The 107,170-nt window shown below is 70.2% G+C and carries 78 protein-coding genes, 1 other RNA gene and 2 pseudogenes; 48 read left to right on the forward strand and 33 right to left on the reverse strand.

The features are described from left to right. Nucleotides 1-146 precede the first annotated feature (146 nt). Genes ACIRRY_RS47500 through ACIRRY_RS47520 form a run of 5 tightly spaced genes read right to left on the reverse strand, consistent with a single transcriptional unit; the run spans nt 147 to nt 5,796 of the window. Nucleotides 147-1,457 (reverse strand): DUF58 domain-containing protein, encoded by a 1,311-nt coding sequence (locus ACIRRY_RS47500; protein ID WP_403985928.1) that lies wholly within the window; start codon nt 1,455-1,457, stop codon nt 147-149. After that, complete coding sequence (locus ACIRRY_RS47505; RefSeq protein ID WP_329250912.1) at nt 1,457-2,446, reverse strand: MoxR family ATPase; 990 nt, start codon at nt 2,444-2,446, stop codon at nt 1,457-1,459. The genes ACIRRY_RS47500 and ACIRRY_RS47505 overlap by 1 nt, the downstream gene beginning before the upstream one ends. Continuing rightward, nucleotides 2,446-3,639, reverse strand: coding sequence for a DUF4350 domain-containing protein (locus ACIRRY_RS47510; RefSeq protein WP_403985932.1), 1,194 nt, complete (start codon nt 3,637-3,639; stop codon nt 2,446-2,448). Before ACIRRY_RS47510 ends, ACIRRY_RS47505 begins: the two co-directional genes overlap by 1 nt. Continuing rightward, nucleotides 3,636-4,421 (reverse strand): DUF4129 domain-containing protein, encoded by a 786-nt coding sequence (locus tag ACIRRY_RS47515; RefSeq protein ID WP_403985935.1) that lies wholly within the window; start codon nt 4,419-4,421, stop codon nt 3,636-3,638. Before ACIRRY_RS47515 ends, ACIRRY_RS47510 begins: the two co-directional genes overlap by 4 nt. A gap of 4 nt (nt 4,422-4,425) precedes the next feature. Beyond that, complete coding sequence (locus ACIRRY_RS47520; protein WP_403985938.1) at nt 4,426-5,796, reverse strand: hypothetical protein; 1,371 nt, start codon at nt 5,794-5,796, stop codon at nt 4,426-4,428. Between the two features lie 140 nt (nt 5,797-5,936). On the opposite strand from ACIRRY_RS47520, the gene mtnA reads away from it, so the two are divergent. The 7 genes from mtnA to ACIRRY_RS47555 all read left to right on the forward strand — a co-directional run bounded on the left by mtnA (nt 5,937) and on the right by ACIRRY_RS47555 (nt 14,953). After that, nucleotides 5,937-7,076 (forward strand): S-methyl-5-thioribose-1-phosphate isomerase, encoded by a 1,140-nt coding sequence (gene mtnA / locus ACIRRY_RS47525; protein WP_403985941.1) that lies wholly within the window; start codon nt 5,937-5,939, stop codon nt 7,074-7,076. A gap of 8 nt (nt 7,077-7,084) precedes the next feature. Further along, nucleotides 7,085-7,774: a two-component system response regulator MtrA gene (gene mtrA / locus ACIRRY_RS47530; RefSeq protein WP_187284748.1), complete on the forward strand. Its 690-nt coding sequence runs from the start codon at nt 7,085-7,087 to the stop codon at nt 7,772-7,774. 1 nt (nt 7,775) lies between these two features. After that, nucleotides 7,776-9,857 carry an MtrAB system histidine kinase MtrB gene (gene mtrB / locus ACIRRY_RS47535; RefSeq protein ID WP_403985944.1) on the forward strand — a complete coding sequence of 694 codons (2,082 nt, stop codon included), beginning with the start codon at nt 7,776-7,778 and terminating at the stop codon, nt 9,855-9,857. Beyond that, entirely contained in the window at nt 9,847-11,685 is a 1,839-nt protein-coding gene (locus ACIRRY_RS47540) for an LpqB family beta-propeller domain-containing protein (protein ID WP_403985947.1), read from the forward strand. Before mtrB ends, ACIRRY_RS47540 begins: the two co-directional genes overlap by 11 nt. Before the next feature lie 209 nt (nt 11,686-11,894). Next, nucleotides 11,895-12,995, forward strand: coding sequence for a ComF family protein (locus ACIRRY_RS47545; protein ID WP_403985950.1), 1,101 nt, complete (start codon nt 11,895-11,897; stop codon nt 12,993-12,995). A gap of 313 nt (nt 12,996-13,308) precedes the next feature. Beyond that, a complete protein-coding gene (hpf, locus tag ACIRRY_RS47550; RefSeq protein WP_403985953.1) occupies nt 13,309-14,001 on the forward strand; it encodes a ribosome hibernation-promoting factor, HPF/YfiA family in 693 nt (230 codons plus the stop codon). A gap of 205 nt (nt 14,002-14,206) precedes the next feature. After that, the gene (locus ACIRRY_RS47555; RefSeq protein ID WP_200691145.1) at nt 14,207-14,953 is read left to right on the forward strand and encodes a response regulator transcription factor; all 747 of its coding nucleotides are present in this window, start codon (nt 14,207-14,209) and stop codon (nt 14,951-14,953) included. 33 nt (nt 14,954-14,986) lie between these two features. Here ACIRRY_RS47555 and ACIRRY_RS47560 read toward each other — a convergent pair whose 3' ends face one another. Together ACIRRY_RS47560 and ACIRRY_RS47565 are read right to left on the reverse strand one after the other, a co-directional pair. After that, complete coding sequence (locus ACIRRY_RS47560) at nt 14,987-16,189, reverse strand: winged helix-turn-helix domain-containing protein (protein WP_403985957.1); 1,203 nt, start codon at nt 16,187-16,189, stop codon at nt 14,987-14,989. Nucleotides 16,190-16,247: 58 nt separating this feature from the next. After that, on the reverse strand, nt 16,248-16,817 hold the full coding sequence (locus ACIRRY_RS47565; protein WP_403985960.1) for a GNAT family N-acetyltransferase: 570 nt from the start codon (nt 16,815-16,817) through the stop codon (nt 16,248-16,250). A 267-nt stretch (nt 16,818-17,084) separates the two neighbouring features. On the opposite strand from ACIRRY_RS47565, the gene secA reads away from it, so the two are divergent. Beyond that, nucleotides 17,085-19,898 (forward strand): preprotein translocase subunit SecA, encoded by a 2,814-nt coding sequence (gene secA / locus ACIRRY_RS47570; RefSeq protein ID WP_403985963.1) that lies wholly within the window; start codon nt 17,085-17,087, stop codon nt 19,896-19,898. A gap of 1,005 nt (nt 19,899-20,903) precedes the next feature. Here the strand turns inward: secA and ACIRRY_RS47575 are convergent. Next, nucleotides 20,904-21,617, reverse strand: coding sequence for an Rv3235 family protein (locus ACIRRY_RS47575; RefSeq protein WP_403985966.1), 714 nt, complete (start codon nt 21,615-21,617; stop codon nt 20,904-20,906). Between the two features lie 320 nt (nt 21,618-21,937). Here ACIRRY_RS47575 and ACIRRY_RS47580 point away from each other — a divergent pair, with 320 nt between their 5' ends. After that, the gene (locus ACIRRY_RS47580; RefSeq protein WP_403985969.1) at nt 21,938-22,453 is read left to right on the forward strand and encodes a DUF6912 family protein; all 516 of its coding nucleotides are present in this window, start codon (nt 21,938-21,940) and stop codon (nt 22,451-22,453) included. A gap of 76 nt (nt 22,454-22,529) precedes the next feature. Further along, a complete protein-coding gene (locus tag ACIRRY_RS47585) occupies nt 22,530-23,195 on the forward strand; it encodes an HAD family hydrolase (protein WP_403985972.1) in 666 nt (221 codons plus the stop codon). 186 nt (nt 23,196-23,381) lie between these two features. On the opposite strand, the gene ACIRRY_RS47590 is transcribed toward ACIRRY_RS47585, so the two are convergent. After that, on the reverse strand, nt 23,382-23,948 hold the full coding sequence (locus tag ACIRRY_RS47590; protein WP_200688651.1) for a DJ-1/PfpI family protein: 567 nt from the start codon (nt 23,946-23,948) through the stop codon (nt 23,382-23,384). 784 nt (nt 23,949-24,732) lie between these two features. Between ACIRRY_RS47590 and ACIRRY_RS47595 the strand changes: the two genes are divergently transcribed. Together ACIRRY_RS47595 and ACIRRY_RS47600 are read left to right on the forward strand one after the other, a co-directional pair. Then, entirely contained in the window at nt 24,733-29,664 is a 4,932-nt protein-coding gene (locus ACIRRY_RS47595; RefSeq protein ID WP_403985975.1) for an NAD-glutamate dehydrogenase, read from the forward strand. 111 nt (nt 29,665-29,775) lie between these two features. Continuing rightward, nucleotides 29,776-30,231, forward strand: a complete 456-nt coding sequence (locus tag ACIRRY_RS47600; RefSeq protein ID WP_403985978.1) for a GtrA family protein — start codon at nt 29,776-29,778, stop codon at nt 30,229-30,231. A gap of 20 nt (nt 30,232-30,251) precedes the next feature. Here ACIRRY_RS47600 and ACIRRY_RS47605 read toward each other — a convergent pair whose 3' ends face one another. Both ACIRRY_RS47605 and ACIRRY_RS47610 read right to left on the reverse strand, forming a co-directional pair. Next, complete coding sequence (locus ACIRRY_RS47605) at nt 30,252-31,112, reverse strand: ABC transporter ATP-binding protein (RefSeq protein WP_403985981.1); 861 nt, start codon at nt 31,110-31,112, stop codon at nt 30,252-30,254. Next, nucleotides 31,105-32,022, reverse strand: coding sequence for an ABC transporter permease (locus tag ACIRRY_RS47610; RefSeq protein WP_403985983.1), 918 nt, complete (start codon nt 32,020-32,022; stop codon nt 31,105-31,107). The genes ACIRRY_RS47605 and ACIRRY_RS47610 overlap by 8 nt, the downstream gene beginning before the upstream one ends. A gap of 588 nt (nt 32,023-32,610) precedes the next feature. Between ACIRRY_RS47610 and ACIRRY_RS47615 the strand changes: the two genes are divergently transcribed. Continuing rightward, nucleotides 32,611-33,237 carry a TetR/AcrR family transcriptional regulator gene (locus ACIRRY_RS47615; RefSeq protein ID WP_393043201.1) on the forward strand — a complete coding sequence of 209 codons (627 nt, stop codon included), beginning with the start codon at nt 32,611-32,613 and terminating at the stop codon, nt 33,235-33,237. A 316-nt stretch (nt 33,238-33,553) separates the two neighbouring features. On the opposite strand, the gene galE is transcribed toward ACIRRY_RS47615, so the two are convergent. Together galE and ACIRRY_RS47625 are read right to left on the reverse strand one after the other, a co-directional pair. Further along, nucleotides 33,554-34,534, reverse strand: a complete 981-nt coding sequence (gene galE / locus ACIRRY_RS47620; protein ID WP_403985987.1) for a UDP-glucose 4-epimerase GalE — start codon at nt 34,532-34,534, stop codon at nt 33,554-33,556. A gap of 58 nt (nt 34,535-34,592) precedes the next feature. Beyond that, nucleotides 34,593-35,864 (reverse strand): glycosyltransferase 87 family protein, encoded by a 1,272-nt coding sequence (locus ACIRRY_RS47625; RefSeq protein ID WP_403986119.1) that lies wholly within the window; start codon nt 35,862-35,864, stop codon nt 34,593-34,595. 175 nt (nt 35,865-36,039) lie between these two features. Between ACIRRY_RS47625 and ACIRRY_RS47630 the strand changes: the two genes are divergently transcribed. Further along, nucleotides 36,040-38,223, forward strand: coding sequence for a glycosyltransferase family 39 protein (locus tag ACIRRY_RS47630; protein WP_403986122.1), 2,184 nt, complete (start codon nt 36,040-36,042; stop codon nt 38,221-38,223). On the opposite strand, the gene ACIRRY_RS47635 is transcribed toward ACIRRY_RS47630, so the two are convergent. After that, entirely contained in the window at nt 38,183-38,656 is a 474-nt protein-coding gene (locus ACIRRY_RS47635; RefSeq protein WP_403985990.1) for a MarR family winged helix-turn-helix transcriptional regulator, read from the reverse strand. The genes ACIRRY_RS47630 and ACIRRY_RS47635 overlap by 41 nt on opposite strands. Before the next feature lie 132 nt (nt 38,657-38,788). On the opposite strand from ACIRRY_RS47635, the gene ACIRRY_RS47640 reads away from it, so the two are divergent. Further along, the gene (locus ACIRRY_RS47640; protein WP_019056748.1) at nt 38,789-39,202 is read left to right on the forward strand and encodes an organic hydroperoxide resistance protein; all 414 of its coding nucleotides are present in this window, start codon (nt 38,789-38,791) and stop codon (nt 39,200-39,202) included. Between the two features lie 82 nt (nt 39,203-39,284). Here ACIRRY_RS47640 and ACIRRY_RS47645 read toward each other — a convergent pair whose 3' ends face one another. The 8 genes from ACIRRY_RS47645 to ACIRRY_RS47680 all read right to left on the reverse strand — a co-directional run bounded on the left by ACIRRY_RS47645 (nt 39,285) and on the right by ACIRRY_RS47680 (nt 54,942). Further along, nucleotides 39,285-40,574, reverse strand: coding sequence for a hypothetical protein (locus ACIRRY_RS47645; RefSeq protein ID WP_403985993.1), 1,290 nt, complete (start codon nt 40,572-40,574; stop codon nt 39,285-39,287). Then, entirely contained in the window at nt 40,571-42,796 is a 2,226-nt protein-coding gene (locus ACIRRY_RS47650; protein ID WP_403985996.1) for a CDP-glycerol glycerophosphotransferase family protein, read from the reverse strand. The genes ACIRRY_RS47645 and ACIRRY_RS47650 overlap by 4 nt, the downstream gene beginning before the upstream one ends. A gap of 7 nt (nt 42,797-42,803) precedes the next feature. Continuing rightward, on the reverse strand, nt 42,804-44,999 hold the full coding sequence (locus ACIRRY_RS47655) for a CDP-glycerol glycerophosphotransferase family protein (protein ID WP_403985999.1): 2,196 nt from the start codon (nt 44,997-44,999) through the stop codon (nt 42,804-42,806). 146 nt (nt 45,000-45,145) lie between these two features. Continuing rightward, a complete protein-coding gene (locus ACIRRY_RS47660) occupies nt 45,146-47,407 on the reverse strand; it encodes a CDP-glycerol glycerophosphotransferase family protein (protein WP_403986002.1) in 2,262 nt (753 codons plus the stop codon). A 165-nt stretch (nt 47,408-47,572) separates the two neighbouring features. After that, a complete protein-coding gene (locus tag ACIRRY_RS47665; RefSeq protein ID WP_403986005.1) occupies nt 47,573-48,481 on the reverse strand; it encodes a carbohydrate ABC transporter permease in 909 nt (302 codons plus the stop codon). After that, entirely contained in the window at nt 48,478-49,818 is a 1,341-nt protein-coding gene (locus ACIRRY_RS47670) for a carbohydrate ABC transporter permease (protein WP_403986008.1), read from the reverse strand. The genes ACIRRY_RS47665 and ACIRRY_RS47670 overlap by 4 nt, the downstream gene beginning before the upstream one ends. Nucleotides 49,819-49,825: 7 nt before the next feature. Beyond that, nucleotides 49,826-51,211, reverse strand: a complete 1,386-nt coding sequence (locus tag ACIRRY_RS47675) for an ABC transporter substrate-binding protein (protein WP_403986011.1) — start codon at nt 51,209-51,211, stop codon at nt 49,826-49,828. A 155-nt stretch (nt 51,212-51,366) separates the two neighbouring features. After that, nucleotides 51,367-54,942: an FHA domain-containing protein gene (locus ACIRRY_RS47680; RefSeq protein ID WP_403986125.1), complete on the reverse strand. Its 3,576-nt coding sequence runs from the start codon at nt 54,940-54,942 to the stop codon at nt 51,367-51,369. 333 nt (nt 54,943-55,275) lie between these two features. On the opposite strand from ACIRRY_RS47680, the gene ACIRRY_RS47685 reads away from it, so the two are divergent. The 4 genes from ACIRRY_RS47685 to ACIRRY_RS47700 all read left to right on the forward strand — a co-directional run bounded on the left by ACIRRY_RS47685 (nt 55,276) and on the right by ACIRRY_RS47700 (nt 60,776). Further along, nucleotides 55,276-56,982 (forward strand): serine/threonine-protein kinase, encoded by a 1,707-nt coding sequence (locus ACIRRY_RS47685; RefSeq protein ID WP_403986014.1) that lies wholly within the window; start codon nt 55,276-55,278, stop codon nt 56,980-56,982. A 132-nt stretch (nt 56,983-57,114) separates the two neighbouring features. Then, nucleotides 57,115-58,356 (forward strand): serine/threonine-protein kinase, encoded by a 1,242-nt coding sequence (locus tag ACIRRY_RS47690; RefSeq protein ID WP_403986017.1) that lies wholly within the window; start codon nt 57,115-57,117, stop codon nt 58,354-58,356. Nucleotides 58,357-58,735: 379 nt separating this feature from the next. Beyond that, nucleotides 58,736-59,842, forward strand: a complete 1,107-nt coding sequence (gene prfB / locus ACIRRY_RS47695; protein ID WP_403986020.1) for a peptide chain release factor 2 — start codon at nt 58,736-58,738, stop codon at nt 59,840-59,842. Between the two features lie 322 nt (nt 59,843-60,164). Further along, nucleotides 60,165-60,776, forward strand: coding sequence for a hypothetical protein (locus tag ACIRRY_RS47700; RefSeq protein ID WP_403986023.1), 612 nt, complete (start codon nt 60,165-60,167; stop codon nt 60,774-60,776). 96 nt (nt 60,777-60,872) lie between these two features. Here the strand turns inward: ACIRRY_RS47700 and ACIRRY_RS47705 are convergent, their stop codons facing one another. Next, a complete protein-coding gene (locus ACIRRY_RS47705) occupies nt 60,873-61,064 on the reverse strand; it encodes a hypothetical protein (protein WP_019056429.1) in 192 nt (63 codons plus the stop codon). Between the two features lie 251 nt (nt 61,065-61,315). Between ACIRRY_RS47705 and ftsE the strand changes: the two genes are divergently transcribed. From ftsE to ssrA, 6 genes and pseudogenes are all read left to right on the forward strand, one after another. Next, nucleotides 61,316-62,005, forward strand: coding sequence for a cell division ATP-binding protein FtsE (gene ftsE / locus ACIRRY_RS47710; protein ID WP_403986026.1), 690 nt, complete (start codon nt 61,316-61,318; stop codon nt 62,003-62,005). A 55-nt stretch (nt 62,006-62,060) separates the two neighbouring features. Beyond that, a complete protein-coding gene (ftsX, locus tag ACIRRY_RS47715) occupies nt 62,061-62,978 on the forward strand; it encodes a permease-like cell division protein FtsX (protein WP_403986029.1) in 918 nt (305 codons plus the stop codon). A 67-nt stretch (nt 62,979-63,045) separates the two neighbouring features. Continuing rightward, nucleotides 63,046-64,230, forward strand: coding sequence for a S41 family peptidase (locus ACIRRY_RS47720; protein WP_403986032.1), 1,185 nt, complete (start codon nt 63,046-63,048; stop codon nt 64,228-64,230). Between the two features lie 104 nt (nt 64,231-64,334). Further along, nucleotides 64,335-64,427 (forward strand): annotated as a pseudogene (locus tag ACIRRY_RS47725) (IS5/IS1182 family transposase); the annotation flags it as partial. A 131-nt stretch (nt 64,428-64,558) separates the two neighbouring features. Beyond that, complete coding sequence (smpB, locus tag ACIRRY_RS47730; RefSeq protein WP_403986035.1) at nt 64,559-65,101, forward strand: SsrA-binding protein SmpB; 543 nt, start codon at nt 64,559-64,561, stop codon at nt 65,099-65,101. A 107-nt stretch (nt 65,102-65,208) separates the two neighbouring features. Beyond that, nucleotides 65,209-65,596, forward strand: a transfer-messenger RNA (tmRNA) gene (gene ssrA / locus ACIRRY_RS47735). 63 nt (nt 65,597-65,659) lie between these two features. Here ssrA and ACIRRY_RS47740 read toward each other — a convergent pair. The 7 genes from ACIRRY_RS47740 to ACIRRY_RS47770 form a co-directional block, all read right to left on the reverse strand. Continuing rightward, a complete protein-coding gene (locus ACIRRY_RS47740; RefSeq protein WP_403986038.1) occupies nt 65,660-68,533 on the reverse strand; it encodes a glycoside hydrolase family 3 C-terminal domain-containing protein in 2,874 nt (957 codons plus the stop codon). Between the two features lie 112 nt (nt 68,534-68,645). Beyond that, the gene (locus ACIRRY_RS47745; RefSeq protein ID WP_403986041.1) at nt 68,646-69,656 is read right to left on the reverse strand and encodes a LacI family DNA-binding transcriptional regulator; all 1,011 of its coding nucleotides are present in this window, start codon (nt 69,654-69,656) and stop codon (nt 68,646-68,648) included. After that, nucleotides 69,656-71,914 (reverse strand): alpha-xylosidase, encoded by a 2,259-nt coding sequence (yicI, locus tag ACIRRY_RS47750; RefSeq protein ID WP_403986044.1) that lies wholly within the window; start codon nt 71,912-71,914, stop codon nt 69,656-69,658. Before yicI ends, ACIRRY_RS47745 begins: the two co-directional genes overlap by 1 nt. A gap of 15 nt (nt 71,915-71,929) precedes the next feature. Continuing rightward, on the reverse strand, nt 71,930-72,754 hold the full coding sequence (locus ACIRRY_RS47755; protein ID WP_403986047.1) for a carbohydrate ABC transporter permease: 825 nt from the start codon (nt 72,752-72,754) through the stop codon (nt 71,930-71,932). Continuing rightward, nucleotides 72,751-73,719, reverse strand: coding sequence for a carbohydrate ABC transporter permease (locus ACIRRY_RS47760; protein WP_403986050.1), 969 nt, complete (start codon nt 73,717-73,719; stop codon nt 72,751-72,753). Before ACIRRY_RS47760 ends, ACIRRY_RS47755 begins: the two co-directional genes overlap by 4 nt. Further along, nucleotides 73,716-74,984, reverse strand: a complete 1,269-nt coding sequence (locus ACIRRY_RS47765; RefSeq protein WP_403986128.1) for an ABC transporter substrate-binding protein — start codon at nt 74,982-74,984, stop codon at nt 73,716-73,718. The genes ACIRRY_RS47760 and ACIRRY_RS47765 overlap by 4 nt, the downstream gene beginning before the upstream one ends. A gap of 215 nt (nt 74,985-75,199) precedes the next feature. Continuing rightward, nucleotides 75,200-76,408 (reverse strand): MFS transporter, encoded by a 1,209-nt coding sequence (locus ACIRRY_RS47770; protein ID WP_403986053.1) that lies wholly within the window; start codon nt 76,406-76,408, stop codon nt 75,200-75,202. Nucleotides 76,409-76,491: 83 nt separating this feature from the next. Between ACIRRY_RS47770 and ACIRRY_RS47775 the strand changes: the two genes are divergently transcribed. Together ACIRRY_RS47775 and ACIRRY_RS47780 are read left to right on the forward strand one after the other, a co-directional pair. Continuing rightward, a complete protein-coding gene (locus tag ACIRRY_RS47775) occupies nt 76,492-77,487 on the forward strand; it encodes a LysR family transcriptional regulator (RefSeq protein ID WP_403986056.1) in 996 nt (331 codons plus the stop codon). Nucleotides 77,488-77,784: 297 nt separating this feature from the next. Further along, complete coding sequence (locus ACIRRY_RS47780; RefSeq protein ID WP_403986059.1) at nt 77,785-78,810, forward strand: hypothetical protein; 1,026 nt, start codon at nt 77,785-77,787, stop codon at nt 78,808-78,810. 332 nt (nt 78,811-79,142) lie between these two features. On the opposite strand, the gene ACIRRY_RS47785 is transcribed toward ACIRRY_RS47780, so the two are convergent. Next, nucleotides 79,143-79,274 carry a hypothetical protein gene (locus tag ACIRRY_RS47785; protein WP_403986062.1) on the reverse strand — a complete coding sequence of 44 codons (132 nt, stop codon included), beginning with the start codon at nt 79,272-79,274 and terminating at the stop codon, nt 79,143-79,145. A gap of 168 nt (nt 79,275-79,442) precedes the next feature. Between ACIRRY_RS47785 and ACIRRY_RS47790 the strand changes: the two genes are divergently transcribed. The 5 genes from ACIRRY_RS47790 to ACIRRY_RS47810 all read left to right on the forward strand — a co-directional run bounded on the left by ACIRRY_RS47790 (nt 79,443) and on the right by ACIRRY_RS47810 (nt 85,935). Next, nucleotides 79,443-81,575 carry a glycosyltransferase gene (locus tag ACIRRY_RS47790; RefSeq protein WP_403986065.1) on the forward strand — a complete coding sequence of 711 codons (2,133 nt, stop codon included), beginning with the start codon at nt 79,443-79,445 and terminating at the stop codon, nt 81,573-81,575. Beyond that, a complete protein-coding gene (locus tag ACIRRY_RS47795) occupies nt 81,572-82,852 on the forward strand; it encodes an acyltransferase (RefSeq protein ID WP_403986068.1) in 1,281 nt (426 codons plus the stop codon). The genes ACIRRY_RS47790 and ACIRRY_RS47795 overlap by 4 nt, the downstream gene beginning before the upstream one ends. Nucleotides 82,853-83,046: 194 nt before the next feature. After that, nucleotides 83,047-83,187 (forward strand): hypothetical protein, encoded by a 141-nt coding sequence (locus tag ACIRRY_RS47800; protein ID WP_403986071.1) that lies wholly within the window; start codon nt 83,047-83,049, stop codon nt 83,185-83,187. Between the two features lie 107 nt (nt 83,188-83,294). After that, nucleotides 83,295-84,650 (forward strand): nitrate/nitrite transporter, encoded by a 1,356-nt coding sequence (locus ACIRRY_RS47805; protein ID WP_403986074.1) that lies wholly within the window; start codon nt 83,295-83,297, stop codon nt 84,648-84,650. A 124-nt stretch (nt 84,651-84,774) separates the two neighbouring features. Further along, nucleotides 84,775-85,935 carry a uroporphyrinogen-III synthase gene (locus tag ACIRRY_RS47810; protein WP_403986077.1) on the forward strand — a complete coding sequence of 387 codons (1,161 nt, stop codon included), beginning with the start codon at nt 84,775-84,777 and terminating at the stop codon, nt 85,933-85,935. 188 nt (nt 85,936-86,123) lie between these two features. Here ACIRRY_RS47810 and ACIRRY_RS47815 read toward each other — a convergent pair whose 3' ends face one another. Continuing rightward, entirely contained in the window at nt 86,124-86,663 is a 540-nt protein-coding gene (locus ACIRRY_RS47815) for a DUF1772 domain-containing protein (RefSeq protein ID WP_403986080.1), read from the reverse strand. Nucleotides 86,664-86,831: 168 nt separating this feature from the next. On the opposite strand from ACIRRY_RS47815, the gene ACIRRY_RS47820 reads away from it, so the two are divergent. From ACIRRY_RS47820 to ACIRRY_RS47845, 6 genes are all read left to right on the forward strand, one after another. Then, a complete protein-coding gene (locus ACIRRY_RS47820; protein ID WP_403986083.1) occupies nt 86,832-87,425 on the forward strand; it encodes a CGNR zinc finger domain-containing protein in 594 nt (197 codons plus the stop codon). Between the two features lie 329 nt (nt 87,426-87,754). Continuing rightward, nucleotides 87,755-88,276 (forward strand): sigma-70 family RNA polymerase sigma factor, encoded by a 522-nt coding sequence (locus ACIRRY_RS47825; RefSeq protein ID WP_019056398.1) that lies wholly within the window; start codon nt 87,755-87,757, stop codon nt 88,274-88,276. A gap of 38 nt (nt 88,277-88,314) precedes the next feature. Then, the gene (locus ACIRRY_RS47830; RefSeq protein WP_403986086.1) at nt 88,315-89,070 is read left to right on the forward strand and encodes an anti-sigma factor family protein; all 756 of its coding nucleotides are present in this window, start codon (nt 88,315-88,317) and stop codon (nt 89,068-89,070) included. A 163-nt stretch (nt 89,071-89,233) separates the two neighbouring features. Then, complete coding sequence (locus tag ACIRRY_RS47835) at nt 89,234-91,570, forward strand: HelD family protein (RefSeq protein ID WP_403986089.1); 2,337 nt, start codon at nt 89,234-89,236, stop codon at nt 91,568-91,570. A gap of 330 nt (nt 91,571-91,900) precedes the next feature. Continuing rightward, on the forward strand, nt 91,901-93,328 hold the full coding sequence (locus ACIRRY_RS47840) for an NAD-dependent malic enzyme (protein ID WP_403986092.1): 1,428 nt from the start codon (nt 91,901-91,903) through the stop codon (nt 93,326-93,328). Nucleotides 93,329-93,744: 416 nt separating this feature from the next. Beyond that, a complete protein-coding gene (locus ACIRRY_RS47845) occupies nt 93,745-94,026 on the forward strand; it encodes an HU family DNA-binding protein (RefSeq protein ID WP_019056394.1) in 282 nt (93 codons plus the stop codon). Nucleotides 94,027-94,191: 165 nt separating this feature from the next. Here the strand turns inward: ACIRRY_RS47845 and murA are convergent, their stop codons facing one another. Continuing rightward, nucleotides 94,192-95,538: a UDP-N-acetylglucosamine 1-carboxyvinyltransferase gene (gene murA, locus ACIRRY_RS47850; RefSeq protein WP_043679363.1), complete on the reverse strand. Its 1,347-nt coding sequence runs from the start codon at nt 95,536-95,538 to the stop codon at nt 94,192-94,194. A 252-nt stretch (nt 95,539-95,790) separates the two neighbouring features. Here murA and ACIRRY_RS47855 point away from each other — a divergent pair, with 252 nt between their 5' ends. The 10 genes and pseudogenes from ACIRRY_RS47855 to ACIRRY_RS47900 form a co-directional block, all read left to right on the forward strand. Continuing rightward, nucleotides 95,791-96,366: a YqgE/AlgH family protein gene (locus ACIRRY_RS47855; RefSeq protein WP_403986095.1), complete on the forward strand. Its 576-nt coding sequence runs from the start codon at nt 95,791-95,793 to the stop codon at nt 96,364-96,366. A 49-nt stretch (nt 96,367-96,415) separates the two neighbouring features. Further along, nucleotides 96,416-96,703, forward strand: a complete 288-nt coding sequence (locus ACIRRY_RS47860; protein WP_026178118.1) for a DUF3039 domain-containing protein — start codon at nt 96,416-96,418, stop codon at nt 96,701-96,703. A 254-nt stretch (nt 96,704-96,957) separates the two neighbouring features. Beyond that, the gene (locus ACIRRY_RS47865; protein ID WP_403986099.1) at nt 96,958-98,253 is read left to right on the forward strand and encodes an extracellular solute-binding protein; all 1,296 of its coding nucleotides are present in this window, start codon (nt 96,958-96,960) and stop codon (nt 98,251-98,253) included. 60 nt (nt 98,254-98,313) lie between these two features. Then, nucleotides 98,314-99,240 carry a carbohydrate ABC transporter permease gene (locus ACIRRY_RS47870; protein ID WP_403986102.1) on the forward strand — a complete coding sequence of 309 codons (927 nt, stop codon included), beginning with the start codon at nt 98,314-98,316 and terminating at the stop codon, nt 99,238-99,240. Then, a complete protein-coding gene (locus tag ACIRRY_RS47875; RefSeq protein WP_403986105.1) occupies nt 99,237-100,082 on the forward strand; it encodes a carbohydrate ABC transporter permease in 846 nt (281 codons plus the stop codon). The genes ACIRRY_RS47870 and ACIRRY_RS47875 overlap by 4 nt, the downstream gene beginning before the upstream one ends. Before the next feature lies 1 nt (nt 100,083). Beyond that, nucleotides 100,084-101,724: a beta-N-acetylhexosaminidase gene (locus ACIRRY_RS47880; protein ID WP_403986108.1), complete on the forward strand. Its 1,641-nt coding sequence runs from the start codon at nt 100,084-100,086 to the stop codon at nt 101,722-101,724. Nucleotides 101,725-101,968: 244 nt separating this feature from the next. Then, nucleotides 101,969-102,862: an FAD binding domain-containing protein gene (locus ACIRRY_RS47885; protein ID WP_403986111.1), complete on the forward strand. Its 894-nt coding sequence runs from the start codon at nt 101,969-101,971 to the stop codon at nt 102,860-102,862. Further along, the gene (locus tag ACIRRY_RS47890) at nt 102,859-104,607 is read left to right on the forward strand and encodes a 2Fe-2S iron-sulfur cluster-binding protein (protein ID WP_403986114.1); all 1,749 of its coding nucleotides are present in this window, start codon (nt 102,859-102,861) and stop codon (nt 104,605-104,607) included. Before ACIRRY_RS47885 ends, ACIRRY_RS47890 begins: the two co-directional genes overlap by 4 nt. Next, nucleotides 104,604-106,937, forward strand: a complete 2,334-nt coding sequence (locus tag ACIRRY_RS47895; protein WP_403986117.1) for a xanthine dehydrogenase family protein molybdopterin-binding subunit — start codon at nt 104,604-104,606, stop codon at nt 106,935-106,937. The genes ACIRRY_RS47890 and ACIRRY_RS47895 overlap by 4 nt, the downstream gene beginning before the upstream one ends. Before the next feature lie 39 nt (nt 106,938-106,976). Beyond that, nucleotides 106,977-107,060 (forward strand): annotated as a pseudogene (locus tag ACIRRY_RS47900) (phosphotransferase); the annotation flags it as partial. Between the last annotated feature and the right edge of the window lie 110 nt (nt 107,061-107,170).

Consider the following 107,170-nt stretch of genomic DNA (forward strand, 5'->3'; position numbering starts at 1 on the left):
TGGTACTGCAGGGGGGACCCTGTGGGAGAGTAGGACGCCGCCGAACAAATATTGCGAAAACCCCCGTACCGTTAAATCGGTACGGGGGTTTTCTGTGTTTAAGGGGTTCTGTAGCGGGCTCTGCTTTTCCAAGCATGCCCCTCGTATTACAGGCGTCCCGCACTCTTGAGAGCCAGATATGCGTCCGCGAGTTTCGGTGCGAGATCGTCCGGTGTCGCGTCGACGATGGTGACGCCGGCCCTGCGAAGTTTTTCAGCGGTGCGATCGCGCTCGGTTTGGGCGCGTGCCGCTGCCGCTGCCTCGTAGACCGCGTCCGTGCTTCCACGGGCCATGGCCATGCGGGCGATGTGGGGATCTGCCACGGATGCCACCAGGACCGTATGGCGCTGGGTGAGTTGCGCCAGTACGGGGAGCAGGCCCTCTTCGACCGGGGCCGTGTCGAGGCTTGTCAGGAGGACGATGAGGGAGCGGCGGGGGGCGGTGCGGATCGCGGTGGCTGCCAGGCCTCGGGCGTCTGTTTCGACGAGTTCCGGTTCGAGTGTCGCCATCGCGTTGACCAGGGATGGGAGTACGTCGCGTGCCGTGCGGCCCTGGACCAGGGCGCGGACTCGGCGGTCGTAGGCGAGGAGGTCCACGCGGTCGCCGGCGCGGGACGCGAGGGCTGCCAGGAGCAGGGCGGCGTCCATGGAGGCGTCGAGGCGGGGGGCGTCGCCGACGCGGCCGGCTGAGGTGCGGCCGGTGTCGAGGACCAGGAGGATGTGGCGGTCGCGTTCGGGGCGCCAGGTGCGTACCGCGACCGTCGTTTGGCGGGCGGTGGCGCGCCAGTCGATGGAGCGGGTGTCGTCGCCGGGAACGTATTCGCGCAGGCTGTCGAATTCTGTGCCTTCGCCTCGGGTCAGCACGCTGGTGCGGCCGTCGAGTTCGCGCAGGCGGGCGAGCTTCGACGGGAGGTGCTTGCGGCTGGTGAACGGGGGCAGGACGCGTACCGCCCAGGGGACCGAGTGGGTGCCCTGGCGGGTGAGGAGGCCCAGAGGGCCGTAGGAACGGATGGTCACTCGGTCTGCGTGGCGGTCGCCGCGGCGGGTGGGGCGTAGGCGGGTGGTGAGGCGGCGGCGTTCGCCGGGCGGGATCGTCAGGCGGTGGCGGGATGCGGCGAATTCTGTGCCGGGGAGCCAGCTGCTGGGGGGCCAGGCGTCGCGGATGCGGGCCCGTAGCGGGCGGCGGGACGGGTTGGTGATGGTGAGGATGACGTCGGCTGATTCGCCCAGGCGTACGGAAGTGTCGCCCGAGCGGGTGAGGCTCAGGCGGCGTACCGGGGCGGCCAGGGCGAAGTCGCAGGCGCAGGCCAGTGCGAGGGGGGCGTTGACGGCCAGGATGCCTGTCCAGCCGGGTTCCCAGATGCCTACGGGGAGGGAGCCCAGGGCTGCGAGGAGGGCGGCGCGGCCGGTGAGGGCCATCAGCGGGGGACCGGGACGTGGGCGAGGATCGCGTTGATGACGGAGTCCGCTGTCACGCCCTCCATCTCGGCCTCGGGGCGCAGGTGGACGCGGTGGCGGAGGGTGGGGAGTGCCAGGGCCTTCACGTCGTCGGGGATGACGTAGTCGCGGCCGGTGAGCCAGGCCCACGCGCGCGAGGTGGCCAGAAGGGCGGTGGCGCCGCGCGGGGACACGCCGAGGGTGAGGGACGGTGATTCGCGGGTGGCGCGGCAGATGTCGACTACGTAGGCGGTGATCTCGGGGGAGATCGTCGTCTTGGCGACGGCCGCGCGGGCTGCTTCGAGGTCGGCCGGGCCTGCCACGGGGCGTAGACCGGCGGCGTGCAGGTCGCGTGGGTTGAAGCCTTCGGCGTGGCGGGTGAGGACGTCGATCTCGTCCTGGCGGGAGGGGAGAGGGATCGTCAGTTTGAGGAGGAAGCGGTCGAGTTGGGCCTCGGGGAGGGGGTACGTGCCCTCGTACTCGACGGGGTTCTGGGTCGCGGCGACCAGGAACGGGTCGGGGAGCGGGCGCGGGGTGCCGTCGACCGTGACCTGGCGTTCCTCCATGGCCTCCAGGAGGGACGACTGGGTCTTCGGAGGAGTGCGGTTGATCTCGTCCGCGAGGAGCAGGTTGGTGAAGACCGGGCCGGGCTGGAAGCGGAACTCGGCGGAGCGGGTGTCGTAGACCAGGGAGCCGGTGACGTCGCTCGGCATCAGGTCCGGGGTGAACTGGATGCGCTTGGTGTCGAGTTCGAGTGCGGATGCGAGGGCGCGGACGAGCAACGTTTTGGCGACTCCAGGGACTCCTTCTAGTAGAACGTGTCCGCGGCAGAGGAGGGCGACGACGAGGCCGGTCACGGCGGGGTCCTGGCCGACCACGGCTTTGGCGATCTCGGCGCGCAGGGATTCGAGGGAGGCTCGGGCGGTGTCCGGATTCCCCGTGATCCCGGCGTTGTCAGTGGTCGGGTCCATCATGAACGGCGTACCTCTCTTTCGAGGGCGTCGAGTTGGTCGGCAAGTGCGATGAGGGCCGCGTCGTCGCTGGGCGGCGGGCCGAAGAGGAGGGCGTGCAGGGTCTGTCCGTCGCCGTGGAGGTGGGCGGAGAGCGCGGGGAGCAGGGCTTCGGGCGCGTGTGCCTGGGAGACGGGGACGCCTACGAGGGGGGCGAGGCGGGTGCGGGTGGTGGAGCGCAGGGCGGTGGCCGCGCGGTCGCGGGCGTTGGCCTTGCGGTAGAGGCGGGCGCGGCCTTCGACGGTTTCGGAGGCGCGGATCGCCACGGGGAGTTTTTCGGGCACCAGGGGGCCGAGTCGGCGTGCCCGCCACAGGGCGGCCACGGCTGCTGCGATGAACAGTTGCAGGGTGCCCCAGAGCCAGCCCGAGGGGAGCAGGTCGAAGAAGCTCTGGCTGCCGGAATCGGTGGCCGAGGTGTCCGACAGTGAGGGGAGGTACCAGACCAGATGCGGGCGGGAGCCGAGGAGTTGGAGGGCGAGCGAGGCGTTGCCCTGCTTGTCGAGACGTTTGTTGAAGAAGATGTCGGGCGCGCCGATGACCACGGTGTCGCCGCCCGCGGACGCGTCCGGGAGTCGCAGCAGGGTCGGTCGGCCGTCGCTGGGGTAGCACTCGTCGGCGTCGGTGGCGGTGGTCGTGTACCTGTAGTCGCCGGTTTGCGCGTCGCCCGCGCGCTGGGCGGCGGGCATCGAGCAGTCGGGGGAGAGCGACGAGTCGTAGCTGATTCCGGAGTCCGCGGTGACCCCGGGGGCGAGTCGGCCCAGGGAGGCCGCGCCGGGGGCGACGAGGACCGTACGGTTGCCGGAGTTCGTGAACGCCGTGTGCAGGCCGGACTGTTGACGCTTGGTCAGCAGGTCGGGGACGGCGACCAGGAGGGTGGTGTCCGGGCCGGCCGCGGCGCGGGCTTGGGCCAGGGTGGTGACCACGCGTGTGGACACGCCCCGGTCGCCGAGGAGTTCGGCGACGGCGCGACTGCCGTAGGGGGCGGCGGAGCGCGGGTCGAGAGCGCCGTGCCGGGCGTCGGAGCGGATCGCGGCGATCGCCACGGCGGCCGCCAGGAGGAGCACGAGCACGAGGACGATGCTCCGCGCGCGGGTCCACACCTGGCGGACGGTCGGCGAGGCCGAGGTGGTGGGAAGCGTCGCCTCCGCGGTCATTCGGCGGCCCCCTGGCTGGTGTGGTGGGCCGTGCTGTGGGCGCTGCTGGTGAGGACGGGCCTGGTGCGCTCCAGGTCCCGGTCCAGGTCGGCGATGCGCCGGTACGACTGCTCGCTCGCGCCGCGTCCGCCGTACGTCACGTCGTCGAAGTGTGCGGCCGCGGCGCGCAGTTCGGTCGTGTGCGAGGGCAGTGCGCGGCCGGCTTCGGCGACGGCTTCGTCGGCTGTGCGGCCGGGGCGGACGTCGAGCAGGGCCCGTTCCTCCAGGGAGCGGACGATGGCACGCATGCGTTCCTGCACGGCGGGGTTCCAGTGTCCCTGGGCGGTGTGTGCCTCGGCGGCCGCGCGGTGTTCGGCGGCGCTGCGGGGGCCGTCCTCGAACAGGGCGGCGGCGGAGACGGGTTGGCGCTGCGGGGTGCCGAGGCGCCACCACAGGGCGGCTCCCACCGCGAGGACGGCCACGATGACGACGACCAGGCCGAGTGGGCCGCCGGGTGCCGCCTCCGATGCCCTGCCGAACAGTTTGTCGACCCAGTCCGAGATGGTGTCCAGGGCCCGCTGCACCAGGCTGGGGTCGTTCTCGTGGTACATCTGCTTGGACAGTTCACGCCGGGCCGCCTCCCGCGCGGGGTCGCGCGGGATCGTCACCGGCGGCTCGTCGCCCGAGAGGGCCGATGACCGTACGACCGCGCCGTGGGCGCGCAGCAGTGCTCCAGCGGCCGATTCGACGGCGCGCGGCAGTGTTCCGGGTACCGCTGTGAGAACTCCCCCCGCCAGGCTCACCGCATCAACTCCCAGGTGTGGGGCCGGGGGCTGCGGTGCCCTGGTCCTGGATGCCGGCGGCGCGGGCCAGGTCGAGGTCGAGGGCCTCGCGGCGGATGCGCTGGTCGATGTACAGGAGCACGGTGACACCCGCCGTGATCGGGAACGCGATCATGCGGCCGATCACCGAGCCGATGCCGCTGATGATGAGGAACGTCCAGCCGAGGTCGCCGCTGCCGTCGACGAGGCCGCTGAGGCCGTCGCCGCTGAACAGACTGGCGATGAAGGCGAACGGGATGACGAGGATGGACGACAGGATGCTCGCGATGATCTGGGCGAGCAACTGGATGCCGAAGATCCGCCACCAGGAGCCGCGCACCAGCTTCGCGGAGCGGGTCATCGACTTCAGGATGCCCTGCTTCTCCAGCATCAGCGCGGGCGAGGCCAGGGAGAAGCGGATCGCCAGCCAGAGGGTGACGACGGAGCCGGCGAGGCCGCCGAGGACGGCGAGTGCGATGCCCGCGTCCTGCGACCCGGTGACGGCCAGGACGATGCCGGGCACGGTGGGGACGCCGATGAGGGCGACGGCCATGAGGATCAGCAGGCAGATCAGGCCGAACAGCTTGAGCACCTGCGGCCGGGCGTCGCGCCAGGCCTCTCCGGCGGTGACCGGCTTGCCGAGTACGGCACGGCTGGTGACGGCGGTGAGCAGGGCGGTGGCGACGACGGTGCCGATGAGGACGACCAGGTAGACGACGCCGGTGCTGAGGAAGGCCTCGCTCAGGCCGCGGGTCACTTCGGAGGCACTGGCGTTCGGGTCGTCGAGGGCGTTGGTGCTGGTGAGGTCGCTGAAAGCGAAGCCCTGGACGAGGACGACGATGGTCTGCATGACGACCGCGATGGTGAGCGAGACGCCCAGGACCGTGCGCCAGTAGGTGCGCATCGTGGAGACGGCGCCGTCGAGGATCTCGCCCACGCCGAGCGGACGGAGTGGGATGACACCGGGCTTGGCCGCGGGCGGGGGCCCGCCCCAGCCGCTGCCCCAGCCGGCGTTCCAGCCTCCGGGAGCGCCGTTGCCTCCGGGCCCGCCGTAGCCGCCGCCGTATCCCCCGGGGCCGGCCGGGCCGCCGGGGTGGCCGCCTCCCCAGCCCGGGCCCGGCGGTGGGGGCGGCGGTGCCTGGCCCTGGCCGGGGGCGCCGGTGGGCGCGGACCACTGGCCGGGTGGGGGCTGCTCCTTGGACCACTGCGGGCCGGAGCCCGACGGGTCCGTGCCGGGCTGGTCCGCGGGCTGCGCGGGACCGGGGACATCCGCCGGTCCGGTAGGACCGGACGCGCCGGGCGCGGGCCCGTCGGGCGGGGCGGATCCGGGCGAGGCCCAGCCCGGAGTGTCGTTCATCGTCGCTCCTTCACGGTGCCCGTCCGCGGGCGCGGCGGCAGGTTGGCAGCCATCGTGTCATGGGGTGGTCGAGCGGTGACCGGCCGCGGTATGGGCTGCACACCTTCAATTGTCCGCCGGATCCGGGGCAGACTGACCGCATGGCTGATCAGCACGCGCAATCCGGCGAGGACGGCCGGCCGACCGAGATACCCGCGATCCGTTGGGACGAGCCCCCCGAGGGCCCTGTGCTGGTCCTTCTCGACCAGACGAGACTGCCGGCCGAGGAGGTCGAGCTGGTGTGCACGGACGCGTCCGCGCTGGTGGACGCGATCCGCTCGCTGGCGGTGCGCGGGGCGCCGCTGCTCGGCATCGCGGGGGCGTACGGCGTCGCGCTCGCCGCCGCGCGGGGCTTCGACGTGGACGAGGCCGCGATCGCGCTGTCGGGCGCCCGGCCCACCGCGGTGAACCTCTCCGTGGGCGTGCGCAGGGCCCTGGCCGCGCACCGGGACGCGGTGGCCAAGGGAGGTGATTCCGCGCAGGCGGCCGGGGCCGCGTTGGCGGCGGCGCGGCGGTTGCACCGGGAGGACGCCGAGGCCAGCGCGCGGATGGCCGCGCACGGACTGGCCCTGCTGGACGAGCTGTTGCCCGGCGGCGGGCACCGGATTCTGACCCACTGCAACACCGGGGCACTGGTGTCGGGCGGTGAGGGCACGGCCTTCGCGGTGGCGCTCGCGGCGCACCGGGACGGGCGGCTGAGGCGGCTGTGGGTGGACGAAACGCGTCCGTTGCTGCAAGGTGCTCGCCTGACGGCGTATGAGGCGGCACGCAACGGAATGGCGTACACCTTGCTCACGGACAACGCGGCGGGCTCTTTGTTCGCGGCCGGGGAGGTGGACGCGGTACTGATCGGGGCGGACCGGATCGCCGCCGACGGTTCGGTGGCGAACAAGGTGGGGAGCTATCCGCTCGCCGTGCTCGCCCGGTACCACCATGTGCCGTTCATCGTGGTGGCGCCGGTGACGACGGTGGATCCGGATACGCCGGACGGGGCGTCCATCGAGGTGGAGCAGCGCCCCGGATTCGAAGTGACGGAGATCACGTCACCCCAAGTGACGGTGTCGGGAGCGGGAGGCGGGATTCCGGTGGCACCCCTGGGGACGCAGGCGTACAACCCGGCGTTCGATGTGACGCCTCCCGAGCTGGTGACGGCGATCGTCACCGAAGAAGGCGCTGTTTCGCCCGTGACGGCGGAGGCGCTGGCAGAGCTGTGTGACAGGTCACGACAGGTAACGATTTAGTTAATGGGATGATGTCGTTTATGAAGGGACGAGTCCTTGTCGTCGATGACGACACCGCACTGGCCGAGATGCTCGGCATTGTGTTGCGTGGTGAAGGTTTTGAGCCGTCTTTCGTAGCCGACGGCGACAAGGCGCTGGCCGCTTTCCGTGAGAGCAAGCCCGACCTGGTGCTCCTGGACCTGATGCTGCCCGGACGGGACGGTATCGAGGTGTGCCGCCTGATCAGGGCGGAGTCCGGGGTGCCGATCGTGATGCTCACGGCGAAGAGCGACACCGTCGATGTCGTGGTGGGCCTGGAGTCGGGCGCTGACGACTACATCGTGAAGCCGTTCAAGCCGAAGGAGCTGGTCGCCCGGATCCGGGCGCGGCTGCGGAGGTCGGAGGAGCCGGCGCCCGAGCAGCTCGCCATAGGCGATCTGGTCATCGATGTGGCCGGTCACTCCGTGAAGCGGGACGGGCAGTCGATCGCGCTGACGCCGCTGGAGTTCGACCTGCTGGTCGCGCTGGCCCGTAAACCGTGGCAGGTGTTCACGCGTGAGGTGCTCCTGGAGCAGGTCTGGGGCTACCGGCACGCGGCCGACACCCGGCTGGTCAACGTGCATGTCCAGCGGCTGCGCTCCAAGGTCGAGAAGGACCCGGAGCGGCCGGAGATCGTGGTGACCGTCCGCGGGGTCGGTTACAAGGCGGGACCGAGCTGACATGTCCAGGGACAGTGCCGCTTCGGCGCCCGGAGAGTCCGGGGCCCGCGCGGGGCGGCCTGTCGGCCGGACGGCGGCGGGCTCCCGGTGGGCACGCCTGGTGGAGGGCGGGCTGCTGCAGGGCGGAGTCCAGGGCAGCCCGGTCCTCCGGCTGTTCATGCGCTGGGTGCGCCGGCCGTTGCTGCCGGTCATGCGGCTGTGGCGGCGCAACATCCAGCTCAAGGTCGTCGTCACGACCCTGCTGATGTCGCTGGGCGTCGTCCTGCTGCTGGGCTTCGTCGTCATCGGCCAGGTGCGCAACGGTCTGCTGGACGCCAAGGTGAAGGCCTCGCAGAGCCAGGCCACGGGCGGCTTCGCCGTGGCCAAGCAGCGGGCCGACGAGGCGGCCACCGGGACCGCCGACGACGGTTCCGCGACCGGCGGCAGCTCCCCGCAGAACGTCATCTCATGGATGAGCGACCTTGTGTCGTCGCTGTCCAGCGGCGGTCAGGGAGCCTTCGACGTGGTGACGCTGCCCGCGGGCGCGGACAGCGGCGCCGGTCGCAGCCCGCGCGGTTCCGGGTACGTCGACCCGTCCGCCAGCGTCCCCGAAGCCCTGCGGGCCCGCGTCAACGACAACACGTCGGCGGCCCAGAGCTACACCCGGATCATCTACAGCAACGGCAAGGAGTCCCAGCCCGCGCTGGTCGTCGGCAAGCAGGTCAACGACCTGAACAACAACCCCTACCAGCTGTACTACCTCTTCCCGCTCACGCAGGAGGAGAAGTCGCTCAGCCTGGTCAAGGGGACGCTCGCGACGGCCGGGCTCTTCGTCGTCGTACTCCTCGGGGCCATCGCCTGGCTCGTCGTGCGGCAGGTCGTCACGCCGGTGCGGATGGCCGCCGGGATCGCCGAGCGGCTGTCCGCCGGGCGGCTCCAGGAGCGGATGAAGGTCACCGGCGAGGACGACATCGCGCGGCTCGGCGAGGCCTTCAACAAGATGGCGCAGAACCTCCAGCTGAAGATCCAGCAGTTGGAGGACCTCTCGCGGATGCAGCGGCGGTTCGTGTCCGACGTGTCGCACGAACTGCGGACGCCGCTGACGACCGTACGCATGGCGGCCGATGTCATCCATGACGCGCGCGTGGACTTCGATCCGATGACCGCGCGGTCGGCCGAACTGCTGGCCGACCAACTGGACCGGTTCGAGACGCTGCTCGCGGACCTGCTGGAGATCAGCCGCTTCGACGCGGGCGCGGCGGCCCTGGAGGCCGAGCCGATCGACCTCAGAGAGGTCGTACGGCGGGTGCTCAGCGGCGCCGAGCCGCTCGCCGAGCGTAAGGGCACGCAGATACGGGTCGTCGGCGACCAGCAGCCCGTGGTCGCCGAGGCCGATGCCCGGCGGGTGGAGCGGGTGCTGCGCAATCTCGTCGTCAACGCCGTGGAGCACGGCGACGGCAAGGACGTCATAGTCAAGCTCGCCACCGCGGGCGGGGCGGTCGCCATCGCGGTGCGCGACTACGGAGTGGGGCTCAAGCCCGGTGAGGCGACCCGGGTGTTCAGCCGCTTCTGGCGGGCGGACCCGGCACGCGCGCGTACCACCGGCGGTACGGGTCTGGGGCTGTCCATCGCCCTGGAGGACGCGCGGCTGCACGGCGGCTGGCTGCAGGCCTGGGGCGAGCCGGGCGGCGGTTCGCAGTTCCGGCTGACGCTGCCGCGGACCGCGGACGAACCGCTACGGGGCTCGCCGATACCCCTGGAGCCCAAGGATTCACGCCGTAATCGTGGACTTAATGACGCCGGTCTGCCGAGCGGGGGCGGGGACAAGCGCGCGACGGTCCCGGTGCAGCCGATGGGCGACCAGGCGCCGCCGACGGCCTCGCGGAACCCGATCGCCCCGAGGCCGGCCACCACTGCCACGGCGGACCCGACGGCGCTGCCCGGCAACGGCGCGCGCGTGGTGCCCCGGCCGACCGGCGGCGCCCGGCGGCAGGAGGACCGCTCGCCCGCGGATCCGGCTCGGAGCGAGGCCGCGGGCGGCACGGACCCGGCCGCCGTACCGGAGGACTCGAACAAGCAAGGGGAGGCATCGCGTGGGCGCTGACCGCGAGGGGGGCGCCCGGCGGAAGCCGGCACGCGCGGTGGCGTACGCCGCGTGCGGCGTCGTGGTGCTGGCGGGATGCGCCTCGATGCCCGACAGCGGGGATCTCCGGGGTGTCGAGTCGACGCCCCGGCAGGACACCCAGGTGCGGGTTTTCGCGATGCCGCCCCGGGAGGACGCGTCGCAGGGGGAGATCGTGCAGGGCTTCCTGGAGGCGCTGACCAGCGACGATCCGAACTACAAGACAGCGCGCCTGTACTTGACCGCCAAGGCCGCGCGGGACTGGCAGCCGGGGCTGTCCACCACGGTGCTCGCCGACGGTCCGAGCACCGCCGCCGTCCGTCCCCCGGCCGGCCGGGAGGACACCGGCACCTTCACGTACACAATGGCAGGCAACCGGGTGGCCACGGTGGACTCGCAGCAGGCCTACGCGCCGGCGGACGGGAAGTACAGCAGGGCCGTACATCTGACGAAGGACGCGAAGAGCGGCCAGTGGCGCATCGACGGGCTTCCGCAAGGCGTCGTCATGGGGGAGTCGGACTTCCAGCGCAACTACATGTCGGTCAACAAGTACTACTTCGCGTCGAACACGTCGGCCGCGACGAACTCGCAGACGATCGCCGTCGCCGACCCCGTGTTCGTACGGCGGCGGGTGGACCCCATGACGCAGATGGTGCGGTCGCTCCTCAACGGGCCCACCAGTTGGCTCGGGCCCGTGGTCAGGTCGAGCTTCCCCACCGGTACGACGCTGCGCAAGGGCGTCACCTCGCTGACGCCCGACGACCAGAACAGGCTGACGGTTCCGTTGAACCAGAAGGCCTCGCGGGTGGGGCTGGCCCGGTGCGACGAGATGGCCACGCAGATCCTCTACACGCTCCAGACCATCACGCCCACGGTGGACGAGGTCGAGCTGCAGGCCGCCAACGGCGCGCAGTTGTGCGTCTACAACGTCAACAGCGCGGAGTCCCTCGCGGCACACGGTGCCGTGAACCGCCCCGAGTACCTGTACTTCCTCGACGCCAAGCACCGCGTGGTGCGGATGCCCGGCGTCAGCCGCGGCACGCACGCCGATCCGGTGCCGGGCGCGCTGGGCGACGGCGACAAGCAACTGCGGTCGGTCGCGGTCTCGCGTGACGAGGAGTCCGGCGCCGGGGTCGGTCTCGACGGGAAGTCGCTCTACGTCGGGTCGCTGGTGTCCGGTGCCTCGCTGGGGGACCCCGTGCTCACCAGCCAGGGCAAGACGGAGGCCGACCGGCTGACGGCGCCCAGCTGGGACGCGCAGGGTGACCTCTGGGTGGCCGACCGGGACCCGAAGAAGCCCCGGCTGCTCATGCTGCAGAAGGGCGCGGGGCAGCCGATAGCGGTGGAGACGCTGGGGTTGGACGGCCGTATCGAGTCGGTGCGGGTGGCTGCCGACGGGGTCCGGATCGCGCTCGTCGTGGAGAAGAACGGCAAGCGGTCCCTGCTCATCGGGCGGATCCAGCGGAGCGGGACGACGGGGGAGCCGCCGGTGGTCTCGGTCCTCGAACTCCGTTCCGTCACACCGGACTTGGAGGAGATCACGGCCATGTCGTGGGCCGGGGACAGCCGGCTCGTGGTGGTGGGGCGCGAGCACGAAGGCGTGCTGCAGATGCGGTACGTCCAGGTCGACGGCTCCACGCCCGAGGGCCCGGCGCCCGCGGCCCTGACCGGGGTGAAGGAGATCGCCGCGTCCGAGGACGACAAGCTGCCGCTGGTGGCCTACTCGGAGGACGGGATCGTACGGTTGCCCAGCGGGGCGCAGTGGCAGAAGGTGGTCAAGACGGGGTCGGCGCCGGTTTATCCGGGGTGAGGCGCTGGTGACGCGCTGAGGCGATGGGTATGCGTGCGGAAAGCGGCCGTCTTCGGTCGGGCTGAGGCTCGGCGGAGGCGGCCGTTCGCGTGTTTCGGGGTGGCCATGTACCCGTGTGGGTGACGGCTGTTGACGGTTGCGCCGAGTTGTCCACAGGCTGTTGTCCACAGGGGTGGCCGGTCGGCGGGGGCGTTGGCACAGTGGTGGGCATGCGGGGGTGGTGGCGGGACCTCACGGATCTGGTGCTGCCGGCCGAGTGCGGAGGCTGCGGGAGGCCACGCACGGTGCTCTGCCCGGAGTGCCGTGCGGCCCTGGACGGGGCCGTGCCGAGCCGGGTACGACCGATGCCCGAGCCGGCCGGGCTGCCGGCGACGTACGCGGCGGCTCCTTACGCGGACGAGGTGCGCGCGATGCTCCTCGCCCACAAGGAGCGCGGCGCACTGGCCCTCGCGGGGCCGCTGGGCGCGGCTCTGGCGGACGCGGTGCGGGTGGGGCTTCGGGAGCGGTGGGAGTCGGTGGACGGGGCCGTGAGGGTGGACGGTGCTGCGAGGGAGGCGGGCAGGGGCTTGGTGTCGGGGTTCGAGGAGCTGGGGGAGGCGGATGAAGCGGGCGGCGGGCGCGGTAGGGGGCGTGGGAGTGACGCGGGCGTCGGGCGCGGTAAGGGGCACAGAAACGATCAGGGCGGCCGGGGTGGAGGTGTCGCAGGGGGAGCGGGACGTGGTGGGGGAGGTGCCGGGAGCGCCGTCTCGTCCCGGAGGGGCGCCGGAGGGCCGGTGCTGGTGGTTCCCGTGCCCTCCGCGCGGTGGGCCGTGCGGGCCCGAGGGCATGATCCGGCGCGGCGGATCGCGTTGGCGGCGGCGGGGGAGTTGCGGCGGACCGGGACACCGGCCCGGGTGGTCGCCGTGCTGCGGCAGCGGCGGTGGGTGGCCGATCAGTCGGGGCTCAACTCCCGGGAGCGGCTGGGCAATCTCGTCGGTGCGCTGGAGGTGGTCGAGGGCGGTGCACGGTTGCTCGCGGCCGGTCCGGTGGTGCTCGTCGACGACCTGATGACGACGGGGGCCTCCTTGAGGGAGGCGGCGCGTGCCGTGCGTGAGGCGATCGTGTGCGGCGGAGAAGTTGGCGCGACCGCCGCTGTGTACGCGCGTGTGTCCAGGGAAGGCAGAGAGGAACACAACGAGAGACCGTTGGAGAACGGGAGGAACATGGCACTCAGTGCACCGGGAATCGTGGAGATGAGCGGCCCCGATGGCCTGATCTGCGCAGCGGTGATCGCTGCGTCGCCGGATTCCTTCGAAATAAACCGGAACTGACCGCGAACTTGCGTCGTTGCAGGTAATCAGAGGGCCAATTCACCTGAACGGAGGTACGCCGCGGTAGAGGGTGACGACATCCGTCCGGGCGAGATATGTTCGGTTGTGAGAGAAAGGCGCAGGCCGCACCTCTCCTATCCGAATGCCGTGCTGCGGGTTTTCTGCAATCACCCGCGGCCATGGGGTGGAGATCTTGCCCATGGGGGAGGAGGAGGTGGAAGTCACCGAGTCCGAGGTTCCGGGGTGACCGGAGCCTGGTGCGAAAGGGAGACGCTCCGCAGCGAAGCGGAGCGATCCGGGAACGGAGTTCTGCGTGGACATCGTCGTCAAGGGCCGCAAGACCGAGGTGCCCGAGCGGTTCCGCAAGCACGTGGCCGAGAAGCTGAAGCTGGAGAAGATCCAGAAGCTCGACGGCAAGGTGATCAGCCTCGACGTGGAGGTGTCCAAGGAGCCGAACCCCCGACAGGCCGACCGTTGTGACCGAGTGGAGATCACGCTCCGCTCCCGCGGTCCGGTGATCCGGGCGGAGGCCTCGGCCAACGATCCGTACGCGGCACTCGACCTCGCGGCGGAGAAGCTGGATGCCCGGCTGCGCAAGCAGCACGACAAGCGCAACACGCGCCGCGGCGCCCGTCGGCTCACCGCCGCCGAGGTCCCCGACCACGTCCCGGGCGCGGCGACGCTCAACGGCAACGGCCACGCCGTCCCGGACGAGCAGTCGGACGGTGTGCCCACCAAGAAGATCGGCTCGCTGGAGGTCAAGGGCGAAGGTCCCCTGATCGTCCGCGAGAAGACCCACGTCGCCTCTCCGATGTCCCTCGACCAGGCGCTCTACGAGATGGAACTGGTCGGACACGACTTCTACCTGTTCGTCGACTCCGAGACCAAGGAACCGAGCGTCGTCTACCGACGGCACGCCTACGACTACGGCGTCATCCACCTCAGCACGGACCCGATGGTCACGCAGGCGCAACCGCCCGCGGCCGGCGGAACACTGGGCGGCTGACCCACCCGGCAGACAGCTGAGCCGGTGCCCCTGGAGCGCGTGTGCGCCCCCAGGGGCACCGGTGTGCGACCACTTCGCGCCCCGCTCCGTGACCGCACTGTCGTCCGGGCATGGAATCATGGCCGTACAGGCCCAACCGGTGGGCCGCTGCCTTGGGTTGGCGATGGCACAGGACCACAGGCCACAGCCTTCAGGGGGAGGAACGATGGCGGACAGCTTCGGACCGATGCATGTCGGGGATACCGACGGCGGCGTCGTCGGCATGGGCCCGGAAGCGGGCTCGACACGCAAGGAGCCGATCAGAGTCCTTGTCGTGGACGACCACGCGCTCTTCCGCCGAGGCCTGGAGATCGTGCTGGCGGCCGAGGAGGACATCCAGGTCGTCGGCGAGGCCGGCGACGGCGCGGAGGCCGTGGACAAGGCGGCGGACCTGCTGCCGGACATCGTCCTGATGGACGTACGGATGCCGAAGCGGGGCGGGATCGAGGCGTGCACCTCCATCAAGGAGGTGGCACCCAGCGCGAAGATCATCATGCTGACGATCAGCGACGAAGAGGCCGATCTCTACGACGCGATCAAGGCGGGCGCGACGGGATATCTCCTCAAGGAGATCTCGACCGACGAAGTGGCCACCGCCATTCGCGCCGTGGCCGACGGGCAGTCGCAGATCAGCCCCTCCATGGCGTCGAAACTACTCACCGAGTTCAAGTCGATGATCCAGCGCACCGACGAGCGCCGACTGGTGCCCGCGCCCCGGCTCACCGACCGTGAGCTGGAGGTTCTCAAACTCGTCGCCACCGGCATGAACAACCGCGATATCGCCAAGCAGTTGTTCATTTCCGAGAACACCGTGAAGAACCATGTGCGCAACATCCTGGAGAAGCTGCAGCTGCACTCCAGGATGGAGGCGGTGGTCTACGCGATGCGCGAGAAGATCCTCGAGATCCGCTGACCCCGATCCACTGACCCAGGGATCCGCCGACCCTCACGCCAGGAGACGGGCGAGTTCTCCGGCGAGGGGGGCGCGCAGTTCGGGGGCGTCGACCCGCTCCACGCGTACGTCCGTGCAGTCCACCCAGCTCGCGGCCTCGACCAGGGCCTGGGCCACGGACGGGACGGCCTTCACGCCGTCCAGGGTGACCTGCTTGGCCACCAGGGTGCGGCCCTCGCGCGCGGGGTCGACGCGACCGACCAGCCGGCCGCCGGCCAGCACCGGCATCGCGAAATAGCCGTAGACCCGCTTGGGCTTGGGGACGTAGGCCTCCAGGCGGTGGGTGAAGCCGAAGATGCGCTCCGTGCGGGCCCGCTCCCAGATCAGGGAGTCGAACGGGGACAGGAGTGTGGTGCGGTGGCGGCCGCGCGGGGGTGTTTCCAGGGCCGCCGGGTCGGCCCAGGCGGGCTTGCCCCAGCCCTCGACCGTGACCGGGACCAGGCCGGAGTCGGCGATCACCGCGTCGACCTGCTCGCCCTTGAGACGGTGGTAGTCGGCGATGTCCGCGCGCGTGCCGACGCCCAGGGACTGGCCCGCCAGCCGGACCAGGCGGCGAAGGCACTCCGTGTCATCCAGCTCGTCGTGCAGCAGCGACCGCGGGATCGCGCGCTCGGCGAGGTCGTACACCCGCTTCCAGCCGCGGCGCTCCACGCACACCACCTCGCCGTACATGAGCGCGCGCTCCACGGCGACCTTGGCACCGGACCAGTCCCACCACTCGCTGGTGCGCTTGGCGCCGCCCAACTCCGTGGAGGTGAGGGGGCCTTCGGCGCTGAGCTGCTTGATGACCTGGTCGTAGGTGCCGTCGGGGAGGTCGTGGTTCCAGTGCGGGCGGTCGCGGTAGGCGCGGCGGCGGAAGGCGAAGTGGGGCCACTCCTCGACGGGGAGGATGCAGGCGGCGTGGGACCAGTACTCGAAGGCGTGGGGTCGTGCCGGAGGCGCGCCAATGGATGCGGGCGTCCAGTACGCGTCCTCGACCGTCTTGCGGGGGACGGCGCCGAGGCGGGCGTACGGGATGAGTTCGTGGGAGCGGGCGAGGACCGAGATGGTGTCGAGTTGGACCGCGCCGAGATGGCGGAGCACGCCGCGCACGCTCGCGCGGCGGTCGGGGGCGCCGAGGAAACCCTGTGCGCGCAGGGCGATGCGGCGGGCGTCGGCTGCCGACAGGTCGGTCGTGGGGCGCGGGGCACTCGTCATGTCTCCGCACGATAGAGGGTGGCACTGACAATGCGGGCTGAGCTGCGGATTTCTCACGCTACGGCTGGGCGGGCAGATACGGCGCGGTCGACGGCAGGCCCAGGTCCGACGGGAGCAGGGAGCCCACCCAGCAGTCCCGTCGTACGCCCTTGTTGTTGATCGCGGAGCGGAGCGTGCCCTCGATGGTGAAACCGGCGTGCTCGGCCACCGCGCGGGAGCCCTTGTTGCCGACCTCCGCGCGCCATTCCACGCGGTCGATCGACAGCCGGGTGAAGGCCCAGCGGGAGACGGCGAGGGTGGCCTCGGTGATGTAGCCGTTGCCGCGGTGCCGCTTCGTGGCCCAGAAGCCGACCTCGCCGACGCCCAGGGAACGCATCGTGATGGCGAGCATGCCCACCAACTCCCCTTCGGGGAGAAAGACACCGAAGGTGAACATCGAACAGTTCGCCCAGCCCTCGGGGACCAGTTGCTCGGTGAAACTCCGCGCGTGCTCCGGGAGATAGGGCGAGGGGATCGTCGTCCAGCGCTGGATCTCGGGGTCCTGGGCGGCGGAATACACGACATCGGTGTCCTGCGGGCCGACGCCGCGCAGGAGAAGACGGTCGGTCGTGAGCGTGACGGGTTCCATCGACCGATTCTGCTCGGGGGCGCACAAGGACGCCATCCTTTCGCGCTGTGTGAGCGAGTGATCACATTTCGCGCAATTCCTCGGAACGACGCGGCACCATCGGCGACCCCCGGCCGTTGTCCCCTTGAAGCAGTTTTGAAGTAGTGGACGGTCGGCGTCCCCGGCAGGCTCCCGGCGTGGCGGGGTCCTCGCATACGATGGCCGTTGCTCAGCCATGTCATTGGAAACCGACTGTCCCAGGCCCGACCGGCAAGGAGACCAAGCCCCGTGTCCGTCCTCTCGAAGATCATGCGTGCAGGCGAAGGCAAGATCCTGCGCAAGCTGCACCGCATCGCGGACCAGGTCAAGTCCATCGAAGAGGACTTCGTGGACCTCTCCGACGCCGAGCTGAAGGCCCTCACCGAGGAGTACAAGCAGCGCTACGCCGATGGTGAGACCCTGGACGACCTGCTGCCCGAGGCGTTCGCCACCGTGCGCGAGGCCGCCAAGCGTGTCCTCGGCCAGCGCCACTACGACGTGCAGATGATGGGCGGCGCCGCCCTGCACCTCGGCTATGTCGCCGAGATGAAGACCGGCGAGGGCAAGACCCTGGTCGGCACTCTGCCCGCGTATCTGAACGCCCTCTCCGGAGACGGCGTCCACATCATCACGGTCAACGACTACCTGGCCGAGCGCGACTCCGAGATGATGGGCCGGATCCACAAGTTCCTGGGCCTCGAGGTCGGCTGCATCCTCGCCAACATGACCCCGGCCCAGCGCCGCGAGCAGTACGCGTGCGACATCACGTACGGCACGAACAACGAGTTCGGCTTCGACTACCTGCGCGACAACATGGCGTGGTCGCAGGACGAACTGGTGCAGCGCGGCCACAACTTCGCGATCGTCGACGAGGTCGACTCGATCCTCATCGACGAGGCCCGTACACCGCTGATCATCTCCGGCCCGGCCGACCAGGCCACCAAGTGGTACGGCGACTTCGCCAAGCTGGTCACCCGCCTGAAGAAGGGCGAGGCAGGCAACTCGCTCAAGGGCCTGGAGGAGACGGCCGACTACGACGTCGACGAGAAGAAGCGCACGGTCGCCATCCACGAGGCCGGTGTCGGCAAGGTCGAGGACTGGCTGGGCATCGACAACCTCTACGAGTCGGTGAACACCCCGCTGGTGGGCTACCTGAACAACGCCATCAAGGCCAAGGAGCTCTTCAAGAAGGACAAGGACTACGTCGTCATCGACGGCGAGGTCATGATCGTCGACGAGCACACCGGGCGTATCCTCGCCGGCCGCCGCTACAACGAGGGCATGCACCAGGCGATCGAGGCGAAGGAAGGGGTGGACATCAAGGACGAGAACCAGACCCTCGCCACGATCACCCTGCAGAACTTCTTCCGCCTCTACAGCAACCTCTCGGGCATGACCGGTACGGCGATGACCGAGGCCGCCGAGTTCCACCAGATCTACAAGCTCGGCGTCGTCCCGATCCCGACCAACCGGCCGATGGTCCGCAAGGACCAGTCCGACCTGATCTACCGCACCGAGGTCGCGAAGTTCGAGGCGGTCGTCGACGACATCGCCGAGAAGCACGAGAAGGGCCAGCCGATCCTCGTCGGTACGACGTCGGTCGAGAAGTCCGAGTACCTCTCGCAGCAGCTCGCCAAGCGCGGTATCCAGCACGAGGTGCTGAACGCGAAGCAGCACGACCGCGAGGCGCCGATCATCGCCCAGGCCGGCCGCAAGGGTGCCGTCACGGTCGCCACCAACATGGCCGGCCGCGGTACGGACATCAAGCTCGGCGGCAACCCTGACGACCTCGCCGAGGCGGAGCTGCGCCAGCAGGGCCTCGACCCCGAGGAGCACATCGAGGAGTGGGCCCACGCCCTGCCCGCCGCGCTGGAGCGGGCCGAGCAGGCGGTCAAGGACGAGTTCGAGGAGGTCAAGGACCTCGGAGGCCTCTACGTCCTCGGTACCGAGCGGCACGAGTCGCGTCGTATCGACAACCAGTTGCGCGGTCGCTCCGGCCGTCAGGGCGACCCGGGCGAGTCCCGCTTCTACCTCTCCCTGGGCGACGACCTGATGCGGCTGTTCAAGGCCCAGATGGTCGAGCGCGTGATGTCGATGGCGAACGTCCCGGACGACGTGCCGATCGAGAACAAGATGGTCACGCGCGCGATCGCGTCCGCCCAGTCGCAGGTCGAGCAGCAGAACTTCGAGACCCGCAAGAACGTCCTCAAGTACGACGAGGTCCTCAACCGTCAACGCGAGGTCATCTACGGCGAGCGGCGCCGTGTCCTGGAGGGCGAGGACCTGCAGGAGCAGGTCGTGCACTTCATGGACGACACGATCGACGCGTACATCACCGCGGAGACCGCCGAGGGCTTCCCGGAGGACTGGGACCTCGACCGGCTGTGGGGCGCGTTCAAGCAGCTCTACCCGGTGAAGGTCACCGTGGACGAGCTGGAGGAGGCGGCCGGGGACCGGGCCGGTCTGACCGCCGAGTTCATCTCCGAGTCCATCAAGGACGACATCCACGAGCAGTACAAGGATCGCGAGGAGCAGCTCGGCTCCGAGATCATGCGTGAGCTGGAGCGACGGGTCGTGCTGTCGGTCCTGGACCGCAAGTGGCGCGAGCACCTCTACGAGATGGACTACCTCCAGGAGGGCATCGGCCTGCGCGCGATGGCCCAGAAGGACCCGCTGGTCGAGTACCAGCGCGAGGGCTTCGACATGTTCACCGCCATGATGGACGGCATCAAGGAGGAGTCCGCCGGCTATCTGTTCAACCTGGAGGTCCAGGTCGAGCAGCAGGTCGAGGAAGTCCCCCTGGAGGACGACAAGCCGTCGCTCGACAAGGAGGACACGGTGCCCGCGCAGGCGAGCGCCCGTCCCGAGATCCGCGCCAAGGGGCTCGACGCCCCGCAGCGGCCGGACCGGCTGCACTTCTCCGCGCCGACCGTGGACGGCGAGGGCGGCATCGTCGAGGGTGACTTCACCAGCGACGACGAGCCGGTTCGCTCCGAGGCGGACGGCCTCACGCGCGCGGAGCGTCGCAAGCAGGGACGCCGGAGCAGCCGCCGCAAGAAGTGACGGTCGCTCCGCGGGGTTGATCGGTGTCTCGGGGTCGGCTTTGTGAGAGGTTGCTCCGTGTTGTGGGGTCGGCTCCACGTGGGGTTGTTTCGCGTCGTGGGGTCGGCTTCGTGAGGTTGCTCCGCGTTGTGGGGTCAGCCCCGGGTGGGGTTGCTCCGAGTGGGCGGGTGGTGTGCTGTGACTGGCGGCCCTGAGTGACGGGTTGAGCTTGTCGGGGCTGTTTCCCGCGCGGAGTCCCCGTGCAGAGATCTTGAAGGGCCGGGCATCGTAAAGGTGCCTGGCCCTTCGGCGTGTGTGTGGTGTGGGGGTGTGCGGGGTGCGGGTGTGGCGTGGGGGCGGGTTGTAGGGAGGCGGTGGGTGTGGTGGGTGCGTCAGGCGCGGTGGGTGGTCCCCCTGCTGGGGCCGTCGCCAGCGCCGGCTTCAGCCTTGGCTCCGGCTCCGGCTCCGGCTTCTGTCTCGGCCTCGGCTGCGGCTCCAGCGCTGGCTTCTGCTCCGGCTCAGGCGCTGGAGCCTGCCCCGGCGCTGGCCGTGGCCTCGGCTTTTGCCTCGGTCTAGGCTCCGGCTCCGGCCCGGCTCCGGTCCTGGCCTCGGCTCCAGCCCTGCGGCTTCGGCCCTGACTCTCGCTCCGGCTTGGGCCTTGGCTCTCGTTCCGGCTGGGCCCTTGGCTCCGGCTTCACCTTCGGGTCGGCTTGGGCCCTGCCTCCGGCTCCGGCGACGGCCTTGGCTCCACCTTCGGCCCCAACTTCGGCTTCTACCTTGGCTCCGGCCCTGGCGCTGGTCTCGGCTCCACTCCGGCCCCGGTCCCACTCGGCCCCGGCCCCGGTCCCACTCGGTCCCGGTCCCGGTCCCGGTCCCGGCCCTGGTCCCGGCCCCGGCCCTGGTCCAGGTCCCGGCCTCGGCCTCTACCTCTGCGTCGGCTCCAGCCCCGGCTCCGCCCCCCGGCCACCGGCAGCCCCCGTAACCCCCAGTCCGCCGGTGGCCCTCGTCAGCCTCCGTCAACCCTCCTCAGTCGTCGTCCGAGTGCGGCGTGCGAGGGCCGCCCAGTTCTACCGCCGTGCAGCGCCAGCGGAGGTCCGCGCCCCGTTCCAGGCGGAAGGCCATGGCCCGTACCTGGTCACCCGCGCCGATGCGGGCGAAGGCCTCCACGGCGCCCGGGCGGGCGACGTAGTAGCCGATGTCGCGGACCACCGGGCGGGTGCCACGGGTGGCCCGCAGGGGGCCGTGTTCGGCGAGCCGGGCCAGGTCGTCGTAGGCGCGGCCCGCGGTGTGCCGGAGCATCGAGTGGACGGGCCGCTGGCCGCTCAGCACGGCGAGGAGGCGGTCGGCGAAGAGATCCGTGGGGCGTGGCTGCGGAACCCCGCTGCGGGCGGTCTGGGCGGCCTGGGCGGGCACGGTGTGGGGTTCGGCCTGCGGTGAGGTGCTTGGTGAGGTGTGCGGCGAGGTGCGCGGCGAGGTGGGGGAAGTCGCTCGGCCTGCCATAGGCGTTGATGCCGCAGGGGTCGTGCGGTGGCTCGGCGTCGGTGTGAGAGCCGTGGGGAGAGCGGCCGCGCCCGTGCGCCTCGCCGGGGCCGCGATCGCCGGCGTCTCGGCCGCAGGTGCCGTACGGGACGTTCCCCCGCCCTGTCCGCGCGGCGAGCCCGTGCCGGGGCGGCGGGGGTCGCGGCGGGTCGGCGGGCGGGTCGGGGTGTGCTGGGCGGTCCTGGTCATGACCTTGTGCATGGGGTCCCCGTTGGGTCGGCCCGGGATGTACCGGGAAGTAACTTGCTGGTTGGGGATCTTGTACGGGGCCATGGGCACGGGTGGCAAGGACGTGGTGGGGCGGGTCGGAGGGGCTGGAATGTTCACTTATCCGAGTGTTTTGTGGACCCTGGAGCCCGTCACCGCAAGGGTGCCCAGGGTGAATTTCCGGCGTGGGGTGGACGCGTTCAGGGGTGCGGGTGGGGACTCGATAGGGGACCCGCGCACGTATCCTGAAGGCCCTCCCGGAGGCACCGCACCGTCCTCCCCGAGGCACTCTCCGACTACGAAAGCGGTCAGCCATGCGCGTCTACGTCCCCTTGACCCTCTCCGGTCTCGCCGAGGCGTACAAGACGGGTGAGCTGGGGACGGGACCCTTCGTCGCGTACGCCGTGACGCCCGCGCTGCGCGAGTGGTACCTCTCCGACGACATCGAGGAGTTGGAGTACGCGGCGCTGAACCGCGCCGCGCTGGCCTCGCTGCGGCTGCTGGCGGCCGACCCCGAAGCGCCCCGGCGCCGGGTCGTGGTCGCCGTCGACGTACCCGACGGCAGCGCGCACGCCGACCCCGACCGCGGACTGGACCCGGCGGCGCTCGGCGAGCTGCGGGTCGGCGGAACGGTGTCGCTGGCCAAGGCGGCGGCCGTGCACGTCGATCTCGGTGACGCGGAGGGAGATGTGAGCGCCGCCGCCGACGCGCTCGCGGCGGCCGAGCGCGGCGACGACGACGCGCAGTTCGTCGTGGACGGGGCCGAGGACCACGAGCTGCTCTGGTACGCGACGCAGGAGATCCCGAACCTCGTCGGGCTCGCCGATTGAGCCTGTGCGGTGCCGGAATATGCCCACTGACCTGCGATCCTCTTGATTGTCAGTGGCGGCGGGTACCGTTTTTGGCATGGGGATGCAAGGAAGCGCGCACATCGTCTGGGACTGGAACGGCACGCTGTTCCACGACAATGACGCGGTCGTCGGAGCGACGAACGCGGCGTTCGCCGAGCTGGGGCTCAAGGCGATCACGATCGAGGAGTACCGGGCGCTCTACTGCGTGCCGGTGCCGAAGTTCTACGAGCGGCTGCTGGGGCGGCTGCCCACCGACGCCGAGTGGGAGGCCATGGATGGCGTCTTCCATCGGTACTACACCGAGCACCGGATCACCTGCGGGCTGACCGAAGGCGCGGCGGACCTGCTCGCGGGGTGGCGGACAGCGGGTCGCAGTCAGTCGATCCTCAGCATGTACGGCCATGACGAACTCGTCCCGCTGGTGAGGGAGTTCGGGATAGAGCCGCACTTCATACGGGTCGACGGGCGCACCGGTCCCTCCGGCGGCAGCAAGGCCGAGCACATGGTGCGGCACCTGGGGGCGCTGACCGGAGTGGACCCCGCGCGCACCGTGGTGATCGGGGACGCGACCGACGACGCGGTGGCAGCCCTGCATGTGGGCGCGCGGGCCGTGCTCTACACCGGCGGTTCGCACAGCCGGGCCAGCCTCGAGGTCGTGGGTGTACCCGTGGTGGACTCGCTGGCGGAAGCCGTCGCGGAGGCGGAGCGGCTGGCGGCGTGAACGGGAACGTGAGCGTGACCTGCCGGCCGGTGTGACAGGGCGGGGCGCGACATCTCAAGGGACACCGTGCTCTCGGGGACACCGCGCCCTCGGGGACACCGCATCCCGGGGTCGCCATGCCCCAGGGACACCGCACCCCAAGGGACACCATGCCCAAGAGACACCGCGCCGGAGCTCACGCCCCCGTCACGTCACCGGCGCCTTCGCCCGCAGCACCGTGAGGAACTCCCGCATCCAGCCGGGGTGATCAGGCCAGGCGCGGGCGGAGACCAACGTGCCGTCGACCACCGTCTCGGCGTCCTGGAAGGTCGCGCCGGCGGACTGCATGTCGAGTTCGAGCGCCGGGTAGGCCGTGACGCGCCGGCCGCGCAGGCCGTCGATCGCGGCGGTGAGCAGGGGGCCGTGGCAAATCTGGGCCACGGGCTTGTCCGTGTCGAAGAAGGACTTGAGGATCTTGCGGAGTTCGGGATCGTTGCGGAGGTACTCGGGGGCCCGCCCGCCGGGGATGACGAGGGCCGCGTACTGGCCGGGATCGACCTCGGAGAAGGCGAGATCGGCGGGCCAGGTGTAGCCGGGCTTCTCGGTGTAGGTGTCGAAGCCGGGTTCGAAGTCATGGACGACGAACCGGAGCTGCTTGCGCTCGGGAGCCGCGATGTGGACCTCGTAGCCCTCCTCGCGCAGCCGCTGGTAGGGGTAGAGGACTTCCAGCGACTCCGCTGCGTCGCCGGTGACGATGAGGATCTTCGCTGTCATGTCGGTGCGCTCCTCTGTTGCCGTGGCATACGTCCGAGCCCGCGTCGGGCGCCGTGGGGCTCATGAGCTCAAGGCCTCAAGCACGTACGCAAGGGCCTCAAGCGCTCAAGTCGTCATGAGCAAGGCGTCTTGAGCGAGGCGTCAAGGGCAACGTGCCTCGTGCCGCGGTGCTTGCCAAGGGGCCTCGCGGCCCGGACACCGACACCACCGTCACCGACGCGGTCACCGGCACCGCCACCCACCGACACCACCGTCACCGACACGGTCACCTCCACCACCGCCACCCATCGACACCGTCCCGACTGCCCGTGAATACGACGATTTCACGCTCTGCGCCCCTGTGCATAACGTCAAAGTTCCACCCTCGGTTTGTACACATCCGGCTCGTGACGAGCCCCCGGTGAGGAGAGATAGCCTTGTGGCGTGATCAGCGCGATATTTCGCGGGGGCATCGTCGCCCCTGCTCCGCGCCCGGCGAGCACGGACGACATCCGTGACCGGGCGGCGGTCGCTGGTCCCAGGGTCTGCCCGGCAGGCCCTCGCGGGCGGGACGGAGCTCCAAGGGCTCCCAGGACGCCGTGCACACCCCGGGTACCGACGCGACAGAGAGCAGCGTCACACCTTGCGGGCGTGCCGAAAATGGCTGATAACCCACCGCTCATCTCACCTTGCGGCATAGCGTCTGAGCAGACCGGACACCCCGGGCCGTGGCGTCGAGCCGCAGGGGAAGACACCGAACTTCCTTCTACGTCACGCAACGGCGCGCGACAGGAGCCAGAGGACAATGCAGACCAAGCTGGACGAAGCAAAGGCCGAGTTGCTCGAGAGGGCTGCTCGGGTAGCTGAGAACAGCCCGGTCGGTGGGCACCTACCGACCGGGACGACGGACGGGAGCACTCCCGACCGGGACACCGTGCTCGCGTTCCTCCAGCGCTACTACCTGCACACCGCCCCGGAGGACCTCGCAGGCCGCGAACCGGTCGACGTCTTCGGCGCCGCCTTCTCCCACTACCGGCTGGCCGAGACCCGACCCCAGGGCACGGCGAACGTACGGGTGCACACCCCGACGGTCGAGGAGAACAACTGGACGTGCAGCCACACCGTCGTCGAGGTCGTCACCGACGACATGCCCTTCCTCGTCGACTCGGTGACCAACGAACTGACCCGCCAGAGCCGCGGCATCCACGTCGTCATCCACCCGCAGATCGTCGTCCGCCGCGACCTCACAGGCAAGCTCATCGAGGTGCTCACCACCCCGCCCGCCGGCGAGCTGCCGCACGACGCGCACACCGAGTCCTGGATCCACGTCCAGATCGACCGCGAGACCGACCGCGCCGACCTGAAGCAGATCACCGCCGATCTGCTGCGCGTCCTGTCCGACGTCCGTGAGGCCGTGGAGGACTGGGAGAAGATGCGGGACTCGGCCCTGCGGATGGCCGACGAGCTGCCCACCGAGCCGACCGCCTCCGACCTGCCCTCCAGCGAGGTCGAGGAGGCCCGCCAGCTGCTGCGCTGGCTGGCCGCCGACCACTTCACCTTCCTCGGCTACCGCGAGTACCAACTGCGCGAGGACGACTCCCTCGCCGCCGTCCCCGGCACCGGCCTCGGCATCCTCCGCGCCGACCCGCAGCACGCCGGCGAGGACAGCCACCCGGTGAGCCCGTCCTTCGAGCGGCTCCCGGCCGACGCCCGGGCCAAGGCCCGCGAGCACAAGCTCCTCGTCCTGACGAAGGCCAACAGCCGTTCCACGGTGCACCGTCCGTCGTATCTCGACTACGTGGGCGTGAAGAAGTTCGACGAGAACGGCGAGGTCGTCGGCGAGCGCCGCTTCCTGGGCCTGTTCTCCTCGGCCGCCTACACGGAGTCCGTCCGCCGGGTCCCGGTGATCCGGCGCACGGTCGACGAGGTGCTCGAAGGCGCCGGCTTCTCGCCCAACAGCCATGACGGGCGCGACCTGCTGCAGATCCTGGAGACGTACCCGCGCGACGAGCTGTTCCAGACCCCGGTCGACGAACTCCGCTCGATCGTCACGTCCGTGCTCTACCTCCAGGAACGCCGACGGCTGCGCCTGTACCTGCGCCAGGACGAGTACGGCCGCTACTACTCGGCCCTCGTCTACCTCCCGCGCGACCGCTACACCACGGGCGTACGCCTGCGGATCATCGACATCCTTAAAGAAGAACTCGACGGCATCAGCGTCGACTTCACGGCCTGGAACACCGAGTCGATCCTCTCCCGGCTGCACTTCGTGGTCCGCGTCCCGGTGGGCACCGAACTGCCGGAGCTGTCCGACGCCGACAAGGACCGCATCGAGACCCGCCTGGTCGAGGCCGCCCGCTCCTGGGCCGACGCCTTCGGCGACGCGCTGAACGCCGAGTGCGGCGAGGAGCGCGCGGCCGAACTCGTGCGCCGCTACGGCAACGCCTTCCCCGAGGGCTACAAGGCGGACCACTCCCCGCGCGCCGCCGTGGCCGACCTGGTCCACCTCGAACGGCTCACGGAGGAGGAGGCCTTCGAGCTCAGCCTCTACGAGCCGGTGGGCGCCGCCCCCGACGAGCGCCGCTTCAAGATCTACCGCAAGGGCGCCCCGGTCTCCCTCTCCGCCGTCCTGCCGGTCCTCAGCCGCCTCGGCGTCGAGGTCGTCGACGAGCGGCCGTACGAACTGCGCTGCTCGGACCGTACGACGGCGTGGATCTACGACTTCGGGCTGCGGATGCCCAAGTCGCAGAACGGCAACGGGGATTCCCTCGGCGAGAACGGCCGCGAGCGGTTCCAGGAGGCGTTCGCCGCGACCTGGACCGGGCAGGCGGAGAACGACGGCTTCAACGCGCTGGTGCTGAGCGCCGGGATCGACTGGCGGCAGGCGATGGTGCTGCGGGCGTACGCCAAGTACCTGCGGCAGGCCGGTTCGACCTTCAGCCAGGACTACATGGAGGACACCCTCCGCAACAACGTCCACACCACCCGGCTGCTCGTCTCCCTGTTCGAGGCGCGGATGTCGCCGGACCGGCAGCGCGCCGGGCGCGAGATCGTGGACGCCCTCCTCGAAGAGGTCGACGCGGCCCTCGACCAGGTGGCGAGCCTCGACGAGGACCGCATCCTGCGCTCCTTCCTGACCGTCATCAAGGCGACCCTGCGCACCAACTTCTTCCAGGAGGCACGTGGCGGGCACGCGCACGCGTACGTCTCGATGAAGTTCGACCCGCAGGCCATCCCCGACCTGCCCGCGCCGCGGCCGGCGTACGAGATCTGGGTGTACTCGCCGCGCGTCGAGGGCGTGCACCTGCGCTTCGGCAAGGTCGCGCGCGGCGGGCTGCGCTGGTCGGACCGGCGCGAGGACTTCCGTACGGAGATCCTCGGCCTGGTCAAGGCGCAGATGGTGAAGAACACCGTCATCGTGCCGGTCGGCGCGAAGGGCGGCTTCGTCGCCAAGCAGTTGCCGGACCCGAGCGTGGACCGGGACGCCTGGCTGGCCGAGGGCATCGCCAGCTACAAGATGTTCATCTCGGCCCTGCTCGACATCACCGACAACCTGGTGGCCGGCGAGGTCGTCCCTCCGGCGGACGTCGTCCGGCACGACGAGGACGACACCTACCTGGTGGTCGCCGCCGACAAGGGCACCGCGACGTTCTCGGACATCGCCAACGGAGTGGCCGAGAGCTACAACTTCTGGCTGGGTGACGCGTTCGCCTCCGGAGGCAGCGCGGGCTACGACCACAAGAAGATGGGCATCACCGCGCGCGGTGCCTGGGAGTCCGTCAAGCGGCACTTCCGGGAGCTGGGCGTCGACACGCAGAGCGAGGACTTCACGGTCGTCGGCGTCGGCGACATGTCCGGTGACGTGTTCGGCAACGGCATGCTGCTCAGCGAGCACATCCGCCTGGTCGCCGCCTTCGACCACCGGCACATCTTCCTCGACCCGACCCCGGACGCGGCCGTCTCGTACGCCGAGCGGCGCCGCATGTTCGAGCTGCCGCGCTCCAGTTGGGCGGACTACGACACCGCGCTGCTGTCGTCCGGCGGCGGGATCTTCCCCCGCACGGCCAAGGCGATCCCGGTCAACGCCCACGTGCGCGAGGCCCTCGGCATCGAGGACAAGGTCGCCAAGATGACACCGGCCGACCTGATGAAGGCGATCCTCAAGTCACGGGTCGACCTGCTGTGGAACGGCGGCATCGGGACGTACGTCAAGGCGAGCACCGAGTCGCACGCGGACGTCGGCGACAAGGCCAACGACGCCATCCGTGTCGACGGCGCCGACCTGCGCGTCAAGGTCGTCGGCGAGGGCGGCAACCTGGGTCTGACCCAGCTCGGCCGGATCGAGTTCGCCCAGCAGGGCGGCAAGATCAACACGGACGCGATCGACAACAGCGCGGGAGTGGACACCTCCGACCACGAGGTGAACATCAAGATCCTGCTCAACGGCCTGGTCACCGACGGCGACATGACCGTCAAGCAGCGCAACAAGATCCTCGCCGAGATGACCGACGAGGTCGGCACCCTCGTCCTGCGCAACAACTACGCGCAGAACACCGCGATCGCCAACGCGCTCGCCCAGTCCAAGGACATGCTCCACGCCCAGCAGCGCTTCCTGCGCACGCTGGTCCGCGAGGGCCACCTCGACCGGGCGCTGGAGTTCCTGCCCACCGACCGCCAGATCCGCGAACGCCTCGCCCAGGGACAGGGGTTGACCAGTCCCGAGACGGCCGTCCTGCTGGCGTACACGAAGATCACGGTCGCCGACGAACTGCTGCACACCACGCTCCCCGACGACCCCTACCTGCGCACGCTGCTGCACGCCTACTTCCCGACCGCGCTGCGCGAGAAGTTCGCCGAGCAGATCGACACCCACGCGCTGCACCGCGAGATCGTCACCACGGTCCTCGTCAACGACACGGTCAACACCGGCGGTACGAGCTTCCTGCACCGCCTCCGCGAGGAGACCGGGGCCTCCCTGGAGGAGATCGTCCGGGCGCAGACCGCGGCCCGCGCGATCTTCGACGCGGCCGAGGTGTGGGACGGCGTGGAGGCCCTCGACAACTCCGTCGAGGCACCCGTCCAGACCCGCATCCGCCTGCACTCGCGCCGTCTGTGCGAGCGCGGCACCCGCTGGCTGCTCAACAACCGGCCGCAGCCGCTCCAACTCGCCGAGACCGTCGAGTTCTTCGGCGAGCGCGTCGAGCAAGTCTGGTCCCAGCTCCCCAAGTTGCTGCGCGGCGCGGACCTGGAGTGGTACCAGCAGATCTACGACGAGCTGACCGGCGCAGGCGTCCCCGCCGAACTCGCCACCCGCGTGGCCGGGTTCTCGTCCGCCTTCCCGGCGCTCGACATCGTCTCGGTGGCCGACCGCACGGGCAAGGACCCGATGGACGTCGCCGAGGTCTACTACGACCTCGCCGACCGCCTCCACATCACCCAACTCATGGACCGCATCATCGAGTTGCCCCGCGCGGACCGCTGGCAGTCGATGGCCCGCGCCTCCATCCGCGAGGACCTCTACGCGGCGCACGCGGCCCTGACGGCCGACATCCTCTCGGCGGGCAACGGCAGTTCGACCCCCGAGCAGCGCTTCGTGACCTGGCAGGAGAAGAACACGGCGCTCCTGGGCCGGGCCCGCACGACCCTGGACGAGATCCAGGGCTCGGAGACGTTCGACCTCGCCAACCTGTCGGTGGCGATGCGGACGATGAGGACGCTGCTGCGCACGCACTCGTAGTTCCTACGACGACTGGGCGCCCCGGGCCGCAATGGCTCGGGGCGCCCTTTCATGGAGTGCCTTAGGGGTAATCAGGGGGAGTGCTTACTCTGTCCCGCTAAGCCTTGGTGCGTGACTCTCAACCTCACCGAGGAACACGCGACCGCCGCCCCCGTCAGGCCGGTGCGCAAGGTCGTCCTGGAAGTCGTGAAATTCGGGATCGTCGGCGGCAGCGGCGTCCTCGTCAACTTCGCGGTCTTCAACGCCCTGCTGCACGGCCTGCGTTGGCCCGCGATGCTCGCGACGGTCCTGGCCAGCTGCGTGGCGATGGGCGCCAACTACCTCGGCTTCCGCTACTACACCTACCGCGACCGCGACGCCCCCGGCGCCCGCCGCATCGCCCTGTTCTTCGTCTTCAGCGGCATCGGCGTGGCCATGGAGAGCGGCCTCTTCTACGTCGGCTACCACGGGCTGGGCCTCCACGGTCCGCTTGAGGCGAATGCCGTGAAGGCCCTGTCGATCGTGCTCGCGTCCGCGTTCCGCTTCCTGGTCTACCGCACGTGGGTGTTCCAGGACGAGGACCTCTAGAAGGACCTCTGGAAGGACCTCTAGGCGACCTTGTCGGCGGCCGGCTCCTTGGGCTTGTCGGCGCCGCCCGTGAAGGCCTCGTACGCCTCCAGGACCTCCTCCGTCGGCCCGTCCATCCGCAGCTCGCCGCGCTCCAGCCACAGCACGCGGTCGCAGGTGTCGCGGATCGACTTGTTGTTGTGGCTGACGAGGAAGACCGTGCCCGCGTGCTTGCGCAACTCGCGGATCCGCTCCTCCGAACGCCGCTGGAACGACCGGTCGCCCGTCGCCAGCGCCTCGTCGATCAGCAGGACGTCGTGGTCCTTGGCGGCGGCGATGGAGAAGCGCAGCCGGGCACCCATGCCGGAGGAGTACGTCCGCATCGGGAGGGTGATGAAGTCGCCCTTCTCGTTGATGCCGGAGAAGTCGACGATGCTCTGGTAGCGCTCCTTGACCTGCTCGCGGGACATGCCCATGGCCAGGCCGCCGAGGTACACGTTGCGCTCGCCGGTCAGGTCGCCCATCAGGGCCGCGTTGACGCCGAGGAGGGAGGGCTGGCCGTGCGTGTAGATACGGCCGTTCTCGACCGGGAGCAGGCCGGCGACCGCCTTGAGCAGGGTCGACTTGCCGGAACCGTTGGTGCCGATGAGCCCGATCGCCTCGCCCTTGTAGGCGACGAAGGACACCTTCTTGACCGCGTGCACCTTGCGCACACCCGCCGCCTTCTCCGCTTTCTCGCGGCGCAGCATGCGGTTGAGGGCGGCGGTCGCGGAGCCGCGTCCGGCGCCGGTTCCGTTGACCCGGTAGATGATGTCGACGCCGTCGCAGACGACGGTGGGGATGGTGCTGTCCGCGGCCACGGGGGTCCGCTCGGTGTGGTACTCGATGGTCTGCTCAGCCACGGCCGTACGTCTCCTCAGCCTTCCAGAAGTAGATGAAGCCGCCGACTCCGGCGATCAGCGCCCAGGCCAGCGCGGCCGGCCACACATGCGGGGGGAGCTGGCTGGAGTGGAAGCTGTCGATCAGCGAGTAGCGCATGAGGTCGATGTAGACGGCCGCCGGGTTGGTCTCCAGGGCGAGCGTCACGATGTGCGGCAGGTGGTCCTTGCTGGTGAGCTTGTCGATGCTCCACATGACGCCGGAGACGTACATCCAGGTGCGCAGCACGAACGGCATCAGCTGCGCGATGTCCGGCGTCTTCGCGCCCATCCGGGCCATGATCATCGAGACGCCCGCGTTGAACGTGAACTGCAGGACCAGCACCGGGATCGCCATCAGCCAGGAGAAGCTGATCGGCACACCGAAGCAGAGCAGGATCACGACCAGGGCGGCCATCGAGAACAGCAACTGCTGGAGCTGTTGCAGCGCGAACGAGATCGGCAGCGCGGCCCGCGGGAAGTGCAGGGCCCGTACGAGGCCGAGGTTGCCGGAGATCGCCCGGGTGCCCGCCATGATCGAGCTCTGCGTGAACGTCCAGATGAACACGCCCGTCACCAGGAACGGGATGTAGTCCGGGACGCCGCGCTTGGTGCCCAGCAGGATGCCGAAGATGAAGTAGTACACCGCCGCGTTCAACAGCGGCGTCATCACCTGCCAGATCTGGCCCAGCTTCGCCTGGCTGTACTGCGCGGTCAGCTTGGCGGTGGCGAAGGCGGTGATGAAGTGGCGGCGCTCCCACAGCTGGCTCACGTACTCGCGCAGGGAGGGGCGGGCGCCACTGACCGTGAGGCCGTGGCGTGCGGCGAGCGCCGCGAGGTCTTCTTCGTCGGCCGGGGCCGGCGAATGGGGCGGTGTGTGGAGGACCTGGCTCACATCCGCTGCTTTCGCTCGGGGGGAGGGGGTGCGTGCGTCCGGCTGCCGTGTCCCGCCGTCCGGCGTTTTCTTACGCTTTTCTTTACGTTCTCTTACGTCGGGACGGGACCGTATCGTCGCAACGTGAGCGTAGGCGGATTCAGCGTCGGAACGCAACCGTTTCGTCGTGACGGATGTGATGGGGCCGTTAGGTTTTGGGGCGGGACGGGGGTGTTGCGTCGATACGCTCTGGGAGGGGTGGCGTGGAGTGTCGTGCGGGGTGTCGCAGGGGCGGGCCGGTCGGTCCGATCGGCCCGATCGGCCCGGTCGCGTCGGCGGGACGCTACGGGCGCGTCGCGGGGACGGTCTGGTTCCGTCGCGGCGACGAGCCGGTTGCGTCCCGCCGACGAGCCGGTTGCGTCTCGACGTGCCGCTGCGCCGCCGCCTGCTGCCGACGGGCTCGCGCACGGCTCGATTCCCGTGCCGTGTGTCTGCCCGTGCCACCCGTCCGCCCGTGCCGCCCGTCCGCGTTACGACGAACCCGTTTCGTCGCAACGCAACCCGCGTCGGAACGCAACCGTTTCGTCGCAACGCCCCTATGCTTGAGCTATGACGACGAACGCCGACGAGCCCCAGACACGTCAGCGCCGCCGCACCCCCGCCGGGGCGGCCGTACTCCGCGAGGATGTGACCGAAGCCATTCGCGCGGCGGTCTTCGAGGAGTTGGCGGCGGTCGGATATGCCCGGATGTCGATCGAGGGGATCGCGCGTCGGGCGGGAGTGGGCAAGACGGCGGTGTACCGCCGCTGGCGTTCGAAGCTGCACCTGGTGCTCGACGTGGTGTCGGCGATCGCGGTGATGGGGCTGCCGACGCCGGACACGGGTTCGCTGGAGGGTGACCTGCGGATGCTGTACGAGGTGACGTCACGGGCGTTGCGTCACCCCGTCGCCTCGCAGATCATCCCGGACCTCCAGGCCGAGGCGGCCCGCAACCCCGAGATCGCCGAGGCCATGCAGAAGGCGCTGCGGGAGGGTCAGGAGGGCGTGGCCAGCAAGATCCTGGCGGCGGCGGAACGGCGTGGCGAGATCCGCCCCGGCATGGACGACGACCTGGCCCTCGACCTGATCTCCGGCCCCCTGTACTGGCGAGCCGTGGTGATCCGCAGCCCGAAGCTGCCGAAGGGGTACCTGGGGGCGCTGGCCCGGGCGACGACCGAGGGACTCAAGGCGCTGTAGGGCTCCGCCGCACCCCTGTGACGACGATGGCTACCGGCGTCCCCGACCGGCCGCCGGCGAGTCCCCATCCCCGGCGGTCCAACTGCCGTGCCGGCTCTCCGAGTTCAGCCGCTCGCAGCACCCGTACCCCCCGGGACCCCGGCAGGGCTAAGTGCAGGGTCTCGGCTCAGCGTTTGGGGAGGGGCCGGCCGTCAGACGCGCGCGGCTCCCGGACGCCACCGCACTCACGCTTCCCAGGCAGACGCGAGCATGTTCTGCCTCTGCGTGTCGCCGAGGACGGTGCCCACCGCGCGCTCCGCCCCGCGGGAACCGTCCATCAGGCCCGCGCCGCCCCCGGATGCAACCGCACCCACCCCTCCCACGCCGACGCGATCATGTCCTGGACGTCGTGCTTGGCCTTCCAGCCCAGTTCGGTGGTGATGCGGTCGGCGGAGGCGACGACGCGGGCCGGGTCGCCGGGGCGGCGGGGGTGGACGGTCGGTGGACGGTCGTAACCGGTGATCGCGTTGATGCGGTCGATCATCTCGCGGACCGAAACGCCCTCCCCGCGGCCGATGTTGAGGGTGAGAGCGCGGCCGGGAGAAGCCTGGAGGGCGCGGGCGGCGGCGACGTGGGCCTCGGCCAGGTCCATGACGTGGATGTAGTCGCGGACGCAGGTGCCGTCCGGGGTGGCGTAGTCGTCGCCGAAGATGCGCGGGGGCTCGTTCGCGGTGAGCTTCTCGAAGACCATGGGGACGAGGTTGGAGACGCCCGTGTCCGCGAGTTCGGGACTCGCCGCGCCGGCCACGTTGAAGTAGCGCAGGGAGGCCGTGGACAGGCCGGTCGCCCGGCCCGTCGCGCGGACCAGCCACTCACCGGCGAGCTTGGTCTCGCCGTACGGCGACATGGGCACGCACGGCGTTTCCTCCGTCACCAGTTCCACGTCGGGCATGCCGTAGACGGCCGCCGAGGACGAGAAGACGAAGGACGGGACGCCGGCCGTGGTCACCGCCTCCAGGAGGACGCGCAGGCCCTCGACGTTCTCCCTGTAGTAGTGCAACGGCAGGTCGAGCGACTCGCCGACCTGCTTCTTCGCCGCCAGGTGGACGACTCCGGTGACGTCCTGGTCGGCGAGGGTGCGGGCCACCCGTTCCGCGTCCAGGGTCGAACCCACCACCAGGGGCACGCCGTCGGGCACGCGCGCGGCGATGCCGGTGGACAGGTCGTCGTAGACGACCGCCTGTTCGCCCGCCTCGGTCATCGCCCTCACGACATGCGCCCCGATGTAGCCGGCGCCGCCGGTGATCAGCCAGGTCATGTGCGGCCGTCCCCTCCGTCACTGGATCCCGTGAGATCCGTGGTCGGGCCTCAGTCAATCAGGCGCCGGAGTGCGCGGCGGTCAACCGCTGGGACTCCCCGTACGGGCCGGGGGGCAGCACGCGCGTGTGCGTCGTCTCGGGGAGCGCCCTGGACGAGCGCCAGAGGCGGACGAAAGAGAGGACGGCCGCGGCGGCCAGCAGACCGTTGCGGACGACCATCAGGGCGCAGCCCGTCCAGGTGGAGTGGATGACGTCGACGTACAGGACGGGGAACTCGACGGAGCTGACCGCCGTCGCCGCCACGATCAGCGCGGCCACCGCGCGCTGGGTGGTGTGCCGCGAGGTCAGACAGACGGCGGCCAGGCCGAGCAGCCAGATCATGTACTGGGGGCTGATGACCCGGCTGGTCACGGTGAACAGCAGGACGGCGCTCAGCGCGGCGTCGTACGGGGTCGCCGCGGTCCAGCGGCGGGCCCGGACCCGCCACAGCAGCAACAGCCCGAAGGCGACCGCCGTGAGCGCGAGGGAGACGTCGGCGACGGCGGAGACGTACGGCCCCGTGAACTCCATCGCGCCGTACCGGTAGTGCACCTGGCCCGCCCAGCCGGCGTGGGTCGCCAGGCCGAGCACGGTGCCGCCGAACGACTCGATCTGCACGCCCCGGCCGCCCTGTTGACGCAAGAAGGCAAAAGGATTGTTGAACAAGACCACGAGAGACATGAGCGACAAGGCCCCCGTCCCCACCGCCCACGACCACACCGACCGCGTCGTCCGCCCCCTCGGCATCCCCAGCAGCACCAGCGCCGGCCACACCTTCACCAGCGCGCCCAGCGCCGCGAACGCGCCGCACACACGCGTGGAGCGCGACAACGTCAACAGGGAGATGACGGCGAACGCCGTGACCTGCACGTCGTAGCGGACGAGGGGCATGTGCAGGAGGAGGGGAAGGGTGAGGATCCAGTACGCGGCGCCGCGCAGGCTGTGGCCGGGGCGGGTGCCCGCGCGGGCCAGTACCGCGGTGATCAGCGCGTCGGTCGCGAGGGTGAGGGCGACGAACGCCTGGAAGTACGTCAGGTCCGGCAGCAGCGCGGGGGCCAGCAGGACCGGGCCGGCGCCCGGCGGGTACTGCCACAGCGGGTCGTGCGCGGGGAACGCGCCGTGCGACAGGACGCCGTACCAGTGGTGGTACAGGCGCCACACCTCGCGCGCGACCCCGCCCCGGCCGAGCAGGGGGAGGTCGTTGTACGCGAGGAGGAGCAGCATTCCCGCGCGGGTGGTGAGCCAGGCGAGGGCGAGGGCGAGGAGGCGGTGTCCGCGGGCGGCGTTCATCACACGGCGGATCGTAAGCCGGGTGAATGCCGTAGGAATGCTCATACACCGTCAATCGTCGGTAAGAGCTTGCCAACAGTACAAAATCATCCAGGTGGACAGCCAAGGCGAGGGTGAGTACGGGCACGGGCTCGGGCGACGGACGCGTGCGGAGGTCGTGGCCGTGCTCGTGCCGATGGCCGTCATGCTCGCGCTGGGGCTGTGGGGGCTCGACCGCGGCGGGATGTGGGGCGACGAGGGCGTCACGTTCCTGGTCGGGCGGCGCACGGTGCCGCAGATCTGGCATCTGCTGCACGGTGTCGACGCGGTGCACGGCCTGTACTACCTCCTCATGCACGCCGTCCTCGCCGTCCACCCCGGCGAGGTCGCCCTCCGGCTGCCGTCCGTGTGCGGCGCGGTGGCGACGGCGGGCCTGGTCGCGATCCTCGGCGCACGCCTGGCCCGCCCCCGGGTCGGCCTCTGGGCCGGTCTCCTCTACGCGATCACCCCGCTGACCGGCCACTACGCCCAGGAGGGCCGCTCGTACACCCTCGTCGCGGCGGGCGTGGCCGGGGCGACGCTGCTGCTGGTACGGGCGCTGGAGGGGCGGTCCTGGTGGGGCTACGGCGCCGTCCTCGCCGTGACCTTTCTGCTGCACGAGTTCGCGGTCCTGGTGCTCTGCGCGCACGCGATCACGCTGGCGGCGGCGCGAGTGCCCAAGAGCGTGTGGCTCGGCTGGGGCCGTGCGGCGGGCATGGCGGTGGGCGTCCTGCTGCCGCTGGCGTGGGTGTCCCAACGGCAGTCGGCACAGGTGGCGTGGCTACGGATGCCGGACTGGGACACGACGGAACGCCTGGCCCGCGGTTTCCTCGCCGTCACCCCGACCGGCGTCGTCTTCTGGACCTCGGTCCTGCTGATCCTGATCGGACTCGGCGCCGGACGCCTCACGTCGGTCGCGCTGCCGTTGCTGCTGGTGCCGCCGGTGATCCTGCTGACGGTGTCGCAGTTCCGGCCGCTGTTCCACGAGCGGTATGTGCTGTACGCGCTGGCGGGCGCGCCCCTGCTGCTGGCGGCGGGGGCGGACCGGGTGGTGGGGGTGATGGGACGACTGTGGCTGGAGGAACGCGGCACCCCGAATGGTCGTCGCGCGGAGCCCTGCCGTGTGGCGACCGAGGCGGGGAGTCACCGGCAGTTGGTCGGCGCGCTGAGCGGGGGTGGTCTGGGCCCGGGAGCGGACCGTACGACGGGAGCGGGAGTTGGCACAGGAACCGGAACCGCAGCGGGAGTTGGAGTCGGTGCGGGTGCGGCAGCCGGAGCCGGAGCCGGAGCCGGTATCGGAGCCGGTATCGGAGCCGGTATCGGAGTCGGTGTCGGAGTCGGACTGGGTGCTGGAGCCGGTGTCGGAGCCGGAGTAGGTGCTGGAGTCGGTGTCGGAGCGGCAGTTGGTGCCGGAGTGGGGACGGAAGCCGGTGCCGGAACGGGCGCTGGAGCTCGCCTCGCAAGTCGCCCACCCCTGAACGGAGTTGACCACCCGAACCCCCTAAGGCCCATCGCCCCCCGCCGCTCCCTGACCAGCCGCCGCTCACCCCGCCGCATCCGGCTTGTCACCCGCACGCTCCTCGCCGCCCCCGCCCGCTTTCTCACCCGGGTCCGCACGCTCCTCGCCGCCCCCGCCCGCCTTCCCGCCGACGTCCGCACGCTCCTCGCCACCCTCACCATCCGCGCCACCCGAGCGAATCTCTTCACCCGAGCCCCTCTCTTCACCCGAGCGAATCTCTTCACCCGAGCCCGCCTCCTCACCCGAGCAAATCTCATCGCCCTCGCCGGCGTCCTGGCCGTAGCCGTCCCCTTCCTCCACAACCTCCCCGCCTACCGGAACGACCACCTCGCGGCCCGCCGCCCCGAGAACCTCGCCGTGGTCGCCGCCCTCGCCGGACGTGAACTCCGGTCAGGAGACCCCGTGTTGTTCCTGCCGTCGTTCTGGCGGGTGACGGCGTCGGCGTACCCGGGACCGTTCGTCGGAGCCCGGGACCTGGCGCTTCGGGAGTCGGGGGCGAGGTCCGGGACGCTCAGCGGGCGTGAGGTGGGGCCGGGGGAGTTGCGGGCCCGGCTCGCCGGTGTGGACCGGGTCTGGATCGTCGCGCAGTCGAATCTGCTGCCCTCGCGCTGGGCACCCGGCGACCCGACCGAACGGGTCAAACTCGACGTCGTGGACGGGGAGTTCGCGCGCCGCCGCGAGTACGTGGGCGGCCGGGTGAAGCTCGCCCTCTACATCCGCCGCATGCCACCACAGGCCATGTGGTCGACGAAACCGATGAAGCAGCCGGCGAACCCGGTGTCTACGCCTGCTCCAGCGTCGCCGCGTCCAACGCCCCCGTGAGCTGGTCGAGTTGTTCCCGCAGCGCCCGGATCGCGTCGATGTCGAAGCCGGTCGCGCCGAGAATGCGGCGCGGCACCTCGACCGCGCGCTCGCGCAGCGCGACGCCCTCGTCGGTGAGCCGTACCTCCACCGAGCGCTCGTCGCGCGCGCTGCGCTCACGCCGTACCAGACCGGCCGTCTCCAGCCGCTTGAGCAGCGGGGACAGCGTGCCGGAGTCGAGCCGCAGGTGTTCGCCGAGCTTCTTGACGGGCAGCTCGCCCTGCTCCCACAGCACCAGCATCACCAGGTACTGCGGATACGTGAGCCCGAGATCCTTGAGGAGCACCCGGTACACACCGCCGAAGGCGCGTGACGCGGCGTTCAGGGAGAAGCAGATCTGCTGGTCGAGCCGGAGCCAGTCGGCGGTGGGAGTGTCGGCGGGAGTGGTGGTCATGTGTCCAGGATAGCGCTAGCGGGCCATTCAGTTGTGGGCAATTGAATTGTGTGCTCTACTTATCTCCGTGAGGCGGTCCGGACACCCGGACCAACCCCACCTCACCAAGACTTCCGAGAGGGATGGTTTCCAATGGACGCGATCTACACCGCCGTAGCCACCGCCACCCACGGCCGTGACGGCCGCGCGGTCAGCAACGACGGCAAGATCGACCTTCAGCTCGGCATTCCGGTAGAGATGGGCGGCAACGGCCAGGGCACCAACCCCGAGCAGCTCTTCGCCGCCGGCTACGCCGCCTGTTTCGGGAGCGCCCTCGGCCTCGTCGGCCGGCAGGCGAAGGTCGACGTCACCGACGCGGCCGTGACCGCCGAGGTCGGCATCGGCAAGCAGGGCGAGGGCTTCGGCCTCAAGGTGACCCTGCGCGTCGAGCTCCCCGACACCGTGGACGAGGCCACCGGCCGCAAGCTGGTCGAGACCGCCCACCAGGTCTGCCCCTACTCGAACGCGACCCGCGGCAACATCGAGGTCGACCTCGTCATCGAGTAGTCACTACGTCATCGAGTGGTCACTACGACGCTCTCGCGACCCCGGCGCCGAGATGATCACCCCGGCGCCGGGGTCGCCCGCGTCACGTCACCGATCGCGCGTGCTCCCCGAGCCCCTGCCCGGGAACCGGGGCCGGCACCGACGCCGCCACAGCCGCGACCGCCTTCCCCCGCACCACGCTCTCCAGCAACAACGGCACCCCCACCACCGGCAACAGCCACACCAGCACGATCAACCGCCCACCCCAGACACTGATGTCCGGATGCGCGGCCTGCGTGAGAATCCCCGTGAACGCGGCCCCGACCAGGAACACCCCGAACGCCGGCCGCCGCGACGCACCCCACGCCCCGGCGCCGAGCGCCGCCGCGAGCACCGGTTGCCACAGTTGCTGCCGCGTCCACTCCAGCCAGAAGTTCCCTTCCAGGTGCAGGAATTCGGGCCACAGCCGGGCGCGGTCGGGCCGCGCGTAGTGATCGGTCAGCAGATCCTGGAGGCTGTCGGTCTGCGACGGATAGTGCAGCAGCCCCGCCACCACCAGAGTCCCTACGGCCGCCACCGCGCCGAGCGCCGCGACCGCCGCCACCGCCCGCCGCTGTCGCTGCCGTACGGCGACCAGCGCCCCCGCACCGCCCAGGCACAGCCCGAGGAACAGGGCCTGCGAGTGCTTGACGGTGAAGAGGAGGAGCAGGGAGCCGCCGACCAGGGCGAGCCCGACGCGCGTCCGGCGCCCTTGCAGCACCAGCGCGCAGCCCCACAGCACCGCCAGCGTCAGGGCCGTCATCAGCCCCTCTGCCATCGGACGCATCGCGGTCGTCCCGATCGGCAGGACGTAGTAGAGGGCCTGCCCGGTCAGCGCGAGCGGCACCGACACCGACAGCGTGCGCAGGATCAGGAAGACGAGGATCCCGCCCGCGACGGTGAGGACGACACTCGCCGACCACAACCCCCACACCGGACCGAGCAGCGTCACGAACGGCACCAGGAACACCGGGTATCCGGGCCGCACTTCGAAGATCCGCATGAACCGCTCGGGCATGAACGGCGTGATGAACCCGCCCCTGTACCCGGCCCGCACCTGCGCGTCCACCGCCCGCCACTGCGCGGCCCGGCACTTCTTCGCGACCCGCGCGGCGGGGTCCTTGCCGTGGAAGTTCAGCACGTTGACGCTCTGGTCGCGCCGCGCGGTCGCCCCGTTGCTCGCGCAGGCGTAGTCGATGGCGACGGCCGCCGCCTCGTGCTCGCTCGCGCCCCGCAGACTCATCGCGTACGACAGGTAGTTCTTGGTGTCGGGGGTGGCCCGCCCGGTGACATTGGCGAGTTGGAGCACCGCGAACACGGCGGCCAGCACCAGCACCCAGGTGCGCGGCCTCATGAGGACGCCAACTGGTCGTGCCCGACAGCCGGGTTGGGGACCCGCGCGCCGGATCCGTCTCGCGGCAGCGGGCCCTCCTCGCCCAGCAATAGCGTCCGTACGACCCTCTCGGCGGCGTTCCCGTCGTCGAACTCGCAGTACCGCGACCGGAATTCGGTCCGCAACCGCGTCGAGTCCTCGTCCCGCCAGGCACCCGAGGCGAACAGCCACGCCAACTCCCGGTAGGAACCGGACACATGACCCGGTGGCGCGGCGGTGACGTCGAAGTAGGTTCCCCTGCTCGCCGCGTACGCCTCCCGGTCGTCGGCGTGCAGCACGATCGGCCGGTCGAGGTTGGCGTAGTCGAACATCAGGGCCGAGTAGTCGGTGACCAGCGCGTCGGACGCCAACATGACGTCCTCCACGGAGGGTTCGTCGGTCGCGTCGACCAGAACACCCCGCCGGTGCAGGTCCGCGAGCCCCATCCCGCGCGCGGGCCCGGTCGCGAGGGACGGATGCAGACGTACGACGAGGGTGTGCTCCGGGCCGAGGTCCTCGGCGAACCGGGCCAGGTCCAGCCGGTCGATGTGCCCGCCCCTGACGTACTCGCGCCGGGTCGGCGCGTACAGCACGACCGTGTGCCCGTCGGGGATGCCGAGTCGCGCGCGAACGGCCTTACCCGCCTCGGCAGTTGCGCCGACCAGCACGTCGTTGCGCGGGCTGCCCGTCCGCGCCGAGGCGAAGTGGCACGGGTACGCCCGCTCCCACACCAGCTCCGAGTGCCGGTTGGCGACCAGGCTGTGGTCCCAGCGGTCGGCGCGGCGCAGCATCTGCGGCACGTCGACGCCGTACCGGGCGCCGGGCTTGTCCAGCAGGTCGGCCGCCATGTACTTGAGCGGGGTGCCCTGGTGGGTGTGGATGTGGACGCTGCCGGGGCGCTTGGTGAGGGTGCCGGGCCAGTTGACGTTGTTGACGAAGTACTTGGCGCGCGCGGTGACTTGGCGATACCGCAGGGTGTTGAGGAGCACGTGCTCGACGCCGGGCGGCAGCAACGCGGCCTGCTCCGCGTCCTGGACGACCCAGACACCCCGGAGCTGCGGGGCGATCTCCTTCGCCTGGTAGTACACGGCGGCCGGGTCGCCGAGGACCCCGCGGTGCGAAAAGGCCGAGTACACAACGAGGTTGGGGTCGAGCGAGCGGCGGCCGTGCAGCGCGCCCCAGCCGCCCTTGACCCGCCCGGCCGCCGACTTGCGTGCCTGCACCGCCCGTCGTTCGAGCTGCCGTGCGGCCCGCCCTGCCTGCCGCCTGACCCGGTATTTCGCGTAACTCCCCTCCAGGACACGGACTTCGGCGTCCACCGTCCCGCCGCCCGCCGGCTTGTGCTTGGCGAACAGCTCGGCCGTACGGCGGAAGAACTCGGCCTTGTCGGACGGGGGCAGCCGGTCCGGCTTGCTGAGGATGTCGAGACAGTGCTCGCCCATCTTGCGGTGCAGGTAGGGGCGCCAACTCGCCAGCTCCGGGCGGGAGTCGACGAACGCGAAGACCCGCTCGTACTGGTCGTGGATGTCGAAGTGCTTGCGGCTGGTGGTGGACAGGATGTTGCCCTGCCGCCGTTGCCGGTAGTTGAGGCAGATCCGGTCCAGGGTGGCGATCCGCTCGGCGCTGAGCAGCACCGGGAACGTCCACGGCGTGTCCTCGTAGTAGCCCGGCGGGAACTCGAAGGCGTGCTTGTGCACGAACTCGCGGCGGTACACCTTGTTCCACACGACCATCAACAGGTCGAGGATCTCCGGGTGTTCGGCGACCGTGAAGGTGCCGTCGACTTCCGTCAGGACGTGCGCGAGGACGTTGCGCCGGGTGCCGCCCCACCAGTAGGTGCGCGCGTAGTCGAAGACCAGGACGTCCGGGTCGCCGCTCGCGTCGAGCCGGTCGGCCATCGCGCGCAGGGCACCCGGGGTGAGGGTGTCGTCGCTGTCGAGGAAGAAGAGGAAGTCGCCGGTGGCCAGGGGCAGTCCGGCGTTGCGGGCACGGCCGAGGCCGACGTTCTCCGGCAGGTGCAGCACCTGGACGCGCGGGTCGCGGGCCGCGTACTCGTCGAGGATCGCGCCGCAGCCGTCCGGCGAGCAGTCGTTCACGGCGATCACCTCGATGTCCCGGTAGGACTGCTCCAGAACCGAGTCGAGGCACTCGCGCAGAAAGCCCTGCACCTTGAAGACGGGGACGATGACGCTGAAGCGGGGCACTTCGGGTTCAGCTCCTTACGAGGGTGGCGGCGGGGGCCGGGACGCGCTCCGCGAGCGGGATCACGGGCGGGATCGCCTCCGGCGGCTCGCCGAGGAACACCCGGCGTACGACCCGCTCGGCGGCCAGCCCGTCGTCGAACTCGCAGAAGCGGGACCGGAATTCGGCCCGCAGCGCGCTGGACTCGGCCCCCGCGTACGAGCCGTCGCGGAACACCTGCGCCAGTTCCTCGGGCGTCCGCGCGACCGGTCCCGGCGGTGCCTCCATGAGGTCGAAGTAGACGCCCCGGGTCTCCCGGTAGACGTCCCAGTCGTCGGCGTACACGACGATCGGCCGGTCGAGGTTGGCGTAGTCGAACATGATCGACGAGTAGTCCGTGACCAGCGCGTCGGCGGCCAGGCACACGTCCTCGGAGGAGCGGTGCCCGGTCACGTCGATGATCCGGCCGCTGCTCTTCGCCCGGCCCTGGTCGTAGAAGTAGTGGGCGCGCAGCAGCACGACGACGTCCTCACCGGCCGCCGCGCAGAACGCCTCCAGGTCGAGGCCGGTGTCGAAGCCGGTCCGGTAGTCGCGGTGGGTGGGCGCGTACAGGACGGCCGTCCTGCCCTCCGGGACACCCAACTCCCGCCGTACACGCGTCACTTCGTCGGCCGTCGCCGTGTAGTAGACGTCGTTGCGCGGATAGCCGTACTCCAGCGCCTCGTACGAGCCGGGGAAGGCGCGCTCCCACATCTGGGTGGAGTGGCGGTTGGAGGAGATGTTGTAGTCCCAACGGTCCACCCGGCCCAGCAACTTGGCGAAGCTGCCGGTCGCGGCGGCCACCACCGGGTACGCCGACTGGTCGACGCCCATCTTCTTCAGCGGGGTCCCGTGCTGCGTCTGGACGTGCACGCTGCCGGGGCGTTTGACGACGTCCTCGGCGAAGTTGGCGTTGTTCACCAGGTACTTGGCCCGCGCCAGTACCTCCCAGTACGTCCGGCTGCCGATGACGGCGTGCTCGACGCCCTTCGGTACGGCGTCCACCGCGTCCGGGTCCACCAGGAACACCGAGCGGATGTGCGGGGCGAGTTCGGCGGCTTTGGCGTGGATCGCGGCCGGGCTGCACGCGTAGCCCCGGCCCCAATACGCGCAGTAGACGGCCAAGTCGGGGTCGAGCGGGCGGCGCAGGTCACGGGCGTAGCGCAGCCGGGTGCGGAGCATCCGGGGGCGGGGGACCCGCTCGGCCGCTCCCGACGCCGACTGATTGGCGCCGCGCAGCGCCCGGAACGCCGAGTACGCCCCCGACGCCAGCAGTCGGTGCTGCACCCCCAGACTCCCGCCCGGCGTACGGAAGTCGGCGGGCCGGTGCGTGCGGTACAGCCGCCCCGCCCGGCGGAAGAAGGCGCGGCGCCCGGAGGACAGGCGTTCGGGACGGGACGCCGTCTTCAGCACCACCGCGAAGAGCTGCTCGAACAGGGCGCCGGACAGCGCGCTCTCGGCGGCCCGTGTCAGCACCAGGTCGACCTGGTCGAGGAGTTGGTGGTGGTGCGCGCCCGGCAGGTTGAGCCGGCTGCCCTGCCGCCGCAGCAGATGCCGTACGACGACCGAGCGCAGCACCGCCACCCGCTCGGCGGCGACGGTGACCAGGCCGCCCCAGCCGAGATCCGTGAACGGGCCCTCGGGGAAGGTGAGTCGGTGGTCGGTGAGGAAGGCGCGGCGGTAGGCCGCGCTCCAGGCCGGGAGCTGGACGCCCGTCAACTGCGGTGCCCGGTCGGGGGAGAAGGCGCCGGCCGGGGTCTTCGCCAGCGGCGGGGCCGCCGGGTTGGTGGGCTCGCCCTCCCACCACGGGGTCCGCTCGTGCTCGAAGTACAGGACGTCGACGTCTCCGGAGGCCCCCGTCTCCGTCAGCCGGGCGTCCAGCGCGGCCAGTGCCCCCGGGGCGAGGGTGTCGTCGCCGTCCAGGAACAGGACGTAGGCGCCGGTCGCCGCCCGCAGCCCGGTGTTGCGTGCCCCGCTCAGGCCCGCCGAGGGCGGTGAGTGGACCGGCGCCACCCGGGAGTCCCGCCCGGCGTGACCGGTGGCGACGTCGGCGGCCGGGGAGCCGGGGGCGTCGCAGACCGGGATCAGCTCGAAGTCGCCGTAGGACTGCGCGAGGACCGAGTCCAGGGCCAGGGCCAGCCGGCCGGCGACCCCGTGGGACGGGACGATGATGCTGAAGCGGGGCATTCTGTTCTTTCTCCAGTGGTCCGGAGGGGTCCGGGTCAGTGCGCGTGGTGGCCGGGGCGCCCGGTCGGACGCCAGGTGGTCGGCCGGGTCGGGGTCGGGCGCGAGGGGCTTGAGGGCATGTCGACTCCCTTGTGGGGAAGCGGTGTTCAGAGACGGTCGGTGACGGGCAGGGACGTCGTGGGCTGCGGCACGGTGGCGAGTGGGGAGCGGGTGCGGCTCGCGGCGGCCGACGGGACCGGGTGGCGGTCGGCGAGCGGGACGACCGGCGGGAGCTCCGTCTCGCCCAACACCACGTGGCGTACGACCCGTTCGGCGGCGCGGCCGTCGTCGTAGGGGCAGAAGCGCTCGCGGAACGCGGCCCGCAGTTGCGCCGAGCGGGAGCCGCGCCAGTGGTCGGTCGCGAAGATGTCGATCAGTTCGTCCTCGCTGCGCGCGACCGCGCCCGGCGGGAAGGCCCGCAGGTCGAAGTAGGTGCCGCGGGCCGCCTCGTAGGCCTCCCAGTCGTCGGCGTGGATGACGATCGGGCGGTCGAGGTTGGCGTAGTCGAACATCAGGGACGAGTAGTCGGTGACCAGCGCGTCCGAGGCGAGGCAGAGCGATTCGACGCTGGGGTGGTCGGTGACGTCGATGATCCGGCCGGACGCGGCGGCCGCGAGCGGGCCCTCGTGCCAGTAGTGGGCGCGGGCCAGCACGACGAAGCGCGGGCCGAGGCGGCGCAGCACGCGGTCGAGGTCGAGGTGGGCGCGCTGGACGCGGCGGTAGTCGCGGTGGGTCGGCGCGTAGAGGAGCGCGACGGCGTCCCGCGGGATGCCGAGCGACTCGCGCAGCCGGTCCACGTCGGCCGAAGTCGCCTGCTGGAACACGTCGTTGCGGGGATAGCCGTAGGCGAGCGTGGTGTAGCTGCCGGGGTAGACCCGCTCCCAGGTCAGGGTGGTGTGGCGGTTGGGGGACAGGACGTGGTCCCACTTGTCGACGCCCTTGAGGAGTTCGCCGAAGTCCATGTCCCGTGCGGCGGCCGGGCGTTCCTGAAGGTCGAGGCCCATGTGCTTGAGCGGGGTGCCGTGCTGGGTCTGGATCAGCACCTGGCCGGGGCGCTTGACCAGCCGCCGGTCGAAGTTGACGTTGTTCACCAGGTACTTGGAGCGGGCCAGCGCCGTCCAGTAGGAGACCGTGTTCGGGCGCAGCCTGCGGGTGGCGGCCGGGATCGTGTGGTGGTGCTCGGGACGGGCGACCCACGCCGTGCGGATGTGCGGGGCGTGCGTGCGGAACGCGGTCTCCAGCGCACCCGGGTTGCAGCTGTGGCCGCGTCCCCAGTAGGCGGCGAACACCGCGCGATCCCTTAGCGGGAGCCGGAGTTGGACCCGGTAGTGGAGCTGGAGGACGGCCGCCCGCAGATTGCGCAGCAGCTTGGCGGTGAGCTTGACCGCCCGGCGCCGCCAGCTCATCGCCCGCTGCACGGCCCGGAACGTGCGGTGCACGCCGAAGTGCACGAACGTGTGGCGCAGCCGGGTGCGCAGGGGCACCGGGGTGCCGGGGATGCGGTAATGGCGGTAGTGGGCGCGGGCGTTGCGCAGGAACTCGGCGCGGGTGCCGCGCGGCAGCCGGTCCGGCTTGGTGAAGACCGTCGCGAGGTGGTCGACCATGCGGCGGAACAACACCGGTCGCCACTGCGCGAGTTCGGGGCGCGTGTCGACGAACGCGAAGACCCGGTCGTACTGGTCGAAGACGTCGAAGTGCCGGCGGCTGGTGGTGCCGAGGATGTTGCCCTGGCGGCGCTGGCGGTAGTGGACGCAGACCCGGTCGAGGGTCGCGATCGTCTCCGCCGCCATCAGCACCGGGTAGGTCCACGGGGTGTCCTCGTAGTAGCCGGGCGGGAAGGCGAAGCCCTCGCGCTCGACGAACTCCCGTCGGTACGCCTTGTTCCAGGCGACCATGATGACCCGCAGGAGCCCGGGGCGGTCCTCCAGGCGGAAGGGCGCCGGGCCCTGTTCGGTCAACTGGGCGGCGACCTTGTTGCGTTGGGCCTCGCCCGACCAGAAGGTGCGCGCGTAGTCGAAGACGAGGACGTCCGGTTCGCCGGTCTCCTTGAGGCGGTCGGCGATCGAGCGCAGCGCGTCGGGGGTGAGCGTGTCGTCGCTGTCGAGGAAGACGAGATAGTCGCCGGTGGCCTGTTCGAGACCGGCGTTGCGGGCGCGGCCGAGGCCCTGGTTCTCGGGGAGGTGGACGGCGCGTACGCGGGCGTCGCGGTCCGCGAACTCGTCGATGATCGCGCCGCAGGCGTCCGGCGAGCAGTCGTCGACCGCGATCAACTCCAGATCGGGATACGACTGCGAGAGCACCGATTCCAGGCATTCGTGCAGGTACGCCTGGACCTTGTACGCGGGGACAATGACACTGAACCTGGGCAAGGGACATCCATGGGTCGGTCGGCGCGGGCGTTCTGCCCGGGAACGGCCGATGGAGTGACTTGGTTACGGCGCGTACGGCATACGGGGGATCCCCGGTGAACGGGAAAAGGCGGGCCGGTGACGGCCCACCTCCCGAATTACGCCCCGTTTGTTGCTATTTGTGGGCTATTTGACCGCCCCCGCCATGACACCGGACACGAACTGCCGCTGGAACGCGAAGAACACGGCCAGCGGGATCACCATGGAGATGAACGCACCGGGTGCCAGCACGTCGATGTTGTTGCCGAACTGGCGTACCTGGGTCTGGAGTGCGACCGTGATCGGCTGGGTGCTGGACTTGGTGAAGACCAGCGCGACCAGCATGTCGTTCCACACCCACAGGAACTGGAAGATGCCCAGGCTCGCGATCGCGGGCCCGCCGAGCGGCATCACGACCCGTGCGAACAGCCGGAGTTCACCGGCTCCGTCGAGGCGGGCCGCTTCCAGCAGCTCACGCGGGATCTCCGCGAAGAAGTTCCGCAGCAGGAACACCGCGAACGGCAGCCCGTAGCCGACATGGAACAGGATCACCCCGAAGATGGTCCCGAACAGGCCGATCTTTCCGAAGAGTTCGGCGATCGGGATCAGCGCGACCTGCACCGGCACGACCAACAGGCTGACCACGCCCAGGAACCACCAGTCGCGGCCCGGGAACTCCATCCACGCGAACGCGTAGCCCGCGAGCGAGCCGATCACCACGACGAGGATCGTCGCCGGGACGGTGATCAGGACGGTGTTCCACAGCGAGTTGGTGATGTCGCTGTTCTCCAGCAGCGTCTTGTAGCTGTGGAAGGTGAGTTGGGAGGGCTGGCTGAAGACCTTCCACCAGCCGCTCGCGCTCATGTCCTCCGGGCTGCGCAGCGAGGACAGCAGCAGCCCGATCGTCGGCACCAGCCAGAACAGCCCGACAAGGATCAGGAACACCCTGACCAGGCCCCCGCTCGCCGCCGCCGCGAGCCGCCCACCGAGCGACTCCCGCGCCTTGACGACCTCAACGGGCCCCGCATTCACCGGAGTTCCGACATCCGCAGTCATCGCCGCACCTCCCGCCGCAGTCGGCGCACATTGAAGAGCATCACCGGAATCACCAGCAGCAGCAGGAACACCGAGATCGCGCTGGCCACACCGGGCTGGTCCTCCGAGAAGCCCTTCCGGTACAGCTCCAGGGCCAGTACGTTCGCGTCGTCCTGGGAGGAGCCCGGGGCGATGATGAAGACCAGGTCGAAGATCTTCAGCACGTTGATCATCAGCGTGACGGCGACGACCGCGAGCACCGGCGCCAGCAGCGGCACCGTGACCCGCCGGAACACCTGCCACTCGTTGGCGCCGTCGACCCGTGCCGCCTCCAGCAACTCCCGTGGCACACCGGCGAGTCCGGCCGCGATCAGCACCATCGCGAACCCGGCCCACATCCACACGTACGACCCGATGATGGCCGGCGTCACCAACGACGGGCCCAGCCACTCCACTCCGTTGTACGGCGCCTTGAAGTTGCTTGCCGGGAGCCGGAGTTGGGCCCCGTCGGCCTTGGCGGGCAAGGTGAACGTGCCGTCGCCCGCGGCCTTCGTCGAGGCGACCACCTTGCCGTCCTTGACCGCCTCGATCCGCATCCCGCCGTAGCCGAGCTCGGACGGGTCGACCGCGCCGAGCCTGCCGACGCCCTTGCCGCGGGTGAAGTCCTGCCAGGTCGTGCCGGTGATCCTCCCCGGCTCCGGCTCGGCCGCCACGGCCTTCTTCGCGCTGTCGGGCATCTGGTCGGGGGCGACCCCGACCAGCGGGAGGACGACCGTCTGGCCGGTGTGCACCGTCGTACTCGTGATGAAGGCGCCGTGGTCCGCCTTCAGCGGCGACTCGCGGCCCGGGTGGGCGTTGGGGAACGCCGACGACGAGACGAACGTGTCGTGGACGCCGACCCAGACCGCGTTGGCGACGCCCTTGTGCGGGTCCTGGTCGTAGACGAGCCGGAAGATGATGCCGGCGGCGAGCATCGAGATCGCCATCGGCATGAAGACGACCAGCTTGAACGCCGTTCCCCAGCGCACCCGTTCGGTCAGCACCGCGAAGATCAGGCCGAGGGCGGTGGCGACCGTCGGCGCGAAGATCACCCAGATGACGTTGTTCTTCAGGGCGGTGCGGATGCCGTCGTCGGTGAACAGGGCCTTGTAGTTGTCGAATCCGGCGAAGCCGTCGCCGGCCCGGTTGCCGAAGCTGCGGATCAGCGAGTACCCGATCGGGTAGACCACGAGCGCGCCGAGCAGCACCAGGGCGGGTAGCAGGAACAGCACCGCCACGGTCCTGCGGGTACCGGTCACGCTCTTGCGGTTGCGGGGAGGGACGGGGGCCCCGGGGGCCTCCGCCGCTGCCGATGCCATCGCCGGCTCAGCTCCCGCTCGCGTACGCCGCCGCCGCGTCCTTCTCCAACTGCTTCTGTGTGCCCGCGATATCGGTCGGGTTCTTCAGGAAGTCCTGGAGATCCTTCCACTCGCCCTTGCCGGGCGTACCGCCGAAGGACTGCGGGGCCTGGTCGGACATGTCGAAGCGGAAGTCGTCACCGGCCGCGATCAGCGACTTGGCGATCGTCCGCTGCACCGCGTTCGGGTACGCCGAGTCCGGCACGTTCTTGTTGGGGGAGAGATAGCCGCCGAGCTTCGCCTGGATCGTCGCCGCGTCCGGGGAGGCGAGGAAGGTCGCCAGTGCCTGGGCCGCCTTGGAGTCCTTCAGGATGACGGCCGCGTCGCCGCCGGAGACCACGGGCGCGGTGGAGCCCACCGACGGGAACGGGAACACCTTCGCGTCGGTGCCCACCTTCGCCTTCGTCTCACCGATGTTGACCTGCACGAAGTCGCCCTCGTAGACCATCGCGGACTTCGGCTGGTCGCCGCCGTTGAAGGTCTGGGTGACGGACGCGGGGAACTCGGTCTGGAGCGCGCCGCTCTGACCGCCCGCGATATAGGCCTTCTTGCCCCAGATCTGGGCGAGCGTGGTGAGGGCCTCCTTCACGGAGGGGTCCGTCCACTTGATCTTGTGCTGGGCGAGTTCGTCGTACTTCTCCGGGCCCGCCTGCGACAGATAGATGTTCTCGAACCAGTCGGTGAGCGGCCAGCCGTCCGCGCCCGCGATCGAGAACGGCGTGACTCCGGAGTCGTAGACCGTCTGCGCGGTGGTCAGCAACTCCGCCCAGGTCTTGGGCTCCTTGGCGCCCGCGTTCTCGAAGACCTTGGCGTTGTACCAGATCAGCGACTTGTTGGCGGCCTTGTAGTAGACGCCGTACTGCTTGCCGTCGACCTTGCCGATGTCCTGCCAGCCCTGCGAGTAGTTCTTCTGCAACTCCGCGATCGCCTCGGCTCCGAGGGGCTTGGCCCACTTCTTGTCGACGGCCTGTTTGATCGCGCCGGGCTGCGGGAGCATCGCGACGTCCGGCGGCTGGCCGCCCGCGATCTTCGAGCCGAGGAAGTTGATGATCGGGTCCTGGGCGGGCACGAAGGTGACCTTGGCGCCCGTGCGCTTCTCGAACTCCGCGAGGACCGTCTTGAAGTTCTTCTGCTCGGCCCCCGTCCACACGGCGGCCACTTCGAGGCTCGCGCCGTTCAGCTTGGGGAGGGTGACCGTGCCGGCGGTCTCCGAGGGACTGCTGGTCTTGCTGTCGTCGCTCTTGTCGCCGCCGCCTCCACAGGCGGTGAGCGAGAGCGCCAGTGCCCCCGCGGCGACGACTGCCGCTGTACGTACGGTGGTGCGTGTCCGGTTTGTGCTGCTCGTGCTGCGCATCACTGCCCCGTTCTTCGTTCTTCGTCGAACGCTCGAACGCTTCCGTGCGCACTGGTCTACGCCCGGTACTTGAACGCGGCAAGATGACGTCCACTGTCAAGTACGCGATCGTGATGGGGTCGTGACGTGGGGTTGTGTGGGCGAGCTGTGAACGATCAGAGGAGCGAGGGCACCTCCGCCGCCGACACCGAACGCGTCGCCCGCTCCAGCGCGCTGGCCAGGAGCGCCAGGTCCGTGGGCCCGTTGCCCAGTTCGCGGACCGGGCGGCGGGCCGGGGGATCGCCCATGCGCTGCCACTCCAGCGGGACGACCGTGGGCCGGAGCGTCGCCGTACGCGGGATACGGCCCGTGACCCGGCCCCCCTGGAAGGGAGTGCTCCGACCGTCCGCGAGGAGCAACCGCCCCCGCCCCGGCGCGGGTTCGTCCGGCCCCTGAGCCGTCGGGTCGAGGGTGACACGGAGGGTGATGTGCCGGGCCGGTTCCACTTCGGACGTACGCGCCTCTACGCCGGCCGCCGCGACCAGGTGCACGCCGAGCCGCTCGCCCTCGCGGGCCACCGCCTCCAGCGCGCGTATCACCGAACCCGCGGCGGGCCGGCCGGGCGAGCCGAGCGGCGGTTTCACCAGCGCGTCCAGGTCGTCCACCACCACGACCAGCCGGGGCAACGGCGGTGCCGCCTCGGTCTGTTGACGGGCCGCCGCCGACGGGCGCAGCCGGATCGTCGCACTACTGGGCGCGCTGTCCAGATCCCCGGCACCGGACGTGCCACGCTGCGCGATGATCCGCCCCGACACCTCGTGCCGGGAGTGCCACTCCACGAAGCCGACCCGGCCCAGCAACTCGGCCCGCCGCTTCAGCTCCGCGCTCAGCGACTGCGCGAACTCCCGCATCCGGACAGGGTCGTTGGCGGTCAGATGGGTCGTCACATGCGGTACGTCCGTGCAGACCCGCAGGCCCTCGCCGTGCCCGCCTCCCCCAGAGGGGGTACCCACAGCGCCGACGCTGTCCCGGCCGTCCATCAGCACGATGCCGAGCCGGTCGGGGCGCTCGGCGGCGGCAAGCGAGGCGACCACCGCGCGCAGCAACTCCGTACGGCCACTGCCGGGCGGGCCCTCGATCAGCAGATGCGGGCCCTCGGCGGCGAGGTCCGCGCTGACCGGCCCGCGCGGTCCGGCGCCGAGCACCGCCCAGGCCCGCCCGCCGATCGCGTCCTTGTCGTCCCCCGCGTCGGCCCACCGCGTCAGCAGGGACGCCGGGGTGGCCCGGGCCAGCCCCAACTCGTCCAGCAGACGCGCCGATTGGGGCAACGGCGCCGACACGCGTGTGTGCCGCTCGCCGCTGTGACCTTCCGCCCTGAGCGGTGCCAGCGCCCGGGCGAACCGCTCGGCCCACGCGAGCGAGACCGCGTCCATGGCGGCGGTGGTGCCGTGCCCGACCGGGCCGGGGCCGTCCGCCTCGGGGCGTGACGCCCCCGTACCGGCGTGCGCGACCCGCAGCAGCCGCAGTGCCGTCGCGACATCGCCGCTGAGCAGCGCGACCGCCCCGCACTCCCGGAAGGTCGGCGCCGCCGCACAGGCCGCCTCGTAGGTCTCCGTCACCGGCGACGAGGGCGCGGACGGGGCCGCCTCCGTCTCGGCGAGACAGACGACGTGAATGCCGGCCCGGGGCCCGTCGTGCGCCAGCCGCGCCACCGCCTCGCGCACATCGGCCCCACCGGGATCCCCGTCCACCACGAGCACGGTGTACGGCCCGACGAAGCCGTCCGCCGAACCGTCACCCTCGTCGGCGCGGGCCCAGGCGGGGCGATGCGCGGCACCGCGGACCTGGTCGCCGGGCTCGGTGTCGGACGGGCGCTGCCGGGCGGCGCCCGAGGCGTCGGGGGTGCCGGAGCGGTGGTGGTGGGCGTCGTCACTGGTGCTGTAGACGGTCGCCCCGCGCGGGTACTGGGCCTCGGCGGCAGTACGCGCGCCGGCTCCCGACTCGCCCTCCGCCGGGCCGAGTTGCGAGGAGACACCCCCTGCCGAGGAGAGCCCCGACTGCCCCTCCGTGGAGCCGCGCTGCGCGCCGATGCCCGGAGTGCGGCGGCCGGAGGTGCCGGACGTGACGGTCTGCCGGCCCGTGCCGTGCGTGTCGGCGGTGTGGTCCTCCAGACGGCGCAGCAGTTCGTCGGTGCGCGCCGTCGCCTGTTCGCGGTCGTAGGCCAGCAGGAGCCGGCAGTCCTGGCCGTGCCCGGGGCGCAGGTGGGGCAGCCAGCCGAGCCAGGACCACTCGGCGGTGCGCTCGGCCACCGAACGCGCGCGGTCCGTGCTGATCAGCACGATCTCCAGGGCGTCGGGGGAGTGCAGCACGGCGAGTTGGGCCACCACCGCGCGGGCCAGCCCCGAGAGCCGCGCGCGCGGACCGGCCAGGCCCAGCGCGCCGACCTCACGGAGCCCGGAGGTCACCGGCACCGCGGGCAGCAGCGCCGAGCCGTCCGGTGTCGCCCGGTCCGCCGTGCCGAGCCGCACGGTGAGTGCCTCCGGGTGACCGGGGGCGCGCTCCCACAGCCGGGGGCCCGGGCCCAGCGCGGTGAGCAGCAGGGCCGCCGGATCGGGCCAGGTGTCCGGCTGCTGGAGCACGACGGGCGGGGTCGGCACGCTCGCGTCGGCGCCCTGGTCGTCGTAGGAGGCGTAGGACTCGTCGTAGGAGTCGTACGACGCCTCCGGGTCCTCGGTCGTCGGCTCGCCGCGGCCGCCCGTCAGACGGCGCGCCCACTTGCCGATGCCGCCGCGCCTGCGCACGCCCTGCGGTACGTCGGTGCCCCGGAGCGGGGTGCCCTTGCGACCGCCGTGGTCGCCGGAGCCGTCCTCGGCGGGGATGCGGGATGTCGTCGTACGGGCGGAGAACGCGTCCTCGGCGTCCCCGTCCGGCAGGGCCTCGCCGAACACCCCGAAGCGGCCGGCGTGGGTGTCCCCGCCGTCCTGGACGACGCGGTGCTCGATGCTCGGGGCGCCGCCCTGGCCCGGGACCACGAGCGGTTCGCTGCGCGGGGCGGCCGGGGTGCCGGGGGACACGCGCACGTGGCCCTCGCCGTCGGGCGCGGTCTCGGCCCGCGCTCCCGGACCGCCGGACGGGGTCAGCCGCAGGGCCGACTCGCCGATGCGCAGCAGCGCGCCCGGGGCGAAGCGCACCGGGCGGGTGCCCACGCGCGTGCCCGCCAGTGTCGTGCCGTTCGTCGAGCCCAGGTCGGCGACCGAGACCCGGCCCCCGGGGTCGACGGTCACCGCGCAGTGCAGCCGGGAGACGTCCGGGTCGTCCAGCGGGACGTCGGCGTCGCCGGAACGGCCGATGTGGATCTGGCCGCCATGGAGGAGGTGCACCCCGCCCGCGTCCGGGCCGGCGACCACATGGAGCTGGGTCGGGGCGTCGTCCAGCTCGGGATGCGCCTCCGGCTCGGCGGGGGCGCCCAGGGACAGCACCGCGCCGTCCGTCAACGGTGGCTCGCCGAGGGTGCAGCGCTGGGTGTCGAGGCGCTCCACGCCCGCGTACAGCACGATCGGGCCGCCGGACTCGCGGCTCCGCTCGGACGGGGATGCGGCAGCCTCGGCGGAGACCGCCGAGGCCAGCGCGGACGCCACCGCGGCCAGGGCCGTACCGGCGGGCGCGGTGACCAGCACATCGCAACTCGCGGAGCGGCCCCGCGGCTGCGCGGGCGGCCCCAGCGGGTCTACGACGGTCAGCCGGATCTGCATCGCCGTCAGCGGTCCCTTCTGCCCCGGCACGGAATATTCCCCCACCCCGCGCGAGCACATCGGCCAGTACTGCACGCATCCTCGCACCTGCCACTGACAACTCGCCCGGGGCCCGGCAGCAAGTGATCTTGATTGGTCAGCTCTGTCCCCAAAAGTGCCTGACCAGTGATGCGCCGGTGATCGAGTGAGACCGGTCATGTCCGGCTTCGGCAACCAGGAGACCGGGGTAAGCGTCTTTCCTTCGAACATGTACGGCGACGCTTACGTAGGTAGCCGCAAGAGGGGCGGCACTACAGTGGACCGGAACACAGGCAAGCAGCAGGGAGCGCAGACGTGCGGCCGGTAGGCAGCAAGTACCTCCTGGAGGAGTCGATCGGACGCGGCGCCACGGGCACCGTCTGGCGGGCCCGCCAGCGCGAGACCGCGGGCGCCGAGGCGGCCGTCCAGGGCCAGCCCGGAGAGACCGTCGCGATCAAGGTCCTCAAGGAAGAACTCGCGAGCGATCCCGACATCGTGATGCGGTTCCTCCGTGAGCGGTCGGTGCTGCTGCGCCTGACCCACCCGAACATCGTGCGGGTCCGCGACCTGGTCGTCGAGGGCGATCTCCTGGCGCTCGTCATGGACCTCGTCGAGGGCCCCGACCTGCACCACTACCTGCGCGAGAACGGCCCCTTCAGCCCCGTCGGCGCCGCCCTGCTCACCGCGCAGATCGCCGACGCGCTGGCCGCGAGCCACGCCGACGGCGTCGTCCACCGCGACCTGAAGCCGGCCAACGTCCTGCTCAAGCAGGGCGGCGGCCAGATGTACCCGCTGCTCACCGACTTCGGCATCGCCCGCCTCGCCGACTCCCCGGGGCTGACCCGCACGCAGGAGTTCGTCGGCACGCCCGCGTACATCGCGCCCGAGTCCGCCGAGGGCCGCCCGCAGACCTCCGCCGTGGACATCTACGGCGCCGGCATCCTGCTGTACGAGCTGGTCACCGGCCACCCGCCGTTCTCCGGCGGCTCCGCCCTCGAAGTCCTCCACCAGCACCTCAGCGCCGAACCGCGCCGCCCCTCGACGGTCCCCGACCCCCTGTGGACGGTCATCGAGCGCTGCCTGCGCAAGAACCCGGACGAGCGGCCCAGCGCCGAGAACCTCGCCCGCGGTCTGCGCGTCGTCGCCGAGGGCGTCGGCGTGCACGCGAACTCCGCGCAGATCGCCGCCGCCGAGAACGTCGGCAGGCTGCTGGCCCCCGACCCCATGCCCGCCGCCGTACCGGGCATCCCCGGCGCCGCCGACGCGACACAGGTCCTCGGGCGCGGAGCGGGCGCCTACGACCCGAACGCGGCGACCAGCGTCCTCCCGCACACCAGCGGCCCTGTGGGCGCCGCCGACCCCACCACCGTGATGCCGAACCGCGGCGCGGCCGACCCGACGACGGTCATGCCGCAGAACCCGTACGGCCAGCAGGGACAGCAGGGACAGCAGAACCCGTCCGGCCCCGGCCCCGAGCAGCCGCACCCCTGGCAGAACCAGCTCCGCGCGGCCCGCGACCGCAACGAACAGACCCAGTTCCAGCCCTACCTCGACCCGGGCGAGGACCCGCTGCGCCGTCGCCCCCAGCGCCAGGTATCCCGCCCGCAGCAGCCCCAGCAGCAACCCCGCCAGGCCGCCCCGCAGCAACCGCAGCAGCGGCCCTCGCAGCGCCGACAGCCGCAGCAGCAGGGTGGCTACGGCCATCCGCAGCAGCAACAGCCGCAGCAGTACGCCCCGCAGCGCCCGCAGCCGCAACAGCCCCAGCGGCCGCAGGAACCGCAGCGCGAGCCCCGCCAGCCGCGGCAGCGCGGCGCCAACCCGATGAAGATTCCCGGCCTGGGCTGTCTGAAGGGCTGTCTGTTCACGATCGTCCTGCTGTTCGTCGCGGGCTGGCTGGTGTGGGAGCTGACCCCGCTTCAGGACTGGATCGGCACGGGCAAGAGCTACTGGCAGGAGATCAGCGACACCGTCGGCACGGTGAGCGGCTGGGTCAAGGATCTGGGTTCGGCCGCGGGCAACTGACTCCCGAAAAGCCCAAGTCGGACGTTGTGTTGGTGATTTGTCGACACCCAGTGGGTGATTTCCGCCTCGGCGGTGAAGGTTGGCTCATCTGACGCGTAGTTTTAGCGGCACACGCGTCTGGTAGGAGCAGCCTTGGCACGGAAGATCGGCAGCCGGTACACCGCCAACCAGATCCTGGGGCGGGGCAGCGCCGGCACGGTGTGGCTGGGTGAGGGGCCCGAGGGGCCCGTCGCCGTCAAGCTGCTGCGCGAGGACCTCGCGTCCGACCAGGAACTCGTCGGCCGCTTCGTGCAGGAGCGCACGGCCCTGCTCGGCCTGGAGCACCCGAACATCGTGTCCGTACGGGACTTGGTCGTCGACGGCAACGACCTCGCCCTCGTCATGGACCTGGTCCGCGGCACCGACCTGCGCACCCGGCTCGACCGGGAACGCCGGCTCTCCCCCGAGGCGGCGGTCGCGATCGTCGCCGACATCGCGGACGGACTCGCGGCGGCCCACGCGGCCGGTGTCGTCCACCGGGACGTCAAGCCGGAGAACGTGCTCCTCGACATGCAGGGCCCGCTCGGACCCGGCGGCGCGCACCCCGCGCTGCTGACGGACTTCGGGGTCGCCAAACTCATCGACTCCCCGCGCCGCACCCGCGCCACGAAGATCATCGGCACGCCGGACTACCTCGCCCCCGAGATCGTCGAGGGCCTGCCCCCGCGCGCGGCCGTCGACATCTACGCCCTGGCGACCGTCCTGTACGAACTCCTCGCCGGATTCACGCCGTTCGGGGGCGGCCACCCCGGCGCGGTGCTGCGCCGCCATGTCACCGAGACCGTCGTACCGCTGCCCGGGATCCCCGACGAGCTGTGGCAGCTGATGGTGCAGTGCCTGGCGAAGGCGCCTGCCTCCCGGCTGCGCGCCTCCGAACTCGCGGCCCGGCTGCGCGAACAACTGCCCCTGCTGGCCGGCATGCCCCCGCTGGACGTCGACGAGCCGGACACCGAGCAGGAGGAGGCGGAGCAGGAGGAGACCCCGGTGGCCGCGCCCGCGCGCAGCGAGCGGGTACGACGGGGTGCCGTGCCGCTGGTGCCGGGCGCGAAGCCCGCCGACTCCAACCGGGACACGCACACCTCGATGCGCGTGCCCGCGCCGGACGAGCTCGCGGGCGGCCCCCGCGGCACGGCCCGCGCTCCGCGTCCGGCGGGCGCCCCGCGCCCCGGTTCGGCCCGGCACCGGGCGGCGACGCGGCGTCGGCGGCTGACGCTGGGGGCGGCTGCGGTGGTGCTGGTCGCGGCGGTGGGAGTCGGCACGTGGGCGGCGACGTCGGGGGACGACTCCGGCACGAACACCCCGGACACGAAGAACTCGGCACCGGCTTCGCCGTAGTTCTTCGCCCCCGCCGCCCCTACCCGTCCCGCCCCTACCCGTCCCGCCCCTACCCGTCCCGCCCCTGGGGCTGCCGCCCCCAGACCCCCGCTTCGGCCTGAACGGCCTCGTCCTCAAACGCCGGACGGGCTGGGTGATGCGGGCCGGTGTTTGAGAGACCGAGTCGGACGGGCTGGGTGATGCGGGCCGGTGTTTGAGAGACCGAGTCGGACGGGCCGCCGGTGGGCCACTTCTCGGCGGACCGAGTCGGGTGGTGGGTGGGCAAAGGCCCGGGGGTCTGGGGGCGGTGCCCCCAGGGACGCCAGGCTCGGCGCCGGGTGACCTGACCCCCGTTTCAGCCACGGCACTCCCCGCTTGGCGGAACCGTTACGCTGGAGGCGTGGCAGTCGTCGATGTTTCCGAAGAGCTCAAGTCCCTCTCCTCGACCATGGAGTCGATCGAGGCCGTCCTGGACCTGGACACGCTGAGGGCAGATGTCGTCGTTCTTGAGGAGCAGGCGGCAGCGCCCTCTCTGTGGGACGACCCGGAGGCGGCGCAGAAGGTCACCAGCAAGCTGAGTCACCTCCAGGCCGAGATCCGCAAGACCGAGGCCCTGCGCGGCCGGATCGACGACCTCTCGATCCTCTTCGAGATGGCCGAGGAGGAGGACGACCCGGACACCCGCGCCGAGGCGGAGAACGAGCTGACCGCAGTCAAGAAGGCGCTGGACGAGATGGAGGTCCGCACCCTTCTCTCCGGCGAGTACGACTCCCGCGAGGCCGTCGTCACCATCCGCGCCGAGGCCGGAGGCGTCGACGCCTCCGACTTCACCGAGAAGCTCCAGCGCATGTACCTGCGCTGGGCCGAACGCCACGGCTACAAGACGGAGCTCTACGAGACCTCGTACGCGGAAGAGGCCGGCATCAAGTCGACCACCTTCGTCGTGCACGTGCCGTACGCCTACGGCACGCTCTCCGTCGAGCAGGGCACCCACCGGCTGGTGCGGATCTCGCCCTTCGACAACCAGGGCCGCCGCCAGACCTCCTTCGCCGGTGTCGAGATCCTGCCGGTCGTGGAGCAGACCGACCACATCGAGATCGACGAGTCCGAGCTGCGCGTCGACGTGTACCGCTCCTCGGGCCCCGGCGGCCAGGGCGTCAACACCACCGACTCCGCGGTCCGCCTCACCCACCTCCCCACCGGCATCGTCGTGTCCTGCCAGAACGAGCGCTCGCAGATCCAGAACAAGGCGTCCGCGATGAACGTGCTCCAGGCGAAGCTCCTCGAGCGCCGCCGCCAGGAGGAGCAGGCGAAGATGAACGCCCTCAAGGGCGACGGCGGCAACTCCTGGGGAAACCAGATGCGTTCGTACGTCCTGCACCCGTACCAGATGGTCAAGGACCTGCGCACGGAGTACGAAGTCGGCAACCCCGAGGCCGTGTTCAACGGCGAGATCGACGGCTTCCTGGAGGCCGGAATTCGCTGGCGCAAGCAGCAGGAGAAGTAGTCTCACGCATTGCTTTGTCGACAAGGCAACTGCCGCCCACCGGGCGGTAGTTGCCTTTCGCTTTCCCGGCGCACTCCCGGATGCCTGGGTTTTACATCACACTCACAGGTTCCATCTCCCAGTAAAGAACCCGTAGTTGGACATTGCGCTCGCAACGGCCTTGACGTTGCTGTGAAAAATGGGAAGGGTGAAGCGTGGCATGCGTGTCCCTGGGGCGCATGTGAACCGGGGGACCTGAGCTTTCGCCAGCCGCCACCCCTGTCGATCACCGCCCCTGACACGGACGCACCACTGACGACGAGCTACTGGGGGTAGCAACCAGATGACCAAGAAGACGCGGATCCGTGTCGCGCGCATAGCGGCCGGTGCCGTCATCGCCGCCGGCGCCTCGCTGACCGCCGCGGGTGCCGCCTCGGCGCTCGACCTGGGCGTGACGCTGAGCGCCGGCACCACCACCGACGACGCACCCGGCGACGGGGCCGACTCCCCGGACCCGACCGACACCGTTGTCCCGACCGCTCCGAACACGAGCGAGCCCCCGGCCTCGACGCCGCCCGCCTCGACGCCCCCGGCCTCCCCGCCGGCGTCCTCGACGCCTCCCAGCGACGAGCCGACCGAGCCCACCGGCAACCCCACCGAGCCGACGGACGAGCCCACCGACAGCCCGACGGGCGGCTCCACCAGCGGCTCCGGCTCCACCGGCGGCAACGCCAACGACCCCGACGGCGGCTCCTCCGCCCAGGAGGCGGGCACCTCCGCGCTCACCGACACCGGCTCCGACACGTCGGCGCAGGGCAACGGTGACGAGCTCGCCGAGACCGGTGCCGGCCAGACCGCGTTCCTGCTGATCGGCGCCGCGACGATGATCGCCGGCGGCATCGCCTTCCGCGTCCTCCCGCGCCTCGGGAACGGCCGCAACGGCACGATCGCCTGACGGTAACCGTCCCCGTACGGTCCGTACGCACGTCGTACGACGAAGGGCCCGGAGCATGTCGCTCCGGGCCCTTCTGCGTGTCCTTGTCCAGGCCGCCTAAGCGGTCTGGTGCGCCACCAGCGCCAGCGCCGCGATCAGCACCGCGAGCAGGGCGATCAACGCCATGGGGTTCAGATTGCCCCAGGGGTTCTCCTGCTGCAGCCGCGCGCGGTTCGCACGGCAGACGGGACAGCGGCCCTCGTTCACGGGCGCCGCGCAGTTCGCGCACACCAACCGGTCGTACGTCATGCGCTCGCCCTCCTTGCACCGGCTTCCACAGACACAACGCCTCGGGAAACTAGAACGTTCCCCCTCCACTGTGCCAGGTTCCGCGGGATTCGGCGCGGCTCGCCTTATCCTGCCCCGACCTTGTGCGTTCCAGCCCTTCAAATCCGCGACAAAACGTGCAAGCCTCGCGCAACCCCGGACGCCGACTGCGCGGGCACACCCGGGTCGCGTATGGTCACGCTCACCTACCCCCGGCTACCCGTGGTGCACCCGTGATCCGATTCGACAATGTCTCCAAGGTCTACCCCAAGCAGACCCACCCCGCCCTCAGGGACGTCTCCCTGGAAGTGGAGAAGGGCGAGTTCGTGTTCCTCGTGGGGTCCTCCGGCTCCGGAAAGTCCACCTTCCTGAGGCTGGTCCTCCGCGAGGAGCGGTGCAGCCAGGGCCAGGTGCACGTGCTGGGCAAGGACCTCGCCCGCATCTCCAACTGGAAGGTGCCGCAGATGCGCCGCCAGCTGGGGACCGTCTTCCAGGACTTCCGCCTGCTGCCCAACAAGACGGTCGCCGAGAACGTCGCCTTCGCGCAGGAGGTCATCGGCAAGTCCAAGGGCGAGATCCGCAAGTCCGTGCCCCAGGTGCTCGACCTCGTCGGGCTCGGCGGCAAGGAGGACCGCAGGCCCGGTGAGCTGTCCGGCGGTGAGCAGCAGCGCGTGGCCATCGCGAGAGCCTTCGTGAACCGGCCCAAGCTCCTCATCGCGGACGAGCCCACCGGCAACCTCGACCCGCAGACCTCCGTCGGCATCATGAAGCTGCTCGACCGGATCAACCGGACGGGCACCACCGTGGTCATGGCGACGCACGACCAGAACATCGTGGACCAGATGCGCAAGCGCGTCATCGAGCTGGAGAAGGGCCGCCTCGTCCGTGACCAGGCACGTGGCGTCTACGGCTACCAGCACTGACCGCCGACCGACCGCCGTCTGATGTCCGTCCACGGAAAGGCCTGAAGAAGCCGCCATGCGCGCCCAGTTCGTACTCTCCGAGATCGGTGTCGGTCTCCGCCGCAACCTGACGATGACCTTCGCGGTCGTCGTCTCCGTAGCCCTGTCCCTGGCCCTCTTCGGAGGCTCGCTCCTGATGAGCGACCAGGTGACCACGATGAAGGGCTACTGGTACGACAAGGTCAACGTCTCGATCTTCCTCTGCAACAAGAGCGACGCCGAGTCCGACCCCAACTGCGCCAAGGGCGCGGTGACCGACGACCAGAAGAAGTCGATCCAGTCCGACCTCGGCAAGATGTCCGTCGTCGAGAAGGTCGTGTACGAGTCGCAGGACGAGGCGTACAAGCACTACAAGCAGCAGTTCGGCGACTCCCCGCTGGCCAGTTCGCTCACCCCGGACCAGATGCAGGAGTCGTACCGGATCAAGCTCAAGGACCCGGAGAAGTACCAGGTCATCGCGACCGCCTTCGACGGCCGTGGCGGCGTCCAGTCGGTGCAGGACCAGAAGGGCATCCTGGACAACCTCTTCGGCCTCCTGAACGGCATGAACTGGGCCGCCCGCGCGGTCATGGCGCTGATGCTGGTGGTCGCCCTGATGCTGATCGTCAACACGGTGCGCGTCTCCGCGTTCAGCCGTCGTCGTGAGACCGGCATCATGCGCCTGGTCGGCGCGTCCGGCTTCTACATCCAGGCCCCGTTCATCATGGAGGCCGCGGTCGCCGGCCTCATCGGCGGCACGGTCGCCTGCGGATTCCTGGTCGTCGCCCGGTACTTCATCATCGACCACGGCCTCGACCTGTCCCACAAGCTCAACCTGATCAACTTCATCGGCTGGGACGCCGTCCTCACCAAGCTCCCGCTCATCCTCGCGACGAGCCTCCTGATGCCTGCGCTGGCAGCGTTCTTCGCGCTGCGCAAGTACCTCAAGGTGTGACGCATGCCAAGAGGGCCGTACGGGCAACCGCCCGTGCGGCCCTTCGCGTTGTCCTAGACTCACCGCCATGTCAGGTCGAGACCTGTGTAGTCAGCCCCGCCGCATCCGCCGCGGGGCAGCCCTGACATTGGTCTTCGCGAGTGTGCTGGTGGCCGGCGCGGCGACCGGATCGTTCGACGAATCCGACCGCGCCGACCGGAAATCGGCGTCCGGTACGGCCCGTTCGGCGTCCGTCGGCCGTACCGAAGAGGTCGCGAAGGCCGCCGCCGAGGCCAAGGCCGACGGCAAGTCGCCCATGGAGGCCGCAGAGCGGGCCGTCAGCCGCAGCGGGGACCGGTGGGGTGCCGTGTACTCCCAAGGGGAGTACGAGGAGTTCGAGGAGGCGCTCGACGGCCAGTACACCGGCGTCGGGCTCTGGGCCCGGCGCGAGCGGGACGGCCGGATCGAGGTGACCAAGGTGCAGTCCGGGTCGCCCGCCGCCGCCGCGGGTGTCCACAAGGGCGACCGACTGCGCACCGTGGACGGCGAGAACGTCGACGGACAGCCCGTCACCGAGGTCGTCTCCTTACTGCGGGGCGACGCACAGGACGCGGCGGCCGGCACCGCCGTCACCCTCGGCCTGGAACGCGGCACGCACGCGTGGAGCGAGACCGTACGGCGCGCCCGCCTCTCCACCGACTCCGTGACCGTCCGCAGACTGGCGGGCGAGGTCACCGTCATCAAGATCGACGCGTTCACCAAGGGCGTCGGCGACCTCGTCCACACCGCCGTACGACAGGCTCCGGCCGACTCCTCGTTCATCCTCGACCTGCGCGGCAACTCCGGCGGCCTGGTCACCGAGGCCGTCACCACCGCCTCCGCCTTCCTCGACGGCGGCCTCGTCGCCACCTACGACGTCGACGGCCGGCAGCGCGCCCTGCACGCGGCGGCGGGCGGCGACACCACCAGACCCCTGGTCGCGCTCGTCGACGGCGGCACGATGAGCGCGGCCGAGATGCTCACCGGCGCCCTCCAGGACCGCGGCCGCGCGGTCGTCGTGGGCTCCAAGACCTTCGGCAAGGGCTCGGTCCAGATGCCGAGCAAACTCCCCGACGGCGTCGTCGCCGAACTGACCGTCGGCCACTACCGCACCCCCTCCGGCCACACCGTCGACGGCGTGGGCATCACCCCCGACCTCGACGTCACCGCCCAGGGACAGGCGGCGGTGGAACGCGCGGAGACCGTACTGAGCGGGCTCGGGGACGCGTCCTAAAGGGTGTTGCACATGCCAGTGAACTGGGCATCTACCTTGTATGGCTGGGGTGTTGAGGGCCGAGCGGGTATGGGTGGAGACGTTCACCGGGCTGAGGGTGACGCAAGATCCTCCGCGACTGCCGGCAGCGCGGCGACGGCCTCCACCACGCCGTCCAGGCCGTCGCTCACATGCACAACGTCGCCCTCGTGTCATGACCACAGAACTGTCTCCACGGGCTCTGACCTGCCCGAACGCTGCCTTGTGCAACACCCTTTACTCGTCCGTTTCCGCTCTCGGTAATCGCCTTTCCCTCACACCCCCTCGTAGTGCGAAAATGGTCAGCACTATGAGCAAGGGAATGTACGTACCCAAGGAGTCCCAGCCCAAGCAGGGCGCCGGGGCCGCGAAGGCCAAGGACGGCAAGCGCAAGATCGTCGCGCAGAACAAGAAGGCCCGGCACGACTACGCGATCGTCGACACCTTCGAGGCCGGGCTCGTCCTGACCGGCACGGAGGTCAAGTCGCTGCGCCAGGGGCGCGCCTCGCTGACGGACGGCTTCGTCCAGATCGACGGGGGAGAGGCGTGGCTGCACAACGCCCACATCCCCGAGTACAGCCAGGGCACCTGGACGAACCACACGGTCCGCCGCAAGCGCAAGCTGCTGCTGCACCGCGAGGAGATCGACAAGCTGGAGTCGAAGTCGGAGGAGACGGGTCACACGATCGTGCCCCTCGCCCTGTACTTCAAGGACGGCCGGGCAAAGGCGGAGATCGCCCTCGCCCGGGGCAAGAAGGAGTACGACAAGCGGCAGACCCTGCGCGAGAAGCAGGACCGCCGGGAGTCGGACCGCGCGATCGCGTCGGCGAAGCGGAAGCAGCGCGGCGAGTAGCCACCACGAGTGGCCACGAGGAATACGGTGGCATCGGCGTGCGTTGGTCACGTACGATGGCAACTGCACCCCACAGCGGGCGCAGCAGTAGATTGAAAAAACAACATGGGGATGATCGGTTTCGACAGCGGCTGTCGAAGCAGGTGAAGCGTGTCGAGGAAGCGGCAATGATCTCGTTAACCATATGTCGCAACCAATAATCGCCAATTCCAAGAGCGATTCCCAGTCCTTCGCCCTCGCTGCCTAATAACAGCGACTGAAGGACCCTAAAAGGGTGTCAGCCCGGGAGTGTTCCCGACCCGGACCCTGGCATAATCTAGGGAACTAAACCATCGAGCCCGGTCACGGGGTTCGATGGGAAATCAAACAGTGACTGGGCCCGTCGGCGACTTGTTCGCGTGATCACCGGGGCCGAGAAAATCACAGCGAACTGCACACGGAGAAGCCCTGATTCTGCACCGGTGGACGCGGGTTCGATTCCCGCCATCTCCACTCATCCCATGTGGGTAAAGCCCCTCACCGCTTCGGCGGTGAGGGGCTTTTTCCTTTCCGCTTCGTTCACCGAACAGCGAACGTCGATATCCGCAAGCCGTCGCTCAGGACCAGATACACGTCCGTACGACCCTTCGCCGCACCCGACGCCAGATCGGCCGTCACCGTCTCATAGTCGTACGACGATGCCGTCCCGTCCGTGTGTGCCGTACCGACGAGCCTGCCGGTCGGAGAGCCCAGCCGGACCTCGACCGTGCCGACGGCGGTGCCTGCCACCCGGGACGTGAATTTCCTTGCCCCCGCGCCCAGTTGCGCGTCCGCGAACTTCAGCCACGCCCCGTCGGTCGCCGAGCCCACCGCCGTACCGCTCGCCTTCGACTCGTCCACGAAGTGAATGCCCGAGTAGTCGTCGAAGTTCTCGGCGCGGGTCGTCCGGGACAGGTTCCGGGGTGGGATGGTCTCGCCGTGGACGCGCCAGGTCGTACGGGAGCGGATGTCCGTGGAGGAGGCGCCCGCGAGCACGTCGTAGGTGCCGCTTTCCACCACCCATTTCGAGCGGGTGACGTCCCAGTGGGCGAGGTCCTTCTGCCGGAGTCTCAGATGGACCGTTTTCGTCTCGCCGGGTTTGAGGGAAATTCGCTGGAAGGCCTTCAGCTGTTTCAGGGGTTCTTTGTCGCGGGAGGTGCGCTGGTGTGAGTAGAGCTGTACGACCTCGTCGCCGGCCCGCGTTCCCGTGTTCGTCACCGCGACTTCGTAGCCGCCGGGGACCGATTTCAGGGTGCCGTAGTGGAAGGTCGTGTACGAGAGGCCGTAGCCGAAGGGATAGAGCGGGGTGCCCTGGAAGTACTGGTAGGTGCGGTCGGACTTGATGATGTCGTAGTCGAGGATCGGGGGGAGGTCGGCGGCCGACCGGTACCAGGTCTGGGTGAGGCGGCCGGACGGGTTGACGTCGCCGTAGAGGATGTCGGCCAGGGCGTTGCCCGTCTCCTGGCCCGCGTGGGAGGTCCACAGGAGAGCCGGGACCTCGTTCTGTACGGCACCCAGCGTGGTGGGGTAGCTGTTCTCGACCACGACCACCGTCTTCGGGTTGGCCCGGCGGACCGCCTTGACCAGGGCCTCCTGGGAGGGGGCCAGGGTCAGGTCGGTGCGGTCGTGGGCCTCGCGGCCGTTGATCGACGGCATGGAGCCGATGACGACGACCGCCGTGTCCTTGCCCTGCACCGCGGCCACGGCGTCGTCGACACCGCTGCGGATCACGTCCTTCGCGTAGTGCGCTGCCTGGTCCTTCGATACCAGGCCAAGGGTGCCGCTCGCGTCCGTCGGGCCGAGGTAGACCGGGCTCGACCACCAGGACTCGGCGGTCTCGTAACCCGCGTACCTCAGCAAGTACGTTCCGTCGTCCTGCTGTTCCAGCTTGAACTGCTGCTGGACGTACCAACCATTGGGCTGCGTCTGGTCGTTGACGAAGCTGGACCAGTTGTAGCCGACGTATCTGCCGTTGGCTGCCGAGCGCAGGGTGACGATGCCGGAGCCCCAGTCGAAGGCGTCGAACTGGGCAGTGGTCGTCGGGGTGTTGGTGGTCTCCTGCAAAGGCGCGCCCGTGTCGCCCGTGCCCGCCGTGACGTACTTGCCGGTCGCCGTGTCGCGCAGGGCGATGCGGTCGACTCCCTCGCTGGTGGCCACAGGGGTGTTCAGCTTCGCGGCGATGCCCTGCGCGGGGGTGACGGCGTAGGGGAGGGTGCCCGAGTACCAGTCGGTGTAGAGGGTGTCGGCGAGCGGGCCCACCACGGCGACGTTCCTGCCCGAACTCCTCAGCGGCAGCGTCCCGTTGTTCTTCAGCAGCACCGTGCCCTCGGCCGCCGCCTTGCGCGCCAACCGCTGATGCGCCGGACTGTTGATGACCGACGCGTCGATCGAGCCGTACCTGCCGCCGCCCGGGTCGAACTCACCGAGCCGGACCCGGACGGAGAGGATGTCCGAGACCGCCTTGTCTATGTCCGTGACCTTCAACAGGCCTTGCTGGAGAGCCGAGTTGACCGCTGCCGTGGTCGGGCCCGGGTCCGCGCTGTTGTCCGTGAAGCTGTCGACGCCGGCCTTGAGCGCCGCCGCGTCGCCCTCCGTGATCGTGGGGTAGTACTGCTGCGGGGTGACGAGATTGCCGGGGGCGAAGGCGTCGGTGACGTTCAGCAGCTTCTGGTCGGTCCAGCCCCGCACGGTGTCGTTCAGGTCCGGATTCACCGTGGCGGGGCGGCCGTTGACCAGGTTGTACGACGTCATCACGCCCGTGGCCGCGTCCGCCTCGATCGCCGGCTTGAAGGCGGCCTCGTCGTACTCCTTCTCCACCCTTGGACGCAGGTCGGAGGACGTGGTCGCGCGGTCGACCTCGTTGTTGTAGGCGAGGTAGTGCTTGAGGGTGGGGGCGGTCTTGAGGTGGTTCGGGTCGCCGCCGGTCAGGCCCTCGCCGTACGCCGTCGACAGGGCGCCGGTCAGTTCCGGGTCCTCGCTGTAGCCCTCCTCGTTGCGCCCCCAGCGCGGGTCGCGCAACAGATTCACCACCGGGGCCCAGAGGTTCAACCCCCAGCCGTCCGGGCGTTGTTGCTGGAAGCCGCGGGCCTCGTCGCCGACCGCCGAGCCGACCTGCTCCATCAGCGAGGGGTCCCAGGTCGAGGCGAGTCCGATGGCCTGCGGGAAGACGGTGGCCTTGCCGAGCCAGGCGACGCCGTGCAGGGCCTCGGTGCCGGTGCGGAAGGACTGGATACCGAGGCGGGGGATCGCGGGCTCGTACTGGTGGAGGAGCGAGATCTTCTCGTCGAGGGTGAGTCGGCCGAGGAGGTCGTCAACGCGGCTGCTCACGGGGAGAGCCGGGGCGCGGAAGGGGTACGGGGTCTCGGCCGTCGCCGGGACCGTCGCTCCCAGGCCGGCGATCAGGGCGAACGCCATGACGAGTGCGGTTCTGTGACTTGTCCTGTGCCTTCTTCTCTTGCCTTTCATGTCGCGGCTCCTTCGAGTAGGGCCTTGCACCAACCGGGGCCTTGCGCCAACAGGGGTGTGGTCAGGGCGCGTTGCGTGGTGCCGTGCTCGCGCGTTCCGTGAGTCGGGGGGCCAGCAGCGTCGCGTCGGGCACGGTCTTGCCGCCCAGCTTCCTCATCAGCAACTCGACCGCTCTGGAACCGAGTTCGGCGGCGGGCAGCGCGACCGAGGTGACCGGGACCCGTACGGCCTCGGCGAGTTCGTCGGGGCAGATCGCGGTGACCGACAGATCGCCGGGGACGCGCAGCCCGAGCTGCTCGAAGGCGTCGATGAGGGGTTCCAGGAGGGGTTCGTTGTGGACGACGACTCCGGTCAACGCGGGCTGTTCGCGCAGCAGTTGTTCCGCCGCGGCCGATGCCGCGCCGGGCCCCGCCTCGCAGGGGTGGACGGAGGAGGCGAGCCGGTTGCGGTCGGCGGCGGCCGTGAAACCCTGAACGACGCGCTGGGCGAAGGCGGTTCGGCGGACGTACACCTCCGGCGGGGAACCGACGAGGGCGACGACCCGGTGCCCGAGCCCCACGAGCCGTTCGACGCACAGCTCGCCGGCCGCCCTGAAGTCCAGGTCGACACAGGTCAGTCCGGCCGCCTCGGCGGGGAAGCCGATCAGCACGGACGGCCGGTCGAGGGAGCGGAGCAACGGCAGCCTGGGGTCGTCGAGTTGGACGTCCATGACGATCATCGCGTCGACGAGCGCCGAGTCCGCGACCCGTCTCAGGCCCTCCTCGCCCTCCTCCTGGGTGAGCAGCAGCACGTCGTGGTCGTGGCGGCGGGCCGTGGTCGCCACCGACATCGCGAACTGCATGACCACGGGCACATGGATGCCGGTCCGTAGGGGGATCACGAGGGCCAGCACGTTCGAGCGGCTGCTGGCCAGGGCGCGGGCGCCGGCATGCGGCCGGTAGCCCAGCTCGCGGATGGACTCCTCGACCCGCTGCCGGGTCTCCTCGGAGATCGGGCGCTTGCCGCTCAGCGCGTACGACACGGTGCTGGGGGAGACCCCGGCGTGCCGGGCGACATCGGTGATCTTCACCATCAGCCCAGCTCCAGGGTGAGGAACCCGCGGCCCGACTTCGACCGCTCCCCGGCGGCCAGCGCCCAGGCCACGGACGGGTCGCTGCACGACGCCCGGAGTGTGTCCCCCTCCCGTACGACGGTGAAGGTCACCTCGCCGACCGGCACCGTCACCTGCGCGCCCCGCTCCAGGTCGTACGCCCGCAGGGTGACGCCGTCCGCGTGGTCGTAGTCGGGCCGGTCGGTCACCGCGCCGACCGGGAGCACCGCGCCCGGCCGCACCAGCAGCGGCACGCTGTCGAAGCCGTGCTTCTCGCGCACCCAGCGCGGGCCGGTGACCGTGCGGCCGGTGAGGTAGTGGGTCCAGGTGCCCTCGGGGACGTAGTACGAGACGTCCCCGTCGTCGCTGAACACCGGCGCGACCAGCAGATCGCTCCCGAGCATGTACTGCCGTTCCAGATGCGCGCACCCCGGGTCGTCCGGGAACTCCAGGACCATCGCCCGCATCATCGGCACGCCCTCGGCGGAGGCGGTGCGCGCGGTCTCGTAGAGGTACGGCATGAGGCTCAGCTTCAGACGGGTGAACTGCCGTAGTACGTCCACGGATTCCTCGTCGAAGAGCCACGGGACGCGGTAGGAGGAGCTGCCGTGCAGACGGCTGTGGGAGGACAACAGGCCGAAGGCCAGCCAGCGTTTGAAGAGGGCGGGGGTCGGGGTGCCCTCGAAGCCGCCGATGTCGTGGCTCCAGTAGCCGAAGCCGGAGAGGCCGAGGGAGAGGCCGCCGCGCAGGGACTCGGCCATCGACTCGTACGTCGCCTCGCAGTCGCCGCCCCAGTGAACGGGGTACTTCTGGCTGCCCGTTGTGGCCGAGCGGGCGAAGACGACGGCCTCGCCCTCTCCGCGGTGTTTGCGCAGCACGTCGAAGACCGTGCGGTTGTAGAGGTAGGTGTAGTAGTTGTGCATCCGCTCGGGGTCGGCGCCGTCCGCGTAGGCGACGTCGACGGGGACGCGCTCGCCGAAGTCCGTCTTGAAGCAGTCGACGCCCTGCGCGAGGAGCGCCTCCAGCTTTCCGGCGTACCAGTCGCGGGCGGCCGGACTGGTGAAGTCGACCAGGGCCATGCCCGGTTGCCACAGGTCCCACTGCCAGACGCTGCCGTCCGGTCGCCGGAGAAGGTGCCCAAGTGCCTTGCCCTCGGCGAAGAGTGGGGAGCGCTGGGCGATGTACGGGTTGATCCAGACGCTGATGTGCAGGCCTTTGGCCTTGAGCCGGGCGAGCATGCCCTCCGGGTCGGGGAAGACCCGCGGGTCCCACTGGAAGTCGCACCAGTTGAACTCGCGCATCCAGAAACAGTCGAAGTGGAAGACGGACAGCGGGAGTTCACGCTCCCGCATGCCCTCGATGAACGACGTCACCGTCTCCTCGTCGTAGGAGGTCGTGAACGACGTCGACAGCCACAGGCCGAACGACCAGGCGGGCGGGAGGGCCGGGCGGCCGGTGAGGGCGGAGTACTTGCGGAGGATGTCCTTGGGGGTCGGGCCGTAGATGACGTAGTACGTCAACTGCTGGCTCTCCACGCTGAACTGGACCCGGGACACCGCCTCCGAGCCGACCTCGAAGGAGACCCGGCCGGGGTGGTCGACGAAGACGCCGTAGCCCGCGTCGGTCAGAAAGAAGGGGACGTTCTTGTAGGCCTGTTCGGTGGCGGTGCCGCCGTCGGCGTTCCACATGTCGACGACCTGGCCGTTCTTGACGAGCGGGCCGAAGCGTTCCCCAAGTCCGTAGACGGACGTGCCCACTTGGAGCCCGAGCTGTTCGCGCAGATAGTGGGCGCCGGTCGCGTCCCGCATGATGCCCATGCCCTTGGGGCCGCTGCTGGTGAGAACGCGGCCGTGGGCGAGGAAGTCGACGTGCCAGGGGCCGGTGCGGGCCACCTTGACCGACAGGGCGCCGGAGGTGAGGGTCGCGTGCTCGTCGTCGTAGGACGTATGGACGGCGAAGTCCTCTGTCCGGACATCGAATTGGGGGCCGCGTGGTTGCTCGCCCTCGAAGTGGGTGAAGGTGACGCCGATGATGTCGGGCAGCGGGGCGTGGGCGCTGATCGTCACGACCGGTCCCTTCAGCAGGTCGCCGCGGTGGCGGATCGGCATCGTCGGGGCGTGGATCTCCAACGCGCCTCCCCCAGAGGGGGTACCCCCAGGAGCGGTGACATCGAGGACCTCGACAGGGTGGGCGGCGGTGACGCCCTCGCGCAGCAGCCAGTAGCCGTCGGTGAACTTCATGTGGGGGTCCCCTTACTACTTGACGGCACCCACGGCGATGCCGCGCGTGAGGGTCCGCTGGAAGACGAGGAAGAAGACGATGGCGGGCAACACACCCAGCAGAGCGGCCGCGTTGGTCATCGTGGCGTCCATCAGGCGCTGGCCCTGGAGGACACCGAGGGCCACCGACACGGTCTGGTTGTCGTTGGAGATCAGCATGACCAGCGGCAGCAGGAACTCGTTCCAGGTCCAGATGAAGAAGAAGACCAGGAGGACGCCGATGGTGGGGCGGCTGACGGGGACCACGATCCGCCAGAGCACCTGCCACTTGTTCGCGCCGTCGATCCGGGCGGCTTCGAGGATCTCGCGGGGGAACTGGCCCAGCACGGAGGAGAGCAGATACGTGCCGAACGCCGCCTGGATCACCGTGAAGACGATGATGACGCTCAACCTCGTGTCGTACAGGCCGACTTGCTTGCTCAGGTAGTAGATCGGGTAGACCAGCGCCTCCTGCGGCAGCATGTTGGCGAGGACGAAGAAGGCCAGGACCCAGGTGCGGCCCTTGATACGGCCGATGCCGATCGCGTACGCGTTGAGGACGGACAGGGCGGCGGCGAGGACGGCCACCGAGCCGCTGATCAGGACCGAGTTGAAGAGTTTCCGGCCGTAGTCGACGCGCTGCCAGAAGTCCTTGAGGCCGTCCAGGTAGAGGCCGTTGGGGAGGCTGAGGGGGCCGTGCTCGGAGTACTCGGCCGGTGACTTCACGGCGTTGACCACGACGATCAGGAACGGGACGACCATGAAGAGGGCGGCGATGCACAGGGCGATCAGGACGGGGTAGCGGCGCAGGGCGGTCGTCATGCGCGATCACCTTCCTCCGCGCGGGTCTGGAGTTTCAGGAAGGCGAGGGAGAGCACCAGGATGATCACCGTCAACACCGTGGAGATCGCGGCTCCGTAGCCGACCTGGGTCTTCTCGAAGAACGTGGTGAAGGAGAAGTAGGAGGGGACGTCGGTCGCGCCGCCCGGGCCGCCCTTCGTCAGGACGTACACCGCGCCGAACACCTTGAGCGCGGCGATCGTGCACCAGGTGAGGACGACGTAGATCTCCGGGCGGATCTGCGGCAGCGTGATGTGCCAGAAGCGGCGCCACCAGCCGGCGCCGTCCAGCTCGGCGGCCTCGTAGAGCTGGGGGTCGACGCGTTGCAGCCCCGCCATGAACACCACGAGCGGGAAGCCGAGTTGGACCCAGACCATGACGCCCATGACGCTGTAGAGCGCGAGGTCGGGGTCGCCTAGCCAGTCCTGTTGCCAGGAGCCCAACCCCACCGCTTTCAAGAGGGCGTTGAGGGAGCCGTTGTCGGGGGCGAGGATCCAGCTCCAGACGATGCCCGCGACCGCGATCGGCAGCACCTGGGGGAGGTAGAAGCAGGCGCGGAGGACGGCCGCGATGCGGGTGCCGAAGTGTTTGGCGATGTAGTCGAACAGGGCGGCGGCGAGGACCAGTCCGATCAGTGTCGGTACGGCCGCCATCGCCACGACCATGAACAGGCTGTGCCGGAAGGACGCCCAGAACTCGGAATCGTCCAGCAGGTCACGGTAGTTGGCGAGGCCGGTCCACTTGGGGTCGCCCACGCCCTGCCAGTCCGTGAAGCTCACGGCCGTGTTCATCAGGAAGGGGACGACGATCACGGCAAGGGCGGCGAGGGCGCCGGGGAGCATGAACAGGGCGTAGGAGGACTTCAGTTGGGGGCTACGAGGGGTGCGCGGGCCGGTGGGCGGGTGCTTGCCCTCGGCCCGCGCGTCCTTCTCGGTGGTGACCGTCATGTCGACGGGACGCCCTTGTCGTACGCCTTCTGGAGATTGCTGAGATAGGCGTCCGGTTTCTCGCTGTCGGTGATCAGCTTCTGGGTCTCGGAGACGAGGACGTCGTAGAAGCCGGGGACCGGCCAGTCCGGGTAGAAGGCGAGGCCGTCGCGGGCCGTGAGGGTGTTGAAGTTGGCGATGAGTTCCTTGGACTTGGGGTCGGTGATCGCGGAGGTGTCTGCCGCGACCGGGATGCCGCCCTTGTTGCCCATCAGGTTCTGGATCTTCTTCGACAGGGTGATGTCGATGAAGTCGTAGGCGAGTTGCTTGTTCTTGGCGCCCTTGGGGACGACCCAGATGTTGCCGCCGGAGCCGAGGGTGAGGTTCGAGCCGGGCCAAAGGGCCGTGTCCCAGTCGAACTTGGCCTCCGTCTGGAAGCGGCCGTACCACCAGCTGCCGGAGAACAGGATCGGGGTCTTGCCCTGGATCCAGGAGACTCCGGCGTCCTCGGCCTTGGTGGAGCTGGAGGTCTTGGCGATGTAGCCCTTCTTCACCCAGTCGGCGAACGTCGTCGCCGCGTACGTCCAGGCCGCGTCGTGGAAGTCCGTCTTGCCCTTGTACAGCTCGTACTTGTCGACCCAGGCGCGGTCCGCCTTCGACAGGGCGAGTTGGTAGAGGTACTGCTGGGCCGGGTACTCGGCGCCCGCGTTGGCGAGGGGGGTGATGCCCTTCGCCTCGAACCGGGCCATGGCGGCGGTCAGTTCGTCGAATGTCTTCGGCTCGGCGATCTTGTACTTCTGGAAGAGGGTCTTGTTGTAGTAGACCATCGTGTACTCGCCGTAGTCGGTGACGCCGTACCACTTGCCGGAGCCCATCACTCCGTTGGTGTTGTAGAGGTCCGTCGTGCCTACGCTCGCGGGGATCTTCTTGTCCCAGCCGCGTGCCTTGGCTTCGGCGGTCAGGTCGGTGAGCAGGCCCTGTTTGGAGAGCAGGCCTGCCGTCGCGTTGCCCTTGTTGTACTCCATGATGTCCGGGGCGTCGGAGGAGTTGAGGACCATCGGGGCGGTCTTCTGGATCTGCTCGAAGCCCTTCTCCTCGAACTTCACCTTGACGCCCGGGTGTTGGGCCTCGAACTCCTTGATGGCCGCGTTCCAGGCCACGCCCATCGCGCTGTCGGGGCCCTCGTAGTGCCAGAGCTTCAGGGTTTTGCTGTCTGAGGTACCGCTGTCCGAGGTGCCGCAGGAGGAGAGGAGCAGGGCTCCGGTCATGATCGCTGCGGCTGTCATCGCTTGCGTTCGGGTCTTCAGCATCCAGGGCCTCCGGGGGAGTTGGATGGGTGTCGAAGCGCTTCGATGGAGGAACGTATGTAGGTGGTGTTCGTGCGTCAATGGGTTAGGCGGAGATTGGCGCAAGCGATTCGATGAGTTGTGGGTTGGGTGCGGCCCGGTGGGGCTGGTCGCGCCCACGCGGCGGAGCCGCACATCGATACAGCCCCGCGCCCCTAGGGGGTTGTCCTGCCCTGGATTGCAAGGAGCAGGGCTGTTGTTGCTGCCGCAACCGGCAACCCGAAAGCCGCTGTTGGGGATGCGTGGTCCGCTGTCCAGCCGCCTGCCGCTGAACCGCAGGCGATGCCCAGCAGCAAGGCCGTCACCGCCAGGCTCATGCCCTCGTTCGACCTGCCCTCTGGCGTGCGGTGTTGGAGGAGGGTCATTGCGGTGATCATCGTGGGGGCCGTTGCCATGCCGGCCAGCAGCAGTGCCGTTGCCAGTGCGGGGAGAGAGCCAAGTGTGCTTGCTGCCAGCAGCGGTAGTGACATCGAGGCGGTCATCGCCAACAGGCACCACCGCAGGCGGTGTTCCGCGGGGCCCGTCGGTTTCAGCCTGCCGTACAGCAGGCCCGCCGCGCACGAGCCGGCCGCCTGGAGGGCCAACACCGCGCCGCCCACCGCACGGTGACCCGTCGCGTTCGTGTACGCGAGTGTGGCGACCTCCATCGAACCGAACACCCCACCCGTCGCCACGAGTCCGGCGATCAGGGGCGGGATGCCGGGCGCGCGCCATGGCGGGCCGCCCTTCGGGAGCGGGCTCGGTGGTGGTTCCGTCGAACGCTGGGCCGTGAAGATCAGGGTTCCGGTCAGGAGGAGGACCGCCCCCGCCAACGTCCCCGCCTCCGGGAAGAACGTGCCGCACAGGAACGCCGCCAGTGCCGGGCCCAGCATGAAGCAGAGTTCGTCGGCCGCCTGCTCGAAGGAGTTCGCCGTGTGGAGGGACTCGGGGTCGCCGTCGAGCAGGTGGGCCCAGCGGGCGCGGGACATGCCTCCGGTGTTGGGGGTCGTCGCCGTGGCCGCGTACGCGGCGAACAGGGTCCAGTCGGGGGCGCCGTAGTGGACGCAGAGGAGTAGGGCCACGGAGCCCAGGACCGCAACTGCCGTTGCTGGTAACGCTGTTCGGGACTGGCCGTGGCGGTCGGTCAGGCGGGCGAGCCATGGGCCGGCTGCCGCTGTCGCCGCGAGGCCGGTTGCGGTGACCGCGCCGGCCAGGGCGTACGAGCCCCGTGAACCGGCGATCATCACCACCGCGCTCACGCCGAACATGCCTGTGGGGAGGCGGGCGAGGAGGTTGCCCGCGGTGAAGGCCCGGGTGCCGGGGATGGTGAACAGGCGGCGGTAGGTGGTCCGTTGGGGCACAAGGCGTGGCGTACGGCGTGGCATGCGGCAACCGTCGCCCGGAGTGGATCACCGGGTCCAACACCTGCTCCGCGCCGATTCACGCACCTGCGTTGTAGGTTCGCCGGATGCCCTCGACGCCCCGGACGCCTCTGGCGTCCGCCCACGTGGACCCCCGACTCCTCCGTGCCTTTCTCGCCGTGGCCGAAGAGCTGCACTTCACCCGTGCCGCCGCGCGGTTGTACGTCGCCCAGCAGGCGCTGAGTCGTGATGTGCGGCGGCTGGAGAGGGAGTTGGGGGCTGAACTGTTCGTGCGGACCACTCGGCAGGTGACGCTGACGGCGGACGGTGAGCGGCTGGTGCCGTACGCGCGGCGGGTGCTCGGGGCGCAGGACGAGCTGCTCGCGGCGTTCCGGCAGGCCGCCCGGCCCCTGCTCGTCGATCTGAACTCGCCGGGGCTGGCCACCGGGCGCCGTGTGCTGCACCGGGCCCGTGAACTCGCCCCGGAGCAGGAGCTGATGGCCCGGTACGAGAGTGGACTCACCGGTGCGGCAGGGGAGTTGCTGGCGGGGCGGCTCGATGTGTCGTTCGGGCGGTTCGCCGGGCTGGAGCCGGGGTTGCGGGCCGGGCTCGACCATCAACTCGTGCGGTACGAGCCGATGGCGGTCGTGCTGCCCGAGGGGCATCGGCTGGCGTCGCTCGCGGAGGTGCCGCTGGAGGCGCTCGCGGGGGAGACCGTGTACGCCGGTGCCGGGAATCCGCGTACTCCGGAGTGGACCGATCTCGCGCGCCGCCTGTTCGAGGGACGTGGCATCGCGGTCGCGCCGCCCGCTCCCATGGCCGTAGGCGAAGAGGAGTTCGAACGGATGATGGCGAAGGCGCGGACGCCGATCCTCGCCGTGGTGGGTTTTCCGGCCATGCCTGGGACGGTGCTGAGGCCGCTGGTGGACCCGGTGCCGTTGTCCCCTGTGTCGCTCGTGTGGCGAAAGGGGCTGGTGCACCCCGGATTCGATGCGCTTCGACGTGCTGCGGTGGAGATCGGCAATGCGTGTGGGTGGCTGCGGCGGCCGGTGGAGGGATGGATTCCAGCCATCGACGTGGACATGCTAAAAAGGAAAAAATGATGCATCCCGGCACATGCGATGCCCCCTGTGCGCTACCTTCAGGGCCTGAGCACGGTGTGGTAAGGGGGGCGCGAGGACCGGGTGGGGGCCTGGTTCGGCGGCGTGTGCTCAGGGTCGTCTGCGCACCCGGAACAGTCCCGTGGGGGGATGTGCGTGCGCATGGAAAAGTGGCGAGAAGACGCCCAACCGGAATGGCCCCAAGCTGCATCCGCGACCAGAGACGTACCGGTCATAGGCGGAGAGGTCGAGGCGGCGTTCCCGGAGACCGGAGTGGCTGGAACATCCAGGGTGCCCGGTGTGTCCGGAGTACCTGGAGCGACTAGAGGATCAGAAATTCTGGAGGGCGGCCGGCATGTCGCCAAGGACGGTCGTCATGGTGGTTCGGACGGTCGGCATGCGGGCGCGAGTGGTCGTCATGGCGCCAAGGACGGTCGTCGTACGACCAAGGACGGTCCTCGTGTCGGGAGCGGGTGGCCCGAGCCGCCCGCCGGCAAGGGCGTGTCCGCCGCCGTCGGCGCGGGGATCCTCGCCGATCCCTGGGGTGCGGCAGGGGGGACGGGCGCCGAGGCCGGCGCGGCCGACCCCGACGAGGTGACCGTTCAGCTCGACGGGCCCGCTCAACGGGCGGACGGCGACGGCAAGAAGGGCGGCGGCAAGAGCGGTCCCGGTGCCGGTCACGACGGTTCCGACCGGCCCGTCTTCGTCGACGAGTCCGGCCGTCGCAGCCGTAGGTACCGTCGGATCGGTATGGCCGTCGGGATCGCGTGCGCGGTCTACGCCGTCGTCATCGTCGTCACCCTGTTGTCCGGCAGTTCAGACGCGCCGTGGCTGCCGGTGCCGGGGCAGAAGGACGACGCGCCCGCCGGGAAGGTCGACACCTCGCCGGTGCCGTCCGACTCCGGGCGGCCGTCCGCCGGCGGCGACAGCGTGGCGCCGGGGAACATTCCGACGGCGAGCGACGGTACGACGCCCTCGCCGGGCGCGAAGGCGAGCGCGTCCGGCGCGTCCGCGTCGCCCGGCGCCAAGGCGAGCACGTCCGCGTCGCCCAGGGCGTCCGCCAGCAAGAGCGCCTCGGCGCCCACGGGCGGTGGCGCGAGCAATCCGGTCGTACAGCCCACGCGGGTGTCGTCCTCACCGCCGGCCGACCCGACGCCGACCGTCGGCACGAGCCCGCCGGTCGATCCGACGCCGAGCCCGAGCGCGACGACGGGCACCGGCACGGTGGCCGACGGCCCGAGCAGCCCGTCGCCCGTGGCACACGGGCCGGCCGCTCCTTCGGAACCGGCACCGGTTCCGTCCAAGACCCCGGAGCACATCCTCTGATGGCATCGCACAACCGCCGCGCCAAGGCCACGAACCCGACCCCGGGCGGCCGGCACGGAGCAACTCCGGGATCCCCGGGAGTTCCAATATCTCCGTCGACTCCGGCTGAGGTGAAGGGAGTTGGGCCCGGTACTACGCGGGGAGCCGGGTCCGGTGTCCCTGACGGGGACGGAGCCGGGCCGGGCGTTGCGTATGGAGTCGGGCGCGGGTCTACGACGCGCGGAGCCGAGCCCGGTGCCACGCATCGAGCGGAGCCCGGTGCCACGCATCGAGCCGAGCCGGGCGGCACGCATCGAGCCGGACCGGGGGTTACGCACGGAGTCGGGCCCGGGTCAACGCCCCAGGGAGCCGAGCCCGGTGGCACGCATCGAGCGGAGCAGGGTGGCAGCCATCGAGGCGAGCAGGGTGGCAGCCATCGAGGCGAGCCAGGTGCCGCGCATGCGGCCGCGCCCGGTGCCACGCATGCGGCCGAACCCGGCTACACGAGCGCGGCCGAACCCGGCTACACGAGCGCGGCCGAACCCGGCTACACACGTGCGGCCGAGCCAGGTGCCGCGCATACGCCCGCGCCCCGGACCCCGAAGCGCAGCGCGTCCCGCGCCCGGCGCGATCCCCGGCGCCGTCGCCTGTCCATGCGGTTCCTGCTGCCGATGCTGCTCCTCGTCGCGTTGCTCGCGATGCTGATGCTGCGCGGCTATGTGCACAGCGAGATCCTCGCCGACCACCGGATCCGCCCCGAGGCGGCGACGAACAAGGTGCCGGACAAGATCCTCGACGGCGGCCCGGTCATCGACACCCGCAGCGGCCGTACGACCAGCCTGGACGTGCCGGACCGCGACATCGTCCTGACCTTCGACGACGGCCCCGACCCGACCTGGACGCCCAAGGTCCTGGACGTGCTGAAGAAGCACCACGCGCACGCCGTCTTCTTCGTCACCGGCACCATGACCTCGCGCTACCCGGAGCTGGTCAAACGCATCGTGGACGAGGGCAACGAGGTCGGCGTGCACACGTTCAGCCACCCCGACCTCTCCTTCCAGTCCAAGAAGCGCATCGACTGGGAGCTGTCGCAGACCCAGCTCGCGATCACCGGCGCGGCCGGTATCCGGACGTCACTGTTCCGGCCGCCGTACTCGTCCTCCGCCGACGCGATGGACAACCTGTCCTGGCCGGTGACCGAGTACATCGGCACGCGCGGCTACATCACCGTCGTCAACAACACGGACAGCGAGGACTGGCAGAAGCCCGGCGTCGCGAAGATCATCAGCAATGCCACCCCGCGCGACGGCAAGGGCGCGATCGTCCTGATGCACGACTCCGGCGGCGACCGCCACCAGACGGTCGAGGCGCTGGACAGGTTCCTGCCGGAGATGCAGGCCAAGGGGTACCGGTTCGACAACCTCACCCAGGCGCTCGGCGCCCGCAGCGCGCTCACCCCGGTGACCGGCGTGAACCTCTGGAAGGGCAAGGCGTGGATCTTCCTGGTCCAGGCCTCGGACAGCATCATGGACGTCCTGGTGGTGGGCCTGGCGATCACCGGCTCGCTCGTCATCGCCCGCTTCGCGCTGATGCTGCTGCTCTCCGCCATCCATGCCCGCCGGGTGCGCCGCAAGGACTTCGCGTGGGGCCCGCCGGTCACCGAACCGGTCAGCGTGCTGGTCCCGGCGTACAACGAGGCCAAGTGCATTGAGAACACGGTCCGTTCACTGATGGCGAGCGAGCATCCCGTCGAGGTGATCGTCATCGACGACGGCTCGGCGGACGGCACGGCCCGGATCGTGGAAGCGATGTTCCTGCCGAACGTCCGGGTCGTACGCCAGGTCAACGCGGGCAAGCCGGCCGCCCTCAACAGGGGCCTGGCGAACGCCAGTCACGACATCATCGTGATGATGGACGGCGACACGGTCTTCGAACCGGCCACCGTACGGGAGCTGGTCCAGCCGTTCGGCGACCCGCGCGTGGGCGCGGTGGCGGGCAACGCCAAGGTGGGCAACCGGGATTCGCTGATCGGCGCCTGGCAGCACATCGAGTACGTGATGGGCTTCAACCTCGACCGCCGTATGTACGACATCCTCCGCTGCATGCCGACGATCCCGGGCGCCGTGGGGGCCTTCAGGAGAAGCGCGCTGGAGCGGGTCGGCGGGATGAGCGACGACACGCTCGCCGAGGACACCGACATCACGATGGCGATGCACCGCGACGGCTGGCGCGTCGTCTACGCCGAGAAGGCCCGCGCGTGGACGGAGGCCCCGGAGACGGTCCAGCAGTTGTGGTCCCAGCGCTACCGGTGGTCGTACGGCACGATGCAGGCGATCTGGAAGCACCGGGGCGCGCTGCTCGACCGCGGCCCGTCCGGCCGCTTCGGCAGGGTGGGCCTCCCGCTGGTGGCCCTCTTCATGGTGGTCGCCCCGATCCTGGCCCCGCTGATCGACGTGTTCCTGCTCTACGGCCTGGTGTTCGGCCCGACGGAGAGGACGTTCCTGGCCTGGCTGGGGGTGCTCGCGATCCAGGCGTTCTGCGCGGCGTACGCCTTCCGCCTGGACCGCGAACGCATGACGCACCTCGTCTCGCTCCCTCTCCAGCAGATCCTCTACCGCCAACTCATGTACGTCGTACTGCTCCAGTCCTGGATCACCGCCCTCACCGGCGGTCGTCTGCGCTGGCAGAAACTGCGGCGCACGGGGGTCGTGGAGGCGCCGGGCGGACCGGTACCGGGTCAGCGCGGCGGCAGCGGTAGCGGTAGCGATCGGAGGACCGTGGCATGACGCACGAATACACGGCGGGGTCGGACACGGAGTCGGCCCCGGACCCGGAGTCGACGCCGGTGTACGGGATTCCTCAACAGCGCCGACAGGAACCGGAGTTGGCGCCGGAGTCGAAGAAGCCCAAGCAAGGGGGTGGCCGGGACCGCTACTTGGACCTCCTCCGCTCGATCGCGCTCGTCCGAGTTGTCATCTACCACCTCTTCGGCTGGGCCTGGCTGTCGGTCCTGTTCCCCTCCATGGGCGTGATGTTCGCGCTGGCGGGTTCCCTGATGGCCCGCTCACTGAACCGCCCCGCGCTGGGCGTGATCAAGGGCCGGCTACGGCGACTGCTGCCCCCGCTGTGGGCGTTCAGCGCGGTGGTGCTGGTGATGATGTTCGCGAGCGGCTGGCATCCCCTCAAGGACCCTGATCTGGGCGGCACTTGGTGGGGCGCGGCGAAGCTGTTCGACTACATCGTGCCGTTCGGGGCACCGCCGTATCCGGAGCATCTCGGCTCGGAGTCGGGCCTGTTGGAGAGCACGTGGGCGGACCAGGCGGCGGGCCCGCTCTGGTACCTGCGGGCGTATCTGTGGTTCGTGATCGCGTCACCGCTGCTGCTGTGGGCGTTCCGCAGGGTCCCGTGGGCGACGCTGCTGATGCCCTTGGCACTGACGGCAGTTGTGGGCACGGGCCTGGTCACCATCCCCGGCGAGACGGGCAACGCGGTGTCCGACTTCGCGGTGTACGGCGGCTGTTGGATCCTGGGCTTCGCGCACCACGAGGGGGTGCTGAAGCAGGTCCCGCGCTACCTCACGGTGTCGGGCGCGACCGTGATCATGGGCTTCGGTCTGTGGTGGGCGTCGGGTCATCTGGGCCCGGACGGCTGGGACTTGAACGACATCCCGCTGGCCCAGGCCTGCTGGTCCTTCGGGATCGTGGTGATCCTGCTCCAGTACTCGCCGTCCTGGCAGGAGTTGCCGGGCAGGCTGGCCCGCTGGGACCGCCTCGTGACCCTCTCCAACAACCGCGCCGTCACGATCTACCTGTGGCACAACCTCCTCATCATGGCCACGGTCCCGATCATCGACCAGCTGTACAACCTCCCCTTCATGGAGAGCGACAGCGCGACCGCCCTCCTCGACAAGTCGGACACGTTCCTGATGTTCCTGCTGATCTGGCCGCTCATCGCGGTGGCGATTCTGGCGTTCGGGTGGATCGAGGACATTGCCGCGAAGCGGGGGCCGAGGTTGTGGCCGGACGGGGTCAGGGGTGGGGGGAGTCGGCGGAGGGGGGCTTGAGGGTGGCCATGAGGTGCCGTAGGCCGGTGGGTGTGTCGGCACACGAGTAGCCCCGACCTGTCGGGCGACAGCTTCCTCTGAACCCGCGCCGCCGTCGTGGCGCCGGCCGTGAAGCCTACGAAGCCACACGTCGCGGTCCCCGCTCTTTCGCTCCGTACGCCGAAGACCTCGTCCGGGCGGAGAGCCTGCTCCACGTGCCGGACAAGGCGTACGGCCGCATCACGGGCGAGGAGTGGGATCGCTCCACCCGCTATTCATACGAGTCCTACTCGAACGCCGAGGGGTGGGCCGCTGCCTGGCTTCCCCACCTCACCGCGCCCCTTTCCCGCCCGTGAGAGCAACGTTCCCTTCCGGTCACCCACAGCCACAGCGTGGAAACCCGCCCTCCCTACCTTCGGGATGCATCACCGCTCGTTACCCCGTAGTGCACCGTGGAGGCGTCATGACAGCCACTGGCAAGTGGATCGAGCACTGGGATCCGGAGGACGAGACCTTCTGGCAGGAGACCGGAGAGAAGGTCGCCCGGCGGAATCTCCTGTTCTCCGTGCTCTCCGAGCACATCGGCTTCTCGATCTGGACGCTGTGGTCCGTGCTGGTGCTCTTCATGGGCCCGGAGTACGGGCTGACCCCGGCCGACAAGTTCCTGCTGACGTCGATGGTCACGCTCGTCGGCGCGGTCGTCCGGGTGCCGTACACCTTCGCGGTCGCCGTATTCGGCGGGCGGAACTGGACGATCGTCTCCGCGAGTCTGCTGCTCATCCCCACCATCGCCGCCTTCGTGGTGATGAAGCCGGGGACCTCCTTCGACACCTTCCTCTGGATCGGCCTCCTGGCCGGTATCGGCGGCGGCAACTTCGCCTCCTCCATGACCAACATCAACGCCTTCTTCCCGTTGCGGAAGAAGGGGTGGGCTCTGGGGCTGAACGCCGGGGGCGGCAACATCGGTGTGCCGGTGATCCAGTTGATCGCCCTCGCGATCATCGGGGCCAGTGGCGGGCCGCGCGTGCTGCTCGGGATCTACATCCCGCTCATCCTTCTCGCCGCCACCCTCGCCGCCCTCTTCATGGACAACCTCTCCTCCGTGAAGAACGACACCGGCGCCGCCAAGGACGCCGCGCGGGACTGGCACACCTGGATCATGGCGTTCCTGTACATCGGCACGTTCGGGTCGTTCATCGGGTACGCGTTCGCCTTCGGGCAGGTGCTTCAGGTGCAGTTCGGCCGTACGCCGTTGCAGGCCGCGTATCTCACCTTCATCGGCCCGCTGCTCGGCTCGCTGATCCGCCCCGTCGGCGGCTGGCTCGCCGACCGTTACGGCGGCGCGAAGATCACCCTGTGGAACTTCGTCGCCATGGCCGCCGCCACCGCGATCCTGATCGTCGCCAGCATGCAGAAGTCGCTGCCGCTGTTCGTGACCGTGTTCGTCGTCCTGTTCGTGCTCAGCGGGCTCGGCAACGGGTCGACGTACAAGATGATCCCCGGCATCTTCCAGACCAAGGCCCTCGCGCAGGGACTGGAGGGGGACGCGGCGGCCGCCTACGGGCGGCGGCTCTCCGGGGCCTCCATGGGGCTCATCGGGGCCGTCGGCGCGCTCGGCGGGGTCGGTATCAACCTCGCCTTCCGCCAGTCCTTCCTCTCCTCCGGCTCCGGGACCGGCGCGTTCGTCGCCTTCCTCGTCTTCTACGCCCTCTGCTTCATGGCCACGTGGGCCGTATACCTTCGCCGCCCGACCGCCCAGGCCCAGGCCAAAGCTTCCGCATCCGAGGCGAAGTCGCAGCTCAGCTATGCCGAGGTGTGACGTAACACCGTCGACATAAAGCCGAACCGAGCCTGTCACGCGCCGTTGACAGGCTCGTTCGGCATGTAGGCACCGGGTCATTCCACGTACCACCGCATGTACGACTACGTTCGGGACGAGAGCCATGTACGAACCACCGCAGCGACCGGAAGGCGCCCAGCACGGGCCCCTCTCCGGGTTCACCGTGGGCGTCACCGCCGCGCGCCGCGCCGACGAGCTGGGGGCACTGCTCCAGCGGCGCGGTGCGGCGGTCGTGCACGCGCCCGCGCTGCGCATCGTGCCCCTCGCCGACGACAGCGAACTGCTCGCCGCCACCAAGGAGTTGATCGACCAGGCGCCCGATGTCGTAGTGGCCACCACCGCGATCGGGTTCCGGGGGTGGGTCGAGGCCGCCGACGGGTGGGGGCTCGGGGAGGCGCTCCTCGACCGGTTGCGCGGGGTGGAACTGCTCGCCCGCGGGCCCAAGGTGAAAGGGGCGGTGCGCGCCGCCGGGCTCACCGAGGAGTGGTCGCCCTCGTCCGAGTCCATGGCCGAGGTGCTCGACCGGCTGCTGGAGGAGGGTGTCGAGGGCCGCCGCGTCGGTATCCAACTGCACGGTGAGCCCCTGCCCGGGTTCGTGGAGTCGCTGCGGGCGGGTGGCGCCGAGGTCGTCGTCGTGCCCGTGTACCGGTGGATGCCGCCCGAGGACATCGCCCCGCTGGACCGGCTCCTGGACGCCACGGTCTCCCGGGGCCTGGACGCCCTGACGTTCACCAGCGCGCCGGCCGCCGCGTCGCTGCTCTCCCGGGCCGAGGTCCGCGGCCTGCTGCCCGAACTCCTCGCCGCCCTGAACCACGACGTCCTCCCGGCCTGCGTCGGTCCCGTCACCGCGCTGCCCCTCCAGAACCACGGCATCGGCACGGTCCAGCCCGAACGCTTCCGGCTCGGCCCCCTCGTCCAACTCCTCTGCCAGGAACTCCCCGGCCGCGCCCGCACCCTGCCGATCGCGGGTCACCGGGTGGAGATCCGCGGCCACGCGGTCCTCGTGGACGGTGCGCTACGGCCGGTTCCGCCGGCCGGTATGTCGTTGCTCCGGGCGTTGTCCCGGCGGCCCGGCTGGGTCGTCGCCCGCGCTGAACTCCTCCGTGCCCTTCCCGGCGCCGGGCGCGACGAGCATGCCGTAGAGACGGCAATGGCCCGCCTTCGTACGGCACTTGGGGCGCCGAAGCTGATTCAGACGGTGGTGAAGCGGGGGTATCGGCTGGCGTTGGATCCGGCGGCGGACGCGAAGTACTCCGACGGGTGACCGGGTGTTGGTGCGGGGCGTTGATGCGGGCTGGTTGGTGCGGGGCGTTGATGTGAGCGTCCCTGGGGGCTGCCGCCCCCAGACCCCCGCTTCGGCCCCGAAAGGGCCTCGTCCTCAAACGCCGGACGGGCTGATTCGCGGGCCTGTGCTGAAAAGGTGCCGGACAGGATGATTCATGCCGGCCTGTATCAAGAAGTCGCCCTGCGCTGAGCAGGACCCCCGCGCTGCGAAGCCGCCCCCCGCCGAAATCCCCCGTACGACACCAACGCCCGCGCCAGGCACCCCACCGCCGCCGTCGACAACACCCCCCGCACCACATTCCACCCCACCCACGCGTCCTCGAACCGTTCCCGCGCCACCCCCACATCCGCCGTATCCGCCAGCCGGTCGTTCAGCGGAATGTTGAAGGCGATCGTCACGAGGAACGCCAGGGCGTACGCGACCAACCCCGCCCACACCCAACCCCGGTACGGCCTCCCACGCGCCTGCCACGCCGACACCGCCGTCAGCAGCAGCGCCCCCATGAAGCTCAGGAAGAACACCGGGTTCTGGATCACGTCGTTGATGTTCCGCATCACCTCGACGAACACCCGGTCGTCGCTGCGCGCCAGCGCCGGCATCACCGCGCAGGCGAAGACGTAGAAGACCCCGGCGATCAACCCCATCGCGACCGTCGCCGCACCCAGTACCCAACCCGCCCTGCCGGTCCCGTTCTCGTTCTCTGTCATGCCCTCCAGTCAACGGACCCGGCGCCCCCGCCGACATCGCCCAGACGCGCACGCGCATACGCGGCCGTCCACGCGCGCTCGGTACGAGGGGTTCCGGCCGCGCGACCGGGCAGGCACTGTAGGGAGAACGGTTCCCCGACCGGGTAATCCCTAGGCGGTGACAGGCACATGGCACTGGGTTCGACCATGGTCCCGTACGAGCTGCGCTTCGACGCCGGGCGGATCTGTCTGGATCTCCTCGCGACCACGCATCCCGAGGAACGGCTCGACGCACCGGAGCCGTTGCGTGCGTGGATCGTCCGCTCGGGGCTCGTCCCGGCGGCCACACCGCTCGCCCACGTCGATTCCGCCTGGCTTGTGGGCTTTCGTGAACTCCGCGGGCAAGTAGGGCAGTTGGTCCGCAGTAAAGCGTCCGCCGACAGCCGGCCGTACGAACTCGCCCTCGCCCACGTCAACGACCTCGCCCGCGCCGCGCCCCCGGCCCCCCGTGCCGTACGCGACGAAGGCGGCGCGCTGGTGCGGCAGTTGGACGGTCCGCCGGGGTGTGCCGCGCTGCTCGCGGTGATCGCCAGGGACGCGGTGGAGCTGCTCACCGATCCGGTCGCACGGGCCTCGTTGAGGGAGTGCGCGGGGGACAACTGCCCGATCGTCTATCTCGATACGTCCCGGGGGCGACGGAGGCGCTGGTGCTCCAGCGAGGTGTGCGGGAACCGCGAAAGAGTGGCCCGGCATCGACGGCGCGCGGCGCTCGCCCGAGCCTGAGAATCCCATATGTGGCTTCTGTGAAGTGATGGGTTGTCAATTGTCGAAGTGATTTCGACAACAGTGCGTTTCAGTTCGGCGGGGTGCGGGCAGCCCGCGTGATCTTGCTCGTGTGGTGGAAATGTAAAGATCGTACGGTGGGAATGTGCACTCATGTCCCGCTCGTCACGTCACTTCCAGGAAAACTGTCGCCTCACGTTGAACACTCGCCCACCGGCCCGCGTACCTCTCCCTGAGCGACCGACTGGGGGAACCCCCGGACACCGGAGGTGGGCGTGCGCAAGGATTCCGTCGTGGCCAATGAACACGCACCGAGGGCCCGACATCGCATGTCCCAGTCCTCGGAACCTGATGAGGAGCTGATGCGTGCCCTGTACCGAGAGCACGCCGGACCCTTGCTCGCCTATGTGCTGCGGCTCGTCGCCGGCGACCGGCAACGTGCCGAGGACGTGGTGCAGGAGACGCTCATCCGGGCCTGGAAGAACGCCGGCCAGCTCAACCGGGCGACCGGATCGGTACGACCCTGGCTGGTGACGGTCGCTCGGCGCATCGTCATCGACGGGCACCGCAGCCGGCAGGCCCGGCCGCAGGAGGTGGACCCGTCGCCGCTGGAGGTCATCCCCGCGGAGGACGAGATCGACAAGGCGTTGTGGCTGATGACACTGTCTGACGCGCTGGACGACCTGACCCCGGCCCACCGGGAGGTGCTCGTCGAGACGTACTTCAAGGGACGTACCGTCAATGAGGCGGCCGAGACGCTTGGCATCCCCAGTGGCACGGTGCGCTCAAGGGTGTTCTACGCCCTTCGATCGATGAAGCTTGCTCTGGAGGAGCGGGGGGTGACGGCATGAGCATTTACGGGGGATACGGAACGGGTAGTCCTGGTTCCATGCAGGGATCTCAGGGCTCGAACGAACACGAGACCGTCGGCGCTTACGCCCTCGGGATTCTCGATGACGCCGAAGCAACCGCTTTCGAGGCCCATCTCGCCACCTGCGAATGGTGCGCCCAGCAGCTCGACGAGCTGGCCGGGATGGAACCGATGCTGGCGGCGCTCGCGGATCTGCCGGGCTCCGGCACCCCCGCGATCGGCGAGTCCCTGTCCGCGAAACCCAGTCCACGACTGGTGGAGCGGCTGGTCGACGACGTCGGTGACCGGCGAGCCCTCAAGCGTCGGCGCAGTTTCTACATGATCGCCGCCGCTGCCGCGCTGATCATCGCGGGACCGCTGGCCGTGATCGCGGCCAACGGCGGCAACAGCTCGGGTGACACCCCGGCGGTGGCCACCGCGAAGACCACCTTCGACACTTTGTCCGACAAGGTCTCGGCCACGGACAAGACCACGAAGGTCACGGCGACCGTGGCGATGTCCAAGAAGGACTGGGGCACCCTCGGGGTCGTCGAGCTCAGCAACGTCAAGGGCCCGCTGAAGTGCTCCCTGATCGCCGTCGGCAAGAACGGCGAACGCGAGACGATGAGTTCCTGGTCGGTCCCGGCCTGGGGTTACGGCATCGCCAACGCCACCAAGGCGGAGGCCAAGAGCCCGCTCTACGCCCAGGGCGGCGCGGCCTTCACACCGAACGAGATCGACCACTTCGAGGTCATGACCTTCGACGGCAAGAAGCTCGTGGCGGTCGACGCGTAAAGCACGTAACAACCGGCCGGTTGTGGTGTGTGGGGCCCGGAACGCGGAAGGTGCGCGTGCCGGGCCCCGCGTCTTTGTCAAGATCCACCGGGCAGGCCCCTCGCTACGGAGGCCTTTTTTCGCGTACGGTTGACGGCTGCCCAGCACGTCAGAAGGGGGCCCGGTGGCCGCACAGGCTCAACAGGAAACCGCGCTCGACACGGTGTCCGACAAATCCGCCCAGGATTCGCTACGGGACCGGGAGATCAGCGTCGAACAGGCACACCTGGACCGGGTGTACCGGCGGCTTGAGGAGAAGATCCACGAGGCAGAGTTCCTCATGAACGACGCGGCCAAGCGCGGCCAGGTCGGCACGCCCGGCGCGCTCGCCGAACGGGACGCACAGGTGTTCCGCGCCGGCATCCATCTCAACCGGCTCAACAACGAGTTCGAGGACTTCCTCTTCGGCAGGATCGACCTCCTGCTCGGCGAGGACGGCAAGAAGGGACCAGACGGCGCCTACACCGCCGTAGAACCGGCCGAAGGCTCCGTGCGGGACGACAGCACCGCCGACATCGCCGAGACCCTGCACATCGGCCGGATCGGAGTCCTCGACTCCGAGTACGCGCCGCTGGTCATCGACTGGCGGGCGCCCGCCGCGGCGCCCTTCTACCGCTCGACCCCGGTCGACCCGGGGCGGGTCGTACGCAGACGCGTCATCCGGTCCAAGGGGCGGCGGGTGCTCGGGGTCGAGGACGACCTGATGCGGCCGGAGCTGACCGCCTTCCTCGAAGGCGAGCAACTGGCCGTCATCGGCGACGGCGCCCTGATGGCCGCGCTCGGCCAGGCCCGCAGCCACACCATGCGCGACATCGTGGCGTCCATCCAGGCCGAGCAGGACCTGGTGATCCGCGCCCCCGCCGCCTCGGTGACCTATGTCGAGGGCGGCCCGGGCACCGGGAAGACGGCCGTCGCCCTGCACCGCGCCGCCTACCTGCTCTACCAGGACCGGCGCCGGTACGCGGGCGGCATCCTCATCGTCTCGCCGACCCCGCTGCTCGTCGCGTACACGGAGGGCGTCCTGCCGTCCCTCGGCGAGGAGGGCCAGGTCGCCATCCGGGCCATCGGCTCGCTGGTCGACGGCGCCGAGGCCACCCTGTACGACTCCCCGGCCGTGGCCCGCGCCAAGGGCTCGTACCGCATGCTCCGCGTCTTGCGGAAGGCCGCGCGCGGTGCCCTGGAAGCGAGCGAGGCACCGGCCCGGCTGCGGGTCGTCGCCTTCGGGCGGCGGCTCGAACTGGAGGCCGTCGATCTGGAGCGCGTCCGGCAGAGTGCCCTCAGCGGTACGGCGCCCGTCAACATGCTGCGGCCGCGCGCCCGCAAGCTGCTGCTGGACGCCCTGTGGGAGCGCTCCGGTTCGGCCGGCCGGCATACCGATCCCGAACTGGCCGCCGAACTGCGCTCGTCCTTCGACGAGGACATCGCCAGCGAGGACGACTTCATCGCGTTCCTCGACGCGTGGTGGCCCGAACTCACGCCGCGCACCGTCCTGGCGTCGATGTCCGACGAACGGAAACTCGGCCGCTGGGCCCGGCGCATCCTCAACCCCGGCGAGGTCCGCAGGGTCGCCCGCGCGCTGAAGCGGGACGGCCTCTCGGTCCACGACGTGGCGATCCTCGACGAACTCCAGGCGATCCTCGGCACCCCGGCCCGCCCCCGCAAGCGGCGCGACCTGGACCCGCTGGACCAGCTCACCGGCCTGGAGGAGCTGATGCCGACGCGTGAGGAGTCGCAGCGCGAACGGGCCGAGCGGCTCGCCCAGGAGCGCGTCGAGTACGCGCACGTCATCGTGGACGAGGCCCAGGACCTCACCCCGATGCAGTGGCGCATGGTCGGCCGCCGCGGCCGGCACGCCACCTGGACGGTCGTGGGGGACCCGGCCCAGTCCTCCTGGTCCGACCCCGACGAGGCCGCCGAGGCCCGTGACGAGGCACTCGGCTCCCGCCCCCGCCGCCGCTTCACCCTCACCGTCAACTACCGCAACCCGGCGGAGATCGCGGAGCTGGCGGCCAAGGTCCTGGCCCTGGCCATGCCCGGCTCCGAGTCGCCGTCCGCGGTCCGTTCGACCGGAGTGAAGCCCCGTTTCGTGGCTACGAACAATGAGCACAGCGCCGTCGTACGGAACTCGTTGTCGGAGTCGGTCCGCGCGGAGGCCGCCCGGCTGCTCGACCAGGTCGACGGCACAGTCGGCGTGGTCGTCGCCATGAACCGCCGTGAGGAGGCCCGCCGTTGGCTCACCGGCCTCGGTGACCGGGTCGTCGCCCTCGGCAGCCTGGAGGCCAAGGGTCTGGAGTACGACGCGACGGTCGTCGTCTCGCCGGCGGAGATCGCCGACGAGTCGCCCGCCGGCCTGCGGGTCCTGTACGTCGCCCTCACCCGCGCGACCCAGCAGCTCACGGTCGTCTCCGCCGAGCGGGACGAGCCCGACGCGAACGGGGTGCCGGACCTTCTCAGGGACTGATCCAGGTACTCACCCAGGGGTGCTTTATATGAACTCTCGGGATGGGAATGGTCTTACGGGATCTGTTTGTTAGCCTGGATGTGACACCGGCCCGATCCAAGCCCCCGGGCCCAACCTTCGTCGCTTAGAGCGACCACTTGCCGCGAGGCGAGCATGGCGGGTCGGTGTCACTGAACGCGAGAGAGGCCCCCGTCACGGGAAAAGTGGCGGGGGCCTCTTTTTCTCGCGAACAAAACGTTCGCAATCGGGGGCGGCTAACGCCTACCCGGCAGTAGGTGCGACCATCGGAGCGCGTACTCAGCTCAACGGTGAAAGCAGAGGAAGTCGGCCATGGCTACGGCGCCCAGCGTCTCCTACTCGATCACGGTCCGTCTGGAGGTGCCCGCCAGCGGAACGGCGGTATCCCAGATCACCACGGCCGTGGAGTCCCACGGAGGCTCGGTGACCGGCCTCGACGTGACCGCCTCCGGCCACGAGAAGCTCCGGATCGACGTCACCATCGCGGCGTCCTCCACCGCCCACGCCGACGAGATCGTCCAGCAGTTGCGCGGCATCGAGGGCGTCACGCTGGGCAAGGTCTCGGACCGTACGTTCCTCATGCACCTCGGCGGCAAGATCGAGATGCAGTCCAAGCACCCGATCCGCAACCGTGACGACCTCTCCATGATCTACACCCCGGGCGTGGCCCGCGTGTGCATGGCGATCGCGGAGAACCCCGAGGACGCGCGCCGCCTCACCATCAAGCGCAACTCCGTCGCGGTCGTCACCGACGGCTCGGCCGTGCTCGGCCTCGGCAACATCGGTCCCATGGCCGCGCTGCCGGTCATGGAGGGCAAGGCGGCCCTGTTCAAGCGCTTCGCCGGCATCGACGCCTGGCCGCTCTGCCTGGACACCCAGGACACCGACGAGATCGTCGCGATCGTCAAGGCGATCGCCCCGGGCTTCGCCGGCATCAACCTGGAGGACATCTCCGCGCCGCGCTGCTTCGAGATCGAGGCCCGGCTGCGCGAGGCCCTCGACATCCCCGTCTTCCACGACGACCAGCACGGCACCGCGATCGTCGTCCTCGCCGCGTTGACGAACGCGCTGCGGGTGGCCGGCAAGGGCATCGGTGACATCCGGGTCGTCATGTCCGGCGCGGGCGCGGCCGGTACGGCCATCCTCAAGCTGCTGCTCGCCGCCGGCGTCAAGAACGCGGTCGTCGCCGACATCCACGGCGTCGTGCACGCCGACCGCGAGGACCTGGTCGACGCCAAGCCCGACTCGCCGCTGCGCTGGATCGCCGACAACACCAACGTCGAGGGCCTGACGGGCACGCTGAAGGAGGCCGTGCGCGGCGCCGACGTCTTCGTCGGTGTCTCCGCCCCGAACGTCCTCGACGGCGACGACGTGGCCGCGATGGCCGAGGGCGCGATCGTGTTCGCGCTCGCGAACCCGGACCCCGAGGTCGACCCGACGATCGCCCGTCAGACGGCGGCTGTCGTGGCCACCGGCCGGTCGGACTTCCCGAACCAGATCAACAACGTGCTGGTCTTCCCGGGTGTCTTCCGCGGTCTGCTGGACGCGCAGTCCCGCACCGTCAACACGGAGATGATGCTCGCCGCCGCGACCGCACTCGCGAACGTGGTGTCCGAGGACGAGCTGAACGCGAACTACATCATCCCCAGCGTCTTCAACGACAAGGTCGCGGGCGCGGTCGCCGGCGCGGTGCGCGACGCCGCGAAGGCCGCGGGAGCGACGGCGCCCGCCGCGTCGTAGGTCCGTCCCGGCCCCTCGGTCGGTGGGTGTGCGGCGGTTGTGAGGATCGCCACGGCCGCCCGCACATCGGCGCGTCGCGGAACCCGGGGCCTTCGGCGGCCGTTTATCGTGGCGGCCAGGTTCGGGCCTGTCCAGGCCTGGGCCCTCGCCGCCGGGAGCCGACGAAGCGTCACCACGCTGATGCGGTGGCGCTCTTCGTGTGACTCCCAAGGGTGTTCTCGCGACTCCTACGGGTGCCGGATTGGCTTTCCCGCCGCAGGTAGGGGCAGGATGCGTCTTCGGGCGCGAGGGTCTGGACGACGGACCCGGGTCCGGGGACTCACCGAGGACCCTGGCAGCATCGGCTTCACCGTGCCCGATATGCGGCTCCGCCGCGTGGCACGCCTCAAACGGCAAGAAGAACACGGGAGTACAACATGAACCGCAGTGAGCTGGTGGCCGCGCTGGCCGACCGTGCCGAGGTGACCCGCAAGGACGCCGACGCCGTTCTGGCCGCGTTCGCCGAGACCGTCGGCGAGATCGTCTCCAAGGGCGACGAGAAGGTCACCATCCCCGGCTTCCTGACCTTCGAGCGCACCCACCGTGCCGCTCGCACCGCGCGCAACCCGCAGACCGGCGACCCGATCAACATCCCCGCCGGTTACAGCGTCAAGGTGTCCGCGGGCAGCAAGCTCAAGGAAGCCGCCAAGGGTAAGTAAGGGCGCCTGTTCGCCGTTACGGCTTGGCGCCGTGGGCGACTGCGGGTCAGCCGTGGCTGGTCGCGCAGTTCCCCGCGCCCCTTTGGGGCGCTCAGCACAACGCCGACAGGGGCGGCCACCCGAGTCCGGGTGGCCGCCCCATCGACGTTCGTACGACAGTTGCCGCTAGCCGAGCGCCTTGCCCGGGAGTTCGACCTTCGCGCCGAGCTCCACGAGCTTCTCCATGAAGTTCTCGTAGCCGCGGTTGATGAGGTCGATGCCGTGGACGCGGGACGTGCCCTGGGCCGCCAGCGCCGCGATGAGGTACGAGAAGCCGCCGCGGAGGTCGGGGATGACCAGGTCGGCGCCCTGGAGGCGGGTCGGGCCCGAGACGACCGCCGAGTGCAGGAAGTTGCGCTGGCCGAAGCGGCAGTGCGAGCCGCCAAGGCACTCGCGGTAGAGCTGGATGTGCGCGCCCATCTGGTTGAGCGCGGAGGTGAAGCCGAGCCGGGACTCGTAGACCGTCTCGTGCACGATGGAGAGGCCGGTCGCCTGCGTCAGCGCGACGACCAGCGGCTGCTGCCAGTCCGTCTGGAAGCCCGGGTGCACGTCCGTTTCGAGCGCGATGGACTTCAACTGGCCACCGGGGTGCCAGAAGCGGATGCCCTCGTCGTCGATCGCGAAGGCACCGCCCACCTTCCGGTAGGTGTTGAGGAACGTCATCATCGAGCGCTGCTGCGCGCCCCGGACGTAGATGTTGCCCTCGGTCGCCAGCGCCGCCGACGCCCAGGACGCGGCCTCGAGGCGGTCCGGGAGGGCCGCGTGGGTGTAGCCGCCGAGCGAGTCCACACCGGTGATGCGGATCGTCCGGTCGGTGTCCATGGCGATGATCGCGCCCATCTTCTGCAGTACGCAGATGAGGTCCTCGATCTCCGGTTCCACGGCCGCGTTGGCGAGTTCGGTGACGCCCTCCGCCAGCACCGCGGTCAGCAGCACCTGCTCGGTCGCGCCGACGGACGGGTACGGCAGCTGGATCTTGGTGCCGCGCAGCCGCTGCGGAGCCTCCAGGTACTGGCCGTCCGCCCGCTTCTCGATCTTCGCGCCGAACTGCCGCAGCACCTCGAAGTGGAAGTCGATCGGCCGGCCGCCGATGTCGCAGCCGCCGAGACCCGGGATGAACGCGTGCCCCAGTCGGTGGAGCAGCGGACCGCAGAACAGGATCGGGATGCGCGACGAACCCGCGTGGGCATCGATGTCGGCGACGTTGGCGCTCTCGACGTGCGACGGATCGAGCACCAGCTCGCCCGGCTCCTCACCCGGACGGACCGTCACCCCGTGCAGTTGCAGCAGTCCGCGTACGACACGAACGTCACGGATGTCCGGTACGTTGCGCAGTCGACTTGGCTCACTGCCCAACAGGGCGGCGACCATGGCCTTGGGTACGAGGTTCTTCGCACCGCGGACACGGATCTCGCCCTCGAGCGGGGTTCCGCCGTGGACAAGCAGTACGTCGTCTGAGCCGTTGACGGTCATGAATCTCGCGTTCCGTGGAGTTGGGCAGGGGCCGAAGACGTAAGCGTAATGGCCGCCCACCCCCCTTCAGAAAGCCCAAGGACCGCTCAGCCACGTCATAGCTGTGTCACAACACGAACCGTTCCCAATCGGGCACATGGGGTCACGGGGTGTCGTGTGCGCGGCGAACGCATCGGTGCGCCCTGAGCTGCATTCACTCGGGTACCCACATTGGCTCCCCCATCACGGCGAAGATGCGGGATCATGTCTGGCATGACCGAGGTGTCCTCGCTCACAGGGCGGTTGCTCGTGGCAACACCCGCCCTGGCGGACCCGAACTTCGACCGCGCGGTGGTGCTCCTTCTCGACCACGACGAGGAGGGCTCCCTCGGTGTCGTCCTCAACCGCCCGACCCCCGTGGACGTCGGCGACATCCTGGAGGGCTGGGGGGATCTCGCCGGTGAGCCGGGAGTCGTCTTCCAGGGCGGCCCGGTCCAGTTGGACTCGGCCCTCGGCGTCGCCGTCATCCCGGGCGGCGCGTCGTCCGCCGAGCGCGCCCCGCTCGGCTGGCGGCGGGTGCACGGCGCGATCGGACTCGTCGACCTGGAGGCACCGCCGGAACTGCTGGCCTCCGCGCTCGGCTCGCTGCGGATCTTCGCCGGGTACGCCGGCTGGGGGCCCGGGCAACTGGAGGACGAACTGGTGGACGGCGCCTGGTACGTCGTCGAGTCGGAGCCCGGGGACGTGTCGTCGCCGGCCCCGGAGAGACTCTGGCGCGAGGTGCTGCGCCGCCAGCGCAGCGAGCTGGCGATGGTGGCGACGTATCCGGACGACCCTTCCCTGAACTGAACGGCCCTTGGCGGAACTGATGCCCCCGAGCTTCAGTACCCTTGGCCCTATGAGCACTCTTGAGCCCGAGCGCGGGACTGGTACGGGGACCCTCGTAGAGCCGACGCCCCAGGTGTCGCACGGTGACGGGGACCATGAGCGCTTCGCCCATTACGTCCAGAAGGACAAGATCATGGCGAGCGCCCTCGACGGCACTCCCGTGGTGGCGTTGTGCGGGAAGGTCTGGGTACCGGGCCGCGACCCGAAGAAGTACCCGGTGTGTCCCATGTGCAAGGAGATCTACGAGTCCATGGGCTCGGGCGGGGACGGCGACAAGGGCAAGGGCGGCGACAAGTAGTCGTTCGGCCGGCCCGACTTTCCGAGGCTCTCGGTTTCTGAGGCCCTCGGGGCGCACTTCGGTGCGCCCCGAGGGCCTTTCTCATGTTTCGACGGCTTTTCGGCGATCTTTCGCGTGTCACGAAGTGGTTGAGACCTCTTGTGGCCGCGTTCATCTACTCCTTAATCTCCGTGGTGTTGTGCAGAGCGAAACGCCCATTGCATATGTTGCAACGCACGCCCGGATTCACGCCCGGATTCCCGGAGGAACGCTCCATGAAGCTCGCCCCCAGATTCGCCGTACTCCTGGCAGCCGCCGCTGTCGTCGCCGGCTGCGCGCCCCAGACCTCCGACAACTCGTCCTCCGACCAGGACGACACGAGCGGCACCCTGCGGGTGTGGCTCTTCCAGGAGGTCGGCAACGACCCGAAGGCGAAGGTCGTCGACTCCGTAGTGGCCGCCTTCGAGAAGGCCCACAAGGACACCGAGGTGGACGTCGAGTACATCCCGATCGACACCCGCGCCCAGCGCGTCAAGGCCGCCTTCAACGACCCGAAGTCCGCGCCCGACGTCATGGAGTACGGCAACACCGACACGGCCGGTTACGTCCACGACGGCGGACTCCTCGACGTCACCAAGGAGTTCGGCGCCTGGAGCGAGGCCAAGGACACCGACCCGACCGCCAAGCAGTCCGTCACGGTCGACGGCAAGCTGTACGGCTCCCCGTTCTACGTCGGCGTCCGCGCCCTCTACTACCGCATCGACGTCTTCAAGGACCTGGGCCTCCAACCCCCCAAGACCATGGCCGAGTTGGCGGCCACCGCCCGGAAGATCCACAAGGCGAAGTCCGACCTCTACGGCCTCGTCGTGGGCGGCGCCTACACGTACGGCGCGATGCCCTTCGTGTGGGCCAACGGCGGCGAACTCGCCACGGCGAAGAACGGCACGTACACCTCCGCGATCGACAGCGCCGCCGCCCAGAAGGGCATCAAGGCCTACACCTCGCTCTTCACGAGCGACAACTGTCCCGCCGCCAAGTGCGCGGTGATGGGCGGCAACGACACGATCACCGCGTTCGCGGCCGGCAAGGCGGGCATGGCGATCGGCGGCGACTTCAGCCACAGCGCGGTCGAGGCGGGCAAGGTCAAGGGCAAGTACGCGGTCGTGCCGTTGCCCGGTGTCGCGTCCGGGTCGGTCGCTCCCGCGTTCGCCGGGGGCAACAACATCGGTGTCCTGAAGAGCACTTCGCACCGCACGCTCGCGGTCGATCTCATGGAGCAGCTCACCTCGAAGGCGACGCAGGCCTCGATGTTCGACGCGATGGGGTTCCTGCCGACGTTCACGGACGTCCGTGACGCTGCCGCGGCGAGGATGCCGTTCGAGAAGCCGTTCGTGGAGACGTTGGCCGCGGGGACGAAGTTCGTTCCCGCGTCACCGGGTTGGTCGGAGATCGACTCGTCGTTGGTGGTGCCGACGATGCTGCAGGAGGTCATCAGCGGGAAGAAGAGTGTGGCTGGGGCTTCGGGGGATGCGGCGACGAAGATGAACTCCGCGTTCAGCTCCGCGGGTTGACCGGTGGCGCCCAATAGCTCGGTCGGTGTGGAGCGTTCGCGAGTGCGGGTTCGGCGTGGCTTGTCGCGCCCACGCGGCGGTAGCCGCAAATTCAGCACAGCCCCGCGCCCCCAGGGGGGTTGGACGACCCCTTGGTTGTATCTCGCCCCGGCTCTTGTCGTCCTTGGTGGGTTGCTCGTCTACCCCATCTATCAGCTCGGGTTGATCTCCTTCTTCCAGTACACGCAGGCTCAGGTCAGTGGTGGGGAGCCGACGACCTTCGAGGGGTTCGGGAACTACTCCGCACTGTTCTCGGACAGTCAGTTCTGGCAAGTGCTGGTGGCTACGGTGTTGTTCGCGGGGGCGTGTGTCGTGTCGACGCTCGCTGTCGGGTGTGCGCTCGCGGTGTTGCTCACTCGGGTGCGGGCGTTGCCACGGCTCGTGTTGATGCTGGCCGCGCTCGGTGCCTGGGCCACGCCTGCCGTCACCGGGTCGACGGTCTGGTTGCTGCTGTTCGACCCGGACTTCGGGCCGGTGAACCGGATCCTGGGGCTCGGTGACCACTCCTGGACGTACGGGCGGCTGAGCGCGTTCTTCCTCGTGCTGCTCGAAGTGGTGTGGTGCTCCTTCCCGTTCGTGATGGTGACGGTCTACGCCGGCATCCGCGCCGTGCCCTCCGAGGTACTGGAGGCCGCGGCCCTGGACGGCGCCTCGCAGTGGCGCATCTGGCGGTCCGTGCTGACGCCGATGCTCCGGCCGATCCTGACCGTCGTCACCATCCAGTCCGTCATCTGGGACTTCAAGGTCTTCACCCAGATCTACGTCATGACCAACGGCGGCGGCATCGCGGGCCAGAACCTCGTCCTCAACGTGTACGCCTACCAACAGGCGTTCGCGTCCTCGAAGTACAGCCTCGGCTCGGCGATCGGCGTCGTCATGCTGCTGATGCTGCTCGCCGTCACGCTGGTCTATCTGCGCCTGCTCCGCAGGCAGGGGGAGGAGTTGTGAGTACGCTCCGCGGTTTCGTACGGCGGCCCTGGCGGCTCGCGGCCGAGGCGTCGGCGCTGCTGATCGCGATCGTCGTCGCCTTCCCCCTCTATTGGATGGTGCTCAGCGCCTTCAAACCGGCCGGGGAGATCGAGTCGAGCGAGCCTCGGCCGTGGACGCTCGCGCCCTCTCTGGACTCGTTCCGGCGCGTGTTCGGGCAGCAGGAATTCGGCCGATACTTCGTCAACAGCCTTGTCGTGGCGGGCTCGGTGGTCGTCGTCTCGGCGCTGATCGCCTTTCTCGCCGCGACGGCGGTGACGCGATTCCGGTTCCGCTTCCGGACCACCCTCCTGATCATGTTCCTGGTGGCCCAGATGGTGCCCGTGGAAGCGCTGACGATCCCCCTGTTCTTCACCATGCGGGGGCTCGGGCTGCTGAACACCCTGGGGTCGCTGATCCTGCCTCAGATCGCGTTCTCGCTGCCGTTCGCGATCTGGATGCTGCGGGGGTTCGTGAAAGCGGTACCGGACGCGCTGGAGGAGGCCGCGTACATCGACGGGGCGAGCCGGACGCGATTCCTGTGGCAGATCCTTTTCCCGCTCGTCTTCCCGGGGCTGGTCGCCACGAGCGTGTTTTCCTTCATCTCGGCCTGGAACGACTTCCTGTTCGCCAAGTCCTTCATCATCAGCGACACCTCCCAGTCGACCCTGCCGATGGCACTCCTCGTCTTCTACAAGCCCGACGACCCGGACTGGGGCGGGGTCATGGCGGCCTCCACGGTGATGACGATTCCGGTGCTGGTGTTCTTCGTACTCGTACAGCGACGTCTGGTCTCGGGGCTGGGCGGAGCGGTTAAGGACTGACGTGACCGAACTGATTCCTCAGCCCGGCAGTGTTGCCGCCGGTTCCGGCGAGGTGCGGCTGACGAGGCGCTCCAAGCTCTACGCCGGCGACGCGACGGAAGGCGTCGGCAACTGGCTGCGCACCGTCCTCCAGCAGGCCACCGGTCTTCCGCTGCACGAGGGGCGGGAACTCGACGACGCCCGCGACGGCGGCATCGCGCTCCAACTCGACGACGCGCTCGGCTCCGAGGAGTACCGCCTCGTCAGCGACTCGGACGGGGTCTTCATTGAGGGCGGCGGCCCGGCCGGTGTCTTCTGGGGCGCCCAGACGCTCCGTCAGCTCCTCGGCTCCGACGCGTACCGCAGGGCTCCGCTCGACCGCGACCGCACCTGGGCCGTGCCCCACCTCACCATCCAGGACTCCCCCCGATTCCCCTGGCGCGGCCTCATGCTCGACGTCGCCCGGCACTTCATGCCCAAGGAAGGCGTCCTGCGCTACCTGGATCTGATGGCGGCGCACAAACTCAACGTCTTCCACTTCCACTTGACGGACGATCAGGGCTGGCGCGTACAGATCAAGCGGTACCCGAAGCTGACCGAGATCGGCTCCTGGCGGGCCCGCACGAAATTCGGCCACCGTGCCTCACCCCTGTGGGACGACAAGCCCCACGGGGGCTACTACACGCAGGACGACATCCGCGAGATCGTCGCCTACGCAGCTGAGCGGCATATCACCGTGGTTCCCGAAATCGACGTACCGGGACACTCGCAGGCCGCCATCGCCGCGTATCCGGAACTCGGCAACACCGACGTCATCGCTGCATCGATCACAGGGGGCAACTCCCTCTCCGTCTGGGACACCTGGGGCATCAACCCGAACGTACTCGCCCCCACTGACAACACCCTCCGCTTCTACGAGGGGGTGTTCGAGGAACTGCTGGACCTGTTCCCCTCGGAGTTCATTCACGTCGGGGGCGACGAATGCCCCAGGGACCAGTGGAAGCAGTCGGCGACCGCACAGGCGCGGATCGCGGAACTCGGGCTCGCGGACGAGGACGAGTTGCAGTCGTGGTTCATCGGACACTTCGACAAGTGGCTCTCCGCGCGCGGGAGAAGGCTCGTCGGCTGGGACGAGATCCTGGAGGGCGGTCTCGCGGACGGGGCCGTCGTGTCGTCCTGGCGCGGCTACGAGGGCGGGATCACCGCCGCCCGCGCGGGCCACGACGTCGTCATGTGCCCTGAACAACATGTGTACTTGGACTGGCGCCAGGCCCCCGGAGAGGACGAGCCGGTGCCGATCGCCCATGTGCGCACCCTGGAGGACGTCTACCGCTTCGAGCCGGTCCCGGAGCAGCTCAGCGCGGCCGAGGCCCGCCATGTGCTGGGTACGCAGGCCAACGTGTGGACCGAGGTGATGGAGGATCACGCACGCGTGGACTACCAGACGTTCCCCAGGCTGGCCGCGTTCGCCGAGGTCGCCTGGAGCGCGCTGCCGGCGTCCGCGGAACGGGACTTCGCCGATTTCGAGCGCCGGATGACCGCTCACTATCCGAGACTCGACGCCCTGGGGGTCGCCTACCGTCCGCCCACCGGCCCCCTGCCGTGGCAGCGCCGCCCCGGAGTGCTCGGACGACCCAAGGACGGGCCGCCCCCGAACGCGTAGGAACGCGGCGAACACGTAAGGGAAAAAGCCCCCAGGAGTCACCGATGAGTGGCAATACGCGCGTACCGGTGATGCCGTACGAAAACGGACCATCTCCCTGATGAGACGGGCGAATGCCTCCTAGCAGACCCCCGCGCTCGGGTCTTGCGAAGATGTGCCAGAGTTGCCACGTCCGCCCTGTCAGCACGTACCGTACGGCAGCAACAGGTGGGACCAGGTGGGGCAGCGGGAAGGGGCAGCCGGTTTGACCACGCACGCAGCGCAGGCGGGGCAGTCCGTCACGCTGCCCACGACGCTGGACGAGGCCGTGGCGGCGCTCACAGACCTGCCCACGGCCGTTCCCGTGGCCGGCGGCACCGACCTCATGGCGGCCGTCAACTCCGGCCAGCTCAGGCCCAGCGCGCTGGTCGGTCTCGGCCGGATCAGCGAGATCCGGGGCTGGCAGTACCAGGACGGGCACGCGCTGCTCGGCGCGGGGCTCACGCACGCCCGCATGGGCCGCCCCGACTTCGCCGCCCTGATCCCGGCGCTAGCCGCCTCCGCGCGTGCCGCGGGCCCGCCGCAGATCCGCAACGCGGGCACCCTGGGCGGCAACATCGCCTCGGCCGCGCCCACCGGTGACGCGCTGCCCGTACTGGCCGCCCTGGAGGCGACGCTGATCATCGCGGGCCAGGGCGGAGCCCGCCGGGAGATCCCGGTGTCGCACCTCCTGGCCGGCGTGGAGATGCTGCGCGGCGGCGAACTCATCGGCTTCGTGCGCGTGCCGCTGCTGCACGCCCCGCAGGTCTTCCTGAAGGCCACCGGCCGGACCGGCCCCGGGCGCTCGGTCGCGTCCGTCGCGGTCGTCCTCGACCCCGCCAGGCGCGGGGTCAGGTGCGCCGTCGGAGCCATAGCGCCGATGCCGCTCAGACCGCTGGACGCCGAGCAGTGGGTGGCCCGGCTGATCGACTGGGACAACAGCCGCACGATCGTCCCCGAGGCTCTGAGCGCCTTCGGGGAGTACGTCGCCGCGGCCTGCATCCCCGACCCGGCACCGGCCGAGGACGGCTCCGTGGAACAGCTTCCGCCCGCGGTACTGCACCTGCGGCGCACCGTCGCCGCACTGGCCCGACGAGCACTCGGGAGGGCGCTGTCGTGACCGACGACCAGCACGGAGAGGGCACCCCCCAGGGCGGCGGACGCTGGGACCCGCTGCCCCAGGGCGACTACGACGACGGCGCAACGGCCTTCGTGAAACTCCCCGAAGGGGGCATCGACGCCCTCCTGGCCGCCCCCGGGCACGGCTATGTGCCGCCGCCCATAACGGCCACCCCCGGCTCGGACACCGAGCCCTCGGACACCGGCTCCTGGGCCAGGCCCGCCGAGGGCGTCCAGTGGCCCGACCCGAACGCCGCACAGCAGCAGGGGACGGCCGGCGACGGCCGGTTCGCCTACCACCCCGGGTCCACCGGCCAGTGGACCTTCCAGGACACCAACGCCCCGGACGCGGGCGGCGCCCCCGGTCGCGATGTGACCGGCGAGTGGTCGATCCCCGTGGCCGGCGGTGATCTCCCGGACGAATCGGGCGAGTTCACCACCTCGGCCCTGGTCGAGCAGTGGGGCGGCACCCCGCCGGCCACCCTGCCCGGCGGCGCGCCCGCGCCCTGGGCGACGGACGGCGCGGGCCAGAACTGGGCACAGCAGGCGTCCGGCGCGGACGTCGCGGAACGGCCCGGACAGCCCGACGCGCACCCGGCCGAGCACACCGACGGCCGAGGCGCGGCCTACCCGGCGACGGGCACCGACGGGCGGGGCACGGCCTACCCCGCGAGCGGTACCGACGGCCGGGGCACGGCGTACGCGGCGACGGGCACCGACGGGCGCGGCGTTGCACACCCGGCCGACCGGTCCGAGGCGCACCCGGCCACCGAGTCGACCCGCCGCCCGTACGAGGAACCCCAGGGCAGCGACCCGTACGCGCACGCCCGCAGCGAGGCCGCCACCGACCCGTACGGGGACGCGCGCGGCGACCGTCACGACGACGCCTCCGCCGAACTCGCCGCGGGCGACGCGCAGTCGGCCGACGAGAACGGCGCGGCGGGCGGCGATGCCGAAGGGGTCGAGGGGGCTGCCGAGAGGCTCGCTGACGCCTCCGCGGCGGCCGACGCGTCCGACGGCACCGAAGTCGCCCCGGAGGCCGCTGAGGAGCCCGTGACGGCTTCGGACGCGGACGAGTCGGACGAGTCCGCCGAGCCCGCCCCGAAGATCCCCGGCGAGGAACACCCGCTCGCCTCCTACGTGTTGCGCGTCAACGGCGCCGACCGGCCCGTCACCGACGCCTGGATCGGCGAGTCGCTGCTCTACGTGCTGCGCGAACGCCTCGGCCTCGCGGGCGCCAAGGACGGCTGCTCGCAGGGCGAGTGCGGGGCCTGCAACGTCCAGGTCGACGGACGGCTCGTCGCCTCCTGCCTGGTGCCCGCCGTCACCGCCGCCGGCTCCGAGGTCCGTACGGTCGAGGGTCTCGCCGTCGAGGGGCAGCCCTCGGACGTGCAGCGGGCGCTCGCCAAGTGCGGTGCCGTGCAGTGCGGTTTCTGCGTGCCCGGTATGGCGATGACCGTGCACGACCTCCTGGAGGGCAACCCCGCGCCCACCGAACTGGAGGCCCGCCAGGCCCTGTGCGGCAACCTGTGCCGCTGCTCCGGCTACCGGGGTGTCCTGGACGCCGTGCAGGAAGTCGTCGCCGAGCGTGAGGCGCACGCCGCTGCCGCCGAACCTGAGTCGGACGGCGACGAGGCGCGTATTCCCCATCAGGCGGGCCCCGGAGCCGGTGGTGTCCACCAGTCGGCGTTCGAGTCCCCGCGCACGCAGGACCAGGTGTACGGCCAGGACGGAGGTCAGGCGTGAGCAACGAAGCCGCCACCGCGACCACGGAGGCCGCCCCTGCCCCGGAGCATCCGGGCCACGGCCTGGGCGCCTCGCTGCCGGCCGCCGACGCCCGGGCCAAGACCGAGGGCACCTTCCCGTACGCGGCCGACCTGTGGGCCGAGGGACTGCTCTGGGCGGCCGTCCTGCGCTCACCGCACCCGCACGCGCGCATCCTGTCGGTCGACACGTCCCACGCGCGCGACATGCCGGGCGTACGGGCCGTCATCACCCACGAGGACGTGCCGGGCCGGGACCTCTACGGCCGCGGCACCGCCGACCGCCCGGTGTTCGCCTCCGAGGTGGTACGCCACCACGGGGAGCCCATCGCGGCCGTCGCCGCCGACCACCCCGACACCGCGCGGATGGCCGCCGCGGCCATCATGGTCGAGTACGAGGTGCTCGACCCGGTGACCGACCCCGAGCAGGCCTTCGAGGCCGAACCGCTGCACCCCGACGGCAACCTGATCCGGCACATCCCGCTGCGCCACGGCGACCCGGACGCGGCCGCCGACATCGTCGTGGAGGGCCTGTACCGCATCGGCCGCCAGGACCCCGCCCCCATCGGCGCCGAGGCCGGTCTCGCCGTGCCCCGCCCCGACGGCGGCGTCGAGCTGTACATCGCCTCCACGGACCCGCACACCGACCGCGACACGGCCGCCGCGTGCTACGGCCTGGAGCCCGACCGCGTGAAGGTCGTCGTCACCGGCGTCCCCGGAGCCACCGCCGACCGCGAGGACCAGGGCTTCCAACTCCCGCTCGGACTGCTCGCGTTGAAGACCGGCTGCCCGGTCAAACTCACCGCCACGCGCGAGGAGTCCTTCCTCGGCCACACCCACCGTCACCCCACGCTCCTGCGCTACCGCCACCACGCCGACGAGGACGGCCGGCTGGTCAAGGTCGAGGCCCAGGTGCTGCTCGACGCGGGCGCCTACGCCGACACCTCCTCGGAGGCCCTGGCCGCCGCCGTGTCCTTCGCCTGCGGCCCGTACGTCGTCCCGAACGCCTTCATCGAGGGCTGGGCCGTCCGCACGAACAACCCGCCTTCGGGGCATGTGCGCGGCGAGGGCGCCATGCAGGTCTGCGCCGCCTACGAGGCGCAGATGGACAAGCTCGCCAAGAAGCTCGCCATGGACCCGGCGGAGCTGCGCCTGCGCAACGCGATGGCCACCGGGGACGTCCTCCCCACCGGCCAGACGGTGACCTGCCCGGCGCCGGTCGCCGAACTCCTCCAGGCCGTACGGGACTTCCCGTTGCCGCAGCTCCCCAAGGACACCCCCGAGGACGAGTGGCTGCTGCCCGGAGGACCAGAGGGCGCGGGCGAACCGGGCGCGGTGCGCCGGGGCGTCGGCTACGGCCTCGGCATGGTGCACATGCTCGGCGCGGAGGGCGCGGACGAGGTCTCCACGGCCACCGTGAAGGTCCACGACGGCATCGCGACGGTCCTGTGCGCGGCTGTCGAAACGGGCCAGGGTTTCACCACGCTGGCCCGCCAGATCGTCCAGGAGACCCTCGGCATCGACGAGGTGCACGTCGCCCCCGTAGACACCGATCAGCCTCCCGCTGGCCCCGGATGCCGAGGACGTCATACCTGGGTATCGGGCGGCGCGGTCGAACGGGCCGCGAAGATGGTCCGCACCCAGCTCCTCCAGCCCCTGGCGCACAAGTTCGGGATGTCGACCGAGCTCCTCCAGATCACCGACGGCAAGATCACCTCCTACGACGGTGTCCTCTCGACGACCGTCACCGAGGCCCTGGACGGCAAGGAACTGTGGGCCACCGCCCAGTGCCGCCCGCACCCGACCGAGCCCCTGGACGAGGCGGGCCAGGGCGACGCCTTCGTAGGGCTCGCCTTCTGCGCGATCCGCGCGGTCGTCGACGTAGACATCGAACTGGGCTCGGTGAGGGTCGTCGAACTGGCCCTCGCCCAGGACGTCGGCCGGATCCTGAACCCGACCCAGCTGGTCGCCCGTATCGAGGGCGGTGTCACCCAGGGCGTAGGCATCGCGTTGACGGAGAACCTGCGCACCGCGCGCGGGTTGATCCGCCACCCCGACCTCACCGGCTACGCCCTGCCCACCGCCCTGGACACCCCCGACATCAAGATCGTGAAACTCGTCGAGGAGCGTGACGTGGTCGCCCCCTTCGGGGCGAAGGCGGTCAGCGCGGTACCGGTGGTCACGTCCCCGGCCGCGATCGCCGCCGCCGTACGCGCCGCGACGGGCCGCCCGGTGAACCGGCTGCCGATCCGCCCGCAGGCGGCGGTGGTGACGGCGACGGCCGAGCAGCAGTACGGGCAGTACGGCTACTAGACGGCGGGTCCCGGAAGGCAGTTGAGGGTGTTCGAGGACGTGTTCGAGGGAGTCGTCCTCATCACGGGCGTGATGGCCGCCGGCAAGTCGACGGTCGCGCAGGCGCTCGCGATGGGGGTCCCCCCACGCCTTTAAGGCCAATGCCGTTGCTTTTGGCGGGGCTGGCCGGTTGAAGCGATGTGCTGATATCCCGTCTGGAGCGGCTGGGGCTGGGCGTCCTGACTCGGTCGTGT

This window comes from Streptomyces sp. NPDC101776, assembly GCF_044766845.1.
Lineage (GTDB): Bacteria > Actinomycetota > Actinomycetes > Streptomycetales > Streptomycetaceae > Streptomyces.

Excerpts from the sequence above, each read along its gene's own strand:
- ACIRRY_RS47580 (WP_403985969.1), top strand. The coding sequence starts at position 21,938 with ATGCGCGTCTACGTCCCCTTGACCCTCTCCGGTCTCGCCGAGGCGTAC.
- mtrB (WP_403985944.1), top strand. The coding sequence starts at position 7,776 with ATGTCCAGGGACAGTGCCGCTTCGGCGCCCGGAGAGTCCGGGGCCCGC.
- ACIRRY_RS47795 (WP_403986068.1), top strand. The coding sequence starts at position 81,572 with ATGACGCACGAATACACGGCGGGGTCGGACACGGAGTCGGCCCCGGAC.
- galE (WP_403985987.1), bottom strand. The coding sequence starts at position 34,534 with ATGACCTGGCTGATCACCGGCGGCGCCGGCTACATCGGGGCGCATGTC.
- ACIRRY_RS47595 (WP_403985975.1), top strand. The coding sequence starts at position 24,733 with ATGCAGACCAAGCTGGACGAAGCAAAGGCCGAGTTGCTCGAGAGGGCT.
- mtnA (WP_403985941.1), top strand. The coding sequence starts at position 5,937 with ATGGCTGATCAGCACGCGCAATCCGGCGAGGACGGCCGGCCGACCGAG.
- ACIRRY_RS47630 (WP_403986122.1), top strand. The coding sequence starts at position 36,040 with ATGGCCGTCATGCTCGCGCTGGGGCTGTGGGGGCTCGACCGCGGCGGG.
- ACIRRY_RS47785 (WP_403986062.1), bottom strand. The coding sequence starts at position 79,274 with ATGCGTGGCACCGGGCGCGGCCGCATGCGCGGCACCTGGCTCGCCTCG.
- ACIRRY_RS47505 (WP_329250912.1), bottom strand. The coding sequence starts at position 2,446 with ATGGACCCGACCACTGACAACGCCGGGATCACGGGGAATCCGGACACC.
- ACIRRY_RS47865 (WP_403986099.1), top strand. The coding sequence starts at position 96,958 with ATGAAGCTCGCCCCCAGATTCGCCGTACTCCTGGCAGCCGCCGCTGTC.
- ACIRRY_RS47820 (WP_403986083.1), top strand. The coding sequence starts at position 86,832 with ATGGCACTGGGTTCGACCATGGTCCCGTACGAGCTGCGCTTCGACGCC.
- ACIRRY_RS47510 (WP_403985932.1), bottom strand. The coding sequence starts at position 3,639 with ATGACCGCGGAGGCGACGCTTCCCACCACCTCGGCCTCGCCGACCGTC.
- ACIRRY_RS47670 (WP_403986008.1), bottom strand. The coding sequence starts at position 49,818 with ATGGCATCGGCAGCGGCGGAGGCCCCCGGGGCCCCCGTCCCTCCCCGC.
- ACIRRY_RS47680 (WP_403986125.1), bottom strand. The coding sequence starts at position 54,942 with ATGCAGATCCGGCTGACCGTCGTAGACCCGCTGGGGCCGCCCGCGCAG.
- ACIRRY_RS47825 (WP_019056398.1), top strand. The coding sequence starts at position 87,755 with ATGTCCCAGTCCTCGGAACCTGATGAGGAGCTGATGCGTGCCCTGTAC.
- ACIRRY_RS47740 (WP_403986038.1), bottom strand. The coding sequence starts at position 68,533 with ATGGCGTTCGCCCTGATCGCCGGCCTGGGAGCGACGGTCCCGGCGACG.
- ACIRRY_RS47565 (WP_403985960.1), bottom strand. The coding sequence starts at position 16,817 with ATGGAACCCGTCACGCTCACGACCGACCGTCTTCTCCTGCGCGGCGTC.
- ACIRRY_RS47855 (WP_403986095.1), top strand. The coding sequence starts at position 95,791 with ATGACCGAGGTGTCCTCGCTCACAGGGCGGTTGCTCGTGGCAACACCC.
- ACIRRY_RS47720 (WP_403986032.1), top strand. The coding sequence starts at position 63,046 with ATGTCAGGTCGAGACCTGTGTAGTCAGCCCCGCCGCATCCGCCGCGGG.
- ACIRRY_RS47810 (WP_403986077.1), top strand. The coding sequence starts at position 84,775 with ATGTACGAACCACCGCAGCGACCGGAAGGCGCCCAGCACGGGCCCCTC.
- ACIRRY_RS47745 (WP_403986041.1), bottom strand. The coding sequence starts at position 69,656 with ATGGTGAAGATCACCGATGTCGCCCGGCACGCCGGGGTCTCCCCCAGC.
- ACIRRY_RS47770 (WP_403986053.1), bottom strand. The coding sequence starts at position 76,408 with ATGCCACGCCGTACGCCACGCCTTGTGCCCCAACGGACCACCTACCGC.
- ACIRRY_RS47585 (WP_403985972.1), top strand. The coding sequence starts at position 22,530 with ATGGGGATGCAAGGAAGCGCGCACATCGTCTGGGACTGGAACGGCACG.
- ACIRRY_RS47590 (WP_200688651.1), bottom strand. The coding sequence starts at position 23,948 with ATGACAGCGAAGATCCTCATCGTCACCGGCGACGCAGCGGAGTCGCTG.
- smpB (WP_403986035.1), top strand. The coding sequence starts at position 64,559 with ATGAGCAAGGGAATGTACGTACCCAAGGAGTCCCAGCCCAAGCAGGGC.
- ACIRRY_RS47615 (WP_393043201.1), top strand. The coding sequence starts at position 32,611 with ATGACGACGAACGCCGACGAGCCCCAGACACGTCAGCGCCGCCGCACC.
- ACIRRY_RS47760 (WP_403986050.1), bottom strand. The coding sequence starts at position 73,719 with ATGACGGTCACCACCGAGAAGGACGCGCGGGCCGAGGGCAAGCACCCG.
- ACIRRY_RS47830 (WP_403986086.1), top strand. The coding sequence starts at position 88,315 with ATGCAGGGATCTCAGGGCTCGAACGAACACGAGACCGTCGGCGCTTAC.
- ACIRRY_RS47520 (WP_403985938.1), bottom strand. The coding sequence starts at position 5,796 with ATGAACGACACTCCGGGCTGGGCCTCGCCCGGATCCGCCCCGCCCGAC.
- ACIRRY_RS47675 (WP_403986011.1), bottom strand. The coding sequence starts at position 51,211 with ATGCGCAGCACGAGCAGCACAAACCGGACACGCACCACCGTACGTACA.
- murA (WP_043679363.1), bottom strand. The coding sequence starts at position 95,538 with ATGACCGTCAACGGCTCAGACGACGTACTGCTTGTCCACGGCGGAACC.
- ACIRRY_RS47815 (WP_403986080.1), bottom strand. The coding sequence starts at position 86,663 with ATGACAGAGAACGAGAACGGGACCGGCAGGGCGGGTTGGGTACTGGGT.
- ACIRRY_RS47625 (WP_403986119.1), bottom strand. The coding sequence starts at position 35,864 with ATGAACGCCGCCCGCGGACACCGCCTCCTCGCCCTCGCCCTCGCCTGG.
- ACIRRY_RS47700 (WP_403986023.1), top strand. The coding sequence starts at position 60,165 with ATGACCAAGAAGACGCGGATCCGTGTCGCGCGCATAGCGGCCGGTGCC.
- ACIRRY_RS47645 (WP_403985993.1), bottom strand. The coding sequence starts at position 40,574 with ATGAGGCCGCGCACCTGGGTGCTGGTGCTGGCCGCCGTGTTCGCGGTG.
- ACIRRY_RS47790 (WP_403986065.1), top strand. The coding sequence starts at position 79,443 with ATGCGGTTCCTGCTGCCGATGCTGCTCCTCGTCGCGTTGCTCGCGATG.
- ACIRRY_RS47705 (WP_019056429.1), bottom strand. The coding sequence starts at position 61,064 with ATGACGTACGACCGGTTGGTGTGCGCGAACTGCGCGGCGCCCGTGAAC.
- ACIRRY_RS47635 (WP_403985990.1), bottom strand. The coding sequence starts at position 38,656 with ATGACCACCACTCCCGCCGACACTCCCACCGCCGACTGGCTCCGGCTC.
- ACIRRY_RS47560 (WP_403985957.1), bottom strand. The coding sequence starts at position 16,189 with ATGACGAGTGCCCCGCGCCCCACGACCGACCTGTCGGCAGCCGACGCC.
- ACIRRY_RS47805 (WP_403986074.1), top strand. The coding sequence starts at position 83,295 with ATGACAGCCACTGGCAAGTGGATCGAGCACTGGGATCCGGAGGACGAG.
- ACIRRY_RS47545 (WP_403985950.1), top strand. The coding sequence starts at position 11,895 with ATGCGGGGGTGGTGGCGGGACCTCACGGATCTGGTGCTGCCGGCCGAG.
- ACIRRY_RS47665 (WP_403986005.1), bottom strand. The coding sequence starts at position 48,481 with ATGACTGCGGATGTCGGAACTCCGGTGAATGCGGGGCCCGTTGAGGTC.
- ACIRRY_RS47775 (WP_403986056.1), top strand. The coding sequence starts at position 76,492 with ATGCCCTCGACGCCCCGGACGCCTCTGGCGTCCGCCCACGTGGACCCC.
- ACIRRY_RS47640 (WP_019056748.1), top strand. The coding sequence starts at position 38,789 with ATGGACGCGATCTACACCGCCGTAGCCACCGCCACCCACGGCCGTGAC.
- ACIRRY_RS47575 (WP_403985966.1), bottom strand. The coding sequence starts at position 21,617 with ATGCACAAGGTCATGACCAGGACCGCCCAGCACACCCCGACCCGCCCG.
- ACIRRY_RS47500 (WP_403985928.1), bottom strand. The coding sequence starts at position 1,457 with ATGGCCCTCACCGGCCGCGCCGCCCTCCTCGCAGCCCTGGGCTCCCTC.
- ACIRRY_RS47555 (WP_200691145.1), top strand. The coding sequence starts at position 14,207 with ATGGCGGACAGCTTCGGACCGATGCATGTCGGGGATACCGACGGCGGC.
- ftsX (WP_403986029.1), top strand. The coding sequence starts at position 62,061 with ATGCGCGCCCAGTTCGTACTCTCCGAGATCGGTGTCGGTCTCCGCCGC.
- ACIRRY_RS47845 (WP_019056394.1), top strand. The coding sequence starts at position 93,745 with ATGAACCGCAGTGAGCTGGTGGCCGCGCTGGCCGACCGTGCCGAGGTG.
- mtrA (WP_187284748.1), top strand. The coding sequence starts at position 7,085 with ATGATGTCGTTTATGAAGGGACGAGTCCTTGTCGTCGATGACGACACC.
- yicI (WP_403986044.1), bottom strand. The coding sequence starts at position 71,914 with ATGAAGTTCACCGACGGCTACTGGCTGCTGCGCGAGGGCGTCACCGCC.
- ACIRRY_RS47655 (WP_403985999.1), bottom strand. The coding sequence starts at position 44,999 with ATGCCCCGCTTCAGCATCATCGTCCCGTCCCACGGGGTCGCCGGCCGG.
- ACIRRY_RS47765 (WP_403986128.1), bottom strand. The coding sequence starts at position 74,984 with ATGACAGCCGCAGCGATCATGACCGGAGCCCTGCTCCTCTCCTCCTGC.
- ACIRRY_RS47860 (WP_026178118.1), top strand. The coding sequence starts at position 96,416 with ATGAGCACTCTTGAGCCCGAGCGCGGGACTGGTACGGGGACCCTCGTA.
- ACIRRY_RS47755 (WP_403986047.1), bottom strand. The coding sequence starts at position 72,754 with ATGACGACCGCCCTGCGCCGCTACCCCGTCCTGATCGCCCTGTGCATC.
- ACIRRY_RS47840 (WP_403986092.1), top strand. The coding sequence starts at position 91,901 with ATGGCTACGGCGCCCAGCGTCTCCTACTCGATCACGGTCCGTCTGGAG.